At 43.5% G+C, this 115,343-nt stretch carries 114 protein-coding genes and 8 pseudogenes (2 of these 122 running past the window's edge); 70 read left to right on the top strand and 52 right to left on the bottom strand.

Translation table 11 applies throughout. The features are described 5' to 3' along the window. Positions 1 to 1,306, bottom strand: partial view of a sphingomyelin phosphodiesterase gene (locus tag AB8613_RS01015; protein ID WP_372384235.1) — the 5' portion only. It extends 50 nt beyond the left edge of the window; 1,306 of the gene's 1,356 nt are visible here — the first part of the coding sequence; it begins with the start codon at positions 1,304 to 1,306; its stop codon lies beyond the left edge, outside the window. Between the two features lie 186 nt (positions 1,307 to 1,492). Between AB8613_RS01015 and AB8613_RS01010 the strand changes: the two genes are divergently transcribed. From AB8613_RS01010 to AB8613_RS00980, 7 genes are all read left to right on the top strand, one after another. Further along, positions 1,493 to 2,089, top strand: a complete 597-nt coding sequence (locus tag AB8613_RS01010; protein WP_054546391.1) for a LysE/ArgO family amino acid transporter — start codon at positions 1,493 to 1,495, stop codon at positions 2,087 to 2,089. 175 nt (positions 2,090 to 2,264) lie between these two features. Further along, complete coding sequence (locus tag AB8613_RS01005; protein WP_372384234.1) at positions 2,265 to 2,921, top strand: glutathione S-transferase family protein; 657 nt, start codon at positions 2,265 to 2,267, stop codon at positions 2,919 to 2,921. A 460-nt stretch (positions 2,922 to 3,381) separates the two neighbouring features. Beyond that, positions 3,382 to 3,951 carry a porin family protein gene (locus AB8613_RS01000; RefSeq protein ID WP_146491486.1) on the top strand — a complete coding sequence of 190 codons (570 nt, stop codon included), beginning with the start codon at positions 3,382 to 3,384 and terminating at the stop codon, positions 3,949 to 3,951. A gap of 213 nt (positions 3,952 to 4,164) precedes the next feature. Beyond that, on the top strand, positions 4,165 to 5,418 hold the full coding sequence (gene sbcD / locus AB8613_RS00995; protein WP_146491487.1) for an exonuclease subunit SbcD: 1,254 nt from the start codon (positions 4,165 to 4,167) through the stop codon (positions 5,416 to 5,418). A 5-nt stretch (positions 5,419 to 5,423) separates the two neighbouring features. Then, complete coding sequence (locus AB8613_RS00990) at positions 5,424 to 9,140, top strand: AAA family ATPase (RefSeq protein ID WP_372384233.1); 3,717 nt, start codon at positions 5,424 to 5,426, stop codon at positions 9,138 to 9,140. A gap of 110 nt (positions 9,141 to 9,250) precedes the next feature. Further along, on the top strand, positions 9,251 to 9,394 hold the full coding sequence (locus tag AB8613_RS00985; RefSeq protein ID WP_004733920.1) for a DUF2256 domain-containing protein: 144 nt from the start codon (positions 9,251 to 9,253) through the stop codon (positions 9,392 to 9,394). A 93-nt stretch (positions 9,395 to 9,487) separates the two neighbouring features. Next, positions 9,488 to 10,372, top strand: coding sequence for a PA4780 family RIO1-like protein kinase (locus tag AB8613_RS00980; protein ID WP_146491489.1), 885 nt, complete (start codon positions 9,488 to 9,490; stop codon positions 10,370 to 10,372). 166 nt (positions 10,373 to 10,538) lie between these two features. Here AB8613_RS00980 and AB8613_RS00975 read toward each other — a convergent pair whose 3' ends face one another. The 4 genes from AB8613_RS00975 to AB8613_RS00960 form a co-directional block, all read right to left on the bottom strand. Further along, entirely contained in the window at positions 10,539 to 11,279 is a 741-nt protein-coding gene (locus tag AB8613_RS00975) for an SDR family oxidoreductase (RefSeq protein WP_372384232.1), read from the bottom strand. After that, positions 11,279 to 12,838: a cryptochrome/photolyase family protein gene (locus tag AB8613_RS00970; protein WP_372384231.1), complete on the bottom strand. Its 1,560-nt coding sequence runs from the start codon at positions 12,836 to 12,838 to the stop codon at positions 11,279 to 11,281. The genes AB8613_RS00975 and AB8613_RS00970 overlap by 1 nt, the downstream gene beginning before the upstream one ends. Continuing rightward, positions 12,835 to 14,193, bottom strand: a complete 1,359-nt coding sequence (locus AB8613_RS00965) for a DASH family cryptochrome (protein ID WP_372384230.1) — start codon at positions 14,191 to 14,193, stop codon at positions 12,835 to 12,837. Before AB8613_RS00965 ends, AB8613_RS00970 begins: the two co-directional genes overlap by 4 nt. Before the next feature lie 171 nt (positions 14,194 to 14,364). Next, positions 14,365 to 14,787, bottom strand: a complete 423-nt coding sequence (locus tag AB8613_RS00960; protein ID WP_285954168.1) for a universal stress protein — start codon at positions 14,785 to 14,787, stop codon at positions 14,365 to 14,367. A gap of 235 nt (positions 14,788 to 15,022) precedes the next feature. Here AB8613_RS00960 and AB8613_RS00955 point away from each other — a divergent pair, with 235 nt between their 5' ends. From AB8613_RS00955 to AB8613_RS00945, 3 genes are all read left to right on the top strand, one after another. Continuing rightward, complete coding sequence (locus AB8613_RS00955; RefSeq protein ID WP_146491494.1) at positions 15,023 to 16,153, top strand: PcfJ domain-containing protein; 1,131 nt, start codon at positions 15,023 to 15,025, stop codon at positions 16,151 to 16,153. 23 nt (positions 16,154 to 16,176) lie between these two features. Beyond that, the gene (locus tag AB8613_RS00950; RefSeq protein ID WP_017107965.1) at positions 16,177 to 16,311 is read left to right on the top strand and encodes a hypothetical protein; all 135 of its coding nucleotides are present in this window, start codon (positions 16,177 to 16,179) and stop codon (positions 16,309 to 16,311) included. A gap of 341 nt (positions 16,312 to 16,652) precedes the next feature. Continuing rightward, a complete protein-coding gene (locus AB8613_RS00945) occupies positions 16,653 to 16,907 on the top strand; it encodes a DUF3297 family protein (RefSeq protein ID WP_017059204.1) in 255 nt (84 codons plus the stop codon). 145 nt (positions 16,908 to 17,052) lie between these two features. Here the strand turns inward: AB8613_RS00945 and AB8613_RS00940 are convergent, their stop codons facing one another. Both AB8613_RS00940 and AB8613_RS00935 read right to left on the bottom strand, forming a co-directional pair. Beyond that, a complete protein-coding gene (locus tag AB8613_RS00940; protein WP_285954169.1) occupies positions 17,053 to 17,553 on the bottom strand; it encodes a hypothetical protein in 501 nt (166 codons plus the stop codon). 179 nt (positions 17,554 to 17,732) lie between these two features. Continuing rightward, the gene (locus tag AB8613_RS00935; protein WP_372384229.1) at positions 17,733 to 18,452 is read right to left on the bottom strand and encodes a hypothetical protein; all 720 of its coding nucleotides are present in this window, start codon (positions 18,450 to 18,452) and stop codon (positions 17,733 to 17,735) included. Positions 18,453 to 19,007: 555 nt separating this feature from the next. Between AB8613_RS00935 and glpT the strand changes: the two genes are divergently transcribed. The 8 genes and pseudogenes from glpT (at position 19,008) to AB8613_RS00895 (ending at position 24,620) form a co-directional block, all read left to right on the top strand. Continuing rightward, complete coding sequence (glpT, locus tag AB8613_RS00930) at positions 19,008 to 20,381, top strand: glycerol-3-phosphate transporter (RefSeq protein ID WP_372384228.1); 1,374 nt, start codon at positions 19,008 to 19,010, stop codon at positions 20,379 to 20,381. A 78-nt stretch (positions 20,382 to 20,459) separates the two neighbouring features. Beyond that, a complete protein-coding gene (gene glpQ / locus AB8613_RS00925; protein ID WP_372384227.1) occupies positions 20,460 to 21,515 on the top strand; it encodes a glycerophosphodiester phosphodiesterase in 1,056 nt (351 codons plus the stop codon). 225 nt (positions 21,516 to 21,740) lie between these two features. Next, positions 21,741 to 22,205 (top strand): ASCH domain-containing protein, encoded by a 465-nt coding sequence (locus AB8613_RS00920; RefSeq protein WP_372384835.1) that lies wholly within the window; start codon positions 21,741 to 21,743, stop codon positions 22,203 to 22,205. 75 nt (positions 22,206 to 22,280) lie between these two features. Continuing rightward, positions 22,281 to 22,421, top strand: a pseudogene (locus AB8613_RS00915) (D-2-hydroxyacid dehydrogenase family protein); the annotation flags it as partial. 31 nt (positions 22,422 to 22,452) lie between these two features. After that, positions 22,453 to 22,953, top strand: a complete 501-nt coding sequence (locus tag AB8613_RS00910) for an N-acetyltransferase family protein (RefSeq protein WP_372384226.1) — start codon at positions 22,453 to 22,455, stop codon at positions 22,951 to 22,953. A 43-nt stretch (positions 22,954 to 22,996) separates the two neighbouring features. Beyond that, on the top strand, positions 22,997 to 23,500 hold the full coding sequence (locus tag AB8613_RS00905; protein ID WP_372384225.1) for an HAD family hydrolase: 504 nt from the start codon (positions 22,997 to 22,999) through the stop codon (positions 23,498 to 23,500). A gap of 112 nt (positions 23,501 to 23,612) precedes the next feature. After that, the gene (locus tag AB8613_RS00900; RefSeq protein WP_372384224.1) at positions 23,613 to 23,993 is read left to right on the top strand and encodes an STAS/SEC14 domain-containing protein; all 381 of its coding nucleotides are present in this window, start codon (positions 23,613 to 23,615) and stop codon (positions 23,991 to 23,993) included. A 225-nt stretch (positions 23,994 to 24,218) separates the two neighbouring features. After that, entirely contained in the window at positions 24,219 to 24,620 is a 402-nt protein-coding gene (locus tag AB8613_RS00895; RefSeq protein ID WP_017097423.1) for an NUDIX domain-containing protein, read from the top strand. A gap of 53 nt (positions 24,621 to 24,673) precedes the next feature. Here AB8613_RS00895 and AB8613_RS00890 read toward each other — a convergent pair whose 3' ends face one another. Continuing rightward, the gene (locus AB8613_RS00890) at positions 24,674 to 25,075 is read right to left on the bottom strand and encodes a YkgJ family cysteine cluster protein (RefSeq protein WP_086713326.1); all 402 of its coding nucleotides are present in this window, start codon (positions 25,073 to 25,075) and stop codon (positions 24,674 to 24,676) included. 212 nt (positions 25,076 to 25,287) lie between these two features. Here AB8613_RS00890 and AB8613_RS00885 point away from each other — a divergent pair, with 212 nt between their 5' ends. The 22 genes and pseudogenes from AB8613_RS00885 to AB8613_RS00780 all read left to right on the top strand — a co-directional run bounded on the left by AB8613_RS00885 (position 25,288) and on the right by AB8613_RS00780 (position 37,071). Then, positions 25,288 to 25,449: a hypothetical protein gene (locus AB8613_RS00885; protein ID WP_017059212.1), complete on the top strand. Its 162-nt coding sequence runs from the start codon at positions 25,288 to 25,290 to the stop codon at positions 25,447 to 25,449. Continuing rightward, the gene (locus tag AB8613_RS00880) at positions 25,449 to 26,147 is read left to right on the top strand and encodes a pseudouridine synthase (RefSeq protein ID WP_372384223.1); all 699 of its coding nucleotides are present in this window, start codon (positions 25,449 to 25,451) and stop codon (positions 26,145 to 26,147) included. The genes AB8613_RS00885 and AB8613_RS00880 overlap by 1 nt, the downstream gene beginning before the upstream one ends. 65 nt (positions 26,148 to 26,212) lie before the next feature. Continuing rightward, positions 26,213 to 26,587: a VOC family protein gene (locus AB8613_RS00875; RefSeq protein ID WP_372384222.1), complete on the top strand. Its 375-nt coding sequence runs from the start codon at positions 26,213 to 26,215 to the stop codon at positions 26,585 to 26,587. A 96-nt stretch (positions 26,588 to 26,683) separates the two neighbouring features. Continuing rightward, complete coding sequence (locus AB8613_RS00870) at positions 26,684 to 27,292, top strand: sugar O-acetyltransferase (RefSeq protein ID WP_146491503.1); 609 nt, start codon at positions 26,684 to 26,686, stop codon at positions 27,290 to 27,292. A gap of 315 nt (positions 27,293 to 27,607) precedes the next feature. Beyond that, entirely contained in the window at positions 27,608 to 28,021 is a 414-nt protein-coding gene (locus AB8613_RS00865; protein ID WP_327783856.1) for a GFA family protein, read from the top strand. Next, positions 28,018 to 28,124: pseudogene (locus tag AB8613_RS00860) on the top strand (MBL fold metallo-hydrolase); the annotation flags it as partial. The gene AB8613_RS00865 and the pseudogene AB8613_RS00860, both read left to right, overlap by 4 nt. Before the next feature lie 8 nt (positions 28,125 to 28,132). Continuing rightward, positions 28,133 to 28,697: pseudogene (locus tag AB8613_RS00855) on the top strand (nucleotidyltransferase family protein). A gap of 25 nt (positions 28,698 to 28,722) precedes the next feature. Continuing rightward, positions 28,723 to 29,136: an NUDIX hydrolase gene (locus AB8613_RS00850; RefSeq protein ID WP_146491506.1), complete on the top strand. Its 414-nt coding sequence runs from the start codon at positions 28,723 to 28,725 to the stop codon at positions 29,134 to 29,136. A gap of 49 nt (positions 29,137 to 29,185) precedes the next feature. After that, positions 29,186 to 29,593 (top strand): VOC family protein, encoded by a 408-nt coding sequence (locus tag AB8613_RS00845; RefSeq protein ID WP_146491507.1) that lies wholly within the window; start codon positions 29,186 to 29,188, stop codon positions 29,591 to 29,593. 32 nt (positions 29,594 to 29,625) lie between these two features. Continuing rightward, positions 29,626 to 30,044 (top strand): annotated as a pseudogene (locus tag AB8613_RS00840) (GNAT family N-acetyltransferase). 89 nt (positions 30,045 to 30,133) lie between these two features. Beyond that, positions 30,134 to 30,490 carry a hypothetical protein gene (locus AB8613_RS00835; protein WP_327783854.1) on the top strand — a complete coding sequence of 119 codons (357 nt, stop codon included), beginning with the start codon at positions 30,134 to 30,136 and terminating at the stop codon, positions 30,488 to 30,490. Positions 30,491 to 30,525: 35 nt separating this feature from the next. Further along, positions 30,526 to 30,996, top strand: a complete 471-nt coding sequence (locus tag AB8613_RS00830) for a GNAT family N-acetyltransferase (protein WP_372384221.1) — start codon at positions 30,526 to 30,528, stop codon at positions 30,994 to 30,996. 49 nt (positions 30,997 to 31,045) lie between these two features. Continuing rightward, positions 31,046 to 31,660, top strand: a complete 615-nt coding sequence (locus AB8613_RS00825) for a LysE family translocator (protein WP_372384220.1) — start codon at positions 31,046 to 31,048, stop codon at positions 31,658 to 31,660. Positions 31,661 to 31,770: 110 nt separating this feature from the next. After that, a complete protein-coding gene (locus AB8613_RS00820; RefSeq protein ID WP_372384219.1) occupies positions 31,771 to 32,187 on the top strand; it encodes a VOC family protein in 417 nt (138 codons plus the stop codon). Position 32,188: 1 nt separating this feature from the next. Beyond that, positions 32,189 to 32,311 (top strand): annotated as a pseudogene (locus tag AB8613_RS00815) (GNAT family N-acetyltransferase); the annotation flags it as partial. A gap of 68 nt (positions 32,312 to 32,379) precedes the next feature. Further along, the gene (locus tag AB8613_RS00810) at positions 32,380 to 32,925 is read left to right on the top strand and encodes an HD domain-containing protein (RefSeq protein ID WP_372384218.1); all 546 of its coding nucleotides are present in this window, start codon (positions 32,380 to 32,382) and stop codon (positions 32,923 to 32,925) included. Positions 32,926 to 33,365: 440 nt separating this feature from the next. Further along, positions 33,366 to 33,623: a hypothetical protein gene (locus tag AB8613_RS00805; protein WP_372384217.1), complete on the top strand. Its 258-nt coding sequence runs from the start codon at positions 33,366 to 33,368 to the stop codon at positions 33,621 to 33,623. Between the two features lie 117 nt (positions 33,624 to 33,740). Further along, on the top strand, positions 33,741 to 34,187 hold the full coding sequence (locus AB8613_RS00800; protein ID WP_372384216.1) for a GNAT family N-acetyltransferase: 447 nt from the start codon (positions 33,741 to 33,743) through the stop codon (positions 34,185 to 34,187). Positions 34,188 to 34,277: 90 nt separating this feature from the next. Next, positions 34,278 to 35,300 (top strand): S66 peptidase family protein, encoded by a 1,023-nt coding sequence (locus tag AB8613_RS00795; RefSeq protein WP_372384215.1) that lies wholly within the window; start codon positions 34,278 to 34,280, stop codon positions 35,298 to 35,300. Between the two features lie 180 nt (positions 35,301 to 35,480). Further along, positions 35,481 to 35,939, top strand: a complete 459-nt coding sequence (locus AB8613_RS00790) for a DUF302 domain-containing protein (RefSeq protein WP_146491513.1) — start codon at positions 35,481 to 35,483, stop codon at positions 35,937 to 35,939. 259 nt (positions 35,940 to 36,198) lie between these two features. Further along, complete coding sequence (locus AB8613_RS00785) at positions 36,199 to 36,714, top strand: adenylate kinase (protein WP_372384214.1); 516 nt, start codon at positions 36,199 to 36,201, stop codon at positions 36,712 to 36,714. A gap of 132 nt (positions 36,715 to 36,846) precedes the next feature. Continuing rightward, positions 36,847 to 37,071 carry a hypothetical protein gene (locus tag AB8613_RS00780; protein WP_372384213.1) on the top strand — a complete coding sequence of 75 codons (225 nt, stop codon included), beginning with the start codon at positions 36,847 to 36,849 and terminating at the stop codon, positions 37,069 to 37,071. Between the two features lie 96 nt (positions 37,072 to 37,167). On the opposite strand, the gene AB8613_RS00775 is transcribed toward AB8613_RS00780, so the two are convergent. Further along, positions 37,168 to 37,500: a PBPRA1643 family SWIM/SEC-C metal-binding motif protein gene (locus tag AB8613_RS00775; protein WP_372384212.1), complete on the bottom strand. Its 333-nt coding sequence runs from the start codon at positions 37,498 to 37,500 to the stop codon at positions 37,168 to 37,170. A 255-nt stretch (positions 37,501 to 37,755) separates the two neighbouring features. On the opposite strand from AB8613_RS00775, the gene AB8613_RS00770 reads away from it, so the two are divergent. From AB8613_RS00770 to catB, 4 genes are all read left to right on the top strand, one after another. Beyond that, the gene (locus tag AB8613_RS00770; protein ID WP_372384211.1) at positions 37,756 to 38,472 is read left to right on the top strand and encodes an HAD family hydrolase; all 717 of its coding nucleotides are present in this window, start codon (positions 37,756 to 37,758) and stop codon (positions 38,470 to 38,472) included. A 70-nt stretch (positions 38,473 to 38,542) separates the two neighbouring features. Next, positions 38,543 to 38,962, top strand: a complete 420-nt coding sequence (locus AB8613_RS00765) for a nuclear transport factor 2 family protein (protein WP_146491516.1) — start codon at positions 38,543 to 38,545, stop codon at positions 38,960 to 38,962. A 16-nt stretch (positions 38,963 to 38,978) separates the two neighbouring features. Then, positions 38,979 to 39,710, top strand: coding sequence for a glucose 1-dehydrogenase (locus AB8613_RS00760; protein WP_372384210.1), 732 nt, complete (start codon positions 38,979 to 38,981; stop codon positions 39,708 to 39,710). A gap of 93 nt (positions 39,711 to 39,803) precedes the next feature. After that, positions 39,804 to 40,430, top strand: coding sequence for a type B chloramphenicol O-acetyltransferase (gene catB, locus AB8613_RS00755; RefSeq protein ID WP_372384209.1), 627 nt, complete (start codon positions 39,804 to 39,806; stop codon positions 40,428 to 40,430). Between the two features lie 82 nt (positions 40,431 to 40,512). On the opposite strand, the gene AB8613_RS00750 is transcribed toward catB, so the two are convergent. Next, the gene (locus AB8613_RS00750; RefSeq protein WP_171308245.1) at positions 40,513 to 41,691 is read right to left on the bottom strand and encodes a BamA/TamA family outer membrane protein; all 1,179 of its coding nucleotides are present in this window, start codon (positions 41,689 to 41,691) and stop codon (positions 40,513 to 40,515) included. A gap of 118 nt (positions 41,692 to 41,809) precedes the next feature. Then, positions 41,810 to 42,175 (bottom strand): cytochrome c, encoded by a 366-nt coding sequence (locus tag AB8613_RS00745; protein ID WP_372384208.1) that lies wholly within the window; start codon positions 42,173 to 42,175, stop codon positions 41,810 to 41,812. 205 nt (positions 42,176 to 42,380) lie between these two features. Between AB8613_RS00745 and AB8613_RS00740 the strand changes: the two genes are divergently transcribed. From AB8613_RS00740 to AB8613_RS00730, 3 genes are read left to right on the top strand one after another with little or no spacing between them, the layout of a single operon-like run. Further along, positions 42,381 to 42,632: a Rho-binding antiterminator gene (locus AB8613_RS00740; RefSeq protein WP_146491521.1), complete on the top strand. Its 252-nt coding sequence runs from the start codon at positions 42,381 to 42,383 to the stop codon at positions 42,630 to 42,632. Between the two features lie 8 nt (positions 42,633 to 42,640). Beyond that, a complete protein-coding gene (locus AB8613_RS00735; protein ID WP_136980905.1) occupies positions 42,641 to 42,874 on the top strand; it encodes a hypothetical protein in 234 nt (77 codons plus the stop codon). Between the two features lie 47 nt (positions 42,875 to 42,921). Continuing rightward, complete coding sequence (locus AB8613_RS00730; protein WP_372384207.1) at positions 42,922 to 43,371, top strand: GyrI-like domain-containing protein; 450 nt, start codon at positions 42,922 to 42,924, stop codon at positions 43,369 to 43,371. 168 nt (positions 43,372 to 43,539) lie between these two features. Here AB8613_RS00730 and AB8613_RS00725 read toward each other — a convergent pair whose 3' ends face one another. Next, on the bottom strand, positions 43,540 to 44,133 hold the full coding sequence (locus tag AB8613_RS00725; RefSeq protein WP_372384834.1) for a glutathione S-transferase: 594 nt from the start codon (positions 44,131 to 44,133) through the stop codon (positions 43,540 to 43,542). Between the two features lie 173 nt (positions 44,134 to 44,306). Between AB8613_RS00725 and AB8613_RS00720 the strand changes: the two genes are divergently transcribed. Continuing rightward, a complete protein-coding gene (locus AB8613_RS00720; RefSeq protein WP_372384206.1) occupies positions 44,307 to 46,562 on the top strand; it encodes a peptidase U32 family protein in 2,256 nt (751 codons plus the stop codon). A 159-nt stretch (positions 46,563 to 46,721) separates the two neighbouring features. Here AB8613_RS00720 and AB8613_RS00715 read toward each other — a convergent pair whose 3' ends face one another. Both AB8613_RS00715 and AB8613_RS00710 read right to left on the bottom strand, forming a co-directional pair. After that, positions 46,722 to 47,186 carry a thioesterase family protein gene (locus AB8613_RS00715; protein ID WP_048658683.1) on the bottom strand — a complete coding sequence of 155 codons (465 nt, stop codon included), beginning with the start codon at positions 47,184 to 47,186 and terminating at the stop codon, positions 46,722 to 46,724. Positions 47,187 to 47,317: 131 nt separating this feature from the next. After that, the gene (locus AB8613_RS00710) at positions 47,318 to 49,141 is read right to left on the bottom strand and encodes an ABC transporter ATP-binding protein/permease (RefSeq protein ID WP_372384205.1); all 1,824 of its coding nucleotides are present in this window, start codon (positions 49,139 to 49,141) and stop codon (positions 47,318 to 47,320) included. Positions 49,142 to 49,689: 548 nt separating this feature from the next. Here AB8613_RS00710 and artP point away from each other — a divergent pair. From artP to AB8613_RS00680, 6 genes are all read left to right on the top strand, one after another. Further along, entirely contained in the window at positions 49,690 to 50,418 is a 729-nt protein-coding gene (artP, locus tag AB8613_RS00705; protein ID WP_372384204.1) for an arginine ABC transporter ATP-binding protein ArtP, read from the top strand. 106 nt (positions 50,419 to 50,524) lie between these two features. After that, positions 50,525 to 51,256 (top strand): lysine/arginine/ornithine ABC transporter substrate-binding protein, encoded by a 732-nt coding sequence (locus tag AB8613_RS00700; RefSeq protein WP_372384203.1) that lies wholly within the window; start codon positions 50,525 to 50,527, stop codon positions 51,254 to 51,256. Positions 51,257 to 51,259: 3 nt separating this feature from the next. Then, positions 51,260 to 51,946, top strand: coding sequence for an arginine ABC transporter permease ArtQ (artQ, locus tag AB8613_RS00695; protein WP_123326108.1), 687 nt, complete (start codon positions 51,260 to 51,262; stop codon positions 51,944 to 51,946). Continuing rightward, positions 51,943 to 52,611: an arginine ABC transporter permease ArtM gene (artM, locus tag AB8613_RS00690; protein ID WP_017080525.1), complete on the top strand. Its 669-nt coding sequence runs from the start codon at positions 51,943 to 51,945 to the stop codon at positions 52,609 to 52,611. Before artQ ends, artM begins: the two co-directional genes overlap by 4 nt. Before the next feature lie 311 nt (positions 52,612 to 52,922). Then, positions 52,923 to 53,840 (top strand): DUF2806 domain-containing protein, encoded by a 918-nt coding sequence (locus AB8613_RS00685; protein ID WP_372384202.1) that lies wholly within the window; start codon positions 52,923 to 52,925, stop codon positions 53,838 to 53,840. A 56-nt stretch (positions 53,841 to 53,896) separates the two neighbouring features. Then, positions 53,897 to 54,475: a hypothetical protein gene (locus AB8613_RS00680; protein WP_372384201.1), complete on the top strand. Its 579-nt coding sequence runs from the start codon at positions 53,897 to 53,899 to the stop codon at positions 54,473 to 54,475. A gap of 344 nt (positions 54,476 to 54,819) precedes the next feature. Here the strand turns inward: AB8613_RS00680 and AB8613_RS00675 are convergent, their stop codons facing one another. After that, positions 54,820 to 55,848, bottom strand: coding sequence for an IS110 family transposase (locus tag AB8613_RS00675; RefSeq protein WP_372384200.1), 1,029 nt, complete (start codon positions 55,846 to 55,848; stop codon positions 54,820 to 54,822). A 114-nt stretch (positions 55,849 to 55,962) separates the two neighbouring features. Here AB8613_RS00675 and AB8613_RS00670 point away from each other — a divergent pair, with 114 nt between their 5' ends. Continuing rightward, positions 55,963 to 56,304, top strand: coding sequence for a hypothetical protein (locus AB8613_RS00670; RefSeq protein ID WP_372384199.1), 342 nt, complete (start codon positions 55,963 to 55,965; stop codon positions 56,302 to 56,304). Positions 56,305 to 57,088: 784 nt separating this feature from the next. On the opposite strand, the gene AB8613_RS00665 is transcribed toward AB8613_RS00670, so the two are convergent. Beyond that, positions 57,089 to 58,114 (bottom strand): IS110-like element ISVisp6 family transposase, encoded by a 1,026-nt coding sequence (locus AB8613_RS00665; RefSeq protein WP_372384198.1) that lies wholly within the window; start codon positions 58,112 to 58,114, stop codon positions 57,089 to 57,091. Positions 58,115 to 58,208: 94 nt separating this feature from the next. On the opposite strand from AB8613_RS00665, the gene AB8613_RS00660 reads away from it, so the two are divergent. The 5 genes from AB8613_RS00660 to AB8613_RS00640 all read left to right on the top strand — a co-directional run bounded on the left by AB8613_RS00660 (position 58,209) and on the right by AB8613_RS00640 (position 60,492). Beyond that, on the top strand, positions 58,209 to 58,715 hold the full coding sequence (locus AB8613_RS00660) for an AAA family ATPase (RefSeq protein ID WP_372384197.1): 507 nt from the start codon (positions 58,209 to 58,211) through the stop codon (positions 58,713 to 58,715). A 42-nt stretch (positions 58,716 to 58,757) separates the two neighbouring features. Further along, the gene (locus tag AB8613_RS00655) at positions 58,758 to 59,039 is read left to right on the top strand and encodes a hypothetical protein (protein ID WP_146491543.1); all 282 of its coding nucleotides are present in this window, start codon (positions 58,758 to 58,760) and stop codon (positions 59,037 to 59,039) included. Positions 59,040 to 59,102: 63 nt separating this feature from the next. Then, a complete protein-coding gene (locus AB8613_RS00650) occupies positions 59,103 to 59,552 on the top strand; it encodes a DUF3291 domain-containing protein (protein ID WP_017080506.1) in 450 nt (149 codons plus the stop codon). 103 nt (positions 59,553 to 59,655) lie between these two features. After that, on the top strand, positions 59,656 to 59,952 hold the full coding sequence (locus AB8613_RS00645) for a hypothetical protein (protein ID WP_372384196.1): 297 nt from the start codon (positions 59,656 to 59,658) through the stop codon (positions 59,950 to 59,952). 87 nt (positions 59,953 to 60,039) lie between these two features. Next, positions 60,040 to 60,492: a hypothetical protein gene (locus tag AB8613_RS00640; RefSeq protein WP_372384195.1), complete on the top strand. Its 453-nt coding sequence runs from the start codon at positions 60,040 to 60,042 to the stop codon at positions 60,490 to 60,492. Positions 60,493 to 60,601: 109 nt separating this feature from the next. Here the strand turns inward: AB8613_RS00640 and AB8613_RS00635 are convergent, their stop codons facing one another. From AB8613_RS00635 to AB8613_RS00520, 24 genes and pseudogenes are all read right to left on the bottom strand, one after another. Further along, positions 60,602 to 62,095, bottom strand: coding sequence for an efflux transporter outer membrane subunit (locus AB8613_RS00635; RefSeq protein WP_372384194.1), 1,494 nt, complete (start codon positions 62,093 to 62,095; stop codon positions 60,602 to 60,604). Between the two features lie 2 nt (positions 62,096 to 62,097). After that, positions 62,098 to 65,217: an efflux RND transporter permease subunit gene (locus tag AB8613_RS00630; RefSeq protein ID WP_372384833.1), complete on the bottom strand. Its 3,120-nt coding sequence runs from the start codon at positions 65,215 to 65,217 to the stop codon at positions 62,098 to 62,100. Positions 65,218 to 65,227: 10 nt separating this feature from the next. Then, entirely contained in the window at positions 65,228 to 66,343 is a 1,116-nt protein-coding gene (locus tag AB8613_RS00625; protein ID WP_372384193.1) for an efflux RND transporter periplasmic adaptor subunit, read from the bottom strand. A gap of 99 nt (positions 66,344 to 66,442) precedes the next feature. Continuing rightward, entirely contained in the window at positions 66,443 to 67,321 is an 879-nt protein-coding gene (locus AB8613_RS00620; RefSeq protein WP_285954207.1) for a LysR family transcriptional regulator, read from the bottom strand. 215 nt (positions 67,322 to 67,536) lie between these two features. After that, positions 67,537 to 68,196 carry a sugar transferase gene (locus AB8613_RS00615; protein ID WP_372384192.1) on the bottom strand — a complete coding sequence of 220 codons (660 nt, stop codon included), beginning with the start codon at positions 68,194 to 68,196 and terminating at the stop codon, positions 67,537 to 67,539. A gap of 9 nt (positions 68,197 to 68,205) precedes the next feature. Continuing rightward, the gene (locus AB8613_RS00610; RefSeq protein WP_372384191.1) at positions 68,206 to 69,393 is read right to left on the bottom strand and encodes a glycosyltransferase family 2 protein; all 1,188 of its coding nucleotides are present in this window, start codon (positions 69,391 to 69,393) and stop codon (positions 68,206 to 68,208) included. Next, complete coding sequence (locus AB8613_RS00605; protein ID WP_285954209.1) at positions 69,390 to 70,490, bottom strand: glycosyltransferase; 1,101 nt, start codon at positions 70,488 to 70,490, stop codon at positions 69,390 to 69,392. The genes AB8613_RS00610 and AB8613_RS00605 overlap by 4 nt, the downstream gene beginning before the upstream one ends. A 375-nt stretch (positions 70,491 to 70,865) precedes the next feature. After that, positions 70,866 to 72,290, bottom strand: coding sequence for a GumC family protein (locus AB8613_RS00600; protein ID WP_372384190.1), 1,425 nt, complete (start codon positions 72,288 to 72,290; stop codon positions 70,866 to 70,868). After that, entirely contained in the window at positions 72,287 to 73,423 is a 1,137-nt protein-coding gene (locus AB8613_RS00595) for a glycosyltransferase (protein WP_285954211.1), read from the bottom strand. The genes AB8613_RS00600 and AB8613_RS00595 overlap by 4 nt, the downstream gene beginning before the upstream one ends. Further along, the gene (locus AB8613_RS00590; RefSeq protein ID WP_285954212.1) at positions 73,416 to 74,201 is read right to left on the bottom strand and encodes a DapH/DapD/GlmU-related protein; all 786 of its coding nucleotides are present in this window, start codon (positions 74,199 to 74,201) and stop codon (positions 73,416 to 73,418) included. Before AB8613_RS00590 ends, AB8613_RS00595 begins: the two co-directional genes overlap by 8 nt. Before the next feature lie 92 nt (positions 74,202 to 74,293). After that, positions 74,294 to 75,670 carry an O-antigen ligase gene (locus AB8613_RS00585; protein ID WP_146491555.1) on the bottom strand — a complete coding sequence of 459 codons (1,377 nt, stop codon included), beginning with the start codon at positions 75,668 to 75,670 and terminating at the stop codon, positions 74,294 to 74,296. 250 nt (positions 75,671 to 75,920) lie between these two features. Continuing rightward, positions 75,921 to 77,027 carry a glycosyltransferase family 4 protein gene (locus AB8613_RS00580; protein ID WP_285954214.1) on the bottom strand — a complete coding sequence of 369 codons (1,107 nt, stop codon included), beginning with the start codon at positions 77,025 to 77,027 and terminating at the stop codon, positions 75,921 to 75,923. Next, a pseudogene (locus AB8613_RS00575) lies at positions 77,008 to 77,199 on the bottom strand (helix-turn-helix domain-containing protein); the annotation flags it as partial. The gene AB8613_RS00580 and the pseudogene AB8613_RS00575, both read right to left, overlap by 20 nt. A gap of 68 nt (positions 77,200 to 77,267) precedes the next feature. Next, positions 77,268 to 78,558: pseudogene (locus AB8613_RS00570) on the bottom strand (sigma-54-dependent transcriptional regulator); the annotation flags it as partial. Between the two features lie 213 nt (positions 78,559 to 78,771). After that, on the bottom strand, positions 78,772 to 79,194 hold the full coding sequence (locus AB8613_RS00565; RefSeq protein WP_372384189.1) for an Hpt domain-containing protein: 423 nt from the start codon (positions 79,192 to 79,194) through the stop codon (positions 78,772 to 78,774). A 346-nt stretch (positions 79,195 to 79,540) separates the two neighbouring features. Next, positions 79,541 to 80,776, bottom strand: a complete 1,236-nt coding sequence (locus AB8613_RS00560) for a glycine betaine/L-proline ABC transporter ATP-binding protein (RefSeq protein ID WP_285954216.1) — start codon at positions 80,774 to 80,776, stop codon at positions 79,541 to 79,543. Beyond that, the gene (locus AB8613_RS00555; protein WP_086711345.1) at positions 80,769 to 81,668 is read right to left on the bottom strand and encodes a proline/glycine betaine ABC transporter permease; all 900 of its coding nucleotides are present in this window, start codon (positions 81,666 to 81,668) and stop codon (positions 80,769 to 80,771) included. The genes AB8613_RS00560 and AB8613_RS00555 overlap by 8 nt, the downstream gene beginning before the upstream one ends. A 179-nt stretch (positions 81,669 to 81,847) precedes the next feature. Then, a complete protein-coding gene (locus AB8613_RS00550; RefSeq protein WP_146491559.1) occupies positions 81,848 to 82,840 on the bottom strand; it encodes an ABC transporter substrate-binding protein in 993 nt (330 codons plus the stop codon). 486 nt (positions 82,841 to 83,326) lie between these two features. Further along, the gene (locus tag AB8613_RS00545; protein ID WP_372384188.1) at positions 83,327 to 85,699 is read right to left on the bottom strand and encodes a response regulator; all 2,373 of its coding nucleotides are present in this window, start codon (positions 85,697 to 85,699) and stop codon (positions 83,327 to 83,329) included. A gap of 42 nt (positions 85,700 to 85,741) precedes the next feature. Further along, a complete protein-coding gene (locus AB8613_RS00540; protein ID WP_372384187.1) occupies positions 85,742 to 86,569 on the bottom strand; it encodes a phosphate/phosphite/phosphonate ABC transporter substrate-binding protein in 828 nt (275 codons plus the stop codon). 46 nt (positions 86,570 to 86,615) lie between these two features. Continuing rightward, positions 86,616 to 87,305: a chromosome partitioning protein ParA gene (locus tag AB8613_RS00535; RefSeq protein WP_372384186.1), complete on the bottom strand. Its 690-nt coding sequence runs from the start codon at positions 87,303 to 87,305 to the stop codon at positions 86,616 to 86,618. Further along, positions 87,305 to 89,404 carry an SLBB domain-containing protein gene (locus tag AB8613_RS00530; RefSeq protein WP_371714796.1) on the bottom strand — a complete coding sequence of 700 codons (2,100 nt, stop codon included), beginning with the start codon at positions 89,402 to 89,404 and terminating at the stop codon, positions 87,305 to 87,307. Before AB8613_RS00530 ends, AB8613_RS00535 begins: the two co-directional genes overlap by 1 nt. After that, positions 89,401 to 90,234 (bottom strand): OmpA family protein, encoded by an 834-nt coding sequence (locus AB8613_RS00525; protein WP_146491564.1) that lies wholly within the window; start codon positions 90,232 to 90,234, stop codon positions 89,401 to 89,403. Before AB8613_RS00525 ends, AB8613_RS00530 begins: the two co-directional genes overlap by 4 nt. 63 nt (positions 90,235 to 90,297) lie before the next feature. Further along, positions 90,298 to 90,627: an STAS domain-containing protein gene (locus AB8613_RS00520; RefSeq protein WP_086711361.1), complete on the bottom strand. Its 330-nt coding sequence runs from the start codon at positions 90,625 to 90,627 to the stop codon at positions 90,298 to 90,300. 294 nt (positions 90,628 to 90,921) lie between these two features. Between AB8613_RS00520 and AB8613_RS00515 the strand changes: the two genes are divergently transcribed. After that, positions 90,922 to 91,764: a DNA ligase gene (locus tag AB8613_RS00515; protein ID WP_372384185.1), complete on the top strand. Its 843-nt coding sequence runs from the start codon at positions 90,922 to 90,924 to the stop codon at positions 91,762 to 91,764. A gap of 133 nt (positions 91,765 to 91,897) precedes the next feature. On the opposite strand, the gene AB8613_RS00510 is transcribed toward AB8613_RS00515, so the two are convergent. After that, positions 91,898 to 93,268: an MATE family efflux transporter gene (locus AB8613_RS00510; protein WP_372384184.1), complete on the bottom strand. Its 1,371-nt coding sequence runs from the start codon at positions 93,266 to 93,268 to the stop codon at positions 91,898 to 91,900. A 441-nt stretch (positions 93,269 to 93,709) separates the two neighbouring features. Here AB8613_RS00510 and AB8613_RS00505 point away from each other — a divergent pair, with 441 nt between their 5' ends. Both AB8613_RS00505 and AB8613_RS00500 read left to right on the top strand, forming a co-directional pair. Continuing rightward, positions 93,710 to 94,318 (top strand): riboflavin synthase subunit alpha, encoded by a 609-nt coding sequence (locus AB8613_RS00505; RefSeq protein WP_146489770.1) that lies wholly within the window; start codon positions 93,710 to 93,712, stop codon positions 94,316 to 94,318. Between the two features lie 119 nt (positions 94,319 to 94,437). Next, positions 94,438 to 95,768 (top strand): annotated as a pseudogene (locus AB8613_RS00500) (IS4 family transposase). A 70-nt stretch (positions 95,769 to 95,838) separates the two neighbouring features. On the opposite strand, the gene AB8613_RS00495 reads toward AB8613_RS00500, so the two are convergent. Further along, positions 95,839 to 96,042, bottom strand: a complete 204-nt coding sequence (locus AB8613_RS00495) for a CPXCG motif-containing cysteine-rich protein (protein WP_060982030.1) — start codon at positions 96,040 to 96,042, stop codon at positions 95,839 to 95,841. Positions 96,043 to 96,158: 116 nt separating this feature from the next. Further along, positions 96,159 to 97,025 (bottom strand): fructosamine kinase family protein, encoded by an 867-nt coding sequence (locus tag AB8613_RS00490; protein WP_060982031.1) that lies wholly within the window; start codon positions 97,023 to 97,025, stop codon positions 96,159 to 96,161. A 600-nt stretch (positions 97,026 to 97,625) separates the two neighbouring features. Here AB8613_RS00490 and AB8613_RS00485 point away from each other — a divergent pair. Then, on the top strand, positions 97,626 to 97,970 hold the full coding sequence (locus AB8613_RS00485) for a DUF3802 family protein (RefSeq protein WP_048665016.1): 345 nt from the start codon (positions 97,626 to 97,628) through the stop codon (positions 97,968 to 97,970). A 97-nt stretch (positions 97,971 to 98,067) separates the two neighbouring features. Here the strand turns inward: AB8613_RS00485 and AB8613_RS00480 are convergent, their stop codons facing one another. Beyond that, on the bottom strand, positions 98,068 to 98,553 hold the full coding sequence (locus AB8613_RS00480; protein ID WP_372384183.1) for a C40 family peptidase: 486 nt from the start codon (positions 98,551 to 98,553) through the stop codon (positions 98,068 to 98,070). A 104-nt stretch (positions 98,554 to 98,657) separates the two neighbouring features. On the opposite strand from AB8613_RS00480, the gene AB8613_RS00475 reads away from it, so the two are divergent. Next, on the top strand, positions 98,658 to 100,703 hold the full coding sequence (locus tag AB8613_RS00475; RefSeq protein ID WP_372384182.1) for a methyl-accepting chemotaxis protein: 2,046 nt from the start codon (positions 98,658 to 98,660) through the stop codon (positions 100,701 to 100,703). Between the two features lie 174 nt (positions 100,704 to 100,877). Here AB8613_RS00475 and AB8613_RS00470 read toward each other — a convergent pair whose 3' ends face one another. After that, on the bottom strand, positions 100,878 to 101,681 hold the full coding sequence (locus tag AB8613_RS00470; protein ID WP_372384181.1) for a sterol desaturase family protein: 804 nt from the start codon (positions 101,679 to 101,681) through the stop codon (positions 100,878 to 100,880). A 68-nt stretch (positions 101,682 to 101,749) separates the two neighbouring features. On the opposite strand from AB8613_RS00470, the gene AB8613_RS00465 reads away from it, so the two are divergent. After that, the gene (locus AB8613_RS00465) at positions 101,750 to 102,496 is read left to right on the top strand and encodes a tRNA-uridine aminocarboxypropyltransferase (protein WP_372384180.1); all 747 of its coding nucleotides are present in this window, start codon (positions 101,750 to 101,752) and stop codon (positions 102,494 to 102,496) included. Between the two features lie 163 nt (positions 102,497 to 102,659). Continuing rightward, entirely contained in the window at positions 102,660 to 103,568 is a 909-nt protein-coding gene (gene nagK, locus AB8613_RS00460; RefSeq protein ID WP_008217891.1) for an N-acetylglucosamine kinase, read from the top strand. Positions 103,569 to 103,720: 152 nt separating this feature from the next. Here nagK and AB8613_RS00455 read toward each other — a convergent pair whose 3' ends face one another. The 6 genes from AB8613_RS00455 to AB8613_RS00430 form a co-directional block, all read right to left on the bottom strand. Continuing rightward, on the bottom strand, positions 103,721 to 103,987 hold the full coding sequence (locus AB8613_RS00455; RefSeq protein WP_004733780.1) for a DUF2960 family protein: 267 nt from the start codon (positions 103,985 to 103,987) through the stop codon (positions 103,721 to 103,723). Between the two features lie 302 nt (positions 103,988 to 104,289). Then, positions 104,290 to 106,107, bottom strand: a complete 1,818-nt coding sequence (locus AB8613_RS00450; RefSeq protein ID WP_327783820.1) for a bifunctional molybdopterin-guanine dinucleotide biosynthesis adaptor protein MobB/molybdopterin molybdotransferase MoeA — start codon at positions 106,105 to 106,107, stop codon at positions 104,290 to 104,292. Further along, positions 106,107 to 106,691, bottom strand: coding sequence for a molybdenum cofactor guanylyltransferase MobA (gene mobA, locus AB8613_RS00445; RefSeq protein ID WP_372384179.1), 585 nt, complete (start codon positions 106,689 to 106,691; stop codon positions 106,107 to 106,109). The genes AB8613_RS00450 and mobA overlap by 1 nt, the downstream gene beginning before the upstream one ends. Further along, on the bottom strand, positions 106,669 to 107,388 hold the full coding sequence (locus AB8613_RS00440) for an energy-coupling factor ABC transporter ATP-binding protein (RefSeq protein ID WP_048611022.1): 720 nt from the start codon (positions 107,386 to 107,388) through the stop codon (positions 106,669 to 106,671). Before AB8613_RS00440 ends, mobA begins: the two co-directional genes overlap by 23 nt. A 10-nt stretch (positions 107,389 to 107,398) precedes the next feature. Further along, positions 107,399 to 108,097, bottom strand: coding sequence for an ABC transporter permease (locus AB8613_RS00435; RefSeq protein WP_009846742.1), 699 nt, complete (start codon positions 108,095 to 108,097; stop codon positions 107,399 to 107,401). Positions 108,098 to 108,305: 208 nt separating this feature from the next. Next, a complete protein-coding gene (locus AB8613_RS00430; protein WP_060982038.1) occupies positions 108,306 to 109,112 on the bottom strand; it encodes a substrate-binding domain-containing protein in 807 nt (268 codons plus the stop codon). A 303-nt stretch (positions 109,113 to 109,415) separates the two neighbouring features. Between AB8613_RS00430 and AB8613_RS00425 the strand changes: the two genes are divergently transcribed. The 3 genes from AB8613_RS00425 (at position 109,416) to AB8613_RS00415 (ending at position 114,777) form a co-directional block, all read left to right on the top strand. Next, entirely contained in the window at positions 109,416 to 110,879 is a 1,464-nt protein-coding gene (locus AB8613_RS00425; RefSeq protein ID WP_372384178.1) for a sigma-54-dependent transcriptional regulator, read from the top strand. Next, positions 110,869 to 112,896: a cache domain-containing protein gene (locus tag AB8613_RS00420; RefSeq protein ID WP_285954924.1), complete on the top strand. Its 2,028-nt coding sequence runs from the start codon at positions 110,869 to 110,871 to the stop codon at positions 112,894 to 112,896. Before AB8613_RS00425 ends, AB8613_RS00420 begins: the two co-directional genes overlap by 11 nt. A gap of 261 nt (positions 112,897 to 113,157) precedes the next feature. After that, positions 113,158 to 114,777, top strand: a complete 1,620-nt coding sequence (locus AB8613_RS00415; RefSeq protein WP_285954923.1) for a methyl-accepting chemotaxis protein — start codon at positions 113,158 to 113,160, stop codon at positions 114,775 to 114,777. A gap of 141 nt (positions 114,778 to 114,918) precedes the next feature. On the opposite strand, the gene AB8613_RS00410 is transcribed toward AB8613_RS00415, so the two are convergent. Then, a protein-coding gene (locus AB8613_RS00410; protein ID WP_372384177.1) for a mechanosensitive ion channel family protein crosses the window boundary here: on the bottom strand, positions 114,919 to 115,343 show its final stretch. It continues 463 nt past the right edge of the window; 425 of the gene's 888 nt are visible here — the last part of the coding sequence; its start codon lies off the right edge, out of view — the gene reads right to left on this strand; it ends in the stop codon at positions 114,919 to 114,921.

The raw sequence follows: 115,343 nt of genomic DNA, 5'->3' as shown, positions 1-115,343 counted from the left end.
CTGAAAGGTGCCAACTTCCCCAAGTGTCAGAGTTCAACCTTTGATGAAGCTTGACCGTATTAGTATTACTTGTTGCTCGTCTATGCATTCTGCTAACAAAAACGTAATCCAGATACTCTACGTCAGCGCCACCTGAATATTTATAAGCGGCATACGGGTTAATCGTCGGGTCAAAGGTTGCATTGGTGTAGCCTCTGAATTCTGGAGGATCAACATCCAACGTAGCTAGCATTAGCAGGTATTCCACGAAGTCGCTATTTTTATCGATATTGAAGTCTCCAGCATAGATAACTGCTTCGTTGGAAGGTATGCCTTTAGTCAGCATAAAGGTTCGCATCAGCCCTAGCTGCAAGCGTCTTAGTCTTTTGGCAGCAGGCGTATTGAATGATGCTAGGTGCGTGTTAAATATATGATATATCTGACCATCTTTGTCGATTTTGGTATAGACGACGCCTTTATCTGCGTAACAATCCGTCCCAGAGCAGTGTTCAAAAACTATACTGTCGGTTTCAATAATTGGATGGCGACTAAAAGTGACCACGCCTCCGTCGTACATCGCACTAGTGCCACCTCCTACCACCTCTGTTCTAAATGCATATTCCTCTGCTAGAGCGTTGAATAGGATCTCTCGGTCTGAAGAAAAAGCTTCTTGAAGTGTGAGTACGTCATATCCAGAGAGAGTGTGGTCCAAGACACTTGCACGACTTGTAATGTTTGATGATACGCCGGGGAGCATCCATAGGTTATATGAGCCAACGTTCAAGGTATTTGGGGCTTGATCAAAATCATTGATCGTATGTTCTGAGACTACAAATTCAACGTCGTCAAAGCCTGACGTGTATATAGCCTTAACACCGAACTCAGAGTGATATCCATCTTGGTTATATCGATGAAGAATATATGGGTTGTAGTCGGTCACCATCCCTTGATCTTTGTACCCATAAGACAACGTTGAGCCTGAACCGTGACCAACCAACCTAAGTTGACTTACAGGTTCTTGTGGCTTACGTGCCCAAGTACCTTCGTTTGTTAATCGTGAAATTGTTAGGAAGTAGTCATAGGTTGCGCCATTAACAAGCCCATAGTATCGATTAAAATCAGCTACTTTGGCTTTTTGATAAGGCCAAATAACTAAGTTATTTGTAGTAAGCCTATATTGGTAACCGTTACTTACGGGCGTACTGGAATCTATAGAAAAGTTTATTAATATGGGTTTGTCGGTACGGTTTATATAGTAAAGTGATGTTGCGAGTGCTTGGCTGGCTATTGCCCAAAGTATCAGTGTTGAACACAGCTTTTTGATCATGTTTCTTCCTTTGATTACATTCCTAAAATCGAAATCAGAAAATAGCCTTGATATGCACTCAGTTGCAATTTAAGGGTTTTGGTTTTGTGCTGTGTAACACGTATGTGATCATATTGTATATTTTATGAAAAATTACGCTATTTTATAGTAACTTATGATTATTCTAACCGATTCGAAGTACATTCTATGACGACTTATTTTGCTGGTTTTTCCCTTGGGCTTTCGCTGATTCTTGCAATCGGTTCTCAAAATGCATTTGTTTTAAAGCAAGGGCTTAAGAATCAACACGTATTGGCAGTTTGTGCTGTATGTGCCATTTCTGATGCCTTACTAATTAGCTTCGGCGTTACAGGCTTTGGCGCAATCGTTAAACAGTTCCCACAAATTGAGCAGCTCGCTCGTTATGGCGGCGCTATCTTTTTGGGTGTCTACTCATTCTTAAGCTTCCGCTCTGCATTTACCGAAAACCACGCCTTAGAAGCCACTACTGAAACCAAAGACTCGTTAACCAAAGCGATTGCGATGTGTTTGGCGTTTACTTGGCTTAATCCGCATGTGTATTTGGATACTGTGGTATTGCTGGGTTCTATCTCAACGCAATATCAACCTAATCAAATGTTGTTTGGCGCTGGTGCAGTATCGGCGTCGTTTGTGTTCTTCTTTTCACTTGGATATGGCGCACGTTTCTTGGCTCCAATGTTTAAGAACCCGAGAGCGTGGAAGGTGTTGGAATTTGTCGTTGGCATGATCATGGCGTCTATTGCAATATCTTTGATCGTTTAGCCGCTCGTAATTAGGCATTCAAACATATTATCTAAAGTTCCTACCTAAAGTGACTGCCTTTAGTTGCCTTCGTATTTAATTATTTCCACAAAAATGGAATTATTTTTCGTCTTTCGGTTTTGGCGTTCGTCTTAGGGGTATGAATAGAAAATAATGACCTAATTCGGAGTCAACCATGATTAAACTTGTTAGCTTTAAAAACTGCCCATTCGTTCAACGTGTAATGGGTGCTTTAGTAATGAAAAATGTCCCATTTGAAATTGAATACATTGAGCTAAATAATAAACCTCAATGGCTCCTAGATATTTCGCCAAACGGACAAGTGCCAGTATTGATTACAGAAAATGACACAGTTATTTTTGAATCAGATGCAATTGTTGAATACTTAGATGATAAGTATGCGCCAATAGAAGAGGTGTCTGCCGAGCAAAAAGCACTAGATCGCGCTTGGTCTTATCAGGCAAGCAAACATTACATGCCACAATGCGGAACGATGGGTAGTAAAGATAAAGAAACCTTTGAGACGCGTTTAGCGATTCTTCAAAAATCCTTCCAAAAAGCCGAGAATAAATTGGGTGATAGCGTCTTCTTTAAAGGCGATTACATCTCTAACGTCGACATCGCTTGGCTACCACTGTTACACCGAGCATCAGTAATCAAAGAGGGCTCAGGTTTTGACATGCTTGAAGGCTTCCCGAAAGTACAGAAGTGGCAAGCGGCGCTGATTGAATCTGGCTTGACCGATAAAACTGTTCCTGCGGACTTTATTGAGAAGTTCAGTGGCTTCTATTTAACGAATAACTATTTGGCTAGTCTTACAGAAGTTTGTTAATAACATGGAATAAATTTAAATATATTTTAATAGCAGGTTGTTCTAAATAAGTCTTCTGGAAAATAAAACTCACCCTACTAATCGATAGCGTGAGTTTTTTATTTATGATGAAGGTATAGCTGATGTATATAAACGCTACTTTTAAGATTGATAGATTTCTAACCTGTTGATTTAAATTGACTTTAATGGTCGTGATATAGTGGGTGCGCTTCGTTTTACATCTGTTTTTCTTATTGTGTCTCATAAATAAGATGCTGATAAATTATTTAACTATTCGCTTGGTGAATAAAAAGTATCGTGTTAATTTCTCTATCACTTCACAAATGAACAGTGTTTTATTGTTTGTTAGGAGTCGCTTGAATAATTTATTTTAAACAGTATCGCAACCGTTGGAATAGTGTCGGAAACCTATTGATAGTTGATGAACGGTACTGTGGAACAAACTAAAAAGGGTATTTTCATGCTTAAATCATCATTTCTATTGGGCCTAATTGGCTTAGTTTCACTTCCTACACTTGCTGCTGGTATCGAGGGCGGTCCATACATTGGCGCAGGCCTTGGTGTGTATCAAGACTCAGACACTGACGGCGCAGGCAGTCTAGATGCTGAAAGCATGGGGTACAGCCTTTACGGTGGCTACCAATTTAACCGCATTGTAGGTATCGAACTTGGTTACACGGATTATGCTGACTATGAATCATTTGGTACTAAGGTGTTTTCACCAACATCGCTTTCTGTTGCAGCAAACCTAGGCTACACCTTTGATAACTCAATTCGTCCATTTGTACTAGCGGGCTTGAGCTACGTAGATTTGAACTCAAACAACGCTAGCTCTTTTGATGATGATTCTGGTGCCGGCTTTCATTTCGGTATTGGTGTTGAATACACGCCAGTAGAAAACCTAACATTACGTTTGATCTCACAAGCAGACGCTGTAAATATCGAATTCTTCGGCCCTAATGGTAATAGACTGGCAAGTCGTGATGTCGCGTTTAGCACTGTAACTCTGGGTGCTTCGTACAATTTTTAATGACCCCTGTGAAATAACTTACAGCTAATGTCATGGACACCTATAACCGCTCTAACGTTGAGCGGTTTTTTTATGTCAAAAATAACGATTGGTCACGCTATGGGCGGAGTTGCTCTAAAGCCTGAAATTAGTTGGTTTTCACAAGCTTATAAAAGGGAATTATCTCGACTATTTTGGTAGATTAAAGGTATTACAGACTTCCAGTGAGCAGCAATGAAGATTCTTCACACGTCCGATTGGCACCTTGGCCAAAACTTCTACAATAAAAGCCGTAAGAATGAACATGAACGGTTTTTACAATGGTTACTTGAGCAAGTTACAGAGAACGACATCGACGCGATCATTGTTGCTGGCGATATTTTTGATACCAGCACACCGCCGAGTTACGCTCGTGAGATGTATAACAAGTTCGTGGTCGATTCGAACAAGATCGGCTGTCAATTGGTGTTGTTAGGTGGAAATCACGATTCGGTGTCTGTGCTTAAAGAGACACAACAGCTGCTCAAATACATGGGCGCAGACGTGATTCCTAATACCAACCAAGATCATGCGACTCAGGTTGTCGAATTAAAAGGTAAAAACGGCGATGTAGAAGCGCTGGTTTGCGCCATTCCTTTTATTCGCCCACGCGATGTGTTGACCAGTCAGGCGGGTGTCACCGGCGTTGAGCGCCAAAAACAACTCGGCGATGCGATCAAACAGCACTACCAAAGTGTTTATGATGCGGCGGTTGCTAAACGTGCGACGTTTGAAAACAGCGAGCACATGCCGATCATCGCTACTGGTCATTTAACGGCGATGGGGGTTCAACAATCGGACTCGGTACGCGACATCTATGTCGGCAACCTTGATGGTTTCGCCGCTGATGGCTTCCCAGATGCCGATTATATTGCACTTGGTCATATCCACCGCCCACAAGTGGTGGCAAAGCGTGAATACATTCGTTATTCAGGCTCTCCAATCCCATTAAGCTTTGATGAACTTAAATCTCAAAAGCAGGTATGTCTAGTTGAGTTTGTTGAAGGTGAGCGCACGATTTCTCAATTGCCAGTTCCAACGTTCCAACCCCTAGCCGAAATCAAAGGTGACTTGAGCGAGGTTGAATCTCAGCTGAACCAATACATAGGTTTAGATAGCGAACAAAACGTGTGGTTATCGATAGAAGTGCAAGCGCAAGATTACTTGTCGGATCTACAAGAGCGTGTGCGCGCATTAACTGAAGGTTTGAATGTGGAAGTACTTCAATTACGCCGAGCAAGAGAACGTCGCAATCAAGCATTAGAGCAAGAGTCGGCAGAAACCTTATCTGAACTGAGCCCGATGGACGTATTTAGCAAGCGTATTGCCTTAGAAGAGTTTGAAACCGATTCTGAAAAAGCGCGTTTAGAGCGCATGACGGTGAAGTTTAAACAAGTGATGGTTGAAGTGTCTGATAGCGCTCAAGCGCCGAACAAAGTAGAAGAGTAACCAGTATGAAGATTTTAAGCCTAGAATTTGAAAACCTGAACTCTTTGAAAGGGCGTTGGAAGCTCGATTTTACTCAATCGCCGTTCGCAGAAAACGGCCTGTTTGCTATTACGGGTCCAACAGGTGCGGGTAAGACCACAATTCTGGATGCGATTTGTTTAGCGCTATTCCACCGCACGCCTCGTTTGAAAAGCATAGCGAAGGGCAATAACGAGCTGATGACTCGCGGTACGGGTGAGTGTTTCGCCGAGCTTGAATTTGAAGTGCAGGGCAAAACGTACCGTTCTAACTTCCATCAAAAGCGAGCGCGCGGAAAACACGATGGCGCATTACAGACGCCAACGTGTGAATTTGCCGATGCTGATACCGACAAAGTCTTAGAGACCATGTTGACCAAGAAAACCAAGTTGGTGGAGCAGGTAACAGGTTTAGACTTTTCACGTTTCACTAAATCCATCATGTTGTCTCAGGGTGAGTTTGCGGCCTTCTTAAATGCCAATGCTAACGACCGTGCAGAGCTACTTGAAGAGCTGACTGGAACCGAAGTTTATAGCCTGATCTCTGAGCGTATATACGATCATTTTAAGTCAAGTGAAGAGTCACTTAACCACCTGAAAGCGAAAGCCGAAGGTGTAAGTTTATTGTCTGATGAGCAGATTCAAGAGCTGACAACAGAGCGTGACACGTTAGAAACTGAACAGAAACGTTTAGCCGAGCAGTTAAAAGAGTGGCAAGCGCATCTAAGCTGGTGGAAAGACGTGACTAAAGCTGAGCAAACTATTGCTACCAGTGAGCACGATCTCAAAACAGCTCAAGATGAACTAGACCGTAATCAACCTTCACTAGAGCGTTTGGCAAACAGCGAACCGGCTGAGAAATTGCGACCGCTGCACAAAGACCTAAAACGCTGCGAGCATGAGCTCAATCTTACGCAAATTAACCTAGATAACAGTACTAAGTTGCTTGCAGTACGCGAGGCCGAGAAGTTAGATGCCCAAACTAAGCTGGCTCAAAGTAGCGAAGCGGTTGAAAACGTTAAAGCCGAGCAACAAGATCAAGAGAAGATCATTGAACAAGTCCGCCCACTCGACAATCAAATGTCGGTACTTAAAGACAAGAAAGCTTCGGCGGTTAACGCCGCGAATACGCTGAATGAACAACACGCGCAGCAGCGTAATCAACAGGTCGTTTTGGTCCAAAAACTAGATGCACTGAAGCAACAAGATCAACTTAGCACTGAGTACCTAAATACGCATCAAGCTGACCAACATCTGGAAAAATACCTAGGTCAGTGGCAAGCAAAGGTAGAGCAAGTTCGTACTCTAGAGCGTCAGCATGCAGAACAGTTGAACTCAGCGAAGCAAGCTTTGTCAGCGGTTGATGCACAGCAAACGATCATCAAATCTGCGCAAGAAGCTAAAGCAACGCAAGATAAAACTTTAGCTGAATTGGTTGTGCTAGAGAGTAGTGCAAAGCAACAGTGGGAAGCATTGCAAGGCAACACCAGCGAACAAGTGTTGAATTCGCAAAAAGATATATTGGAGTTTTGGAATCGCCATACGCACTCATTACTTGAGATCAATCGTGTTTTCCTAAATGCCCAGCAACAGCTGCATGCAAAAACGCAGGCACATCAAACTAACACTCAGTTGGTCGACAAGCTTTCGAAAGAACGTGAAGTGTTGGTGGAGCGATATAAAGAGAAAGAGACTTCGCTTGAGCGATTAACACGTTTGATTGATCAAGAAGGCGAGTTGGCGAAATACCGTGCAGCTCTAGAATCAGGCTCTGAGTGCCCACTGTGTGGTTCAACAGACCATTCGATTGAGCAGTCGCAAGATATTGCAAATTTGGTTGCTCAAAAAGAAACGGAAAACCTAGAGTTAACGGCCATCAAAAAAGAAGGCCAAGAGCATCGTCAGCAGTTAGATTCTCTTGCCCCTATGATTGCGGCACTTAACGATGACATTCAACGTGCGCAAGCGGATATTCAGCAAGCTCAAATAAATTGGCAAGGCGTTGTCGACAAACTTCAACAGAGCTTATCGGATTTCGTTGGCACGGTTCCAGAACTAGCGATACTAACGATTAACGATTTAGGCAATGAAGCTACGGTTGCGACCTTTGCTCAGCAGTGTGAACTTCAACTGAATCAGAGATCGCAGCAACTCAAAGCGTTGGCTAATGCTAAAACGCACTATGCCGAAGCTGAGAAACAACGCTTATCGGTGAGTGTTATGGCTGACAAAGCGCAATCTAACCTTGAGTTGGCCGAGCAACGCTTAGCGGATCTGAATAAGCAAAATCACAGCACTAACGAGCAAGTGGCTCAGATAGCTCAAGCGAAAGAGCAGCAATGGAGCTCTTTGAAAGAGAATATTGTTCAAACGGCTATCGAAGCGCCTGAGCTGGAATATATCGATGATTGGTTTACTGCGAAATTGCAAGCATCAAGCACATGGCAGCAAACTAAACAGCAACAGGCCGATATTGAGAAGCAACTAATCACTCAACACGCCGAATTGAAAACCTTAGATGACAAGCTAAACAGTGTTGAGAAAGAGCTCGCGACACTGACGCAAGAGAGCGAGTCTCTAGTGTCAGAACTGACTCGTATTGGTGCTGAAAGGGCAGAGTTGTTTGGTGACAAAGACATTCAAGCCACCAGCAATGCGATCAAGCAAAAAGTTACTGAAGCGGTAAATGCATGTGATGCCTCGCAGTTAGTGCTTAACCGTTGCGAACTTGAACATCGAACCGAGCAAACCAAACACATTAGCTTCTCTGAAGAGTTGACTAGCAAGCAGTCAAGTTACACACAAGCGTCGAATGCCTGGTTAGAAGCGCTGAAAACGAGCCCATTCGAAGATGAAGCTAATTTTGAAGCAGCGTTGTTAGACGAAGAGGTTAGAACTCAACTTCAAAGCCTCAAGAAGTCTTTAGACGAAGCGGTTGTCAGTGCGCAAGCTAGGTTGAATACAGCTAAAGCGACGCAAGTGGAACTACAAAACCACGCAAATGCTAAAGCATGGCAAGAGCAAGACCAACAGCAAGTTGAACTTGCGACAACTGAATGCCAAAACGCGCAACAAAGCCATGCGACAAAGATCGGCGCGATTTCTGCCAATCTTGAAACGGATAACCAGAACCGCAGCAACCAGCAAGATCTGTTCAAGCAAATAGACGAGCAACAGGTCGACTTTGATGATATTTCACGCCTGAATTCACTTATTGGTTCTAAGAACGGCGACAAATTCCGTAAGTTTGCCCAAGGTCTAACGCTGGAAAATTTGGTGTACCTTGCGAACAAGCAGCTGCAGCGTTTGCATGGTCGTTACGAACTAAAACGTAAAGCCGATGATGGCTTAGAACTGCAAGTGCTGGACACATGGCAGGGCGATGTGATGCGTGATACTAAAACGTTATCAGGTGGTGAAAGCTTCTTGGTTAGCTTGGCGTTGGCATTAGCGCTTTCTGATCTTGTGAGTTACAAAACCAGTATTGATTCTTTGTTCTTGGATGAAGGTTTCGGCACGCTTGATAGCGACACATTGGACATTGCCCTAAACGCGCTCGATAACTTGAATGCTTCAGGCAAGATGATTGGCGTCATTAGTCACGTTGAAGCACTGAAAGAGCGAGTGCCTGTTCAGCTTAAAGTAACAAAACACTCTGGCTTAGGTGTGAGTGAGATGGAGAAGCAGTACAAGGTTGTTGCTTAGTCTTGATATAGATGCGGATAAACAGCCCCTGACTCAGTCGTGTTTCCTTCTCGAGGATGACGGAGTTTCGGGGCTGTTATCAATCACTCCTCGTCAAAAAGGAAACGGCCATGCACAAGAAGCCTCATTTACCAACTAAGACATGTCCTATTTGCCAAAAGTCTTTCTCATGGCGTAAAAAGTGGCAACGTTGTTGGGATGACGTGATTTACTGTTCTGAACGTTGCCGTCGTCATAAGACAACTTTGGCGTAATTTCTGTTCGTTTTTACAACACGTTAATAGTTTCGTCATTCATTTCTTAAGTTAATATTTCTATCTGTAAGACAACTAATGTATAAAGGCGGCATGAAGATACCTAAAAGAATACAGCCCTTAGTTGACGATGGTTTAGTCGACGAGGTGACAAGCCAATTAATGAGTGGCAAAGAAGCATCAGTGTACATTGTGCGCTGCGGCGATACGATCCGCTGTGCCAAGGTATATAAGGAAATAAGCCAGCGCAGCTTCAAAAAAGCGACCGCGTATCGTGAAGGCCGAAAAGTCCGAAATAGTCGCCGTGCTCGAGCGATGGAAAAAGGCTCTGGCTTTGGTCGTGAGCAACAAGAAAAGGTTTGGCAAAGCGCTGAAGTGGATGCCTTGTATAAACTGGCAGAAGCGGGCGTTCGTGTACCTGTGCCTTATGGTTGCTTTGATGGCGTACTGCTTATGGAGCTGGTTACTGATGACGAAGGCTATGTAGCACCACGTTTGAACGATGTCGTGATGTCGGCAGAGCAAGCGATCGAAGATCACGCAGTGATGATGACCTATGTGGTTAAAATGCTGTGTGTTGGTTTGATCCATGGTGACTTGTCTGAGTTCAACGTATTGGTCGATGAGTACGGTCCGGTGATCATAGATTTACCTCAAGCGGTTGATGCTTCGGCGAACAACAATGCCGAGTGGATGCTGGCTCGTGATATCAATAATATCCGTGATTATTACGCTCAGTTTGCTCCTGAATTGGCGAAAACCGAGTATGCCAAGGAAATGTGGGCGCTTTACGAGAAAGGCGACTTAAAGCCCGATAGCAAACTAACGGGTGAGTTTACAGAAAGCGACGATTTGGCCGACATCAATGCAATCATGCAAGAGATTGACGCTGCGCGAGTTGAAGAACAACACCGACGCGAGCGAGCTAAAGAAGAAAAAGAAGGCGTCGACGACAGCAAGTTCAACTGGGCTGAGTAATCGTGATGATCAGTTTTGATCGTTAGCTAAATAGCAGCCATACGTCTTAAATAACTGATGCCTTCTTTCTAAAAAATAACCCAATAGAGCACCGCTCTGTTGGGTTTTCTTTTTTATCACTCATCAAATTTTACCATTCATCAAAGCAAGCGATTGGCATTCCTCACTACCAACTCAACTGCTCGCCATCGTACGCGTAGAAGTGCCCACTTTTATCGGGTGTCGCAGTGCGAATGATATCGACCAATTGATGGGCGACGTAGTTCGACTCAAACAACTTACCTTCAGGGACATTGGTCTGAAAAGGCTTCGACAGAGCCGTATCTGTTGTACCTGGGTGTAGCGCTAACACCGTGCCTTTCTTAATGGTGCGTTGCCATTCGATCGACATGGTTTTGATGAACATGTTGAGGGCTGCTTTCGATGAGCGATAGCTATACCAGCCGCCTAATCGGTTATCTGAAATACTCCCCACCTTTGCGGAAACCACGGCAAACTTTGGGTTGTCGCTCGTTTTAAGAATCGGCGTGAAGTGTTTTGCCAATAATAAGCTGGGCAGAGTATTCACCGAGATGTTTTTTAGGAAAAACTCAGGGTCAATGGACGCAAGGTTCTTTTCCGGACCAAGCTCTGGAGTGTGAAGCATACCCACGCAGTTTATCAACCAATCAAGTTGTTCAAACTCAGAACTCAAACACTTGATATCAGCTTCGTTGGTGGCGTCGACTTTGTGCCAGTTCAAGCGAGTGTTTTCAAGTTCCGGCTGTTGAGAGTGGTAAGTCGCGTCTACATGCACATCAAGAAAATCAAACCGAGACAGCTCAGATAATAGGTGTTTAACCACAGCGAAACCGATGCCGCCACTCCCACCGACCACCAAAATGTGTAATCTGAGTTGCTCAACCATTATAAATTCTCCAAGTTTGTGATTCGTTGTTCTGCGATCTCGAGTATCGCTTGTTGGTCTTGTTCATTCATGTTGTCCCAAGAGCGATATAACATGCCCATGCGTGGGTTACGGTTTAACGCATCGCGGTGCTGGTTCATAAAGCGCCAGTACAAGCTATTGAAAGGGCAAGATTGCTCTCCGCTGCGTTCTTTTATCTTGTAGTGACAGCCTTTGCAGTAGTCGCTCATGCGGTTGATGTAAGAACCGCTGGCAGAGTATGGTTTGGTTCCGACGATCCCGCCATCCGCAAACAGTGCCATACCTCGCGTATTTGGCATTTCAACCCACTCAATCGCGTCGACGTAAATACCAAGGTACCAACTGTCTACTTGGTCAGGGTCGATGCCTGTGATTAAGCAGAAGTTGCCAGTGATCATTAACCTTTGGATGTGGTGCGCGTAAGCAAACTCAAGAGACTGGTCAATCGCATGCTTCATGCAGTTCATCTTGGTCTGTCCGTCCCAAAAGTAATGGGGCAAGTTGTTGTTTGCTGAATAATGGTTTTTGTTGGCGTAAGTAGGCATGTTCGCCCAATAGACGGCGCGTATGTACTCTCGCCAACCCAATATTTGACGAACGAACCCTTCGACCTGTGCGATATCGATAGTGGTAGCGCCTTGCTTTGAAGAGGCGTGATAAGCGGAGAGTGTCGCATCAATGACTTCTCTAGGGCTGAGCAGTTTGCTATTTAGTGAGAACGAAATGCGACTGTGATACAGGCTCCACTTAGAGTCGTGTTCTGTAGTCATCGCATCTTGAAACTGCCCAAATAACGGTAAACAGACTTGGCAGAAATGAGCGAGCAGAGACAAGCTTTGTGCTCGGTTCACCGGCCATAGTAACTTGTTACCGACTTGACCAATGGTTTGCACTTGGTGGCGTTCTATTCGCTGCAAAATGTCTGTTATGTCATTGGTAAACATCAGAGGTTGAGGCAGGATTTCAATGTCTTGTTTCTTGAGTTTCTTTCGATTGCTCGCATCGTAATTCCATTTGCCGCCAACTGGCTTTCCGTCTTCTAGCAAAATGTCGAAGCGCTTTCTCATTCGGCGATAGAAGTGTTCCATCATGATGTGTTTGTCTTTCGGAAACTGTTGTTCTATCTCTTCGAATGGAAAGAGGAAGTGTTCCGTATCACAACAACCTTTAGTCGCATTAGTGAGCTTTAGCTTGTTCATCTGCTCTAAAAGGCGATATTCATCTGGCCTTTGATATTCGAATTTTTCTGCGCTGCATTCGTGTACATAATGCTTTAGGAGTGCATCTAGGTTTTCAAATTGCGTAGTATCGTCAAGAGTAAGGTGGAGTACTTGATGACCTTGTTGTGTCAGTTCGTCAGCGAAGTAACCCATCGCACAGAAAAAAGCTGCCACCTTTTGGATGTGCGATGTAACGTAGTCAGTCTCTTGCTCAAGTTCAGCGATGATATAAATGACCTCGTCATCAACCTGTTGAAACCAAGAGTGCTGGATATTGAGTTGGTCACCTAAAATTAGGCGTACAGTTTTGTATTTCATATTACGTCCTGATATCGAATTGACGCTGAAGCCTCGTCTTCTCGGTGCCATTTTTTGATAAATGTATGTTCCGGGTCATACATCTCTGTCTGCTTAACGAGATCGAAATGGCGGGATTTAGATTGTGATTGATGGGTTACACTTTGTTTGTTGGCGTTCTGGGGAGCCTGTGGATTCAACGCTCCAGCGATATAAGCCCAATTACCCCAATTCGACGCCACATCGTAATCGATGAGTTGGCTTTCGAAATAAGCAGCACCGTGGCGCCAATCAATATCTAGCTCATGAATCAAGCAACTCGCGACCAGCTGTCTGCCTCTGTTAGACATATAACCCGTTGCGTTAAGCTGGCGCATGCAGGCATCAACGATGGGATAATTGGTGTTGCCGCTTTTCCATTTGGCGAAGCTTGATCCCGCAGTGGTATCGAGCAATTGTTCATTGGACAGATCACTAGATTCTCGACCAAACAGTGACGTCCCCAGCGTTAAACACTTCCAGTAGAAATATTCACGCCACAACAACTCAAAATAAATCCAGTAGGTAGAATCGTTCGCGCCACGATGCGCTTCGAATTGCTTTAAGTGGCGGTAAATGGTTTTTGGCGAAACACACCCTAATGCTAGCCATGGCGAAAACTTAGTTGAGTTCTCTATGCCATCTAATGCGTTTCGCGTCTGTTTGTAGGTTCCAGCATAGTCATGTGAAAAGTAGTTTTCTAAGTGGGTTAACGCTGCCGTTTCGCCGCCTACATAGTCGCCTGTTATTGAATCATCCAATTCAAGTATCGGCTCTCTATAAGAGTCAGTCGCGGTTTGAGGTAATGGTGGCAGGTACGTTATCACGCTCTCTTTTATCTCAATCTCTAGCCGTTCAACTTGAAGGCGGAACTTAGTGAACGAACGAGGTAGCTTGGCAAGTTCGAAGGGGAACATATCACTCTCAAACAGAGTAGTGTGATGCTGCTGAGAGATGAGTAAATCAGGGCACTGCGTTAGCGTATCCTTTACTAGCTCTCGCTCGTCATGGGCACAATGTGAACTGACAAAAACGTGTGTCACGTGCTGAGTTTTGATGATTTGAACTAAGTTCTCATTAGTATTTTGGTCTAACACAAAAAGGCGCTGTCCAAGACGCGCCAAACTCAAGGCTAAATCATCTATAGCTTGCTTAATGAAAAGGTGACGATGCGCTCCGATTTCCTGTTCTTGTGAAAGTCGAACAGAATAAGTAGAAAGCTTTGGTTCAATGGCGACGCATAGTAGATCATCGACGAGCTGCGACGCCCGATGAAGTAGTGTGTTGTCGTTGATTCTTAAGTCATTTGTAAAAAGATAGAGACCAATCTTTTTCATGCTTACACTCGTGAATTGTTAATTATTAGACGCTTACGAGTTGATAGGTTGACAAGATCACAAATGGATACTCTGAGTGGGCAATAGCAGGGATAAGGGGGTATCAAGCCAACCAATAATACCGATAGAGGTTGGCAATGCATGATGATTTTAGGAATCGAGCTGCAGCAGCTATTCCATAGGAACAACGAGAATATCGATAGGAGACGTATCGATGATTTGTTTAGAATGGGATATGAGCTTATGCCAGAAATCATGGTGATGACCACATAGCAATAGGTCGATGCCGTTTGCTTCGATGACATTTTTGAGCTTATCGTTCAAATCGCCGGTACCCACGAAAATGTGTTTGATTGGGTGTTTAGCGTAGGCCTCAAACTCTTTCAAATGCTTAACGGCATCTTCATTGATGGGTAAATCACCGTCATTTCCTTGAATATCAACGAGTTCAGGATAAATCTCCCCATGCGTTCCATCGATATAAACAAATGAAATGCCAGCCTCCAGTTTATCAGCGAAGAAGGTCGCTCTATCAATGAGAATCTTGGTGTCGTCAGACAATTCAAGTGCGACCAGAATATGTCGGTAATCCATAATTAAAGCCTCTTGTTGTGAGTTATGTAATAAGCATAGTTTGTGTTAACACAAATGATATCGAAGAGATCTCATATTGCGTAAAATCATCATTCAATGTTCTTCTAAGGATCATCGTATTTATATCGCTTTGATTGATAAGAAATTTACAAAAGGTTGATATAGTTGTTGAAGCGTTAGCTTATGCTTTTAGATAGGCTTGATAGTTCAATGCGCCAATAACGAAGAGGCATCAATGACAGCACTACTAACCATTCCCACTCGAACATTAGGTTTTGACTACGATATTGAGATCCTAGATTGGTCTCAAAAGCTCGTCGGCTTTCATGTGTTCGAAGATGGTAGACGACCGCTTGATGGGGGGATTGGACTTAGCCTAAACCTCGTTGAGCAGTTTGATGTGAATGGTCGTTGGCTAGATTCGTTGCCTGCTCGTTATCGTGAAATCACCGATGACTTTCCTGAATATCAATACCAAATGTTGTGGTTAGCTGCGAACACTTACGAAGCTGCACAGCTACTTGAACTAAGGCCTGTTATTTTGGCTCTTATCTGCATGAAATACAGCGTCGACAACAAGAAAGCATTGGCACTAAGTCGCTTAGGGCAGAAGAAGATCCTTGCCAAGTTGGGCTTAGACAGCAGCAAAGCGACACTCAAATTCATCGACAAGCTAGAATTGCATTACAATGTTGGTGATGAGCTTGACCACATTGTTCGTATTCTCGAACCGTTGCAAAGACGAGTTCTTAAATTCAAGCATTACTCAAAAGTTGGATACACAGCCCTGCGTTTGGACCAAGTTCATCCATTTCTAACCGGCAGTCGATTAGGAATTGCAATGGTGGAAGAGGGCAGACTTAATGCACCGTCGAAGATGGCGATGTTCCAAGATGCGATATTGCTAGGGCAAGATTTGGAGATGGATGACCCACTGCGAGCCATTACCAGTCAGAACTCTTTTGCTATGTTTGAACAACTCCATGATCGCTGGACGGAGCAACGACAATTACGTCGTTTGGAGGGGAATCGCCCAATGGATAAAGACATCCCTTATCCAGTTCCTTTACTCGGTAATGGCAACATTCACCCGCTCACGGATTATTACGACCTTGAACACGAAGGCATAGAGCAGAAGCACTGTATTGGCGTGTATCACAACCGAATCATGAGCGATCGTTATGTGGTGTTCCGCATGCTTAAACCTCAGCGTTTAACCATAGGTTTACGCCGCGTTCCGAGCAAAGTATTTCCGTTTGAAATTGATCAAATCTGCGGAAAGCGAAATGCTCCGCCATCGGAGTCCGCTCGCCAAGTTATTCATGATTGGTTAGAAGCGAGTAAGCAAAAGTATCCTAAGCAATAGCCATGAAGTAGAAGGAATACAGGATGTTTCAACAAGGTGATCTTTGCCCGCATTGTGGTTTGATTATTGTCATGCCAACGGATTTGCAAGCGGAGTGCTTAGGCTGTGGCGAAGAAATCAATGAAGACCCAGCAGACAGTTACGAAGAAGAAGAGTAGCTTTATCTACACTGATATAAACCAAGGCTAGGTTGGTCAGTCGTCGATATCGAATTAGAACCGAACCATAAAGTGATGAGTATTGAGCTTAATCGATAAGCTCGGAATAAAAGCCTGATATTAGGTTATCTGCCGTTCGAGTAATGAAGCTCTCCCTTTCATCCATAACGCATAAAACTGTTAAATTTTCGTTGAAACTCATGCCGATATCGCCTTTAAATCAAACAACTAGCTGTTGATTAGACCTATCAATACGATTTATTGCAGCAGTTGTTGAGCACAAAGCCTATATTGACTAGAATGACGCACTTTTTTTATTTACGTACATACAGGTAATGAACATGAGCGATACTAATTCAAGACCAGCTTTACCAGATCATCTTGCAGGTAACCCACGCAGCCCACACCACGTTGCTGAGTGTTTCGAATACCCAATCGGCATTCGTCTAAATGGTAAAGAGCGTACTGATGTTGAAGAATACTGCATCAGCGAAGGTTGGGTTAAGATCCCTTCTCCAAAAGCGCTAGATCGTTTTGGTCAGCCAATGCTTATTACTCTAAAAGGCACTGTAGAAGCTTTTTACATCGACGCATAATCACTTCGTGTGGCTAGTTAATACTTCATGTAATTAGCTAATGTTTGTCTAATCAGTCAACATTAAGTGACCAAGTGTTATTACCTAAAAGGGTCTAGAGAAATCTAGACCCTTTTTGTTTTTCAAATCCATTGGGTTATTACCTTTACCAAGCGATACCTGCACCAATTGAGAACTCCAAGTCTTCACCTTCTGCTTTATCGAAACCTGCGGTCACAACAAAGCCACTGTCCATAATGTAGGTTGCATCTAAGCCACCAACTTGTTTGGTTGAGCTATCAGAGAACTCGCGGCTATCTAAAGTTACGTCCGTATGGGTACGCTTAATCCCGTAACCTGGTGTGATGTACAAGTTTTCGGTGATTCCAATAGGGGCGTGAAACTGATATTCGGTGTCGCGTTGTTTGTATTCGTACGAGTCTTCATCTTCGTTATAAGCTGATCGGGTAAACTCAATGCCATAACCTAAGCTGCCCGGGCCGCGATATTTGATGTAAGAAGCAGACCAATCTCTCCACCCACGTTCAGCCGATAGACCAAATGTAATAGCAGTTTCTTCTTGGTTTTGTTCATAGGCTTGTGCGTTAGACATAGTGAACAGCAAGGCAGCGGCTAATGTCAGAAGAGGAAGCTTTTTGATGGTCATTGGATCTCTCGCTTATGTATATAAAATATTGGCGAATTCAAAGTATTGAACGCCAGTAGATTAGTAACCTAGTCCGGATCTTCCTTGAGCTTTTAATTAGTGTGTTATTTGTAGATGTTTTTGAACGGCATCCTCTTGGATTAGAGGATGCCTATTTGATATGGGAATGGTGAAAAGCGTTACTTCAAAGTACGTAGCTTGTTAACCTGCATTTTTGTTCGCACTTTGGTGACCTCTGCTTGCGAAGGTAAATTTTCTTTAACTTTGTTCTTAATATCTGCGACAGGGATGAAGTTCCACTGGCCGTCGTGATACTTAACCACAAAGGTCTCACGGTCCATCTCTTCACGGAACACCCAAACACCATCGTCGAGACGCTTAAAGTCACCAACTACATTGCCGTTGGTACCTCGAACCGTCCAAAAGGTGTAATCATCATCGGCATAAGTGATGGAATCTTTTTGGCCAGAGATCACCTTGTCACCAGAGCTGATTTCCACATTGCCTTCACGAATGATGATTTCACCAACTCGCTTGTCATTTACGTAGATGCTGTACAGAGTTTCGTGATCATCAGAACGTTCTTTAACGCTTGAGACATGTGCATCGCTGTCGTCTCGGTTAAAGAAAGGAATGTCTCCCAACTCAGGGATATGAATAAAACCTAAATCAGCTTCATCAATTCTGTCGGCAATATTTTTTGGGTTGCCGTACGTTGGGTCTGCGTTGTCATAACCATTATCACCGTCAAAAGATGGGTCGCCGTTACCAAAATCTGGATCGATATTTTCGAAACCATAGTCGCCATCAAATTGAGGTTGTGCTGGTCTAGAATCACCACTAGATGAACAGCCTGCTAAAACCGCAGTAAGAATGAGTGCGATAAATGATTTGTTCATGATATTTCCTATCGTTTATTGAATTCGTAAGATGCTCACTGACTAACCTCACTACTAGGTGACGGGTTCACGTCTTGTGTATAGACATTGCTGCATCGCTTGAGATGTACAATAAACAACTTTGGTAATTCGATAAATAAACGGAAAGAAATACAAAACATCACCACTGGCTATATATTACTGGTCATATGCATTGCTGGTGGCGATGTCCAACCCATAAGTTCATATTAATTTGGGTGTAAAGAGGTTGGTTGCATTTACAATTATTTAACTTAATTGCATGTCCTCATTTTAATAGTTCGATATTCGCTCACTCGAAAGATAGTTTTCTGTACAAGCGCACTCTTCCTGAAGGGCAACACAAACAAAAATATGAAGCGTAGTCTAATTAAATGAAACTAATATGCTGTATTTAAAGTTATTTTTTGTTAATGACTACCTCTATCACAGAAATTAATCCTGAAGCACATACAATTCCCTTGATTTCGAATGAGCGCTAAATTTTTTCGTTCGAGCATTTTAATTCTTCCTTCGCCCAATAATTATGAGGTTCCTATGTTTGGAATATTCAAACCTATGGCGCATATCGATCGCTTGTCATCAGATAAGATCGATAGCACCTACACACGACTACGATGGCAGCTGTTTCTCGGCATCTTCGTTGGCTATGCGGGGTACTACTTAGTCCGAAAAAACTTTAGTTTGGCGATGCCTTATCTCATTGAACAAGGTTTTAGCCGCGGAGAACTAGGGGTTGCATTAGCGGCGGTTTCTATCGCTTACGGCTTATCTAAGTTCTTAATGGGCAGTGTTTCTGACCGTTCTAACCCTCGTTATTTCCTCAGCGGTGGCTTGTTAATGTCGGCGCTAGTGATGTTCTGCTTTGGCTTTATGCCATGGGCTACAGGCAGCATTACTGCGATGTTTATTCTGTTGTTCTTGAATGGTTGGTTCCAAGGTATGGGCTGGCCGGCTTGCGGACGAACCATGGTGCACTGGTGGTCACGTAAAGAGCGTGGCGAGATAGTGTCAGTATGGAACGTTGCTCACAACGTGGGCGGTGGATTAATTGGTCCAATGTTCCTGTTGGGTCTATGGGCTTTCAATGACGATTGGCGAACCGCTTTTTATGTTCCTGCATTTTTTGCCACTCTCGTTGCTATTTTTGTTTGGTTCACAGTAAGAGATACGCCTCAGTCTTGTGGTCTACCTCCAATTGAAGAGCACAAAAATGACTACCCAGATGATTACGACAAGTCTCACGAAACTGAGATGACAGCAAAAGAGATCTTCTTTAAGTATGTCTTTAATAACAAGCTGTTGTGGTCAATCGCTATCGCAAACGCGTTCGTTTACCTGATTCGTTATGGTGTACTTGATTGGGCTCCTGTTTATCTAAAAGAAGCGAAAGACTTCTCTGTAGATAAATCATCTTGGGCTTACTTCTTATACGAGTGGGCAGGTATTCCGGGCACGCTATTGTGTGGTTGGATCTCAGATAAGTTATTCAAAGGTCGCCGTGCGCCTGCAGGTATCTTGTTCATGGTGCTAGTGACTATCGCAGTATTGGTTTACTGGTTTAACCCAGCAGGTAACCCAACGATTGATATGTTGGCTCTAATTGCGATTGGTTTCTTAATTTACGGCCCTGTAATGCTAATCGGCCTTTACGCACTTGAGCTTGCTCCTAAGAAAGCTGCGGGTACAGCGGCTGGCCTAACCGGTCTATTCGGTTACTTAGGTGGTGCAGTTGCAGCAAACGCAGTACTTGGCTTCATGGTTGACCATTATGGATGGGATGGTGGTTTCACTATCTTGGTTGGCGCTTGTGTCGCTTCAATCATCTGTTTGGTATACGCATTTATTGGTGAGCGTAAGCACCATAAAGAGAAAAGCCTCGAACGTGAAAAAGAAGCGCTAACTCAATAGTGTATTCACAAAACCACATCGACTAATAAACGACAGAGGCAGGTATATCCTGCTTCTGTTTTATCAAGGGAAACAATAATGAAAACAACATCACTGTCTCTGACCTTATTAGCACTAAGCTTATCTGCACAAGCGTTCGCTGAGCCTTTAGTGATTGCTCATCGCGGTGCTTCTGGTTATTTACCTGAACACACATTACCCGCCAAAGCGCTGGCTTATGCGATGAAACCCGATTACATCGAACAAGATGTCGTAATGACCAAAGACGACCAATTGGTGGTTTTGCATGATCACTATCTAGATCGAGTAACCGATGTTGCAGACCGCTTTCCAACACGCGCTCGTGCAGATGGCCGCTATTACGCGATTGACTTTACGCTTGCTGAGATCAAATCCCTGAAAGTGACCGAAGGCTTTAACCTAGATGAACAAGGTAACAGAGTGGCAGGGTACCCAACACGCTTCCCAATGTGGCAGTCTGATTTCCGTGTCGCTACCTTTGCAGAAGAAATCGAACTGATCCAAGGGTTAAATAAGACCTTAGGTTATGACGTAGGTATCTATCCTGAAATTAAAGCACCTTGGTTCCATCGCCATGAAGGCAAAGACATATCTAAAGCGGTACTAGCCACATTACAGCAATATGGTTACCTATCGAAAGATGACAAAGTGTATTTACAGTGTTTCGATGCTAATGAACTTCAGCGCATAAATGATGAACTCATGCCGGCGATGGAGATGGATCTTAAGCTCGTTCAGTTGATGGCCTATACAGACTGGAACGAAACCATGACTTACAAGGGCGATAAAGCAACGCCATACAGTTATGACTGGATGTTTGAAACGGGTGGTATGGAAAAAGTTGCGACTTATGCGGAAGGAGTAGGCCCTTGGAAGCCAATGCTGGTGGACGATGCATCGACCAAAGATAACATCATCATTAAACCATTAATGAAATCTGCCAAAGATGCAGGCTTAGATGTTCATCCGTACACGTTCCGCGCTGATCCAGGCCGAATTCCAGGTTATGTCGATAACTTCGATGGCATGTTGGATGTGTTTTATAACCAAGTGAAAGTCGACGGGGTGTTTACTGATTTCCCAGACAAAGCAGTCGACTTCTTAAACCGTTAATTGGTTAATCCACAATAAAATACAAAGAGTTAAAAGCACTGCTTGAAGGTGTTTTTAGCTCTTTTTTTGATCTAACAATCCTGCATTAAATCTACACTCTTAGTACACACTTTAATCGTTACTTGATTTACACCGTTTACACTCCTTGATAGGTTACGCGCAATGCAGTCAGGTGCTCAATATGTAGCGCTTCTGGCTGAAACGAATATTGAAAATGGACACATCATGGAAGAAAGAAGCAAAGCTTATCTCGATAGCTACCTCAACACATTACCAGCGGACGTTGCTTCGCAATACACCTCTTTTAGTTCCGACTATTACTGTGCTGACGAATACAACGCCAACCTATGTGCCCAGTTAATTCTCAAAGGTGAAAAACGGGCATCTTGCAGCCTTGAATATTGGTACAGCCATGAAGGAGAAGTTATGTCTGTCGTGGGACATTTGCAAGTCGTCACCGATTGGGATGGCAAACCAGTTTGCCTTGTCGAGGTAACCTCGGTGTCGCTGTGCAAATACAACGAAGTGACCGCTGAGTTTGCTGCCGCAGAAGGCGAGGGTGATAAAACACTAGAATGGTGGAGAGATGCGCACTGGAACTTCTTCTCACGTGAATGTGAAGAGCTCAAAATTGCGCCAACTGAAGACATGTTACTCGTACTTGAGCGCTTCAAAGTGGTTTATCAATAGTGAAGTCACCGTGAGTGTCATATTGAATCTCGAGACATGGCACTTTGGCTATCTTTGACTAAAGCAAGATAGCTAGACGCCGAACCGCAATTGTCCTTGCCAAACGTCACGGCGACCCCGCATTTAGGCTACGTTGAACAAAATAGCTACGAACTCTACTTTGATATCGCTTTCGACAACATTCTGTCCTATCAAAGGGACGGCATATCGAGCTAGAATCTGCCCAAAGAAAAAAGGTAGAGAAAGTATGAGCTTAACAATCAGACAAGTAACAGTAGATGATGCTCAGGGGATTATCGATGTATTAAACCCAATCATCACCGAAGGGCGTCATACCATCTTAGATCAGACGTTTACGTTGGATGAAGAGAAAGGTTTTATTGAGTCGTTTCCTGAACGTGGCGTGTTCAGTGTTGCTGTTAATCAAACGACTAATCAATTACTTGGTTTTCAAAACGTAGAGCCGTTTGCCTCTTATACAAAAGCTTTTGATCATGTGGGTATTATTGGAACATATGTTGATGCCAATAGCCGTGGGCAGGGCGTTGCAAAACAGTTGTTTGATTACACATTCAAAGCGGCAGAAGCCAAAGGTTATGAAAAGCTGTTCGCCTATGTACGAGCAGACAACGAGCGTGCTTTAGCGGTTTATCTTAAGCAAGGTTTTGAAATCGTCGGAACGGCTAAGAAACACGGTAAGATTGGCGATCAGTACTTTGACGAAATCCTTATCGAGAAATTTTTATAGGATCACTTAAACGCTAGGTAACTCATCGTATGCAGGAGGCAAGATGAAAAAGCTAATCGAATTAACAGAAATAGTCTTATTCGACTGGGGCAATACGCTGATGGTTGATTTCCCAGACGCACAAGGGAAGATGTGTGACTGGGAAACCGTACAAGAAGTGAGTGGTGCTCGTGCATTATTAGCGGAATTGTCGAAAACTCATGAAGTTTATGTTGCCACCAACGCAGGCGACTCCAGTAAAGAGGACATCATTCGAGCCTTTGAGCGTGCTGGCCTGTCTCAATATATTTTGGGTTACTTTTGTAAGTCGAGCATTGGCTTTTCTAAGTTCGAGTCAGGGTTCTATCCTGCCATCATTTCCAAACTCGGTGTTGCACCACAAGATATCACCATGGTAGGTGACACTTTAGAGAAAGACATTTACCCAGCACTTGAAGTGGGTTTGCAAGCGGTGTGGTTGAACGCGGAAGGAGTTGAGCTCAAGTCCGAGAATCCGAATGTCGTACAAGTTCAAAGCCTAAGCGAACTGTTGGAGAAGCGCGATTAACTCTCTGATATTAAGCCCAGATAAAGTGCTTGTTCGTTTTGACGCCAACCTCTCACCTCTTTGTTATTTAATCCTCTAAGCTAACTCTAGTTTCTACTATGAGGGCTAGGTTATGAGTATCGAACGTCACGGAATATCGGTTGGAATTGAACGTGTTAGCGGTGAAACCATCGTTGTGTTTAAAGCGAAAGGCAAACTCACACACGATGACTATCAAGCAATGATGCCAATTCTAAATACCACGCTAGAAGAACTCGATTCATCTAAACTCAAGATGCTGGTCGACATCTCCACCTTAACGGGTTGGGAGTTACGTGCTGCTTGGGATGATTTCAAACTGGGATTAGAGCTCAATTCGAAGATAGACAAAATCGCGATTTATGGTGATAAAAGCTGGCAAGAATTGGCTTCAAAAGTAGGGAGCTGGTTTGTGTCTGGTGAGATTAAGTCATTCGAAGACCACGACTCTGCGCTTAAGTGGTTAGTCGATTGATTCTATCTACGAACAACTAGAAAGCAATCCGTAAACAACGCCAATGACAGTTGACGAGCATTGTCTCAACTGTCATTTTTCGTTTTGGCGATGATATTTCCAATTCGATTCAATAGAGTATATTCATTCCAGCGTGTAACATACTCAGGCTTTGTTTGGTCGTGAGTAATAGTGTGGCCAGATTCAGTAATAACGAGAACTAAAACAGAAATAAGGTCTAACGACATGAATAAGGTAATTGATAAGCTCGCTTGGATATTCATTAAAGATGGCAAGTTGTTGATGGTGAGATCAAAAGGCAAAGAACTGTTCTATCTACCGGGTGGTAAACGTGAAGCTGGCGAAAGTGATGAGCAAGCACTGGTTCGCGAAATCAAAGAAGAGATCTCAGTCGATTTAGTGCCGGATTCAATCAAATACGTTGAGACGTTCACTGGCCAAGCTGATGGTAAAGCGGAAGGCGTATCGGTGCAATTGACTTGCTACCTTGCTGATTATACTGGAGAACTGTCTCCGGATGCTGAAATCGAAGAACTTAAGTTTGTTGATGGTAACGACAGAGCGGTATGCTCATTGGCAGCACTGGTTGCGCTTGATTGGTTAGAAGCGAACCAGTATTTGGCCTAAGGTTTTAGCTACTATTAGCTAATGCTGAAGAGTGAACTTCAAAAGCTCATCGCTTATGAATAGCTTGAAGGGCGACTGTCTTTCATCAACAGGTCGAGTTTCCTTTGAGCTTTCTTCGTGTCTTGCAAGTCCACCACTTCAATCATTTCACATTCATCTCGTACCATCTCATTAATCAGGCTTGGATAGTGTCGGCAATCTTCTGGTCGATCTAAGTAAATGCTACATGTGTACTTGGCTTGAGCCTTGGTATCTTTTGTCGGAACCAGCTCTAGAAAAGGGCATCGAGTTAAACGTTCGCCAGTTTCTGGGTCAAACCATATCTCGCTTCCGCGAACATATTCAAAGATGTCGGGGTTGAACAGCTCCCACAAATCGATCTCTTCTTGAGTCGCGGCAAGGTCACCATCTCCGTATTTGATACAGCATTTTCCACATTGATTACAATCTTTCATTATCGACTTCATAAGTTGGTGATCTTTTACCATTTTACCACTGTTGGGCATGGCACGTTGACTTTGTTGTTCATGGTTAAGTTATTACGGGGCGGGAACTTGGAGGAATTGCGGCGACTAAAATCCATTTATCTATGCACCACCACTCCAATCGAACCTGTAAATGGTGATACAATTTGTGCCTCTCACGTTATTCAAACAAAGGCGTCAAAATGAGAACCGTATATACCACCGAAGGCAACATCAACGCAAAGAAACAAAAAGAGGCTTACCCAAAGCTCGCTTTATGTGACAAGTGCGTTGGTGATTATGTGGTTATCGAACAAGGTGAACGAACGTACAAGCCTTGTGCTAAATGTGGTGCCGACGATTAATGCGCCTGGATAAATACCTATGTAAAAGCACTGACCTAACCAAGTCTGAAGCGATTGAACGCATACAAAATGGTGAGGTCGACGTAAACCGCGAGACGGTTACCGATGAATCGACTCAGGTTCATGAAAGCAACACCATCTTGTTAAATGGCACTCCGCTTAAGTTGCGAGAATTTCGATACCTCTTAATGCACAAGCCTGCGGGTACTATCTGCTCTAATATCGATGAAGTTTATCCTTCATTGTTCAACTACATCGAGATAGACAAAGCATCAGAACTGCACATCGCAGGGCGCTTAGATGCAGACACTACAGGCTTAGTTTTGATTACCGATGATGGGCGATGGTCATTCAATATCACGCTGCCAACCAAGTCATGTAAGAAGGTATACCGCGTGACATTGTCACGAGATATCAAAGATGATGTCGCTGACAAGTTCAAAGCGGGCGTTAAATTGCAAGGCGAACAAAATCTGACGCGTCCGGCAGAGCTTGAAGTGATTACCAGTAAAGAAGTGCTGTTGACCATAACTGAAGGCAAGTTTCATCAAGTGAAACGAATGTTTGCTGCGGTAGGTAACCGAGTTGTTGGCCTACACCGTGAACAGATTGGTGATGTTCGTTTAGATGTTGAAGCAGGCCAGTGGCGTTATTTAACCCAAGCCGAAGTCGACTCATTTCAGCAAGGCTCTGAATAAACGCCGTAACCACTTAAAGCGTTAAGCGTGTCAGCACCAGAACATCAACACTATAACGATGTAAGATGGAAAACCTCAAAGTCTCAGAAATTAAGTCTTTCGTGCCCGCTAAAGACTTCGAACTATCTAAGCGATTTTACCAATCAATTGGCTTTGAAGTGATGTCTGAATTTCACGACATCGCCTATCTGCGACACGGCAGTTGTGCATTCCTTCTACAAAATTTTTATGAACCTGCGCACTGTCACAATTACATGATGCACTTGCTGGTCGAAGACGTAAAAAGTTGGTATCAACACATCCAAAACTCTAATGTAGTGTCGGAATTTGAAGTTACCGTTTCCGAGCGAGTTGAGCAGCCTTGGGGAATGCTTGAGTTTTGTATCACTGACCCAAGTGGTGTGCTATGGCGTGTGGCTGAAAACATCAGGCCGCACTAATTCATCCAACTTGTATTAAGGCCAGTGAAAACTTCAAATTATCCATCTGTTTCTTTATTTATGCCGACATAAGGCAATGATCAAATAGGTTCAAACATGGATATAAAGGCTAAAATGCACAGCCAAGACGTTTACTATTGTGACGACGTTGATCTGGTCGCTGAGCAAACACAATGCTTAGAAGTGCTTTACGATTTCAACCACACTCGCCCGAGTGAAGGTGACAAACGCCAACAAATCATGAAGCAGCTGTTCGCCGAAGTCGGTGAGGGCTGCTACATAGAACCACCGTTACATGCGAACTGGGGGCGTCACACGCACCTAGGCAACAACGTATACGTGAACTTCAACCTCACTCTTGTTGACGACACAGACGTATTCATCGGCGATAACGTGATGATTGCGCCTAACGTGACTATTGCCACTGGCACGCATCCTATCAGCCCGGAACTCAGGCTAAAAGCCGCGCAGTTCAATGTTCCTGTTCGCATCGGCAACAACGTATGGCTTGGTGCGCACACGGTTGTACTTCCTGGCGTCACCATCGGTGAAAACTCAGTAATAGGTGCGGGCAGCATTGTCACTAAAGACATCCCAGCCAATGTAGTAGCAGTCGGTAATCCATGCCGTGTGGTACGCGAAATCAACGAACGCGACCGAGAGTATTATCACAAAGAACGCCGCATTCCAGATGAACTAAAGTAAGCAATTTTGACACGCCTGAAATTAGCTGTGACATAAGCCATTGTTATGCAATGGCTTGAACAATTTGGTAGAGTGACAGTTCAATGAGCATGGAGGTTTTATAATGGGAACTGTAATCGGTCTGGTGATTCTAGCTGCTATAGATTGGTATCTTGTTCGTAAAACAGGGCTTCATATACATAAATGGATCTCTAAAAAGTATGCCGCGTATCTGTCGGAGAAGGGAAACAAAAAATAGCCTTTCTTATTAAGTCATCGGTATAAAAAGCGTTAGCCGCTATTAATTTTACACACATTGCAAAGATTGGAGGACTCATGAAAGGTAAAGGAAAGTGTCTATGTGGCTCGGTTGAGTTGGAAGTAGAATACGCCAGTAATGAATTAGGGGCTTGTCATTGTAGTATGTGTAGAAATTGGTCTGGCGGTCCGATGTTAGTCATTGATTGTGCTGATTCAGTTAAAATATCAGGTGAGTCAAATGTAGTGAGATATAAGTCATCAGATTGGGCGGAAAGAGGCTTCTGCGGCAAATGTGGTACTCATTTGTTCTACTATTTGGTACCAAATAATCAGTACCACCTTCCTATCGGGTTATTGATGTCAGAGGATGACTACAAGCTAACACATCAGATATTCATCGATGAAAAGCCTGAATACTACGAATTTAAAAATGAAACACAAAATATGACTGGTGCGGAAGTATTTGCCCACTTTGAAAGTGGAGAGTAAGCACTGGGCTGTCACTTCATATTGAAACTGAGACGCTAAAGATCTCATTCGATATGGGAAGTGGCGATACGCTTGTAAAAGTGCGCCATTACTGGACGTTGATAGTTCACGATGAATAAACAAAAACTAAAGAACCTCATTCAACAAGTTCCTGAGTTAATTGAAACAGCCAATGTATGTCGTGGAGTGGGGTTGCCAAACTTCTATATTCTATATTGCAGGCGGCGCTATCACTCAAATGATCTGGAATGATATCGAAAACAAACCGCTTCTAGAGCAAGTTAAAGACTTCGATGTAGTCTATTTCAATAATGCCTCAGTCATTACTGAAGATGAGTTCAAAATCCGCATTCGTTAACGGTTAAGTCATTGTGTCGACGTGGACGTAAAGAACCAAGCGACCATTCACGAGCGTTACGCTAAGAAGTTCGGTTGCTTAATTCACCCCTACGATTGTGTTGAACAAGGTATCGAGTCTTGGCTTTCTGCGTTTGCTATCGGGTTTACTCTGGATGATTCAGGAGATATCAAGTTGTTTACACCATACGGTGTAGAGGACGCGTTTGATATGTTGATTAAACCGAATAAGCGAGCAATGACAGAAGTGAACTATAACAAAATGACCGCTGGTTATAAGGCTCGATGGCAGCAAGTCAAAGTGCTCCCTTGGGATTAAACGATAGAGTATTAAGGAGTTTTAAGTGAGTCAGGAAGTAAGAGTAGGTGTCGCTGCGGTTATTCTACGTGAAGGACGAGTGCTACTTGGAGAACGAATTGGTTCTCATGGGGCTCATACTTGGGCAACCCCGGGCGGACACCTTGAATGGGGTGAGAGCATTGAAGAGTGTGCAAAACGCGAAACACTCGAAGAGACTGGCTTAGTTGTTAGTACATTTGAGAAGCTGTCTTTCACCAATGATATTTTTGAGAAAGAGAACAAGCATTATATAACGCTGTTTGTTGTTGCTTCTGACGCTAGCGGCGAACCGCAGATAACAGAACCTGATAAATGCAAGCAATGGAAATGGTTTAAGCTAAATGAGTTACCTGAGCCATTGTTTCTTCCTCTGACGAATCTGTTGAGCGATCCGGCCATCCTTGGGAAGCTAGCTTAGTAAAACAGATTCTTCTCATATCTCTAATTGAATGACTAAAGGATCAATGATGACGTTACGAATAGTTCCAGAGCTTTATTGTTTCGATATTAATGTGAGCAAATACTTCTTTGTCGATGTGTTAGGGTTTGAAGTGAAATATGAGCGCCCAGATGAGGAGTTTGTGTATCTAACGCTTGATGGTGTTGATGTGATGCTTGAAGGGATTGCGGGCAAAAGTCGAAAATGGCTATCGGGTGATCTGGAGTTACCTTTAGGGCGTGGTGTTAACTTTCAATGGGATGTTATCGACATCGAACCTCTTTATCAGAGAGTAAACGAAAGCGGCGCTGATTCTATTTACTTAGCGTTAGAGTCGAAGTCTTATCAATGTGGAGACTCGATCGCGACTCAGAAGCAATTCATTGTTCAAACCCCAGACGGTTATCTCTTTAGGTTCTGCCAAGATATTAGTTAGATATAAGCTGTTAATCCAAAGATAGGAAGTCAATGAAATATAAATTAGATATCGAGCCTTCTGATGACGACATTAATGAAGTCAGAGGTGGATTAATCAAACACAACACACCGTTTCTGGAAGGGATCCCCAAGTCTCAAGCTGCGTACTACGCGATGGAGGAAGGCAACAAAGTCGGTGGCATTATCGCTGACCTTTGGGGAAACTGGTTACGATTAAGTTCCTCTGGGTCGATGATTCGATGAGAGGAAAGCAAGTCGGAAGTGAGCTGCTTGAACGTATTGAAGAGTACGCACAGTCTCAAGGCTGTACGTTGTCACTGGTCGATACATTAAGTTTCCAAGCGAAGCCTTTCTATGAGAAACGAGGGTATGAATGCCAGATGGTGTTAGAAAATTACCCTGTAGATTCCTCGCTATCGTTTCTTACCAAGTCGCTTGTCAAAAAGTAGCAATTAAAGACCCCGTATATACAAGGAGAGTAGAGTGGTAAACATTCGAGTACACTCCAATATCAAAACAATCCTTGGAGTATTTAGAAATGTTGTTTTCTAGTCTGTCTAAACCATTGGTTCATGGCTCTGAGTTATGTTCTGAACTGCTCAACTTCTTGACCAAGCATAAAAGTGATTTCGAAGAAAAGTTAATCCCAGACCTGTCATACATCGATGATATGGCACATGTGGTGAACGGTATTAAAATCAAAGACGTTCTACACATCAATGCGAATCAATACCGACTTCAATATTCGTTTGACTGGGAGCTGTTTCTAGGTTGTTCGGATAGGAACGAAACTGGCGCAGAGAATGGAAGTGTTCTATTCACACTTGAGGACGATAACGTTCTTAATATCAACTTCCCAAACTACGGTTCTCGAGATACTAGCGATGAGCTCTAGTCGGTTTTTGTGCGTGTTATATAGAGGAAAGAAAAGTGATAACTATCGAAAGGCTTGAAGAGTCACATGTGGCGTTAGTTCAGGCCATCCAATTAGCCGATGAACAGGTCAAGTTCGCTGGCACCGCGGCGGAGTTTTTAATAGACGGTAGTGAAACTACGCACTTGCACGTGATTAAGTTTGATAATGGTGTAGTGGGTTTCTTTAAGTTAGATATCGCTTATGCAGAGCATTATGAATTTTGCCCTGAAGGAAGTATTGGGTTAAGAGCATTTGTGCTTGATAAAGACCAGCAAGGTAAAGGTTTAGGAACTGGCACGGTCAAAGCTTTGTTTCCATATTTAAAAGTGAATTACTCAGCGTATGAGTCGATTTACTTAACCGTGAATTGCAAAAATCCCGCAGCATTTCACTGTTATAAGAAAGGTGGCTTCGAAGATACTAATGAACAGTATTTAGGTGGCGCAGTAGGCCCGCAATTTATCATGTGTGGGCGAATCGTTTAGTTACATAAACAGGTTAATTGTCGAACGACAAACGATCTAAGGAGGGATCATGTCAATTACATCAGGAATAGCTCTGTTTGTTGCGATGTTACTATCTGCAGCGATACCGGGCCCCAGCGTTCTCGCTGTTCTGTCGAGGTCTCTAAGCTATGGCTGGAAACAAGGCTTGTTAGTGGTGCTTGGCGTAATAATCGCGGGTTACATTTTTATATTCTTAGCTTTGTCTGGTTTATCAGCTTTAGCTAGCGCAATGGGTGAATTTGCTACGGTAATTAAATATGTAGGCGTTACCTATTTGTTTTGGTTGGCTTACACAACATGGACGTCAGATGTTAGTGAATCATCGAGTACATCTTCGGAGAAAGGAACGAAAGCCTCAAGTGTGATTATCGGCTTATTGATGACAATTTCAAACCCAAAGGCGATTTTGTTTTACATGGGGTTCTTTCCCGCATTCATAGACCTAAAAACATTTACCACAACAGATGTGATGATGATTTTGGTGATTTCAACTGTAGCTGTAGGTGGAGTATTGAGTCTCTATGCTTGCACGGCCTCTAAAGCTCGTTTTGTATTTCAAGGGCGCTCAGCAAAGACACTATTGAACAGGTTATCAGGTGGCTTTTTGGCGACTTGCGGTACTTTGTTAGCAACTAAAACATGAGTACCCTTTGGAGTGGTTTAGCGATAACACTAAACTAAGCGTTAACACCTAGTGTCTTTTCCAGCTTGATGGCATCATTCCCCTCAGCTAAAACCCCAACAAGGTATGTTATGAAACAGAATATTGTCCACATTGCATTAGTGGTAAAAGACTACGATGAAGCGCTTGATTTCTATGTAAACAAGCTTCAGTTTGATCTCATCGAAGACACGTATCTACCAGAAGAAGATAAGCGTTGGGTTGTTGTTGCTCCACCAAACTCAACTGGTGTGAGCCTGTTGCTTGCTAGAGCTTCCAAGCCAGAGCAACTTGATTTAATCGGTAACCAAGCTGGTGGACGAGTATTCCTCTTCTTAAACACCGATGATTTCTGGCGTGATTACGAACGTATGACGTCTTTGGGCATTAACTTTGTCCGAGAGCCTAAAGAGCAAGACTATGGTACCGTTGCTGTGTTTGAAGACCTTTACGGTAACTTATGGGATCTACTTCAGTTAAACCCTGATCATCCAATGGCTAACAGGTAGATTTTGGTGTGACGCTCGAACCTCTGCTCTAGGTTTTTATCGAAGGTTTGGGATGGCGATTGAGGGAAGTGAATTCGAAAAATCGGGTGTCTCTTATTACAAAATGGCGGTTCAATGGGGTTAATGACTCTGGCTGATTGCGCTAACCATTTACCTATCTAAACTCATCAACTCAACTCAAGGAAGACCATCGTGGAAGACATTAAAGGCATTCTTCAATTCATGGCTGAAATCGAAAAGCTAAAGGATGTTTATCGACAAACAAAACCGGTTGGATTGGATCGATATGAAAATTCGGCTGAGCACAGTTGGCACGTCTGTTTAAGCGCGCTTATGTTGAAAGATTATGCCAACGAAGAAATCGATATTACGCGAGTGATGAAGATGCTTTTGATTCATGACCTAGGGGAAATCGACGCAGGCGACACGATCATTTACGCCAGTGAGACCGAAGAAAACAAACTCAAAGAGAGAAACTGCGTTGAGCGCTTGCTTAAGTCATTACCTAGCCATTTAAGAACCGAGTATTTAGAACTATGGCTTGAATTCGAAGCGGGAGAGTCACCAGAAGCTCGATTTGGTAAAGCGATTGATAGAGTGCCACCTTTACTTCATAACATCCATGGTGGTGGTCATAGCTGGAAGAAGCACAACATATCCAAAGATAAGGTAATGACTTTTAACGGTGAGCGCATTTCTAAGGGCAGTAAGGCGCTATGGAGTGAACTCGAGGTGTAGCTTGAAACGGCAGCTGAACAAGGGTTAATGAAGTAGGTTCGATTATACCTTGGGCTACAAGTGTCTCTTACTGACTTAATCAAATTATCGCCGCTCGCTTTCTAGAATGTGACATTCTCTTCAAAATATCGCGATACTGTTTATTTATACAGTATCGGTGTGTATTCTCTATTTCCGACATAAGGAGTAGATAAAGCTTCAACCTACAATCGAGATCACTTGTTCTGTTGAAGTTGTAGCTTAACGCTTACTCACCGAGGCTCATCAATTAGATTAACCGTAACAGTAATAGATTCATGACACATGGTACTAGCACCGTGTGTCTGCTCCTTTCAATTTAACCTTCTGATAAAAATTCCTTTTCAAATAATAAGTTAGAGTCTCCAACGATTACTTGTTACCATGCGATCAACTTTATAAATGTTAGTTGGTACATATAAATGATTGATAATAAGTACATTAAGCACCCATACCATTGCGAAACCTGTCATTCATTGACTCCACACGTACTTGCCAGTCGTTCAGATTCTGAAACAAAAGCGGAAGCTGAATCAGAAGCCAGGCAGTGGAAGATTGGAATCTTGATAGAATATTTGATGACGTTATTTTTTAAAGATGACAAGCACGCTTCAAGTTTCTTCATTGATCAGGAAGCACAATACCAATGCGAGAAGTGCGGCACTAAGTCGTGGCATTGATAAGTATTAAGCTTGCCTTACCACAGAGCGTGTTTTTGCGATTTAAACCTGTTAGTAATCAGATTCTTAGATTACAGTAACCTGACTATGTGAGTGTTCAGGCGTTTAGAGGTTTAAATGGAATATGTAGAACTTGAGCCACGCGAAATCCCAATGGCATTGTTACTTGAAGCTGATCCATCAGAAGGCAGTAATGAGTCATACCTGGATGAGTCATGGTGCTACGCTGCCAAGCAAGACAATCAAGTTCTTGGTGTCTGCTTTGTTAAGCTCATTGGTGAAAATGTCGCGGAAATTTTCAACGTGTCAGTAAGCCCTGCGCATCAACAGCAAGGTATCGGCTTAAAGGTGTTGGCCTTCGCATTGAAGCAACTCGCTCAACATGACGTTAAGCGCGTTGAATTAGGGACAGGCACCTTTGGTTATCAGCTTACTTACTATCAACGAGCAGGCTTTCGAGTCGATTCAATCATCAAGAATCATTTCATCGACCATTATCCAGCACCAATCTTCGAAAATGGCATTCAACATCAAGACATGTTGAGGCTCTATATTGAACTCTAAGAACCGTCTACAAATAAGTTCTAACATTAAAAAATGACGAGTCTGAAAGATTAAAATAGCGGTTCCTTATTGTTATGGAGGACAAAGGAAGTGACATACCCAAAGGCTTTAAACATCGGTGACAAAATAAACATAGGTGACAAAATTGGATTTTTCTCACCGTCTTCCCCTGCGACTGTGTTCGCTCCCAATCGGTTTGCTCGTGCTAAAGATTATCTGGAAGCGAAAGGCTTCACCTTGGTCGAAGGTTCATTAACGGGGAAGTCTGACCGTTATCGTTCTGGTTCAATTCAAGAAAGAGCCGAAGAGTTAAACCAACTGATTCGTGATCCTGAAGTTCGCTGCATCATGTCGACGATTGGTGGCAATAACAGTAATTCTCTACTTCCGTATATTGATTATGAGGCGCTAACAAAGGATCCGAAGATCATCATCGGATACTCAGACGTCACCGCATTGTTATTGGCGATTTATGCCAAAACGGGTTTAGTGACTTTCTATGGCCCGGCACTGGTCGCATCATTTGGTGAATTCCCGCCGTTAGTCGACGAAACCTTCCAATCATTTAGTGAAATCTTGTGCTCAAGTGCGAGCCAACATCAATACACTATGCCCAAGGTGTGGACAGACATCAAACACGATTGGGAGACACAAAACTCAGCCAAACCCGTCTATGAAAACGAATGGCATTTCATCGGTAATGGCAAGGTAAGTGGCCGTGTGATTGGCGGTAATCTGAGCACGATGGCTGGAATATGGGGGAGTCAATACATGCCGGAAATTCGCGATGGCGATATTCTCTTAATTGAAGACTCATTAAAAGGTATTGAGTCGGTTGAGCGTTCATTTGCTCACTTATTGGCATGTGGCGTATTCGATAAGGTGGGCGCTATCGTTCTTGGAAAGCACGAGTTGTTTGATAACAAAGGGACAGGGCGCACACCACTCGACGTACTTCTTGAAGTTCTAAATGGAAAAGACGTTCCGATACTTTATGGATTTGATAGTTGTCACACTCATCCAATGCTCGTGACACCGATTGGTGTTCAAGGTGTGATTGATTTTGATGAGCATACGTTTGAGCTACACGGGCCTTGGGTTTCTAACTCTTAGTATCACAAAGTATTAGAACACTTAGGTAACAAGCTATTGCATGATAATAAGACGCATTAGAAAGGTGATCCTCTCGGCAAACTGAGATTTGAAACAAGTCTATACTGAGGAAGGTTACGCCACGACGTTAAGATGGCGCGATAAACGTATGTTTAATTAGGTTAAATCTCAGAGGTAACAATGAAAAAACTACTACCCCTATGCGCCATTTTACTTTCGGCATCCTTTTCAGTCGCCGCTTCTGACGGTTTGATAAAGTACCAAAGTAATTATTCAGTGAAAGAGACAGCCGACCGCTTTGAAGAGATAGCGAAAAGCAAAGGCCTGACATTGTTTGCGAGAATTGACCATCAGAAAAACGCGAGTAACGTTGATCTCGAACTTAGACCAACCGAGGTTATTATTTTCGGTAATCCAAAAGTAGGCACACCATTAATGCAATGTGCTCAAGAAGTCGCGATAGATTTACCGCAGAAGGTGCTAGTCACAGAGGATTCTAATAAGAAAGTATGGTTGTCTTACAACGATCCTAATTACTTGGTAGAGCGTCACGCGATTAATGGCTGTGACGAGGTAGTTAAGAAAATATCTGGTGTACTAAGCAAGCTATCAGAAGCGACAGTGGCGAAAGCGAAATAGCAAAGTCCAATAAGTACTCATTAAGCTTACTAATGGGTGCAATATGACGATGATATTGCTTACTAGTCAGCGTGTTGACAATTAAACAACAATATATAAAAGTAGTTATATGAAACTGAATTTAGCGCAACTTAACCAACGAATTATCATCATTCCTTAGGAATGGTGGGTTTTTGGATGCGTTTTATTTATCGAACCCACCCGTGAGGTGGGTTTTTCGTATCTGCCTTATGGGGTTTATCTCAAAGAAGGAAGTTATATGAAGAAAGTAGCGGTATTTGGTAAGCCTGGTAGTGGCAAATCTACCGTAAGTAAGGCACTCGCAGCTGCAACTGGCTTAGAGCTTCACCAGCTAGACTCCATCGTTTACAAGGCGAATGGTGAGTTCGTTGACAGTGCTGAGTTTGAACAAGCACACGAGAGCATACTGCGTTCCGACAGCTGGATCATCGATGGCTTTGGCCCGCTAGACTCGTTTAACAAGCGCTTAGACGCGGCAGATACTTTGGTTTATATCGATCTTCCTTACCCGATGAGCTATTGGTTTGTGACCAAACGTATGTTGAAAGGCTTGTTTGTGAAACCAGAAGGTTGGCCTGAAGGCAGTTCAGTTGTGAAAGGGACGATACAAAGTTACAAGACACTAAAACTGTGCCCTAAATTTTGGAATGAAGACTTCAGAGAACGTTTAGAATTACGAGCCAAAGATAAAGAGGTACACATCATCACAAGCGTAACTGAGCTAAACAACTTTGTGCGCCAACACGTTGGTTAATACGTAGAAAACCAAGATCACACTTGAGCATTTCGATTTGCGAGCAACTTTATAAAATGTATCGATTTAGTTCAACGTGTGGCATATTTGCCATGCGTTGGATTTTTGTGATTGGCAAAGGCGATAGATATTATGTATGGAAGCGAACAAACAAGAGCGTTCTGTTGTAACTGCAAAGAACTGACTCTGCACAAGTACACTATGTTCAGTAACCAATCCGAAAAAGCGCCACAACATGAAAAGAAGCCAGGGTTACTTGGAATGATTTTATCGTCGCTAGCTTCAAGTGGCGGAAACGGTGACTATAAATGTACAAAGTGTGGAACCAATTTACGTACACCAGACAACCTAGACTGAGTTTGGTTTATACAAATAAAAACAGGAAGACCTCAATGCTCTTCCCGTTAGGTATTGCTTAACTCATCGTGCTATTGGCAGTTTGAGTAAGAAGCCTTATGCACAACACTTCTTGTATTTCTTACCGCTACCGCAAGAACACGGGTCGTTACGGTTAGGGGTCTTTTCAATCGTCATCGTTTTTGGCTTGTTTAGTAGAGTATCAAGCTCGATGGTGTTCTCTTCTTTGTCTGCGTCGACTGTAACGGTAACGAAGATAGTATTTTCAGCGGCTAGTGCTTCAACTTCTGCTTTGCGCGCTTCAGTTTGAACCATTACTGCGATTGGAGATTCTTCAGTACCCGCTTTTACATCGCGGTTTACGTTGTAGCCAGCAAGAACGTGGTTCTGTCTTGTTTCGATACGGCCTTTGAAAAATAGTTTCGACATTGGGTACTCATTAAAAATGTTGAATGGCGCTATTTTTAATGGTGATAGCGCAATGGAGCGGGGATTATACGCATATATTGCAATTGATAAAGTAGTGATGTGAGCAAAGGCTGTTTGGTTTTTGTTTTCTAGCAACGATTTGTTCTCTGGCTTTGTTCCTATTAGACAAATTTTGAAATTTAAGACAATAAGGTTTCCCTCAATAGGGTTTTGAGTGATAAATTCAAATCGTCAATTTAAACAAAGAGATAGTGTATGAGGTTAGATGCCATCCTGTGGGATTACGATGGAACCTTAGTCAATTCTGTTCCCAAAAATATTGCAATCACAAAAGACATTATCTCTTTGGTCGCACCACACTTGTCAGGTGATAACTTACCTAAATATCTGCTCAGCGAAACGCTTTATCATGAAGCCAACCACGGCGCTAAAAACTGGCAAGCCTTATATGTCGACTACTACGGCTTATCCCATGACGAAATGTTGATTGCTGGTGGAATGTGGGCGGAGCATCAAGAGAAAAACCAAACAGCCGTAGCTTTGTTTGACGGCATGGAAACGGTGGTCAATCAGTTTGCTCATCTTCCTCATGGAATCTGCTCTCAAAACTCTCAATTGAACATTCGCGCCGTGCTCGACAGTTATGGCATTGGCGATTTGTTTAAATCGGTAGTGGGTTATGACGATGTCTCTAATGGCAACCAAAAACCACACCCGTTTGGTGGTGTGAAATGTGTTGAGAACATATTTGGAGCAGAACAAGCTAATGAGCTTTGTTTGATGTATATCGGTGACCATGAAGCGGACACACAATTTGCTCGTAACATTGAATCTGCACTGGGTAAGAGCACAAAAGTGATTGCCGTGGCCGCAGGTTATAGCCGATCTGAGCCTGAAAATTGGCAAACCAAGCCCGATTACATTGCGAACAGTGTCGATGATCTTTTAACGATCATTAGCAAGTACGCATAGAAAGCTAAGTATGCATAACGAAGCAGTAAACTTAAAAATCACCAAACGTGAATGACTTTAAGGAAGAGTGATGACACCAAAACAAGTGGTATTAGGATTTTGGGATGCAATGCGCAGTAATGATTTTGCAAAGGCAAGTGAATGGCTAGCCGCAGATTTTGAAGGCTATTGGCCCCAGTCGTCTGAATTGACGGTAGGGCGTGCCAACTTCACGGCAATCAACTCTGAATACCCAGCCAATGGTGTTTGGGAGTTCACGCTCAATTCGATTGTCTGTGAAGGTGATACCGTAGTAACGGACGTTTCAGTTACAGACAGTGTATTGAAAGACCGAGTGATCACCTTTCACACGGTCGTTGATGGTTTAATTCAAAAGCAAACTGAGTTTTGGCCAGACCCATTCGAAGCGCCGGCGTGGCGATCGCAGTGGGTTAAGGTAGTATCGAGCAATCAGCTTATATCGAATAATCAGGTTGCATCGAATAAGTAAGTATTAGGAGGTTTCATTGAGCAAGGTAGTGATTGTAACCGGCGGAAGCCGAGGCATTGGCGCAGCGACGTCTAGATTGTTGGCCACTAAAGGCTATGCCGTATGCGTTAACTTCATACACAATGAGTCGCGAGCTGAAGACCTAGTGAATGAGATTCGTGAGCAGGGCGGAACCGCGATAAGCGTGCGTGCGGATGTGTCTGTTGAATCGGATGTGAAATCCTTATTCGAGATTGCTCGTAACAAGCTAGGCCCAGTGACCCACTTGGTCAATAATGCCGGGATTTTGTTTACCCAGTCACCATTAGTTGACATCGAATTGGATCGCTTTGAAAAGGTGATGAAGTCCAACGTATCAAGCTGCTTTCTGTGCAGTAAAGCCTTTATCAAACAAGCTGATAGTGCAGGTTCGATTGTGAATGTATCGTCTGCCGCTTCTCGCACAGGCGCACCGTTTGAGTATGTGGATTACGCAGCATCGAAAGGTGCGATGGATTCACTAACCAAAGGCTTATCGCTTGAATTGGCTTCACGCAATATCCGAGTGAATGGCGTAAGGCCAGGTTGTATTTATACTGAGATGCATGCAGACGGCGGAGAGCCAGATCGCGTAGACAGACTAGCTTCGCAGCTACCATTACAACGAGGTGGCACACCAGAAGAAGTAGCGAACTCTATCGCTTGGTTATTATCTGATGAAGCTTCGTATGTAACCGGCTCGTTTATTGATATTGCTGGCGGTCGATAGGGCGTATTGGTCTTCAAATTAAGGTAAACCAGTTACAACCATCAACACGCAACAAAAGTACCTAACTAAAAGAACGAAACTAAGAGTACAAACATGAAAAACCATTTTGAAAGTCCGTTTGTTGGTAAGTCACTCAAAGAACAAGTGACCAACCCAAACATTATTGTGGGCGAGCACAGCTATTACTCGGGTTACTACCATAACCACAGCTTTGATGACTGTGCGCGTTACCTATTACCGGATAGATCAGACATCGATAAACTGATCATTGGCAGCTATTGCTCGATTGGCTCTGGCGCCGTGTTTATGATGGCGGGCAACCAAGGTCACCAAAACCAGTGGGTGAGTACCTTCCCATTCTTCTATCAAGACGACGAGAAGTTTGAAGGTGCGATAGACGGCTTTGAACGCTCTGGTGATACCGTGATTGGTAACGATGTTTGGATTGGCACAGAAGCCATGATCATGAGTGGTGTTAAGGTCGGTGATGGAGCCATCATCGCAAGTCGAGCGGTTGTGACTAAAGATGTCGCACCATACTCGATTGTTGGTTCAAACCCAGCGCGTCACATCCGTTATCGTTTCAATGAAACTGAAATCGCTCAGTTGCTAGCAATGAAATGGTGGGCGTGGAGCGAAGAACAGATCAAAGGCGCAATGTCGTTGATGTGTTCTTCAGATATCAATGGGCTTTACCAATATTGGAAAGCATTCAAGTAATTATTGTGACCGGAGCGCTTTGTCTCATCGTTACTGCTTTGGTTTATCGCTTTGATTTATCGGGTAAGCACAGCGTAATGAATTAGATACCCGCACCGACTTGGAAGTAGAGCGCGGTATCTTCTTCACTGAACGCGAGGTCAATTCCCGAAATTAAACCATAGCGTCTTGCGATCAGGTAACGGAAACCGACGCCGTAAGCAGCGTGAGAGCTTTGATCAAACATGTCTTTATCGCTGTCACCCGCATAGCCAATTCCCGTAAACACCGCGGTTGACCAACGTGGTGTCCATTGTTTGCTTACTTGAACTTCTGCCGCGACCGTGTGTTCACCTTGATAGCGATTGCGGGCGATACCTCTCAGTTCAATGTCTGGGTAATATTGAGGAGAAAGCACTCGTTCATTGGTCGACAATGATTTGTACTGCCCTCGCAATGCTAGGTTCCACTCCTTGTTTAACTCCCAATAGTTCAGCCCTTCCACATTAAACGTTTGGTAGGTGTAGTCACTGCCAATCGCATCACCAAACCAAAGGTATTCCGCGACATAGTTGTAGCCTTTCGTCGGATTCAAGAAGCTGTTCTTGCTGTCGTATTCAGCGATTAGACCCAAACCGGAAGAGGTCGGTGACGTGTTGCCAATGTTGTTTAAGATTTCTTGCGCTTTAGGATGATTATTAAGTGAAAGAGTGGGTGCGAAGAATTGTTGAGAAAACCCCAGTAACCATTGCGAGTCGGGCACTCTAAATTGGAGTTTTTGTATTCCTCCCATGCCTTTTAGCCCTAACTCAACACCTTCGTTTGGAGCGAGTGGAGACAAGGTATTCGGAGAGCTTTGTCGATAAAAGGTCATGTTGATATCGCCATAACCTAATCCACCAAGGTAGCGTATTGAATCCTCATTCCAACTGCGCTTGTGACCAACAAACGCCATCCAAGTGCCATTCTCTGTCGCAAAGCCGCCAACCGCAGTGATTGCAGGGGTGAGAAGCTGCGCGCCACCATCGATGGATTTTTCAGCGAGTTCTTTACGCGTGTTTTTTTGTTCTTCAGATTCGTGCATGAAGATACCGGTGAAGCCGCCACCGTATCCTACCGCAGGCTCTGTAATTAGAATTGGCACAGGAAGAAAACCGTAGGCATTTTCTGCTAGGTACTCTCCCATATCGAGTTGGCCATCAATTTCATCGATAAAGCTGACGGCGTGTGTCGCCGTTGAAACAAGTATCAGGCTACTTAGTGCTAAAGGTTTAAAGGTCATAACATTCCGTATTATTCACTATCCATTAAATTGAGTGTAATCAATCAAATAGATAGCGCAATAGAACGAGGAGTATTGACTGATATATCGGTTCAAAAGGCGAATGGAACAGCGTTTACTATTGGATAGCTTCTATGTACGTCAGAATATCCAGAGCATCTTGCTTGGTAATTGTACCTTTCCACGCTGGCATACCTTGTTCTACGTTACCTTCTAAAATGTCATCCGCCAAAGAACTTGGACTGGTAAAAAAGCCGCCTAGTTTATTAGCGATATTGGCGGGCTTGTGTGGTAACGAAGCGGCAGTAGGCCCGTTTCCGTGACCTTTGTCGCCATGACACACCTGACAAAGCTGTCGATACTTGGTTTTGCCATTGGCGAAGTGACTCGCATCGACTTCTGAGGCTGCACTCGCATTAAAGGCTATCATTGAAGCGATTAAACCCAAGAAAGCTAACACGTGTAAATAGTTCATGGTTTTCATTGTTCTATTCTCGATTATTATTTAACAGTGAAAGAATAATTAGGTGTGAGTAGAAGAAACGTGAATGAGATAGCTTGATTATCCCGAATTCAAAGCAGGTTTGGTTACGGGTGACCATCATGTGATTTAGGTAAATGATTGATTATATGCATATTGCATAGTATGGCGTGTCGCATTAGCGTGGTGGATGAATTGGAGGGGTATTATGATTAGTTGCAACGATTACGATTATATTGAGATTGTGTGTATGCACCGATACCCAATCAAGTTAACTCTGAAATCTGGCGAGCAGATTGAATGCGTCGGGTTAGATACTCAACGCAATGACAGCCGTGAAGAGTGTATTAAGGTCAGTATTCACGGTTCGGAACAACTCGTCGTACTCACTGATCTTTCCACACTAGAAGTCTGTGTCGATAATCCTCATTTTCAGCAGATTTCATTCAAAACGTCATAGGTTGTTAAATGAATAACACGATAGAGCAATGCTATTGCACCGCGTGCCGAGAAGACACACAACACGTTGTTGTGTTGGTTAGAAAGACGAGTGCATTTGCAGACAAACCTAACCAAAAGCGCAGCGAGTTTTGGGCAGGAGTGATTAAAGGTTGGTTCCTCGGTCCGTTTATCGCGTCAATGGATGAGTTTTCTCGTCATCTTGTCTGCGAAAAGTGTGGTCATAAAGAGATACAAGATTAGTTAAGATCTAACAGAATTACAGCGTCAATTGGCTTAGGAAAAAACGAATGAAAGTACAAATGATTGAAGCCGTAAAGGCATATGGTTTTTCAGTAAGAACCACCAATACCAATGAGATGGACCCAGCAACAGCCAAGATAGGCCAATTGTGGCAGGGCTTCTTTGACCAAGCGTTTCCGAAATTAACGCCGGATTCAAAAGTGTATGGTGTCTACACAAACTACGAGTCTGACTTTACGGGTGAATTTGATGTCATCGCTTGTACTAGCGCACTCACCGATAACAATTTAGATGCGCTTGTCGAAACCGAAATACAAGCAGGCAAATACTTAACGTTTTCTGCTGAAGGTGAACTCCCTCAAGCAGTGATCGACCTATGGGGTGAAGTGTGGGCGTATTTCAATGCTGCAGACTGCCCACATGTTCGAACTTACACAACAGATTTCGAATTTTACAAAGGTGAAACTGAAGTAGAAATTTCGATTGCGATTCAGTGATCAATTTAAAATGAACAAAAGGCTTAGCTTAGACAGTGGTGGCTAGTTAAGAGACAGTAGTTACCGGTAGAGAGACAGAGGAGACCCAGTTAAGCCTTTGAATATCTGTTCATTACAAAGAAGATACAGTGTCACGTAATTACCTTGGTTGCCACGCTGTCTCTACCCTTATCCACCAAAAATACAATCTTGCTTAGTTTCATTCCACAAAGGGTATTGCTTCATGACCTGGGTGTAGAGCTTACTTTCCAAGTGAGCTCTTAACCAACGTCCTACGTTTTGATATTCAGATTGCACAAACCACTTCTTTTCGACTCTTACAAACTGGCTGACAAACGGCATTACCGCGAAGTCGGCCAAGCTTGGGGTTTCTCCAAATAAGTAGGGCTGATTTGTGAGTTGCGCTTCTAATTGACTAATGAACACTTCGCAAGCGTGTCGACGTTGCTCTACATCGATGTTTCGGTAACGAACAGACGCACGGTACTTTTCTAAGTGACCAATAAAGTCATCATCGTTGGTTTTAATCAGCTGTTGGACTTGCTCGCTAAGTGTTGGATTGTTGGAGCGTAGAAGATCTTGAGGATCATTTTGTTGAAGTGCCCAGTTCATCACTTCTATGCTTTGTTCAATGATTTGTCCATTCGGTAAAACCAAAACAGGAACAGTGCCTTTTGGCGAACTGGCCAATAGTTCGCTAGGTTTGTCTTTGGTAACGATTTCTCGAAGTAACACTTTTTGCTGTGATAGTGCGATGCCCATTCGTCCGCGCATTGCATAAGGGCAGCGGCGCAAAGAGTAGAGGATAGGTAGGTCGGATTCGTTCGGCATTATTGAGGTCATTTAGTTTGAAAAGTGTTGTACGGTGGTAAAGAGATCGTGATGTGGGTAGAATACGCGGCTTAAAAATTATAAGTAAGTGAGCGACTTCAAAAATGAGCAGAAAAATTGAGTTATTAGCCCCAGGTGGCGATGTAGAAGCGATAAAAGCCGCCATCGTAGCGGGTGCTAATGCAGTTTATTGTGGTTTAGACACATTCAACGCTCGTAACAGAGCCTCTAACCTATCGTTAGACGAATTGAATGGTGTGATTCGCCTTGCTCATGAATACGGCTGTGAAGTGTTCCTGACTCTTAACGTTGTGCTACTGGAGCACGAGACTAAGAGCATCACCAAACTGCTGAACCAGCTTGTGAACACCAAAGTGGATGGCATCATTGTTCAAGACTTGGGTTTATTCAACCTGGTTAAGAAGCATTTCCCATCATTAGACGTTCACGCGTCGACTCAGTTAACAACGCACAACGAAGGCCAGATTAAGTTTTTGTCTAAGATTGGCGCAACACGCGTTAACTTATCTCGTGAGTTGAACCTGCCTGAAATCAAGATGCTGACGGAAGTGGCACACGATCACGATGTATTAACCGAAGTGTTCGTACACGGCGCTCTGTGTATCGCATTCTCAGGTCAATGTTACTCAAGTTCAGTAAGTGTGGGTAACTCAGGTAACCGTGGTCGTTGTAGCCAAGCGTGTCGTGATGAATATGAAATCACCAACGCGGGCAACAAGTTCCCACTCAACCTGAAAGATAACTCAGCTTACTACGACCTACCTGAATTGGTTGATGCGAAAGTCGACTCATTGAAAGTAGAAGGCCGTATTAAAGGCGCACACTACGTTTACACCGTGGTAGACACATGGCGTAAACAGATTGATAGCTTTGTAGAAAGTGGTTTGTTGATCGAAGACGATTCGAACCTGCACAAAGTATTCAACCGTGATTTCACCAACTCTTTTCTAAAGGGCAACCTAACGAAAGACATGTTCATCGATAACCCGCGCGACAACAGCATGAACTACGCTGTTGAGAAAGCGACGGAGCAGAACAACGAAATCTCTGTAGTACAGATTCAAGAGGTGACCAACGAACTTCACCAAGCGAAAGACGTTCTTGGTAACGAGATGCGTGAAAAGATCGAGTTCCTTGATATTCGCAAGACACCAGTAGCACTGTCGTTCAGCGCAAAATTGGGTCAACCATTTACGGTGACCGTGAACACGCCAAAAGAGAACTTTACCCTTCAATCTAAATCGCTATTGAAAGCGGTTGAAGAGAAGGCTATTACTCAAGAGCTACTTGAGAAGCGATTCAAAAACGTGAAGAGTGCAGTTCACACGTTAGAAAGCCATGATTTCAGTGAACTGGACGCGGGTTTGTTGATTCCTCTAAAAGAGGTTTCAGATATTAAAGACGAGATCGACTTCATTCTGAACGGCTCTGTGGAAGTGATTAAGCATGTTGAAGTGCCAGCATTGCCTCAGCACCCTAAAGTGAACGAGAAGCCGACTATGTCTATGCTTATCGCTGATGTAGAAGACTTACACCTATGTGATGTGACTAACGCGGATGTTTACTTCAAACTGCCTGAAAGTTTCAAGAAGCGTTGCAACAAGTACATCGACATCTTGGCAGCAAACCCACGTTTGATTCCTTGGTTCCCAGCGGTATTGATCGGTAAAGATTACGACGAAGCCGTTCGTATTCTTGAAGAAATTAAGCCTGCTCGCATCGTGACAAACAACACGGGTATTGCTTACAAAGCTTACGAGATGGGTATCGAGTGGGTTGCTGGCCCGTTCATGAACACAACCAACTCTCACGCATTGGTTACTCTGAAAGAAGAGCTTAACTGTGCTGGCGCATTCATTTCGAACGAGATCAATAAAGGTCAGATTCGTCATATTCGTCGCCCAGAGAACTTCAAACTGTTCTACAGCATCTACCACCCAATCTTGATGATGACCAGCCGTCAGTGTTTCTTCCAAAGAACTGTAGGTTGTAATAAGCCAAGCATTGAAGCGGGTTGTATGTTGAAGTGTGAGAAAGCGACCACGATTACCAACGTGAAAGGCATCTCTTTCGCGGTTGATAAACAGAAGGGCGGCTACCCAAGTATTTACAACCACGAGCAGTTCTTAAACCATGACGCAGTAACTGACTTCTCAGGTCTGTTCGACGAGTTCTTTATTGACCTAACCAACATCGGTGCAGGTTCAAAAGAAGTACAAGACAAAGTAGAGCTTATCAAGCACTTCGAAGCGCTACTGAACGGCGTTGAAGGTTCACAACAGAACCTGGAGCAGATGGTCGAGATTCGCACTAATGCGCAGTACGTTCAAGGCCTATAAGCTGCAAGGTTTATAGGGTTCATGGTCTATAGCTTTTAAGACAAAAAGCGTTCATGGTCTATAAGACTTAAACGCTTATAAGCACTTTGAACCAATAAACAAAAGGCCACTCAATCGAGTGGCCTTTTTGTATCTGAGTATTCTGAATCAGCGAATATGTTATTCCGTGACTGTTTCTTGTTTGAAGCATGGGCTTTTCAACGTGTTCATCTTTTCAATTTCGTTGGTTAAGCGCAGCGAGAGCAGGGCTTTTTGGTTTGAAGCAAAATCAAACATCACGATAGTCGCGGTGCCAATGGTCGTAAGTTTTTGCTGAGTCTTACTGACAATCGCGTATTCCATGGTGAATCGGTCATCTTGAATATCAGTGACACGAGAGCCAATCATCAAGGTATCTGGATACGTGACTGGGCGGAAATACTTACAGTAAGTGTCACCAAGAACAGGCCCAACTTTGGTAATCGCCATCTCTTCCATCAACTCAACGTGCTTGAAAAAATCTAAGCGAGCGGTTTCGAAATAGCGAAAATATACGGCGTTGTTAACGTGATTGAGTGCGTCCATTTCTCCCCAAGCGACAGGGATTTCTGTTACTACCGGATAGTCAGATAATAGTGCTTCCATGCGAACTCTCTTATTGTTATTGGAATAAAAACCCTACCGCTAATTTAACAAAACTGCAACATGTGTAATTCAAGTTTTTGAAGCCTGAAATCACACAGTGTCAGTCACTTAGTTACACATGCACTCGATGGCTAGGCATTAAGGTGTTTGAATTGCAGCTCAACTAAGCGTTGGTACAATTCGCAGCTATTGATGAGAGACTGGTGGTCGCCGATGTCTACTAGCTGTCCTTTATCGAGCACTGCAATCTGGTCGGCGTGTTTAATTGTTGATAATCGGTGCGCGATAATGATGGTTGTTCTGCCACGCATTAATTCTTCTAAAGCTTGTTGAACATGATGTTCACTTTCGCTGTCTAGCGCACTGGTTGCTTCATCTAACAATAGAATATTCGGATCTTTTAGGATGGCACGAGCGATGGCAATGCGTTGTCTTTGCCCGCCAGAAAGCCTAACACCGCGTTCACCAAGAAAACTGTTGTAGCCATCAGGTAGGTTTTGAATAAACTCGTGCGCGTGTGCTTTTTTAGCCGCCTCGATAACTTGTTCGTCTGTTGCCTGCGGGTTGCCGTAGCGAATATTATGGAACACATCGTTACTGAACAGTGCGGGTTGCTGCGGCACCAACGCCATCTGCTTTCTTAGCTCGTTAGGATCAAACTGATTCAGTTCAACACCGCCTAACGTCACTTTACCCACTTGCGGGTCGTAGAAACGTTGCAATAGTTCGAACAGGGTAGTTTTACCTGCACCAGATGGACCAACTAACGCCAACACTTTGCCTTCATGCGCAGTTAACGTGAGGTTACTTGTTGCGGGTTGGTCGGGTCTGGATGGGTAACAGAAGGTCACATCTTCAAAAGCGACTTCTGGTGTCACGTTATCTAGTGATGTTGGATTTTCTACAGGCGCAACAATGTGGCTTTCGACTTGTAGAATCTCGATTAATCGTTCGGTAGCGCCTGCCGCACGTTGCAGCTCGCCCATCACTTCTGAAATCGTACCTAATGACGAGGCAACCATGATTGCGTAGAACACAAACGCGGCTAAATCACCCGCCGACATGGTGCCGTTGATGACATCACTGCCGCCAACCCAAAGCATGCCTGCGATAGCACTGAATACAATCACGATAACGCCGGAGATAAGAATCGCGCGCTGTTTTACACGCTGGCGACCGATCTCGTAAGCCTTTTCCACTTCTACCGCGAATGACGCTTTCTCTTGCTCTTCTCGGCTGTAGCTTTGAACCGTTTTAATATGCTCAATTGCTTCACCTGCATAGGAACCCACATCAGACATCGAATCTTGGCTTTGACGAGAGAGGGCCCTCACACGACGCCCGTACACAAGAATCGGAATTAAGATAAACGGCACCGAAGCCAATACAATCAGCGTTAGCTTAATGTTGGTCGCAAACAGCATGATGATTGCACCAAGACACATCAACGCGCTGCGCATCGCCATCGAGAACGATGAACCAATGATACTTTGCAATAGCGTCGTGTCTGTGGTGATACGTGACATGATGTCGCCACTGCCATTGGTTTCGAAGTAACTCGGGTGCAGTGTCACAACATGATTGAAAACCGATAAGCGAATGTCTGCACTCACACGCTCCCCAACAGAAGAAACCAAATAGAAGCGGAAGAAAGTACCAAACGAGATCAATACGACCACGACCATAATGAATTGAATTGCGCTGCCTAAATCTGAGAGTGATTGTTGGCTAAAACCTTGGTCGATGAGAAGGCGAATACCGTGTCCGACTGAAAGGGTTAAGCTCGCTGTGAAGATCAACGCGATCAACGCAGCAATAACACGACCTTTATAAGGCTGAATGAATTTACTCAGCTCAAACAAAATACGGAGGCTTTTTTTCTCAGGTTTGGCACCGGGATCTTTTTGAGTCTGTCGCTGGTTTGAGTCGAGCGTAGAAGAGACATCGTTTTGCATATGACTGCCTTAATGTGTTGTCGCTTTAAAAATAGATGGCTTGTTACTTATTACTTATTACTTATTGCCTGTACTGCGAGTTGTTCGCTGGGAAGTAATTGTTGTTGAGAATAGAACCCATTAAAGCATTTATTGCGCTGTGACGCTCACTAGGAAACTCAATTTCCAATATTTCTTCACCACTAAGTGAATAATTCGAAACGACCTTAAAGGAAAAATAAGCATTCTGATCCAGTCATTGTGAGAGGGAAATAGGGCATTTAACTCTAATTTTTATGCAAGTAAATTGGCATTGATAGGAGAGTGTGCTCATAAGTTATCAATCGAGTTAGGATTTATAAATTGATGGCAAAACGTTTGCTTTTTGTCTCGATATTAACTTTATCAATGACTTGCAACTTTTGGTTGTAAGACCAGTTATAGCGACTGTTTTTTGTGTAATATTTGTTACAAAAATTCAACAAAGTAGTTTTTTATACATTTTTCTTGCATAAAACCTCGGATTGAATAGAATAACCAGCAGATGACAATTAATGCAGTATTGTGGCATGAGTATTCAAGTAAAGAGCATCAACAAATCATACGGTGATACCCAAGTTCTTCACGACATCAGTTTCGACTGTGAAAGTGGCGAAACCTTGGTATTGCTTGGCCCAAGCGGCGCGGGCAAGAGTTCATTACTGCGTGTATTGAACCTGCTAGAAATCGCGGACAACGGCGAGTTAGACATTGCGAACGAGCAATTCGACTTTTCAAGCCAAATCCAAGAGAAGCAGGGGCTTAAACTTCGTCGTAAAGTCGGCATGGTGTTCCAGCAATACAATTTATGGCCACACATGACAGTGATGGAAAACTTGATTGAAGCACCAACCAAAGTTGCGGGTTTGGATAAGCAAGAAGCGATTAAACAAGCTCAAGAAGTACTAAAGACACTTCAACTTGCCGACAAAGCAGACGCTTGGCCACTTCAACTGTCTGGTGGTCAACAACAGCGTGTTGCAATTGCACGTGCGCTGATGATGAAACCAGATGTGTTGTTGTTTGATGAACCAACAGCGGCGCTTGATCCTGAAATCACCAATCAAGTCGTGAGCATTATTAAAGAATTGAGCGGGACGGGCATTACCCAAGTGGTAGTGACGCACGAAGTTGATTTCGCGAAGAAGATTGCTAGCCATGTTCTGTACCTAGAGAAAGGGTACATCGTTGAACACGGCACCAGCGATTCATTCGTTAATCCTAAGACACCTGAGTTTGCTGAGTATTTGACTCACTAAGTCACTCATAAAAACAAGTTAACTCACTAGATTTAGCTAAACACAACATCACTCAAATTATAAGAATGGCCACAGGCCGCAATTACACAGTATTCGGAGTAACAAAATGAAAAAGATTCTACTAGCTTCACTTATCGGCCTTGCTTCTTTCAATGCAGCAGCTCAAGAAGAAATCAAATTCGCAATGGAAGCGACTTACGCACCGTTCGAATACATGGATGAGAACAACCAAATCCAAGGTTTTGACGTAGACCTAGCAAACGCACTTTGTGAAGAGATGAAAGCGACATGTACTTTCCACAACCAAGCATTCGATAGCTTGATCCCTGCACTTAAATTCAAACGTTACGATGCAGCTATCTCAGCAATGGACATCACTGAAGCGCGTCTTCAACAAGTGAACTTCTCTAACGCTTACTACGATAACTCTGCAGCATTCATCTCTTTTGAAGGAAAAGTAGCAGACCAAACAGCACTAGAAGGTAAGCGTGTTGGTGTTCAAAACGGTTCTACTCACCAGAGCTACCTACTTGAGCAAATGACTGGCGTAACAGCGGTACCTTACTCAAGCTACCAAGATGCATTCATCGACATGAAGAATGGTCGTATCGATTCTGTATTCGGTGACACAGCTGTTGTAGCTGAATGGTTCAAGAAAGAAGACAACTTAACGTACGTTGGCGACCAAGTAACAAACCAAGAGTACTTCGGTAACGGCTTTGGTATCGCAGTAAACAAGAGCAACCAAGAACTTGTAGACCAGCTTAACGTTGCACTTGCAGCGGTGAAAGCGAACGGCGAATACGACAAGATCTTCAACAAGTACTTCGGTAAGTAATTTATGGAATTAACGGGTTACTCTTTAGGGCTCGTCGAAGCAAGCTGGATGACTGTTCAGCTTGCGTTCGTAAGCCTATTGGTTGGATTGGTTCTAGCAGTTTTGTTTGCGAGTGGTGAGATGTCTCGTCGTATTGCAATCAAATGGCCAACGACTGCATTTGTGACGATTGTTCGTGGTTTACCAGAAATTCTGGTCGTACTGTTTATCTACTTTGGTTCGACACAAGTTCTGTTCATGATCACTGGCGACTTCATAGAAGTGAGCCCGTTCTTATCTGGTGTTGTTGCACTGTCACTTATTTTTGCTTCTTACGCTTCGCAAACCTTGCGTGGCGCACTAAAAGCAGTAAGCAAAGGGCAGAGAGAAGCAGCAAGCGCGCTTGGTATTCCTCAGTCTCGTGCATTCTTTCGTATCGTGTTACCTCAAGCGGTAAGACACGCACTACCAGGGTTAACCAACCAATGGTTAGTGTTACTGAAAGACACCGCGTTAGTATCGCTGATTGGCGTAACGGATTTGCTGAAACAAGCACAACTAACATCAGCAGCAACGCACGAAGCATTTACTTGGTACGCAACGGCAGCAGCTATATACCTAATCATCACATTGATTACGCAAAGAGCAGTAAAAGTGATTGATGGTAAGTTCTCTATTCAAGGTTTGGGTAACAAAGGGGCAATGGCATGAATCAACAATACCTCTCTCAAATGCTTGAAGGCTTAGTGACCAGTCTTCAACTCACAGGCGCTTCATTGCTGGTTGGTTGTATCTTGTCACTGCTGATGACGGTAACGCTAATCCTAAGAATACCTGCGATTCACTGGTTAACACGTGGCATCATTACGCTGTTCACCGGCACACCATTACTGGTCCAGATCTTCTTGGTGTATTACGGCCCGGGTCAGTTTGATTGGATTCGTGAAAGCTTCATGTGGACTTGGTTAAGCCAACCTTGGTTCTGTGCAATGTTAGCATTAGCGTTGAACACTGCAGCATACAGCACGCTACTGTTCAGAGGCGCATTCAACGCGATTCCAGCAGGGCAGTGGGAAGCATGTCGCGCACTTGGCATGGACAAAATCGCAACGCTGAAAGTGTTACTGCCATACGCTCTACGCCGCGCCGTTCCAGCTTACTCGAACGAAGTGATTCTAGTCTTCAAAGGCACGTCATTGGCAAGCACCATAACCATCATGGATTTGATGGGCTACGCTCAGCGTATTAACGGCCAAACCTACGACACACTCACCGTGTTCGGTATTGCTGGTGCATTCTACTTAGCAGTAAACGGCATACTAACGCTGATCTTCCGCCAAGTAGAGAAGAAAGCCCTCGCATTCGAAGCCGCGTAATCTAGCCACTCACAAGCTTAACTAACGTATAAAGCCTGCCATTTATGTCCACATAGATGGCAGGCTTTTTTGTGTTTGGGGTATGCGCACGGTTACTGTTTTTATATCCAGTGATTCGGTTTTTTTGCGAAATTCATACTATATGGAAATATTCTGCATTTTGTCATTCAATGAGCCTATCTATGTTTTAAGTCACTGAAATACTGTGATTAATTGTGGTAGAGTTCCGCTCATATGAAACTAGATAGAATGATTCTGTATTTAAATGCAGAATTTTTCTGTCTAAGAACTGTTAGGCAAAAGGAGGAAGTATGCAGTTTCCAGGTGAAAATTTAATTATTAGGTTGTGGGATTCGGTCGAGAAGTTATCGATCGGTGCGTTACAACCGTATCAGATGAAACGTTTAGCTAAAGCTAAACAAGCTACTGAAGTCGCGCAAATACTTCATGAGCATAAAATTGAACGCACAAAAAATGATTTACAATTAGTAGAACAAATTGAATCCTTATCGCTTAATGCAAGCCATACACTATCAGCAGTGATTGAAGACCGAAATCGCCAAGAAACCAATGCTTTAAATTCAATCAACCATGCATATATTCAACTTTGTAATGAGGATAGCAATGACTCTTCCGGTGCACCTTTAAATGAAGATTGGCTACATCGTTGGTATTCTTATGCATCAAAAACCTCAAACGATGAGCTTCAACAGCTTTGGGGTAAATTGTTGGCTGGTGAGCTTAAAAAGGAGAATTCGATCTCTTATCGAATGATGGATTTTATAGACAAGCTTACAGGTAGGGAGATTGATGAAATAACTCTCATACTTTCGCTTGTTGAAAAACGAAACCGCCTCATTATTCGTGGTTGCGACAAGTCTATATCTTTCTTCGAAAAAAATGGTATCGATTCACACTTAATTCAAAAATATACGGATCTTGGTGTGCTTGCTTCATCAACTACTGGAGTTGTTAATGTATCCACTAACTTAGACTTTGAACAGTTTGAGGTTTTCCAATTTATCTATGGGAATGACCTCGTTGAGTTACGTAATACTGAAAAGGGTAAAGATAAAAAATCCTTTATTTACTATAGTCTTGGAGCAAATGGTCAAGCTCTATTCGAGCTATCTGATTATTTATCAAATTTTGATTACTTAAATGAACTTCACAGCGATTTTGATTCAAATGGGATAAATATCCAACACTTTCAAGACAAATTTGCCTAACAAAGCGTTTAAGACGGATTCCCAACGCACGGCATTTTCGGTTTGATTCAGATTTAGTGTTTACGGCACAATGGTTTAGGTGTGGTGGTCTGCGTTGCTCACCACTTAACGCGGCGTTAGCTTACCTCGGTAATTTAGGTGCAAAATTTGGCATGAATTTTAGAAATCATATTGAAGAGGTGGGTTTGTTAGTAGATAAACTTCGACTAAAGAATAGAGTCCAGGTTAAAAGTCGTTCAGATTTAGTTAAATTGGCTCGTAAAAGTTCAGGTTTATATTGGATTGAAACTGACATGCCAATCGGCGAATTAAAGTTAGCTATACAAAAATGTTCTGGGAAGTTAAAAAAAACACGGAAGACTAAACCTGATGGAGTTGGATTCACTCAACAAGTCAATGGTTTTCAAATCATTTATGCAGGTACTGAAAATGATTTACAGAAGCGACTTTTAGAACACCTTTTAGATGAAGGTAACGCAGGTACAACTAAAATGTCGATAAAAATAGATTGTCCACTGTTTTCAAAATATAGTTGGTTTGTCAGTTGTGTTTACTTGAAAGATTACCCTACTCGTTACGCGATAGAAGCATGGTGGAGGCTCAATATTGGCTGGCCACCATTCTGCATACGATAAGCTAACAAACTGTTCAAGAGGGATTCGCAACGTGTGGCATTTTCACTATGCGTTGGTTTTAGTGTTTAAGGTGGAATGCGGCGGCTTCGGTATTGTGTTGCTCACCCCTTAACAGGGCTACATGGACTCCCTCTTTTGTCAACAATAGCTCCCGCTGACAACAGTGGATCGGACAGCAGCTCTACATTCGGTGTTTAATCGGAATCGTTCCGTCACCTTGATGATATTCGCTTGATGCCAGCCTCATTCGTTAAACAGTATTTATTACTTCCCAATTAAACAGGTTTAGGCATCTCGGTCTGGTCGTATTGTCATCATTTGCTATTGCTTTGACTCGGTGAGTGTTAACCGTTTACATAGTTAATCTTGTACTCTTTTCCTGTTGTTAATAATGCCCATATTATACGAGCGTTTTTTGCTGCTAGGGCGACAGCTGCTCGTTTATAACCTCGGCGTTCAACGAGTTGATTTAACCAAATACTGTTGCGATCGGTTTTCTCTTTACATCGTGCAATAACGGCTCTTGCGCCATGAATAAGTAAAGTGCGAATGTGTTTTTCGCCTCTTTTGCTGATGCGACCAAGATGAACATGACCACCTGTTGAGTATTGTCTTGGAACCAACCCTATCCAAGCGGAAAATTGGCGGCTAGAGCCAAATTGTTTGGCGTCATTGACGGTCGCGACAATGGTACTTGCACTGTGTTCACCGACACCTGGAATATCCATGAGGGCTTTGGCTGAAGCCATCTCATGAACTAAAGCAGAGACTCTGCGATCATAGTGCAATACTTCTAGGTTAAGGTTTTGAATCTTGTTCGATAGATCTTGAAGTAGCTCTCGAGCGAGTATAGGCAAACCATTTTCTGCATCTTCAAGGACACTACCAATAGTGTTTTGAGCCGAGTAGCGCCCCTGAGGCATCACAATACCAAATTCGGAAAGCAAACCTCTGAGCTGGTTAATAGTCGCCGTTCTTGTTTTAATTAGCCCCTGTCGAATACGGTGCAGGCAAAGCACAGCTTGTTGCTCTTCACTTTTTATAGAGACAAATCGTGTTTTGGGTCTAGATACCGCTTCACAGATGGCCTCTGCGTCATTGGCATCGTTCTTCTCATTTTGTCGATATGGAATAACGAATTTGGACGCCATAATTTTCGGGTTATGACCTAGTTTCAGTAGCTCTCTCGCCCAGTGGTGTGCACCAGAGCACGCCTCCATACCGATGAGGCAGGGAGGTAACTTCGCGAATGTGTCTAAGAGTTTGTTTCTTTTGACAGTTTTGCGTAGGACGCACTTGCCATATGCATCAACGCCGTGAATACTGAACACATTCTTGGCGAGGTCAACGCCAATAGTTTTAATGGTGGACATAGTAACCTCCAGTTCTTCAGCGTGTACTAAGTAAGTATGGCACGCAGAGTGTCAGGTAGAGGGAGTCCATATCATTCGTTATATGCCAATAGTGTAATACAAGGGGCAGTTTTGATGGAAAAATGGTTAATCGAAGTCAATGAGGCGTTACTTGAGGCGCTACAAGCTATTGCTAGTGGCGATATCCCAAAAGAAAATATGTATAAACTAGCGACTATTTTCTACTCGAAGCGTAACAATATGAACAATGATGCGCTATTTGAATCTATGAACGAAGAAATTGAAGAACAAGTTAAAATAGATTGGTCTTTCGATATCAAATCTAAACTGCAATATCGGTTTCATTTTGTGTCCTCTTATCTACTTTGTTATGTCGTAGCGGGAAAAGTAGATGAAATGGAATACGATCGAATAATGGACTATATCAATCGAGAACTTGATTTATTTCAAGACTAAATATGCAGAACTGAGCATATAACAAAGCGTTTAAGACGGACTCCCAACGCAAGGCGTTTTAGGGTCAATTTAGTTTATGTGTTTATGTGTTTATGTGTTTATGTCACAAAGGTTTAAGTATAGTGGTTAGCGTTGCTCGCCACTTAACGCGGCTACATGGATTCCCCCGGTTGTCAAACATCCGCTAAACTTATGTTGATGGGTTTTGGACTGCCGCTCTACATTCGGCCTACTTATCGACGATTCGCATACGTCGTGGCCCTGATGACTTGCGCGACTGCGGTGCCTTATTCGTTAGATGACATCTAATGTGTCCGCCGCATTAACAGGCTCTCCGCAAGTGGCCTTAACCTATCTCCATCATTAGCGTCTGCAATGACCCGGTGGGTTTAACTCTTTATGCTGCTTAAGGTTTTACTTAAGCAGCATAGTTTTCATATTCTGTTTGATTGTGTAAAAGCGACCATATAATTCGTGCGTTCTTCGCGGCAAGTGCCACTATTGCTCGGTTCATTCCTCTACATGGATTCCCCCGGTTGTCAAACATCCGCTAAACTTATGTTGATGGGTTTTGGACTGCCGCTCTACATTCGGCCTACTTATCGACGATTCGCATACGTCGTGGCCCTGATGACTTGCGCGACTGCGGTGCCTTATTCGTTAGATGACATCTAATGTGTCCGCCGCATTAACAGGCTCTCCGTAAGTGGTCTTAACCTATCTCCATCATTAGCGTCTGCAATGACCCGGTGGGTTTAACTCTTTATGCTGCTTAAGGTTTTACTTAAGCAGCATAGTTTTCATATTCTGTTTGATTGTGTAAAAGCGACCATATAATTCGTGCGTTCTTCGCGGCAAGTGCCACTATTGCTCGGTTCATTCCTCTTCGTTCCAGAACGCCTCTGCACCACTGACTTAACTTATCTTGCTTGTCGCCAAGGTTGGCAATCACGGTCCTTGCGCCGTGAACTAATAGTGTTCGTAAGTATTTGTCGCCGTGTTTGGTTATCCGACCTAACCGAGGTTTTCCTCCTGTGGAATATTGCTTTGGTACTAGTCCTAGCCAAGCAGAGAAATCACGGCTTTTATCAAATTGAGAACCATTGCCTATCGAAGCAAGTATCGCAGTAGCGGTTTGCGGCCCAATACCTCGAACTTTCATCACTCGTTGAACATTAGCGCTGACCTTAGCAAAAGAGTCAAAGACTTGTTCTGTATCGGCGATACGTTGATTCAATTCACCAAGGTGGTGATAAGCATCGGCAATGACTGTTCTTGCGAGGTGTGGCAGTTCATTTTCTGCATCTTCGAGCATTAAGGGAACGTGTTTCATTAACGAAGAGCGGCCAACAGGAATGATCAACCCGAATTCAGAGAGTAGGGCGCGCATGCGATTCATAAGCGCGGTGCGTTCACGAACCCAATGCTCTCTCATTCTATGTACCGATAAGATGGCTTGTTGCTCGGGGGATTTTACGGGTACAAAGCGAGTTGATGGACGCTGAACAGCTTCGCATATGGCAACAGCATCATTAAGGTCGTTCTTTCCTTTAGTTCGATAAGGCATTACGTATTTAACGGCCATAATGCGGGCGTCGTGCCCAAGTTTATTGAGTGTTCTTGCCCAATAATGTGCACCACCACACGCTTCAACGCCTATACGCATGAGTGGCATATTTGCTATTGTAGTCAGTAGTTTAGAGCGAGTTACCGACTTATGAAGTATGACCTTACCATTTTGGTCTACGGCATGAAGACTGAAGTGGTTTTTAGCTAGGTCGATACCGCAGAAATAAGAATAATCAGACATGGTGCCTCCGATGCATTTAAGTACCACATAAGTGTGGCAGATCCTCGGTAGGGGGAATCCATGTCATTCGTTATATGCAAGAGGTTGATTTAATTTGAATATACCTGTTTTATACATTTTTTCGGGGCTCCCTGCTTCAGGGAAATCTACCTTAGCTAAGCTACTCGCTAAACAAATAGGCGCAATGTACATGCGCGTTGATACTGTAGAGCAGGGGCTTCGAGACCTCTGTAACTTTAATGTAGAAGGTGAAGGTTATCGGTTAAGTTATCGGATCGTTCGCGATAATTTGGAACGTGGTCATAGCTGCATCTCTGATAGTTGTAATCCTATAAAACTTACTCGGAGTGAGTGGCAAGAAGTTGCTGAATATGCAGGAGCTAAGTTTGTGAATATTGAGGTTTCTTGCTCGGATGTTATTGAGCATGAAAGTCGAGTTAATAATCGCGAATGCGAAGTGGCTAATTTGAAGCTTCCAACATGGCAACAAGTCAAAAGTCGTCATTATGAATCGTGGGAAAGTGATGTGGTTAAAATTGATACGGCAGGTCAAACTGTTGAAGCATCGTTTTCTGAATTAGTAGAAAAGTTAAGAGTGTAAAAAGCACTTAGTATCAAGTTTCAGACTTAAAAAGGAAGTTGTATGAATTTAGATAAAGCTAAAAAACGTATCGCAAAGCAGGTTAAAAAAGGCGACAACGGATATCCAAAAATCACTTTAGCGTATTACGGAACGACCAAAGATCTCGCAACGGAAGTCGCAGTTCAATTTATGCTGGGTGAGAGCGATGGTGTTCAAGAAGAACGTTTTTCTTGTGAAAGCGAAATCCGAGATAATGAGCTAATCCAAACGACGCTGCTCAAGATAATCGAGCGCGCTAATGTGAACTCAGTGATTGAAGTTGAAGGCGTGGCTGTTCTTTAGTTTTATAAGAGTCAGTTGGCTTGCTAGGAAAATTTACTCATAATTTATCAAGGAAGAAACGTTATGAAATTAGCTCAGTTAAATATCGCTCTGGCAAAATACCCGTTAGATGCGCCGGAAATAAAAGAGTTTGTCGATAACTTAGAGTTGGTCAATGGAATTGCAGAAAGCAGTGAAGGGTTCGTTTGGCGTCTGAAAGATGAATCTGGTGACGCCACCAACATCCAAGCTTTCGATGATCCTAATATGATTGTGAACATGTCGGTGTGGGACTCTGTGGATTCGTTAAAGAACTTCATGTTCCGCACGCATCATCGTGATTTCATGCGCCGAAAGGGGGACTGGTTTCATCGTTTACCTGAAGATACTTATGTGCTTTGGTGGATTGAAGAAGACCATATTCCCACACTCGAAGAAGCAATAGAGCGACTTGAACACCTCAGAGAAATCGGTGATACACCGTATGCCTTCACTTTCAAAACCAATTTTACAGAGTCAGAAGCGCCAAAATAGCGTTCATAGATAACCAACATTATGTTTTTAGACGTTTTATGGTAATTCCCGTGAAGATGAGCCGGTTATTGGTATGATGTATCTATAGTATTCGAGAGGTTTTATGATGTTGAAAATGAAAAGTAGTGTACTTGCGATGTGTTTATTCGGTTTCAGCATGAGTGCTACCGCTTCAACACTGGAAGAGTGTGCCAAACTTCTTCCTGACGGTCACACGTATAAAGTAGAGATCATTTTAGACGTAGATAAGACTGAGAAGGATCCAACGGTGAAAGGCAGTTTTGGTGTGACGGGGGGAGCGGATGCGCCAGATACTTTTGATATCGGTGATTTTGTCGAGTGCGCAGGTCCTCTGATCAAAACCGTAGATACAGACAGCAACAATGCATCTAATTCCTAGTCACTGGTTGTCGCGTAAATAGTTCACTTTCGTCATGGAAGACATGAACAGGGGTACTTAAACTAGGTTGAGGTGAATAGGGTAATTATGGGCGATTATTTAGATATTTGGTTTACGGTTACCTCCTTAGTTTTTATTGTAAGCTTACTTTCAGCTCTTTTTGTTGGGGTCTGGCGTAAAAATATAAAAGCGTTGATTCTATTAAGTGGAGTCGCAGCAATCAGTATCGTTCTGTTTCTCTCTCAGAAGTATCAAATCCGAAAGCTCCTCGCTGAAGAGCTGAGCGTGTCGAGTTTCGTTGTGGAGGCTCATGAGGAGTTTGAGGAATCTAAATTGTTAGATTCTTTGAGAAGTAGTAACTACGTAACGATGAATAGAACGAAACCTTTGTCAAAAAGTAAAGTACGTATTGTTATTAACTCTGGCGAGGTTGAGTTATTGATAGCTCAAGACTCTAAGAACGAAGAACTGTTTTGGGTCTATTACCCTAAATACCGATTTAGTCGTTTAAACCCAATAGGAAAGGTACGTATCCGTTAAACATGGGTGCACAATTGCCACAGCGACTTTCAGTAACAAAAATACCGCCGACGATATCGGCGGTATTTTTTATTAGGCTTATTGCATCGTTCAGCTGAGAACAGAAAGATTAGTTAACGTGGGCTAATTCGACACTCTGTGTTTCATTAGCGACTTTCCAATCGCCACCTAACGCTTTATACACTGCAATCGTGGTATTGGCGGTTTGAAGCTTGGCGGCCACTTGGCGATCTTGCATCGCTTTTTGTTGTCTTTGTGCGTCTAACACCGACAAGTAATCGACTAGGCCCGCTTTGTATAGCGACTTTGCTTTACTCACTGCGTTATCGACGGCAAGGGTGGCTTCATCGATGCGCTTTTGGTTCTCTTGGCTACGGCCATAGGCAAACAAGCTTGAATCGACTTCCGCAAAGGCGCTATCAACTGAGTGTTGATAGTTTAGCGCTGCAGAACGGAACCTTGCTTCGTTCATTTCAACCATGGCTTCGCCTCGACCACCATCGAATACATTCCAACTTATGCCAGCAGATGCCGCCCAACCGAATGAATCGCTACTGAATAAGTCATCAAAACTTCCTGCAGTTACTCCTGGCGTACCCGTTAGGAAGAATTTTGGATAGCGATTGGCAATGCTTGCGCCGAGTTCTTCGTTAATGGCTGCCATTTCTCGTTCTGCAATTCGGATGTCTGGGCGCTGTTCTAACAAGTCAGAAGGTAAGCCTGTCGGAATAACATCGTTCATTCTCGGTAACGTAAATTCACCCGCTAAACGTTGGTTCACGCTCGTAAGTGATTCGCCTAACAACACTGCCATACGTTGTTTGTGAACTTGCTCTGCGATTTCAAGTTGAGGAAAAATGGATTCAGTCGCGGCAAGCATGGCTTTGGCTTGAGCAAGATCTAACTCCGAGCCGTAGCCGCTACGAACAACTTTGGTGACCAGTTCTAAAGTCTGCTTTTGGTCGGAAATGTTCTCTAGTGCGATCGCTTTTCGCTCTTGAGCGCCGCGATATTGCAGGTAGTTGTGAATGACATCTGCAGTGATCAAGGTATTCAAACCGGATTGGAATATCTCGGCTTGTTCCACTCGAATTGTTGCCGCGTTGGATTGCTTATCGATACGTCTAAACAAGTCCATTTCCCAGGCGATGCTAGCACCTAAGAACCCGCCATCGTGTTGCGCTTCCAGCAACGACATCCCCGTTGCTGATTCAACCGCATCAGAGGCGCCAAATACTGGGCCGAGTAGGGAGTCGTTCTCACTCAGTTGGTAGTTGTAATAACCGCCGCCGACATTGATGGTCGGAACCTTGAATGATTCAACCACGCTTTTGTATGAGTTCGCCATGTTGATTCGCTCGGCGGCCAGTTTAAGTGGGATGTTCTGGTTTTGAACATCGGCCACTAATTGATTGAGCGTTGGATCATTGAACTGTGCCCACCAATGATTGTGCTGTTCGTCTTGGTTCACCCCTTCTTGGCTGTATAGAAATGTCTCAGCCATTGTCGTTTGTGGTTCTTCGTAATCTGGGCCAACGGCACAGCCGGTCAGCAACAAGGCGAGAGCAATAGGAGCCACTTTAAACTTAGTTAATGGATACATGTTTATTGCTCCTTGTTGAATGAGGTTGGAGTGCTGCTGTTTGTAGATTGAGGCGTCGCATCGAGCATAACTACAGCATCTTCAATGGCTTCAGCCACAGTCTTTTTCTCTTCAGTTCGATAGAAAAGCTTGTACAGCGCAGGCATTACAAACAGAGACAACACAGTTGCTGCAGCCAAGCCACCGATAATGGTTGCCGCCATCTGGTCAAATAGCAGGTCACTGAGCAGCGGGATCATGCCAAGTGCCGTGGTGAGTGCACCCATCGAAATCGCCATTGTGCGGTTCACGGTGGCTTCTTTAATTGCGTCTGACAGTGAGCGACCGTCTTTACGTTCAAGCTCGATCTGGTCCATCAACACGATGCCGTTCTTGATGATCATACCGGTCAAGGTTACCGCGCCGATAAGCGCCATGAAGCCGAATGGTTTATCCAACAGCAATAAGCTGAATGTTGCACCCGTCGCCGCAAGCGGTAGGGTGGTGAAGATGATCACTGGCTGTTTGAAGCCGTTAAACATCGCCACTAAGATAATCATCATCAACAACATCGCTTTAGGTAGCTGTTTAAGAATATCGCTGACCGCTTTATGCTCGTCGTAATATTCGCCACCCCATTCCAAGTGGTAACCGTGTGGAAGGTGAATGGATTCTATTTGTTCTTTAACGGAGTTTCTTACCGCTGCAGGAGTAGTGTAACGACCAACGCCAGCTTGCGCAGTGATGGTTTTTACTCGGTCACGACGCCAAATCATGGTCTCTTCGCTTGTAAGCTCAAACCCGTCAATGACTTGACCTAGTGGAACGCTGTGGATGCCCAATAAAGAACGTACCGGCAAAGTTTCTAGCGATTGAATAGAGCTTTCTGTACCACGCAGTTGAATCGTCACCAGTTCGTCGTTTAAGTTCATACGACCTAGCGGCATGCCTTCTGACGCGCGTTTCATCGCGAATGCAATGTCGGCACGGTTAATACCCGCAAGGCGCATCTTGTCTTGGTTGATGACGGGTTCTAGCACTTTGCTCTTTTGACGCCAGTCGTCACGAACGTACTTGGTGTCTGGGTGTCGAGCAAAGATCGCTTTCGCTTGTTCAGATAAGCCGTGCAGTACCTCGATATCTGGGCCTGAAAAACGCGCTTCAACACTGAATTTATCCGAAGTCGCAAGCTTTAAGCTTCTAAAGCGAGGATCGGCGTTTGGATACTCTTCCATTAACCATTTGTCGCCACGCGCAATCAGCGGGCTGAGTGAAGGGAAATCGGTCGCGTTAATCAAGATCTGACCATAAGCTGAGTCAAACGGCTCTGGCTCAATGGTCACTGAGAAACGAGGAGCGCCAGCACCAACGTACGTTGAAATACTCTCGACTTCCGGCTGCTCTAACAACCATTGTTCGATACGCTTCATGTCTTCTGAGGTCTGTTCAACCTTGGCGCCATTTGGCAGCCAGTAATCTAAGAACAGAATGGGTCTGTCGGCTTGTGGAATAAAGTTAACGGCAATATTCGGGATAGCCAATGCAGTGACCAAGATCAGCGGAATAAGCCCCGTCAGTGCTTTGAGTGGATTATCTACCGTCCAGTTTACGCTCTTACGATATAAGCTTACTTTGGTGTTGTCAGCTTGCTTAGCTGGCTTGATGAAGAACCAACACATCAAAGCTGTGAACGTCATTGCGACAAACCATGACAACAACAGTGAAGAGGCGATAATTAGGAATACTGAGCTTGCGAACTCAGCGGCATCGGTTTTTGAAAAGATAACAGGGCTCGCACCCATGATAGCAATGACTGTCGCGCCAAAGAGTGGTGTAGCGGTCTCTTTAACAGAATCAATTGCAGCTTTGGTTCGGTCGACGCCTTTGTTGATTTTCACAATCATCATATCGGTGATGACAATGGCGTTATCCACCAACATGCCAAGCGCAAGAATGAAGGTACCTAGCGAAACTCGGTGTAAATCAATTGACGCGATGTTCATGTAGATAAGCGTCAGCAAGATAGTCAGCAACAAGCTTGAGCCGACAATGGTTGCGCTTTTTAGTCCCATGAATATCGATAGGACGATGAATACAATCGCGACACTTTCTAGCAAGTTGCTTACGAAGTTGTCGATCGATTTCTGAACTTCTTCCGGCTGGTTAGCAACTGTCGCAATATCAACACCTAACGGCAGGGTCGATTGAAAATCGCTGACGATCTGATTGATTTCATCGCCAAGTGATACCACGTTGACTCCGGTGACTGGGCTCATCGCTAATGTGACTGCAGGCACGCCGTTGAAGCGGTTCTCTGTCATCATTGGCTCTTGGTAGCCCATTGTTACGTCTGCAATATCGCCTAAGCGGATTAAGCTGGTGCCTAACTCACTCACACCGCCTTTGATCATCAGATTTTTGATGTCGTCTAATGAACCAAACTCACTCGACTGTTGAACTCGGATTCGCTCAGTTCCTGCTGAAAACTTACCGGCATCAAAGGCCATGTTTTGCGTATTCAGCTGCGACCAAACTTGTGTGATGGATAGGCCGTATTGCGCCAACCTTTCATCTGGGATGTCGATATGAACAACGCGTGGTTGAACACCGTGTAATTCGATCTTCTTAATACCATCGACGGTTTTAATTCGACGTTGCAACTCTTCTGCGTAACGTCTTAATTCAGCAGGCGAGGCATCCTTACTGTGGATAGAGAAAAGCATGCCGTAGACTTCAGAGAACTCGTCTTGTACGACACTGATCTGCGCAGTCGAAGGCAATAACAGCTTCATGTCAGATACTTTGCGGCGCAATAAGTCCCACTCTTGAGGAAGTGCCTTTGAATTAAGAGACTCTTTGAGGTCGACAAACACCATCGACATGCCAGGGCGAGAGAGTGAACGAAGTCGGTTTAATGATCCCATCTCTTGCAGTTTAGTTTCGACGGTATCAGTAACTTGCTGTTCCACTTCTTCCGCAGAAGCACCGGGGTAGAGCGTTACTACGACGGCCGTTTTGATGGTAAAGCTTGGATCTTCGAGCTTGCCAAGATCAAAGTAAGAAAACAGGCCTGCGATAACACTCAATGCAGTGAAAAACAGGATGAAGGTGCGTTGTTTGATCGCAAAATCAGCTAGATTCATCATGATTTACCTACAGACTCTTAACTTGAATATCGGAGAAGTGTTGGCCTTCCATGACGTACTGAGCACCACTCACCACGACGAAATCGCCATCGTTGAGCGTTGATTCAACGCATACGGTATTTTGGGACATCGAAACCACGTCCACAGTTACGCCATGAGCTTGTTCATTTTGAATAGTGAACACTTGCTCGATACCCGATGGATTCACGATCGCTGAATACGGTAAGCAGAAATTATTGGTTGGTTCGCCAAGTTGAGTCGTGAGTGTTACGGCTTTGCCCGGCAACACAGATTTGTCGCGTGACTCCAGATGGTAAGTAACCGCGTAGGTTTGCTTAATAGGATGAGGTGACGTTGCAATTTCAGTCGCGTACCCAATCAATTTTTCCTCTGAGCCGTACCAGTTGATACCAGCGGTCTGATTCGGTTGGAATTTATGAATTAGGTTTTCTGGGACTTGGATTTTAACTTCAAGTTGATCGGGGTTGTGGATGGTGAAAACTGAAAAACCCGGCAGGACTTGTTCGAACTGTTCGAAGTTAGATGCAGCTACCACGCCGTCAAAAGGGGCGAGCAGTTGTGTATAACGAATCGAATCTTTTGCGCGGCGTATGTTTTGTTCAACCACTTTAACCGCGGCTTCACTTCTTTCATAGCCGCTGATAGCACGATCCAGATTAACATCGGCAATCGCGTTGTCATCAATCGCTTGTTTCACTCGAGCGAGCTCAGTCTTAGCCAGCTTGTGTGCAGATTTTGCTTCAAGAGAACGAGCTTGTAACTCTTCCAACGCCACTTGGTAATCATGCGGGTCGAGTTGTGCCAACGGCTGGCCTTTCTTTACTGGATCGCCAACCGAGACCATCACATTTTGAATAGTACCAGGTACGCGAAACGCCACTCCTGCTGTTTCTGATGATTGCAATTTACCCGTGAAGGATTTTTCGATCTGATGAGAAAGAGGCTCAAGTTGAATAACTTGAATTGGTCGCGTTTGCTTCTGAGGGAGCGTCGCCTCAGAGTCATTACAGCCAAAAAGAGGGATCAGGCTTAGTGCGATGACCGTATGTTTAAGGATAGGTGTCTGTTCAAAGATAGACGAACGTTGAGAAATAGGCTTCATGGATTACTCCTGTCAATTTATGGAGTAATTCTATCTTTCACTTAGGTTTAGATAATCTAGTCTATTCGCGAAACACTGTCATAATATTCATTACAATAGCTATAGATTTGGAAGCTCTTGTAATAGAAAATCAATCAAAAGTTGAGCGGAGTGACTTAACGCTTTGCGTTGAGGGTAGAGTAGCCATGCTTCTTCTTTTTGAAGCTCCTCGTTAGGGAATAGGTTGATTAAGGCCCCACCTTTGAGTTGTTGTCGTACCAAGAGTTCTGGCAGTAATGCTATACCTCTGTGACGTGTTACACCGCCGATTACGAAGCCTATGCTGTCACTCACCACCGAAGGTTCGACCTTGATGATGTGATCTTTGATGTCCCATCGCTTGTCGATGTCACCACTTGGCCATCTAAAGCAAACAAATGGGTAATTGGCGAGTTCTCTTAAGCTTGAAGGCTTGCCTTCTTTCTCTAAAAATTCAGGACTTGCGACAAAAATACGTTGGAGATCCATGACTTTACGTGCAACTACGTTAGCGTCACTCAATGTGCCGCCATGCATGGCTAGGTCTAATCCTTGGCGGTACATGTCGACAAAACCGTTGCTAATATTGCGAATATCTAGCTCAACCTTAGGGTACATATCTTGAAATTTAAATAGAGTTGATTGCATGATGTCGCTGGTTTCAGGCAGCAGGCCTATTTTCACTTGTCCGTGTGCAACTTCTGATAGGTTGGAAGCAATATGGTTTGCTTTGTCGAGTGCTCTTAATGCATTGAGCAGTTCTTTGTAATAGAGCTCGCCAGCTTTAGTTAAGGAAAGGCTTCGAGTCGTTCTAAAGAATAATTGAATGCCGAGAGACTTCTCAAGGTCGTTAATTCTACGGCTAACGTTAGCTCGCGGAAGGTCAAGAGCATTGGCTGCAGCAGTGAAACTACCTAGCTCGACAACGGTGGTGAACAGCTTAAGATCTTCGATTTTCATAACAACGGCATTTAATCGTTTTTAGAACAGTATGTTGGCATCGTATATCAATTGGATTTTAAAATCGAAGCGTTCTTTTAGTTGGCTTGTTATTAAACAGAGAAAAGCCGGCCGATAATTTATTATCAAAGCTGGCTTTTTGTTCACAGTGGACAGACTGCTCTATTTATCACCTTGGACGAGATTGATTGTAATTTCACCTTAGACCATATTTTTTAGCGGCCTCGTCCGTCGACCATTACGATGATAGTTTTAGAAATGATGGCGAGGTCAGCGGCAATCCAAGATTTCATAGAACATAGACTCAGTGCGTAGCTGTGATCAAAACCTACTTTACGACGTACATCATCGATGCAGGTGTCATAACCTTGGTTCACTTGTGCAAGCCCTGTAATACCGGGCATTACGCCATAAGTGCGGTCCGCAAAGTAAGGGATTTCGTTCTCTAGTTTGGTGTAAAAAGTAGGGCGCTCAGGGCGTGGACCAATAAGAGACATTTCACCTTTTAATACATTAAACAGTTGTGGAAGTTCATCGAGACGAGTCTTTCTCAAGAATCGACCAACCGGTGTGATTCGTGGGTCATTCGCGGTTGCCCAAACTGCACCTGAGCGAGTTTCTGCGTCTTCGTACATGCTACGAAACTTCATGATTTCAAATAGTTCCATTTTCTGTGGTGTTGATTTACCAACGCGAAGTTGGCGGTAGAAAATAGGACCACGAGACGTGAGTGAAATCGCCATCGCAATTAGAGGAAATACAGGCGCCAATAGAATTAGAGCTAACAGAGCACTTACGAAATCGAACGTACGTTTAGCTCTTGAGATTTTGTATTGGTATAGCTTTTGGTTAGATAGCTGTTCAATGTTCATCATAATAAGTCCTCAATGATTCGCTCGTGTCCAAGGTGAATTTTCTAGCCCAACTAGGTAACGAATGCCACCAATGAAGTTGGCGTAGTGTCCAACAATCAAGTATGAGATTAATGAAATAGGTTTGTTCACTAAACGTTTTGGCAATATGCAGCCAAGTACGCCAATGGTGTAAACGGAAATTTGTGCCAAAAGTAATCCCTTAAATACCAGGTAGTGGCTAAGTAAGATTGAGCACACTAAGCACACAATCATTAGATATGGGGTCAGTAGGCGTAGCCCTTTCCCTGAGAAGAAGGCAAATGCGATACCTTTGAATTTAGGGCTAAATAAGCCAAATAATCGAATCGCTTGTTGCATGTTGCCAGCTGAGATACGGAGTCTTCTTTTGAAGTCTGTTTCTAGGTTTGCTTCTTCTAACTCTAATGCCACCATTTGGGTTTCGTATTCAGCGACGTAACCTTGTTTGACAATTTTCATAGGCAGTATGAAGTCATCGTTGATGGTGTTTAGGGGAAGCGGTTCAAACAGATGTGTTCTGAACAAGTAGAATGCGCCATGAGACCCTAAGCTAGAGCCTAATGAAGCCTCTGACTCTTTAACTGCGGTTTGATACTGCCAGTAAGTGTTCTCTCCTTCGTTTCTTGTTGGGCACAGTTGATAAGTTGCATTCACTACACCGACCTTGTCACTTTCAAAATGAGCAGCTGCAATAAGTAATGCATCTAGTGAAATAAGGGCTGATACATCACTTAGTGCTGTAATGTCACTGGCAATCTGTGTCACTTCGTCATTGAGAGTCGCGACTTTACCTCGATTTACTTTGTGGTCATGTATCTCAAAGTGGATATCACTGCACATCGCTTCTTGAATGGTCATTTGTGCAATCTCCACCGTGTTATCAGTACAACCATCACAAGCGATAATGACTTGCAGTTTCTTTTTTGGGTAATCTAATGATGCAAGGTTACGAACCTTGTCCGCTATCCATTGCTCTTCATTAAATGCCGGAACAAGAATGGTAATGGTTGGTAGTGTGCAATCTTGTTGTTCGTCTTTGTAACAACGATGGCTCTCTTCAACGTGGCGCGCTGGGTGGCTTTTAGCGTACCAACGCAGCAATAGAGGGTAGGCTGCGTGATGGTATACAATCAACGCACCAGAAAATAAGCAAAGTCCCGCTAGCAACCAATCGATCATGCGTAAGCTCCTTTTGAGATGTCATTATAAGAGGCAACCATTTTTACAATGTCGAAGTTGTTGAGTACGTAACGACGAGGTGACAAAAAGCGTTCATTTTGTTTTTCTAATAGCGCACTTGCTAATCCCGCAACGCTGCCACTTTGAACGAGCGTGCCACTGAGTGGGCATATGGTTTCATCGACAGCACCGACGTTCATCGCGACGGTAGGAATATTGCACGCTTGGGCTTCTAGTGTTGAAAGTGGTAACCCTTCGTGACGAGAAGGTAGGCAGAAAGTATCTAATGCGCCGTAAAAGGAGGTCATGTCCTCAACTAGCCCTAGGAAGATCACACGATCACTAAGATTCAAACGGTGAGTAAGCTGTTCCAGTTGAACGCGTTTTGAACCATCACCAGCCAATACGACAACGGTGTTAGTCGGAAGTAGGGAAAGTGCCTTAATCAGTTGGTCTTGACCTTTCACATGCTCTAAACGCCCAGCACAACCTACGATGTGTTTGTCAGTAGGCAGGTTGAGCTTTGCTCTCGCGTCTGCTTTTGACATCGGTTTGAACCTCTCACAATCCACACCGTTTTTAATTGTGATGATGTTCTTATACGAAAAGGCACAACGCAGTTGATTGTAAACACGTGTTGCATCGGCAACCAATGTTGGTTGGGCAGCCTTTAGCGCTAGTGCTTGTAAGCGACGACGTTTGGTATTCTTTAAATGCCAAGCATCATGTTCAGTATGAATTCGAGTTGGAACTCCGGTAATGCGAGCTGCATAGCCTGCATAAAGTAGAGGGCCAATGTGGTGGGTATGAACCACATCAGGTCGAATCCCATTAAATGCTTTAATCAGTTTGATGATGATATTGAATTGTACGCCTGGAGCTTTATCTAAGAAGACGATTTGATTTTTGTACTGTTCCAATTTAGGCCAGTTGTTTATCGACTCTTGTTTTGTGCCTTCTAAACTCACGATCAACACTTGGTCTGTTGGTTTAGCGAGGCGCAACAAATCTAACGTCAAAGTTTCTAAGCCTCCTGGAGCAAGGTGCTGAACAACGTGTATGATCTTTTTGCCATGCTTCGTTAACTGGTTATTCATAATTTGGTCCCTGCCTTAGTTACTATTCTTTTTCCTTTCTGACGCCTCGCTTTAAGCTATTCGGTTAAAGCGCTTATCTACACAGTTAGATAGCAGGAGTCGTGCCAATTAAATATGCACTATTTATCAATGGCTTAGTTTGATTTTGTGATCTGTGTATTTGATTTCTCAAAATGGGAATCAAAACAAAATATGAATGAATAGGTATTGGAAAAATAAAAATGGAAATAACAATCGAGAATTGATGGCATATAACGAGCAGGTTTGGCCCGATTTCAAGAAGTAACTGAGCTTTAGAAAAGAAAAATGCCAAGCGAGTGTTAGCGTTTGTTGTTAGGAAGTAAACCTAAGCAAGAGTCTTACTTTAAAGGCTGATTAACTCATTTTAGGGATCACTGTTATCACCGGGACACCCAAGATATCTTCAATTTCGTCTTTGCGCTTGATTGAAGAATCGAACAGCTCAAACACTATAGCTAAGCCAATCCCCAATCCTATACCTGCAGCGAATCCAGCCAGAAGGAAGATAAATGTAGGCATGTTTGATTTCATACTCGGAGTGAAGGGCAAATCGATAATCTTTACACGCTTGTTTTGTTCGAACACGCCCAATGAGCCCGTTAATTGAGCCATTTCATAACGCTCAGTCAGTTCATCGTATAGTTGGCGCTTGATTTCAACTTGTCGTTTAAGACGATACATCTCTTTTGCATTTTCACCGAAGTTATTGGCTTTGTGTTCTAACTCAAAGATCATAGTACGAAGGCTTTTTGTCTCTTCCGTTAACGATTCAAAGCGAGCACGAACCAGCTGTAGACTATGTAGCTGGGTGACCAAAAGTGGTTGAGTATTGGATAGTTTGTTCAGTGTAGCGCTACTCGCGATGTCCCAAAGTTGGTCGCTGTTCATGGCAGGTTGCGTCACTTCTAATAAAGTCGTTCTCTCTTTCTCAAGCCTGTCTAATTCGCGAACTTTAGCCTGTACAGCACTGTGTTTATTTGTGTATTTTGCTTGCAGTAATGTCAATTCACTACGAATGTCTATGATTTGGTCTTCTATTCGACCTATTACTGGGTTGGTTTTAGAAAGCTGTTGATCGATAGACCCTAAGCTTTTTTCGACACCGGATAATTCAGCCTCTTTTTCAGCGAGATTCTGTTTGAGTGATGCTAAGCGGTTTAGACTTTGGCTTTGTACTTCTGGTGTCGATTGCATGTTTTCGTTCATGTATAAAGCCAATGCTTCTTCTGCTTTTTCAAGATCGATATGACGTTTATCGATGTGAATTTTCAAAAAGTTACTTGAGTCTTCAATCGAAGAACGCTCAGGCGCCAACAATTGCTCAATGAAATGCTCACTAACCGAGCGAAGGGTTTGTTCCATACCAACTGGAGTATGAGAGGTTAAACTGATCTTCAAAAAGTCTTTTCCAAGCTGAATCACAGATAAACGTTGCGATAAGTCAGTGATAATCTCTTCTTTTTCTAACTCTGACATATCTGACCTGGTCAATTGCAGTTCGTCAGCCACAGAATAAAGAACATGTCGACTGTGAAGCAGTGTTCTTAATGCGTTGAGTCGGTCTTTAAGCATGGTTGAAACGGCAAGGTCTTCCAAAAATGGATTCATTTTGGCCGTTTCTTGAATCAACATACTGGTATGCGCGTCATACTTGGTCGGGGCTAATTTACTGACCCCAAAGCCTACTAAAGGCAAAATTAGAATAGGCAGTACGATTACGTAGCGCTGGCGCCACATTGCATTCAAGATGGACAATAACCGCAATTTCAGATTATTCATAATAGCTCCAGCATCCAATGAACGAAGTTACCGCGGTTCTGCCAGCTGTCTTTCGCGACGACAGAGACTGGCGAGTTTTCAAAATGACGAGCTTGATCGAGAGCCTCAATCATCTGCCTAGCGCTCTCTACTGATGTTACGTAACTTTTATAAGGTGCTATTGCAGGGAAAGGGGTCGTGACAATTGGCGTTCCTGCTGCGAGATATTCCATCAACTTCAATGGGCTACATGCGCGGATTTGTTCATTATCAACAAAAGGTAATAGGCTAACATCCCAGTGCTGAGAATAACTTGGCAACGTGTGGTGTGGACGAGGACCTAAGTAGTGAACGTTCTCAAGCTTAGGCAATGATAATGTATCAAGTTCATTGGGGCCTATGAATACGAAGTCCCATTCCGGCATTGCTGTGGCAACATGCTCAATCATGTCGTAATCAAGCCACTTAGATAGGCTTCCATAAAAACCAGCTATGGGACGATGGCTGCTTGGTAAATCTTTTGCTCTTGGTACTGGTGTCGAAAATAGGTTGACGTCTACACCATGTGGTAGCAAGTGTGCTTTATGTTTTGGAAATTTATCCATCAATTTTTTGCTAGCCGCGAATATAAGAGACGCTTTATCGATTAACTTAGATTCGTGTTGCGCTACAGTGTCATGGTCGACACCAGCCAAGGCGCTAAAATCATCACCGCAGTAGTAAACCACAGATGACTCGCCTAAATGTCCGCACAAATCGACAGCGGTCGGAAGCGAAGTCCATAAGATGGGGGCATGAAGGTTCAATTCAGAAATAATTGGCTTCAATTGGCGTACCATCATTTGCTGAGCTAGCTTTCTCGATAACTTAGAAGCAGGCGCAGGTATGGTCTTTAAATTGATGACCGTGATGTTTCCGTGGTTGGAAGTATCAATGGTATTTTGGGAATCTAACATGTTTTGAGTAACCGCATTACTTCTACCAATCAGTTTGTTAAAGGCGCGAGTGATGTCTTTAAATGATAGTTTTGGCTGTCTTAGGCCGATAGAGTTCACCCATAATACTTTGTGCTGTTTAGCTAGGTGACGCACTAAATGTTGAGTCGATGAAGGTAGGCCACCAAAGTCTTCACCAAATACGATTAAATCACGCATGGTCACCTCCGCGAGTTTCAAATGAATCGAATACATCAGATTCGGTAATTTCTACGGACTTAATGTGACCGACGACTCGTGCAGGGTTACCTGCAGCGATTGAAAACGGTGGAATGCTTTTGGTAACAACGCTACCGGCTGCAACAACCGTTCCTTCGCCTATGGTCACTCCGCCTTTAACGGTGACATTGGTGCCTAGCCAAACATCGGGTTCAAGAATAATATCGCCTATTTGCTGAGGGTCATCGCCTTCACCTTGTGCTCGACGTTTTGCATCAAGTGGGTGGCCAGAATATCCAAATAAGAAAGCGCCGCCTGCGATACGTACATTGTCAGAGATAATGACTTTACCTCCGACTGCAATCGTGGATTGCCAGCCAATGTCCACATTATTACCGATAGACAGTAATGGATGTTCCAAGCCTTCAAGTGGCTGTGTACAGCCCGAAAATGTCGTGTGGCCTGAGATACGGCAGTTGTCGCCAATCGAAATTTGTACTGGGCCGCTAACGAAAGGGAGGCCTCCATACAAATAGAGACGTTTGCCACATTGAGCGACACGACCTTTGAAAGCCGGTGTCCAGTAGAAGAATCGAGTAAAGCCAGACACCATATTCACGACAAGCTTGTGACCTTGGTACAGGCAGCGATTAAAGACTTTTGGAGTTGGTAGTTCTGCGCTTCTTATATTTTTCAAAATGAAAAACACATTTCTAATTCGAGAATTGGGGTGAAACTTAAGCCAATGTTTGAATTGATGTATAGATACTGACGTCATAATGAAACTCCTCAATTTTGTTATATAGAAGTACTTTCATATACTGTGCCATTTAATAAGTTTCTAATTTTCAATTGGTTACGAATGTGTCTTTAGATTTTCTCTTTTTGACAGGCAGTTTGAGAGATGTTCGCAATAGCAACAACCAGTGCTGAGAGTATATAAATAGGCCAATTGAAGCCTTGTGTCAGGAAAGTACCAGAGACTATGGTGCCGATTAACCCTGCATATACAGCGTAAGCAGCAGCATTAAGATTTGGGTCTACTGTGTTGGTGGTTTCTGAAAGTTGTTTGAGTGTTAAGCGTATCGTTTTGATCAGCGAGGTAATCAGTATCACAAATATGATCAGTCCTAGAAATCCAGTTTCAGCGAGTACGCCGAACCAAGTACTGTGAACTGCGTGATTTAAACCATCCCAGTGAGGACTGTAGAAGAAGTAGTTGGAAAAGAAGTTATCTAAACCGACTCCGGTTAATGGGTTGTCTAGTGCCATTTTGAAAGCAGCTTCCCACGCGTAAATCCGCCCCATCGCAGACTCGTCGACTCCTTGCTCAGCCGCGCCGCCTGATGCTCGATCTGAAATCCCTGCAACAAAGTAAAGACCAATCGCTCCTATTGCCCCCAAAGTAATCAGCAGTGATTTTGAACGAATTACTTTAAATGCAAATATCCCGATAACAGCAAGCGAGCCAAGCAGGCCACCACGGCTTTGTGTGGCAATGACTGCAGCAAGTAAAAGTACCGTTACACCGACACTGATGATACGTTTTGAAAGTGGAATTCCCGTCGTGACCACTTGGCTGATAGCAAAGGCGAGTGGGAACATAAGAACTAGAGAGAGGTCATTCGGGTCGCCTAACATTGAGCCAAAATCACGACCTATTGTTACGCGGCTACCTTCAACTAGGCCAATACCATGGATTGAATTGTTAATCGCGATGCCGGCGACTAATGATCCTGCACAAATAATAGCGGTCGAAGTCTTGACCAAATACTCTGCGCTGTTAACTAGCCAAACAATAGCAAGGGTCATCACCATTATTTTCCAATACACACCTTTGAATTCTGCCAAAGCAATAGGTCTGTTAGACGCGAAGATAATACCGATGAAGACCAAACCCCAGAATATCGCGAGCCAATTTAAACAAGGGTGCCAGAAAATTTTAAGCTCTTTACTGATTAATGCATGCCAAAGTAGGGCTGATAGAGCGCCTAGTGAGAGCATAAGCGGTATTTTTAGTGAATAGAGTTGAGGTATGGCTTCGTGAATTCGGAAAAATGAAAAGACAACGAACAGTAACACTAACCAAAATGTCTTGTTTAAAACGAATAATCCGGCTAATGGCACAAGAGCTAGCGCTACAATTACAGCAGGATGAGGCACAAAGTACCAAACAACACCAAGGCCAACACACAAGGCACTGATCGTAATGATGACTGGCAATCTATTGGCTTCAGGGTTAATCATTGTTACCTCTATTCGCAAATAAACTCTTCATGACTCGGCTCGCAAACTTTTTAAGGCGTAGCGACGCCTGATGTTAAATATTGCAAAGCGAGTGCCAGTTATGCATTTTATTTAAGTTACTGATTTAAAGCTACATTACAGAGGGGTGTTAGTTTTGAGTTGAGGTTTTTCATTTTGAGAATCACTATAAAACTGACTCGGATGCCCAAATCGTTAAGCCAAAGTGACCAATTCCTGACTACGACTCGTTTTAGCGGTCGAGTTGATAGATCTCCAACAACTGCGGGACAACAGCTTGCGGTGAGTATTGGCTTTTGACGGTTTTTATCGCGTTACTCTTGAGAGAGTCACGTTGTTCGCTCGTCAATGATATCCACAAAGATAAAAACTGTTCTAGCTCGGCTTTTGAATTGGCAAGGTAGCCGTTAACTTGATGCTCGATGAGTTGCGGTAAGTTGCCAACTGAGTTGGCGAGAACGGGAATGCCACGAATCATGGCTTCTAATGCCGCCATAGGTAAGCCTTCAAAGCGTGAAGGGATGATTAACAGATCGATTTGGCTCCAGACGTCGTCCATATTGGTTTGATGACCGTGAAAGGTAACATTATCAGGCTGTGATTTAGTTAAGGCGTCCATTTCTGGTCCGTCACCAAAAAGCTCAAACCGAACATCGGGAAACTGTTTGGCTAATGCGACAAATCGATCCGGCGCTTTTTCATGGCTTAATCGACCCACAAAGCCAACATGGAATGGGCTTGATGAAGGGGAGCTTGTTAATCCGTTTGGAACTTTAACAAAGTTATTCAATTGATAGGTCTTACTCGGTACTTTCGCTTTAATCTTCTCACTGACCACGAGCGACTGATCAGAAAGAAAGCTGCTGTAACGGTCGAGCCAGTCATAAAGCCATACTTTGCCTGTTGGGGTTTCACCTGCGTGATAAGTGGTGATTTGTTTGGTGTTGTTAAAACGAGGTGGGAGCTTTATTAGCTTGCTGACTAAACTGGCTTTGTAACCATGAGCATGTATAAGTCTTGGCTGAAAATGTTGAACTGCACATTTAAGTTGTGTCGCGCTATTGCCGCTTAAATCTGCAGAGCATGAGGCTAAATCGGAGAGGTAACTAAAAGGGATGTTCAGTGCATTCAACTTTTCAACAATGATTGCTTCAGGAGCAAATTTAGTCAAAAGAACGATTCGAACAGCATCTGAATACTGAGTGCTTTCACATATCAGGCCTTGTGCTAGTTCTAAAACATGCGTTTCTATACCTCCAAAAGTTTGGCTGTCGATTAACAGCCAAATCTCGTGAAGGTTTACGTTGAGTACACCTAGGTTAGGCTTGATTGTACTCATCTTCCGATTCCCAAGCCTGTTTCTTACGATAAACCGTAGAAGGGCTAAGCTCTAACAGCACAGCAGCGTTTAACACATTCCCATCGCAATAATTGATGGCGTGTTGAATGGCTTCGCGCTCTATTTGCCACATTGGGCGAATACTACCGTTACTAGTAGTGAAGGCCGGTGTCGTTAACTCTTGTCCATCTGAAAAAGCAGCTTGGTCATTTAACGTAACAGATTGCTCGTTTGGCGTAGTAGCTTGCTCAAGCTCTTCTGGGGTTATTGGTGGCAACTTAGTTTTTGGTGTTTCTACTACAGCAGGTTGGGGCGTTGGTACTCGAATTGGCGTTACTGATTTCGAATCTATTGTTGCATCCACCTTATTAATCGGAGGGGGCAACATATCTATGGTTACGCTCGTTTCATTATTCAACACTACGATATTACGGATGATGTTCTGCAACTGACGCACGTTTCCTGGCCACGCATAACGTTTAAGTAGGTTTTGCGTTTCTATGTCTATTGATTTGAACTTCTTTTTGTCTTGTTTCGCGTAGAGCTTTAAGAAGTGATTAGATAGAGTGACAATGTCACCTCCTCTTTCACGAAGTGGTGGCATCTCAATAGGCACGACGTGAACACGATAGTAAAGGTCTTCTCTAAAACGTCCTTCTTCTACTTCAACTAGTGGATCGCGGTTGGTTGCGCAGATAATTCTGACATCAACTTTAATCTCACGATTACCACCGAGTGGTGTAAACGTACCAGTTTGCAAAAATCGTAGGAGCTTCTTCTGCATCTCCAGCTCCATTTCACAAAGCTCATCGAGAAAGAGGGTGCCACCATGCGCTTGCATTGCAGCACCTTTACGGTCGGTTGTCGCACCGGTAAACGCACCTTTAACATGACCGAAGATTTCACTTTCCATTAGGTCTCGAGGGATAGCGCCACAGTTAATGGCAACGAAGGGCTTGCCGTTACGCTGGCTCTCCTGATGAATAGCCTCTGCACATACTTCTTTACCCGTACCACTTTCACCGTTAATAAACACGCTAGCAGTGGTTGGTGCTACCGAATCAATGATCTTGTAAACCGCCTGCATGGGTAGACAAGAGCCGATGAAGTTATGAAAGCGATCACGATCGAACTTGCTTTGCATGTTATCGACAATATTTTCAAGTTTCGCTCTTTTTAGATGCAAGCGAACAGAGGTTTTGAGTCGATCGGCTTGAATGGGTTTTTCTAAGAAGTCTTCCGCACCGCGTTGGATTAGGTCTACCGCGATGTTTACAGAGCCATGTGCAGTTGCAATGATGACGGCGGTTGGTATTTCGTTCGCACTAATCCAATCTAAGACTTCTTCGCCTGGCATGTCAGGTAGCTTAAGGTCGAGAATAACAAGCTGTGGTGAATGCCTTTCAATGAAGGTCTTAGCTTCCGCGCCGGTTTCAACGTGGAAAATATCGTAGGGTTCATCTTTGACGTACTGTTTGTAGAGAACAGCAAGTGAGGTGGAGTCTTCAACTAACAATACTTTAGGGCGCATTGTAAAATTCCTTTTTGAAACTTTATCCTAACTAATCAATAGCATGGAGGTAAAATTGCATCAATACTCATTGTATTTAATTGTTACCTACCGCATGCAACCATTATCAAACTAGCTTGGTGTCTTCATGTTGCATCTCGGGTGTCTCTTTGAGTATTGCTACCGCCGATACTGAACGTGTAAATCAAGACAGCACAGAAAATATAGAGGGGCCTAGCCAAACCCTTTGTTCTTTCTGTCTATCAGTGCTTGGATTGAACGGTTGCTTAATACGAGTAAACCATCAACTTGGCTAAATGCAGCATCGTATTGGCTCTCTAAACACTGTCTTTCTAGCGCGCGAGATAGATCTGATAGAGGTCGGTTCCCTAGCGCAAGTGCCGTACTTCCTAATATGTGCAATTCAAATTCAAGTGCTTCAGAATCTTGGCTAAGCGCGGCTTGTTTAATTGCAGCAATACGTCTTTGTGACTCTTGCACATAGTGATCAATTAAAATCGGCATGACCTCGACACTCGTGTCTATAATCATTTGTTCTAAGATGCTTTCATCAACTAGAGCTATTTCAAATTGCTTGCTGTTGTTTGGTGTACTCGCAATTATAGGAGTGCTTGAGGGTAAGGCTGAATTCGTCACACTAAATCCTTTTATTGTCTCGTTAGGAGAGTACGTTAGCTCGATGCTAATATTTATAACCAATGCTTTAACTTTATTATTTAGTTTTAGTCATTTTTTAGAATAATTTCAACTGCTTGCCTTAAAATACAAAACATAATTAGATGTGAAGCTATAGATGAACGAGTGAAGTTTGGAATTTAACTCACTGATTTAAAGGAGCTTTCATTATCCAACTATGTGTTTTGATGCACAAAAGGGCACAAAAAAACCGTTGTGACTAAGTCTCATAACGGTTTTTTCTAGCTCGAATCTTACTGGCTCAAATTTGTCTATAAAAAGCCTTACGCGCAAAAGCCGCCTTTGGCTATGATGCCTTGTCAACTTTTAGCTTTGGGTCGTCGCTAACTTCTTCCTCCTCACTATTCTCAGAGAAGATATCTGCAACGGCACTTCTTTCAAGTTCACCTTTTAGATTACCGTCTTCATCGACAACAGGAAGGGAGTAGTCACAAGACATAGTCTCTGGCAATACTTCTTCAATCACGGCATCAGGTAAAATGGCAGGAACCTCTTCGTATATCTCTTCGCTGAAGTCATGTACCGATGCATCTTCAACAGCGTCTTGCAGGCTCTCTTGAGTCACTAAGCCCTGATAGCCATCATCGGTTACGTGATAAGCGTAATCATTTTTCAGCATCTTCATTTGTGCCAAAGCACCTTCAATCGTTTCTGAGGTGATTCGATAGAGAGGAGGCTGCATAACCGTTTCAACGGTCAATGCACGAGCGCGGTTTACATCTTTAACGAAGGCTTCTACGTAGTCATCTGCAGGATTAAGTAGAATCTCGTGTGGTGTGCCTTGTTGTACTAACTCGCCGTCTTTCAAAATAGCGATTCGATCGCCTAGACGGAGTGCTTCGTCCAGATCGTGAGTGATGAAAACAATTGTCTTATGAAGCTTCTCTTGAAGCTCGATAAGCTGATCTTGCATTTCACTCCGGATCAAAGGGTCAAGCGCAGAAAAGGCTTCATCCATTAACAATATTTCAGCGTTAGTACACAGAGCGCGAGAAAGGCCAACACGTTGTTGCTGACCTCCTGAAAGTTGGGCAGGGTATTGCTTGCCGTAACCTTTCAAACCCACCGTTTCTAACCATTCGTTGGCTTTCGCTAGACGCTCTTCTTTTTTGATGCCTTGTACTTCCAACCCGTATGCAACGTTTTCTACTACAGTGCGATGAGGCATTAAGCCAAAGCGTTGAAATACCATCGACATTTTATGACGACGGAATTCTTCCAACTGTTTGGTGTTGAGGCTCATGACGTCAATGCCTTCGACCATGATCTTACCTTGTGTCGGGTCAATCAAACGGTTGAAGTGACGAATCAAAGTCGATTTACCCGAACCAGAAAGCCCCATGATAACGAAGATCTCACCACGGTTAATCTCGAGGTTAATCTCCTTCAAACCGACAGTGTGTCCGGTGTCGGCAAGAATGTCGTCTTTGTGTTCACCGTTCTGGACACGGTTCATCACAGATAAAGGTTTTGGTCCAAACACTTTGTACAGGCCACTAATCTCAATCAATGGTTTAGTCATGCTTGAATCCTCCTAAATGTGCATTCGTTCTTTTCGCGTAAGCTTGTGAAGCGCGGTCAAAAAGAATTGCGAGGGCAACGATGGCGAAACCATTCATTAAGCCTAACGTGAAGTATTGGTTTGTGATGGATTTAAGAACCGGTTGTCCTAAGCCTTTAACACCGATCATTGATGCGATAACAACCATAGACAGTGCCATCATGATGGTTTGATTGATACCTGCCATGATTGTAGGCATCGCTAGAGGAAGTTGAACACCCCATAAGCGTTGTTTCTTGCTGGCACCAAATGCGGTAGCGGCTTCAAGGACTTCTTTATCGACTAAACGTATACCTAGGTTGGTTAAACGAATTACTGGTGGAATAGCGTAGATAACTACGGCGATCAGCCCCGGAATCTTACCGATGCCGAGTAGCATTACCACTGGGATTAAGTAAACGAATGCCGGCATGGTTTGCATGATATCGAGCATCGGTGTAACGATAGATTGAGCTCGATTTGAGCGAGCCATCGCAATGCCAATCGGAATGCCTAATAATATTGAAACCAAGGTACACACAGTGATGATACTGAGTGTACGCATGGTATCTTCCCACATGCCAAAGTAACCAATGAGAAGCAACGAAACCACACAACCCAAAGCCAGTTTCCAAGAACGGCTCGCGGCATAAACAAGGCTTGTACACACAGCAAGGACGATAATCCAAGGTGTTGAAATAAGGAGCTTTTCAAACCAGACAAGGAATGAAAGAAGAGGGTCAAAGAGAGATTCAATCATTTCACCGTATTCACGGGAAAATTCACGGTATGCGCCATCTAGCGTCTTTTTTATGGTTCGTAAATCAGCACGTTCCATTTCTGGAAAACTTGATAACCAATTGCTGTCAGCCATTTTATATCCTTATAGTTCGGAGCCACATTTTCATGCGATGGGATGACCGCGAATGAAAAAGGGCACCGAATCATGAATAACATCAAGTATAGCGACGTTATTTCTATTCTATTGTTGAAGCGTACTTACTTATTAAGCGGAAGTACTTGTTAAACGTGAGCACTTTGAAAGCCAAATGATTACAGTTGTGCTTCAACTTTCTTAGCCACTTCTTGAGAAACCCATGGGTGCCATACTTCAGGGAATTCACTCAAGAAATGCAGGCTTGCTTCTTCGCCGTCTGCTTGGTTGTCTTCCATCCATGCAAGCAGAGAGTTCATTTTGTCGTTGGTGAAACCACGCTTAGTGAAGTAGTCGTACGCTTCAGGTGCGCGTGATGCAAAACTTTCAGTGGTGATTGTGTGGACAGGTGAAGGTGGGTACATGGTCGCTTTAGGAGATTCACAGTCTTCCTTAGTGGTACAGTTCAAAAACTCCTGTTCATTGACGCCACTACCAAAGTCAACTTTGACCATATCGTATTTACCTAGCACCGCGGTTGGCGCCCAGTAATAACCAAACCAAGCTTCTTCACGTTCGTAAGCTTTCGCGATAGATCCAGATAAACCGGCACTCGAACCTGGGTCTACAATGGTGAAACCGCTGTCTTCTAGATTAAGTGCTTCAAACAAGTTACCGGCGCTGATTTGACAGTTCCAACCTGCTGGGCAGCTGTAGAATGCGGATGTATCAGGGTCTTCAGGGTGTTTAAACATACTTGCGTTTTTACGCACGCCTTCGATGGTCGCCATCTCGGGGTATTGCTTCACTAGGTAAGCTGGTACCCAGAAGCCTTCTTCACCACCGTTAACAAGTGCTTTACCCGCGTAGCGAAGGCGCTTTTCTTGCACACCTTTGTCGAGAGCGTCTTTTAGGCTATTACTCCAAAGTTCTGGAGCAACATCAGGTTGGCCTTTTTCTATCATTGAAGTGCCGGTTGGCATAGTGTCGCCAGGGATAAGTTCGGCATCACATCCATAACCATGTTCTAAGATGAATTGGTCAATGTTGGCGATTAAAGTTGCAGAGTTCCAGTTCATATCTGCGATTGTTACGCTGCCACATTCTCCTGCGTTAGCATTACCACTGGCTGCTGCAACTAACAAAAATAGGGAGCTTAACTTGTATTTCATATTGAGGTTCCTTTCTCTTTAATAATACAACTGAGCTAGTCAAGGTAAGTTGACTATCTAAATTGCTCTTTGGCGATCCTTTCCGTTGAATTTAAACCATTTGAGCAAAGGGGAGGATGAGTCTAAATAACAGTACATAAGGTGTTACACAGAATCATCAGATAACATTGTCAAACTATTACAAATTCGTCAAAAATCACCTCTGTATATAATCTTAGGGAATATTCTTGTGAATTCCACCTTTGACTCAATCTACAATGTGCTTTATTAGACTGAGTCACATAACGTGATTATTTTGTGTGCTACTTGTTTTGAAAAGTCACTAAACCCTACAATTTGCATGTAAAATGCATTGAATAGTAATGAACGTCATTGACTAAACCTTGCCTGCTTAATGAAAGAGGCAATAGTCAGGTATGTGGTTGGAGTAAGCAGAGGAGTGAAAGAAGAGATTGGGGTAGTGAGCAATAAGCCGCAGCGCATAGCCTAATTAAAACCTCGCTCTCTTCGTTTCTCGATAGCATTCATAGATTCTTTAGCAAGAACTACTAGCTCATCGACTTTAGAAAACGCCAGCTCAGATTGTTGCTCAGAACACAGTTTTTCGACTTTCCTCGCTAACACAGATAAGCGACGGTTCCCAAGTGCGAGCGAGGAACTGCCCAAGGTGTGAGTTTCAAACTCTAGGTTCGATAGGTCTTGTTCCACAACAGCTTTTTGAATCAGTTTTATGCGGTTTCCAGACTCTACAATATAGTGTTCGATCAACATTGGCATCACTTCGGCACAGGTATCTTCAACCATTTGTTCAAGGATTTGCTCATCAACCAGATCAGATTCTTGAATTTCCGTTAGTGGCTGATTGGCTATTTGATTTTTGTGATCGTCCAGAGCCTCACAACCCTCTGTTGCATATGGTTCGTCAGAAGTACCGCTTGCCTGAATATCTGAAGTTGTAGGCTCGCTATTTTCAGATACCTTCACTGTATTAGGTTTGGACTCAATAGCATGCTCCTGCTTGGTAACAAGGTGAAGGTGCAACATATCAGCGATCTGTGACATTCTTATAGGTTTTGCAAGGTAGTCATCCATACCTTGATTTAAAAACTGCTCTCTATCTCCGGCAAGTGCGTGCGCAGTCAGCGCAACGATTGGCACAGACGCTTTTTGAGTGTTAGGTAAGCTTCTTATTTCGGAACATGCTTGCAGGCCATCTTTTTCTGGCATAGAGATATCCATAAAGATGAAGTCATAATCATTGTTTTTTACCATTTCGACAGCTTGGTTCCCATCGTTCGCGATATCAATAGTCATCCCAGCATTTTTAAACATATTAACGATAACGAGTTGATTCGCTTTGTTATCTTCGGCTACTAGAATACGGCTGGTTAAAATTTTAGGATTTAACGTCACCGAAGAAGAACCAGAACGGCTGTGTTCCCCAGAATTTGATGACTTTTCCAACATTACCGAAAAGGTAAAGGTACTGCCTACACCTTCCTCGCTGCTTGCTGATATATTGCCATCCATGAGTTTTGCTAGGTGTTTACAAATGGCGAGGCCGAGCCCTGAACCGTCACGACGTCTTGAATATCCTTGATCCACCATGGTGAACTCTTCAAATAGGTAGCTCATTGCGTTAGATTCAATGCCGATCCCAGAATCGGCAACTTGGCATGTAATCTCTACCTTATTATCTTCTGTTTCATTAGTCTCAACATTAACGATGACACTGCCTTCGGAAGTAAACTTGATCGCATTACCAATCAAATTCAATAAGATTTGTTGAAAGCGGTGAACGTCGCCGACCACCATCACGGGTTGGTCAGGTTGATAAGGAGTAACAAGCTGGATATTTTTCGCGTTGGCACTCGGCTCAAAGCTATCAATGGTGCTATGGATACACTCTTGGAGAGAGAAGGTTTTTTGTTCAAGAATGAGCGTATTGGCTTCCATGCGAGAGAAGTCCAATATGTCATTAATGATAGATAAAAGTAGTTCGCCCGATGTTGAAGCGGTATTAACTAAATGACTTTGATCCTTTGTTAATTTGGTCTCTTTAAGTAACGATAAAATGCCAAGAACACCGTTCATAGGGGTTCGAATCTCATGAGACATAGAGGCCAAAAATCGACTTTTAGACTCAGACGCTTGCTCGGCTTGTTCTCTCGCTTGTTTGATGTCCGTGTAGTTTTTAGACAAAGAGGTAGACATGTCATTAAATGCGTTGACTACATCACCAAGTTCATCGTCACTTTTTATTTTCAGCTGAAAACCTGGTCCTTGCGTTCTAACTTTTTTTACCGCAAACGAAAGCTGATACAAATGTTTAGTTAGATAAGTACCTAAAATGAAGGAGCAGATGGCAACAAGAATAACCTCTATCAAGGCAATTGAACTGATGGTTTTCTTAGCATCTGTAAGCATCGAATTGATCGAAGAGGTTGTGAACCCAATTGAAATTGAGCCGTACTTTAGTCCATCACTTTCAATTGGGTAATACGTATCGAATATTCCATCATCTACGTTGGATAAGTTCGTATCAACCTGAATATCTTTACTGAAATAGTCTGTAGACCCGGCGCTACTCAGCAAGACTTCATTACGCTCTACTTTGACATAGACGATATCTTCGATCGTCATGATCTCCTTTACGATATCATCTAATGTTGCGATATCAGTGGATAGCACTGCGTCTTTGGTTGCACGAGCAAACAGTTGAGAAGTTGCCTGCGCACGTTTGATAAGCTGCTGTTCATTAGAATCCGACAGAAATGACATTGCACTTATGACAAGAGCCATAAGCATCACTATTTCTATAGAGGCAATCCCAATGATCGTTTTTGTTCTAAAAGTCATCAGCGTATCCTTACCGTAGCGCTTTATCCAAACCTACCGTAACTATTGATTCTTATTTACGGTCATTGGCATGGTGTCTTTCTGTTTAATATTCAGTGCACGAACATCATCCCAGTCGACATCAACCGCAGTTTCAAAAGCTTTAATCCTTAGCGGGGAAAGTAACGTTTTTCCTTCTTCGTTCTGGGCTAATTGAACAAAGGAGGTTTGAACTTTTTGTACCACCTCTGAGTCAACTCTCGGGTGGTTGGCGATAGCATGAGGAGTGAAACCCTTAGAGGTGTAGATAGGAGTAAGCTGGTCTCTAACATCCGGGTCTAGTGCGTTGAAGGTTCGGATAATACCACCCCCAGACGGATAAAAGCCCTTGGCCACAGAAAGGTATACCGAATCATGTGAAGAGACATAGTTAGGTTCAAAATGAACGTTTCTTTGTTTCAGGCCAGCTTGTGTTAGTAACGTTGCCGCAAACGCTGCAGGAGCGGGGAAGGCAAGGGTAGAATTGTCTAACTGATCCAAGCTTGTAATACCGCTATCTTTACGCACGACCATTATACCTTTTAGGCGTTTGTCTTTGGCTTTGGCCATCGCACTATAGCCAACGCTGTTATTAAAAGTAACGAAGTGGAAAGGATTCATATACGCAAAATCATAGTCACCGCTAGCAAGACGCTGCTCAAACATAGGGATATCTTTCGCGGTTTCAAAGATGATGGTGTGACCCGTTTCTTGACTTATTTTCGCGAGTATTGGGGTCCATTGCTGCGCGAGTCTACTTGCAGATTGCTGAGGAACAATACCGAATGTGAAGGTATCTGCATAAGTTAATGTCGGTAGCAAAGCCAAGATTAACAACGTTAGATTTTTCATAGATTCCCTTCCTTCTCTTAGAGACATCGTAATTTTGTAGTGAAGCTTATAGAGTTAAATTGAGAAACTCATTTCTAGATATCCAACTTTTAATTTTCTCCTGTAGTGGGCGAGGAAGGAGCTTCAGTTTATTTACTTGGCGTATCAATTCATTAGCGAAACTTGGCGTGTATTTCATATTCATCACACATCCAAGGAGCGAGATATTTTGTGCATCAAGTAACTTTTTCGCTTGAGTTAAGTTGTGCGTCGAAGTTTCTCCATAGGCGACAACAAGTAACGTGCAATCACAAGCACTCGCTACCGATTGGGCGGGTATATTGCCTTTATTAACATTCAGCAGAGGCGAGGTGTCGACAACCACTCTTTCGTATGTTTCTAACCATTGGCTTACCACTTTAGTCAGCGTTTCTGGGTCTTTGTAAGCCAGTTGAGTTGAAGTAACTTGAGGGGCTGGAACCCCCATAAAAAGGCGTTGAGACTCAACATGTTCAATGAGTCTTCCTTGTTGCTTTTCTTCCAACATATGTAAATCTTTGAATGCCGGATTAAATAAATTGAGGTCAACATACAGCGTAGAGTGACCCGCCAATAGGAAACGTTCGGCCAATGCCGTTGCAATGGATGTTACACCGTCACCTGAATGACAGGCGGTCACGCATATTGATTTTTGGCCATTAAGTTCAGAAGCTAGATACAGTTGTTCTACTTCTGCTTGAATTGCTGAAATAGTCATTACAAAGCTCCTATTAGGACAATGGTTGTCGTTAGGCGAAGTATGTCTTCTAAGCCCACTCGAGCTTTTTCCATAAAGCTCTCGCGTCGATCTGGGATGTAAATAGTGTCACCGGCACGTAGCACTGGTAAGTTGTAGATGTTGGCCGTTTTGCTGAACTCAACAAGGTCGAAGGTACGAGCTTGGCCTTGGCAGCAAGACATGTTCACAATGGTAATTTTCTCTACATAAGCATTTTCAGTAGGGCCTGATGCCTCTGCCAAGATATCTAAAATCGTCATGTTGTCGTTGAACACATATCGACCCGGATTATTAATTGCGCCAAGCACACGAACTGTTTTTTCTTTTGGTGTGTCCAACCAATTTTTATCTTTTTCCGGGATATAAATAGTATCGCCGGCAGTTACGTTTGGTAGGATCGATTCATCACCAGTTTCGAAATAGAGAGATAAGTTTAATTTGCTCACTTTAGAGTAGGTCTTATCTCTGTGGGTTACGCGAATATTGTGAATGTCGGCGTCTTTCGTTGGTCCATCTGACGCTGACAATATGTCTAGAAAGTGCATGTCTTTTGTAAATCGGTACCGGCCTGGTGAACGAACTTGGCCAAACACGTAAATTGATGCATCTGAGCTTTGACGCACCCATTGAGATTTGTTGTCTGAAGGGTCTTGAGGTAAGTCGTGTACGCGCACAATTGAGCCTGCACGGATGAAGGGCAGTTGGTCACGCGGAGCTCCAGTTTTAATAAATTCGTCTAAGTCGAAAACCACTAGCTTTCTACCTGTAACCACTTCTATTTTTGTGGTGTCGGCACGCAGTGTTGGCCCTCCAACATGAGCAAGTAAGCCCATGAAATCCATTTCATCTGACCATTCAATACGTCCCGGTCGAACAACTTCACCAATAACATTTACAGCTCTATCCGGCGAGATCTTTAGCCATGATTTCTCGTTCATGTCTGTTTTCTCTGGGACGAAAATCGCGTCTCCCGCTTTGATGCTAGGAGGGTTAGAATTAGGTAAACCTTCTGTGTATGCCGCTAAATCAAATTTAACTACTCTGCCGTCGGCTTTGAGTACGCGGATTTGTCTAGACTCCGCAAATCGGGTCGGGCCGCCAGCGTTCGCTAAGATATCCATAAACGTCGCACCTCTCTTACCTTCAAAGGCACCTGGAGAGGCTACTTCGCCCATTACGTAAACCATATTCGCACCAGACTTGATCTCTTCTTCTTGCTTGGGTACAAAAATCGTCGCGCCTGGACGCAAAATTGGAAGCAAACTTTCGTCACCAGAATCTAAGTAACGTTTAAGGTTGAATAGCGTAGGGGTGTTGTTTGAGATCACACGGATTTGCTCAACACTGGCATAACGAGTCACGCCGCCAGAACGCATTAATACGTCGACGAGGTCGGTGTTTTCTTTATAAGTGAATGAGCCCGGTGCGTTTACTTCACCAAACACTTTGATTGAATTACGAGAGTCAGCACTGTCACCGGAGTTAGCAAGCTTTGCAGCGTCAAACTCTTGCTCGATGTTACCGACTAATGGGGAAGCAGGTACAAACAGTGAATCCAATGATTGCAAAGCGGGGAGTGTTGATTCGTCACCTGAATCTAGGAAACGTTTGTAGTTGAATTCTATTTTATCAGCGCCTCGCTTAAGAATAAGCTTATCGAGTTGTGCCCCTGAACGTAAGCCGCCCGCAGCGTAAAGCGCCATTTGGATACTAGAACCCAATGCGAGTGTGTATTCGCCAGGTTGTTGTACATAACCTTGAACGTAAATAATGATTTGCTGTTCTTTTACGTATACGGAAGCGTTTGAAAGATCTTTATAAGCGGTAGCCAGTGATTCTAAAACGACCTTGTTAAGCTGCTCACTGTCATAACCTGCCACAAATACAGTACCCACTTCAGGAAGAGTAATACGGCCACGTTTATCAACTTGGAACCCAGTATTTAAGGTACTTTCTCCGGGTACGTTGACTTGGATAAGATCACCGACTTGAACCGCCTCTGAAAACTCGTCTCTTGCATTCACGATATTCGCAAAGCATAGCGATAGGGTGATGAAAAAAGCGATCAATGATTTCATAGCCCACCTCCCATTTTCTCGGCGTTTTTAGGTGAGATAACTTCTATGCTGACTCGACGGTTAGTTAAACGCGTACCGTCTGATTCGCCCTCAAAAAGAGGAACGGTTTCGCCGACAGAGACGGCTTTGATTCGTTGAGCACCCAAGCCAAAAATAGTCAGGTAGCGTTCGACTTGTTTAGCTCGTCCAAGTGCTAACTTGTCGTTATATTCTTCGGTCCCAGTCGCATCAGCATGGCCTGTAACAACTAGGTCCAAAGACTTGTGTTCTTTGAGTAGCGCTGTCGCTTCAGCAAGTCTTCCCATATACTTGGGATTGACTTCAATAGAGTCTTCTGCGAATTGGTTATCAACATTAAGTAAGTCATACAACTGTTCGATAACCGACAATTGTATTCTAAATTGATTTTCATTTTTTGGTGGCTCACAACGGGCTTGTGATGTCACATAGTCTAGCTGGACTTCAAGTTCGTTTAGGCGTTTTCTTTGGATGACTAGGTCGTTGGCTGCATCTAGCAGTAAACCGCCTTGTAGTTCACGTGCAATACGATTTTGCTTTTCAATAGCTTGGACTACCGCAGCGGGAAAACACCAACGCGCACCTTCTTGAATTAACGCATCTAAATGAAGTTTTGCTAATTGCCAATCAAAACGCAAACCGTGTTCAGGGCCAAGTGGCTCATCAGGCATGACAGGAGAGAAGTCGGAATTCAAATAATTTATTGAATCATAACTTTCAGCGAGACCTCCTGTTCCTGACTCTGGGTAGCTAGTACACCCCAGAACCAGAGCAGACAGAGAGAGGGCTATGTAGTTTTTGAATAATTTCATGCCAACGTCCTTTGTTTTTATTTTTATAATTATTATTTTTGTTACTTCTAGCTTAGTGGATCATCATGAATTAGTAGGACTTTTTGAGTTTACCGGGATAGCGTGGCCTATTCGTAATAGGTTCATAATTTCAAGTGGCTGCCCGGTTACATTCTCAAGTCGCATGTTGCGTTCACGCTCGGTCAAGCGCTTAAACATGTAGACTATTGCGCCAACACCAGACGAATCCAAAAACTCTACTTGACTAAAATCGACTTCGATTTCTTGATGGCCGTCGTTCGAAATTACATCATCAATGTCAGTTTGCGCATCACGACTGCCTGCTGCGTCTAAATCACCGAAGATAGAAAGCGTTAGCGTCGTTGTATTCAAATCAATCTTACGTAGTTCCATAGCGTTATCTCCTTTAAAGTATGTATGAACAACTGCACTGAATGTGCCAACTTTTATGTTGTTATTTTTCAACGAGTTAATGCCATTCTTAATCTCTATCTCATATTGAGAAAGGTCGTTTCTCAATATGAGAACTAAAATTGGATGTACTTTTGAGACCTACAAGCCATTAATTTTGTGAATGAAAGCTAAAGATAAATAAGGTTGGTGTGTGGGTCGCATCTTCTGGCATAGATTGTCTAACTGTACGTTGAAACGCTTAGGATTAAGGGAGTTATTAATACGGAGCAAGTGATGAGACTAACCAAACTGGCTATAGCAACTCTATGGGCGTGTTCGCTTTCTTCTCATTCATCCTATTTACCTCCGGATCACTTGGTGCTGGCAAACACATATAAACAAGGCATTGATGTTTCTGAATACTGGAAGAGTGAGAAGCTCGATGGGATTCGGGCTCTGTGGGATGGTAAACATCTCTATACTCGTAATGGGAATCGCATTTATTCACCGAAGTGGTTTACGGAAAACTTGCCTAAGGTACATCTCGAAGGAGAGTTGTGGGCAGGAAGAGGCAAGTTTCACTTAGTTCAATCTACTGTTCTCGATCACACACCTAGTGATACAGCTTGGCGCCAAATAGACTTCATGCTGTTTGATATGCCAGGGGCTGCAGGAGATTATCAAAAGCGCTATTACAACATTTTACACTGGGTCAGTATGATTGGTGAACCTCATGTCAATTACATAGAGCATTTCCCTATTCATAGTGAAGATGCACTGTTCCATCAGTTAGATAATATCGACGAACGTAATGGCGAAGGTTTGATGCTAAGAAAGATCACAAGCCGTTATCAAGCAGGGCGAAGTAATGACCTGTTAAAGCTTAAAAGGCATCATGATGCTGAAGCTACGGTTATTGGCTATAAAGGCGGGACAGGAAAGTATAAAGGAATGATGGGTTCTATATTGGTCCACACGGAGGAGGGGATTGAGTTCTATATTGGTAGCGGGTTCAGTGACGAAATGAGACTCGCACCACCTGAAATCGGCAGTCGTATTACGTTTCGCTACAATGGTTTTACTCAAAATGGGAAACCCAAGTTTGCGCGCTTTGTTAGAGAGAAAAGTGACTATTAAGACAAATACAATCTATCTGACCAGTAGTTAGTATGACTAAATAATACGCCCGCCAATAAACGAAAAAGAGCCCTGAAGATCAGCGCTCTTTTTCGTATTCGATATCAGACACACCGGTTTAACGAGTACGAATCTAGCGAGAACTAAATTCTAACTGTACGTCGTCGTCCTGCTTGTGCATCCAGTGTAAGCGCATACCCAGCATAATCGCTGCTGACGTTAGACCAACAATGAAACCAATCCAGAAGCCGTGCGCGCCCATAGGTTCAACAATCCAATCTTTCATTCCTAAGATGTAGCCGATAGGAAGGCCAAGCAACCAGTAAGCAACAAAGGTAATGTTGAAGATTGAACGCATATCTTTGTAGCCACGCAGAGCACCTGCAGCGATAACTTGGATGGCGTCGGTGCATTGATAAACCGCCGCGAATAAAAGCAATTGCATTGCAACAGTAATTACCGCCGTGTTCTCTGTATAGAGCAATGAAACTTGCTCTCTGAACAATACAGTTAATGCAGCTGTCATTAAGGCTGTGACCAAGCCAACAATGATACCAACGTGTGTCGCAATCTTCGCGCCTTCGGTGTTGTTTTCGCCTAACTTATGGCCAACACGAATACTCACAGCAGCACCGATACTCATTGGAATCATGAAAACCAGCGAAGAGAAGTTGATCGCGACTTGGTGCGCAGCAACAATCAATGAACCTAATGGGGCAACCAACAGAGAAACCACCGCAAACAGAGTTACCTCGAAGAAGATAGCGGCCGCTACTGGGAAGCCAAGTCTAAACAGACGAATTTGTGCTTTGAGCTGAGGCTTATGGAACGTACCGAAGATATTGATTTTCGCCAAACGCTTTGATGTTAAAACGTAAGCAAACAGCAGTGCAAACATCACCCAATATACGATAGCCGTTGCAACGCCACAGCCAACACCACCCAGAGCAGGAGCTCCAAGTTTTCCGTATACGAACATCCAGTTAAGCGGGATGTTCAATAGCAAGCCAATAAAACCAATCACCATTGCAGGCTTAGTTAAAGACATACCATCAGTAAAGCTTCGCAAGGTTTGGAACAACAAAAAAGCAGGTACAGCAAACATCACCGCATTCATATAGCCGATGGTCTTTTCCGCCATGAGTTGTTCAATGTCCATCCACTCCAATATCAATTGTGTTTGAAAAAGTACACCAATGATTGGAAGGGAGATGACGAGCGCTAAAAACGCACCTTGTTGAATCTCAAATGGAATTTTGACTTGTCGACCAGAACCATTCAGTTGTGCAACGACAGGAACCAATGCCATCAATAGACCGACACCAAATAAAATTGATGGTAGCCAGATACTTGCTGCAATCGAAACCGCCGCCATATCGATAGCACTTACGCCACCTGCCATCACGGTATCAACAAAACCCATTCCAGTTTGTGCGACAGATGCAATCAATACAGGAGCCGCAAGTTTGATTAGATTCGAGGATTCTTCTTTGTAACGATGCACAAACAACTCCAAATAAGAGGGAAAATTAGAATAATAGTGTAGGAAAGGACATTCTGAAGGAATCAGAGACAATGATCTTAAGCTTCCACTGGACGAATCATAAAGAAATGTCACAATAACTGCTATGAAAAACTGTTATTAGGGCGTATTGATCTTTCGAGCTGATTTTTGCAGCGAGTTGCTGGGTATTTATACAAGGCAGAGGCGTCGATGTGTAGCTAGCCTACATGAGAAGCCGATAACGTAGTAAAAATGACCAGCAAACGCTGCCCGAAGGGTTCGAGCTGGGCGCCCCCGCAAAAAGCGTTTTACTCTTTGTTGAGGGAGATTTACTTAGAATGACTAGGCTACTTCCCCCTCGCCGCGATTAAAACGCTTTTATCTCGAACAAAATTTAACCACGAAAGGTCAACACGCCCTAGAATGCTAAATAGGAATCTTATGTTTACAGGTATCGTTCAAGGCATGGCAACACTGGTTGCTATAAATAAAAAAGAGTTGTTTCAAACTCATACCATTGAGCTAAGCGACGAAATGGTTGAGGGATTAGCAATTGGTGCTTCAGTAGCTCATAACGGTTGTTGCTTAACGGTAACGGAAATTTCAGGTAACCAGATCGCCTTTGATTTAATGCAAGCCACATTAAGATTGACGAACTTGGGCCAACTGAATGTTGGTGACAAAGTGAATATTGAGCGTGCAGCAAAGTTTGGTGATGAAATTGGCGGGCATAGCATGTCTGGTCACATTACGTTGATGGCTAACTTGGTTGATGTGATTAAGACAGAAAACAACCGCACGCTCTGGTTTGAACTACCTCAAGAATCAATGAAGTATGTGTTAAGCAAGGGCTACATCGGCGTTGATGGTTGTTCATTGACGATCGGTGAAGTGGAAGAGAACCGTTTCTCTGTTCACCTGATTCCAGAAACGCTGAATCGTACTCTGTTTGGCGGCCGTGAAGTAGGTGACCAAGTAAACATTGAGTTTGATCCTCAAACACAGGCTATTGTTGATACCGTTGAACGCGTACTAGCGAACCAGAAGTAACGCTACAAAAAAGAGCACATAACGTGTAATGCCGATCAGTTAAGAAATTTGTGAGATCATTTGACCGATCCTCAAAAGGCTTCAAAATCCGATATTAGGAAACTAATATCGGATTTTTTATGTCTTTAGAAAGCCAACTTGCTAATACTTTTCGGTCATGTAATACCTTCCATCACTTTGACAAATACTCTGACATTCTTAGTCCAGAGCTTATCCAGCAAGGCTTTGAGCAAGCTGGCGTAGCAACCGTTAGAAGAAGACGGTTACCTTTGGAAGCAGTACTTTGGTCCGTTGTTGGAATGAGTCTCTTTCGTCAACAATCTGTTTGGGATATCGCTAACCAACTCGATATTGTCCTGCCAGACAAACAACGTTTTGTTGCACCAAGTGCTGTTGTTCAAGCGAGGCAGAGATTAGGTGAAGAAGGTGTAAAGCAAGTCTTTAAGAAGATGGCAGCGCATAGCTATCAAGCGTCTAACTTCGAAACTTGGTGTGGATTAAACCTTCTCTCCGTCGATGGTGTCGTTTGGAGAACAACAGATACACCTGAAAATCATCAAGAATTTAAAGCACAGCGTAATCAATCATCTGAAAATATTTACCCTAAGGTACGTATGGTTTGCTTGATGGAGCTTACAAGTCATCAACTAATCGATAGTGCATTCTCTGACTATCGCACCAGCGAAATGCGGCTCGCAGAAGAGCTCATCGAGCAAACACCAAATCATTCTCTGACTATTTTTGATAAAGGATATTACTCTTTAGGGCTGCTTAATCGTTGGAACAAAGTAGGTCAAGAAAGGCATTGGATGCTCCCTGTGAGAAAGGACTTTCAGTATGAAGTCGTCCATAAATATAGCCGGAGTGACGCTATCGTTGCCATAAAAACAACACCTCAGGCAAGAAAGAAGTTCAGTGATCTCCCTGAGACAATAGAAGCAAGGTTAGTATCGAAAATTATCAAGGGTAAGGAATATCAGGTACTTACATCAATGTGTGATGGGTTGCGCTTTCCTGGTGAAGACATCGTAGAGCTCTATCGCTATCGTTGGGAGATCGAATTAGGCTATCGGGAAATGAAGCAAACCTTGCTGGATAGTGAGTATACATTGCGAAGTAAGCGGCCAGATATGGTCAAACAGGAGCTCTGGGGAATTTTGTTAGCCTATAACCTTATAAGGCAGGTTATGACAAAAGCAGCGAGTAAGTTAGAAGCATCTGGCCGAATCAATTAAGCTTTACGAGTAGTGCCATGGCTGTGACTCAATACTTCGCTGCTTTACCTTTAACGAGCCCGGGAAAACTACCTAAACACTATGAAGTGTTATTACAGCAAGTATCTATGTTTATCCTACCACCCCGAAGAGAAGATAGAAGCTATCCTCGCTGGGTAAAACTGAAACCCAAGAAATATGCAACAAACAGAAAAAATGCCAGTCAGCTTAACTGACTGGCATTACACATAACGTGCTCTTTTTTGTAATTTTAATTTGCTCTAGCTCACTAAGAGAAGGTGTATTTCAGAAGACTTGTTCATCGTCTGCATCAATCGAAAGATGAATTCTGTCTCTTACTTCATCTACCTGCATGTCGAGGTGAATGGCATTGCAACATGCAGGGCAATCGTCATAAAAATCTTGGCTCCCATTAGAAGCATCGAGCGTTATGCTGATTGCATGCCCACAGTGGGGGCAGGAGACATGTTTCTCTGTGTATTTATGCATGGCGAATTCTCCTCACTGTAACTTGTAACAATCGTAGTAGCTTGAATAGATCGTAATAAATAGCAATATCGAACATTGCAACTTATATCGACCCCAGTCGCTAGCTGTGATTGATATTAAACGGCCTGTATCTTCTGAATGCATGCTTCAGTTTGTGCTAAATATTCGCCGCCAAATTGATTGCAGTGGTTAAGAAGATGGTACAAGTTGTAAATGTCTTTCCGATCAGTATAGCCAACGTCGAGTGGATTGACGCTCTGGTAACCTTCATAAAACTCTTTTGGAAACCCTTCAAACAATTCCGTTAACGCCAAATCACATTCATGATCGCCCCAATAACAAGCAGGGTCATAACAGATTGGCCCAAAGGCTGAATTTGCGACGTTGCCATTCCAGAGGTCCCCATGAAGCAAAGAAGGGCGAGGGTTGTGGCCTGCAAGACGCATATTCACCACATCAACGATGTCATCGATGTCACCGAATTCGATGCCTTTTTCTTTTAGCAACTGGAGTTGGAAACCAATGCGCTGCTCAGAAAAAAAACGGCCCCATTTCTTATGCCAAGGATTAGGTTGAAGTGTACTGCCGATATAGTTGTCTTGGTCGCAACCGAACTCTTTTTGCTCACCCCACAGATGAAGGCGAGCAAGCTGGACCCCGAAATCAAAGCTGTTATTACCCGTTTCAAGTGGCTTGGTTGGCAAGTAATTGAGGATAATGAAAGAGCACTCTTTGGTTTTACCAATCAGTACCAATTCGGGAACATAAACGGTGGAAGTCTCTCTTAGCAAACGCAAGTTTTCAGCTTCAATTTCAAACTTAGGTAAAAATTCTCGCTGGTTCACTTTCACAAAGTAACGTTCATTACCATCGCTGATCATATAGCAATCGTTAATGTCGCCACCAGAAACCTTAGTACGTTCAGTAATCTGAAAGTTAAATAGAAGAGTATCTGAAAGTTGTTGAGAAATGGCCTGCCACATAGGAAATCCTCAAAGACTGAAAGTTAAAAAAATCAAAGTTAGAAATACTGTTTGTTTAATAGCAATAGTTTAGGATAAAACTGAGCAATTTATAGACGCACTCGTCAATGTTCTTATCTCTGGTTCAGCTTATGCTGAATCAATTACTCAATTTGTGAACTCAAACTAATTCAAGATATTTGAAATACAAACAGAAATTACCAATCAGACGTCATAAATTGTTTGGAGCTGGTATCACAATGGAAACGGTTTTGAACCCTTCAAACTGGAAAAGTCGAGGGAGCTTGCTATTGTCTACGCACCAACATAAATGAGCTTTTAAAGAAAGTGGATAGGACTCTTGTTAACTATCGCTATTGTTAACTAGCGCAGTACATTAATTAAAAGTTTGTTTTAGACTTTGTTAGGCGTTCACTTACTTATAGCTTAAGCGGGCTGGTATGAAACATAGAGCCATATTGATTTAAATTTAAGCTGAAATACTAACTAGGATCATTTTAATACGGTTTTTGGTAATAAAGTGATGACAAACCGCTTCATTTACATAGTATTAAGCAAGTACGTATTAATCTGCTCTTGAGCTTAAAACGGAGATTTATTGTGGTTGTAGAAACCGATGGCTATTTGGCTCTTATCGAGCACTTATCATTTAATCTGGACGTCTTTACCAATAGTAATGGCGATACAGGCAATGAGAGTGTTGAAGACATCATCACTGACATGATTTCAACAAACATCATGGCTATTTTTGAGCAAAATCCAGAGTTGCATTCGAGTGTTCGTTTTCAACTCTTGAAAGAAGCCGATGCTGTGGTAGCCGATTTAGGTGAAGTGTTAGCGGGGGTTTGGGCGAAGAAAGCGACCAACGAGCAAATTGTATTTCTAGATGAGTACATCGCGCTCGTGAAGAACCTATTTGACACGGCTGTCGCCAAGTACGACTAACGGTCTATTTCCTCGCTAGCCCATTAACTACGATGATCTAGGCGTTTAAGCGACACCTTAAAAAGTGACGTTGTTTGGCGGTTAATCTATTAAGCTGTTATAAACGCCTAAAGTGCCAAAACTTAGACGCCCAATAAGGGTTATCCAACCTCGATATAATGACACCCTTTGATGTCGAAGCATGTAGGAATTGATTATTTCCTAAATACACGCCTACGTGTCGCACTGTCATCGAAGTTTTGAAAAACACCAAATCACCACTTGTTGCCTGTTCATACGCAATTTCTTTTCCCTTTTTACTCTGATCTTTTGTGGTTCTCGGTAGAGCTTGTTGTGTCGCATTTTGAACGGCGATTTGAACAAAAGCGGAACAGTCTACGCCTCGAAATGATGTCCCACCAAAATGATATGGCACACCTTTCCACTGTTCATACACACTCATATATGCATTGGTAGTCAATTGCTCTGACTTTGATAAGGGTTTTTGAGCGGTTTGACTAAGTTGAGAAGGGGAAGGAGTCGAGCTACAAGCAGCCAATGTTGCCAAAGTTATTGTAACTACAGCCATTTCTCTGAATTTCATATGTAACTCTTCTGACAAAAAACTGAAATATAAACGTCACCAAGGACTTCTAGTATACGGACTAACTTAAGGATATCTCTTTTCGTAGTCAAATTGGATTTCACATGCCCGACACAAATTTATCAATAAAACCCTCACGTTATACATTTTCGCTCATTCAAACTGTTACCGCTGTATTTATTTCCATTCTTTTACTCGTTAGTTTTTTGTCAATGGTTAGTATTCGGGGAGTTGAGCGAGTCGGAGAACATTTTGATGCACTTTCAGAACAAGCATTACCCCTTGCTCTACATAACGCCGAATTAACGCAAAGCGTATTAGAACAAGTAAAACTTCTCACTTACAGCACCCAATCAACCGACTTAGATACACTGAATGCCACAAGGGGCTCAATTGTTCAACTCGCAACAGAGAGTAATACCACGCTAGAGGAACTCCTTTTTATCTCCCAATCTTTTCCTGAAGCGATCTCTTTAGAGCAACAACAAAACCTTATCGATGACATGACGCAACTGCAAAACATGACCAACACGGTACTGCTAGCGCAAATTGAGATTCAAAGTAAGCAAAATATCATCGACAGTAAAATGGGCGAGTTCCGTTATGGCGTTGGATCTATCGGACCAGAAATGAATCGAATCAGCTCGTTTTTGGTTGAAGACAACCCGGAAGCGAGTGATGCTGCGAATCGATTTACATCCAGTGCGTCTGCGATGGCGAACACCTTTTTGATGTTGATGATGCAATCTGACATTGATAAAGCACACGATGAATATCGTCAACTCAGAAATCGAATTGCGGGCCTTAACTTGGCTTACGGTGACTTTGCTGATTGGCACCCAGACATCGCCGAGTTCGCAAGTTTGACGGCACCTTACGAAATGGTGAAAGAGGGCTTTACAGAAAAGGGGGTAATCAAGCAAATCCTATCGAAACTCGAACTGGTTAAACAGCAAGAGCAGAACTTAACGCAAGTGATTACCTTAGCAAATACCGTTATTAGCACACTGAATCAGTTGTCTTCTACAGCTTCCCAACTGATTGATGAAAGCGAGCTCGTTGTAAATCAAACCATCATCAATATCGATAGTGTGTTGTTTATCAGCGGGCTGGTGATTGCCGTAATCATTGCGATCTCATGGTTCGTATTACGTCGTTGGATGAATAAAGGGCTTAAAAACATAACCCAACAATTAAGTTCACTTGCCGATCACGACTTCTCCAAACAAAGTGAACTGTTGGGACCTCTGGAGCTGCAAGTTATCACTTCGAAACTCAATACAGTCGTAGATTCAACCGCTGACTCGGTTCGTTTGGTAACGCGTAACTGTGAGACGCTTTATCAAACAGCTGAAGTGAGTCATGACGCCGCAGAGAAAACAAATTCTAGCTTGAATGAGCAGAACGAATCACTTCAGAATATGATAACTACGATTACTGAACTTGAAGCATCCATTGGTGAGATTGCCCGTATCTCTAACGCATCGAACGACGATGCACAAATAGCAGAAGATGAGTCAGTGAATGGCAGCCAAGTGGTTGGCCTTAACCAACAACGATTACAAGCGCTTGAGCAATCTCTTAGCCTGAATCAAGAATCGATGACGGACTTGGATATTCGCGTTAAACAGATTCGTGAAATGGTTGACGTGATCAGTGGTATTGCTGAAAACACTAACTTACTCGCATTGAATGCCGCAATAGAAGCAGCGCGAGCAGGAGACCAAGGCCGCGGGTTTGCAGTGGTTGCCGATGAAGTACGAAAACTGGCGAGTGGTACCTCCCAGCAAACCACTAATATTCGTAATATGATGAACGAATTGGTGGCGGCGGCTGATCGCTCACGAGCTTCTGTAACGGAATCGCGAAGCGAAATGGCGAATGCGCTGGACACCAGCGGAGATGTAAAACAGGCCTTCGAGAAGATAGAGTTCGCGGTTAGCCAGATCAAAGGGCGTGTTGAACAAATCATGGTGGCTACTGAGCAGCAAGCACGAGCGACTGTCGATGTAACGCATTCAATCACCCGAGTATCTGAGCAGGGTGAGAATACTAAGCTGCAACTTGAATCTATGATCGAGAGTTCAGAACAAGTCGGAGAGATAGCAGGGAACCAACAAGCCATGCTTCACAAATACGTATTGAAGTAAACGAGCGTGCACAGGAAAACGAGTGTGCGGAGTTAAGCTAAACAGCACAACTAGCTACGCTTATATCCCTATCGATACAGAAACCCCCTTAAATTCCGACATGAATCTAAGGGCGTTTTTGTCTAGATATAGGTTTGAGTTTAATATCAGCTTGAGCCACAAACGAGTTTGAATCTAGTCTTTCGTTGTCGGGAATTGTGCAAACGGCTGACGCAACATCAAGTCCAACCGTTGCTCTTTACCATCTTGAATCTCGGGAACACCAATATTCACCTTATCGTGGCCAAGCTTGGGTTGAGCGCGGTAAGTCTTAAACCAGATGTCCCACACAGATAAAAAGAAGCCAAAGTTTGAGTGGGTTTCTTTAACAATGATCGAGTGATGAACGCGATGCATGTCTGGTGTCACTATCACTTTTCTTAATCGCTTATCAATCCATAACGGAAGACGTGCATTACTGTGGTTAAACATCGCACTGGCATTAAGAACAATTTCAAATATCACGACCGCAATGACTGGGACACCAAGCGCGATCACCAAACTCACTTTAATCAGCATCGAAAGGAACATCTCAATAGGGTGAAAGCGCGTTCCGGTAGTGACATCGATATCTAGGTCTGCATGGTGAACTCGATGTAACTTCCATAACCAAGGAACACGGTGGAACACCAAATGCTGCAGGTAAATAGCGCAATCTAAGAGCAATACACAGACCAGAATGGTCAGTTCTTTCGGAAGTGACAGGGTATTGAACAAACCCCATTGGTTTTCTTGTGCGATAACCGCCGCTTGAAATGCTGCGATAGGAATGAGAGTGGCCAATAAAAAGCTATTCAAAGCAACCAGAGCGAAGTTATTCGCCCAACGAAACCATTTGCTTTGAGTGAGTGTTTTACGTGGAAAACGGGATTCCCAAAGTGCACACAATCCAAAAACGACAATAAAACAAACAAGGCGAAGCAGTGATGGGTCTTGCATGGGAATTCCTTCTATCATTCTAAGGACACTGTAAGTACAATCGTGCCACTTTTCTAGATTTATCGTTATTGTCCATGAGAATCCACGCTTTTCACCGTTTATATCAACACCGTTTATCCATTGCTACCAAACCGTTTAATGCGCGCGGGTGTAAAGTCGTGCGATGTGAATTCTGTAAAATCAAGCAAGACAGCTGTATCTGTGAACATCAACCAGACGTAAATACGAACGTCGCGACCATGTTGATCTTATCGGACAACGAAATACTCAAACCAAGTAATACCGGCCGTTTAATTCTTGATACCGTTAAAGATAGCTATGCCTACCTTTGGCACCGCACTGAGCCCAACGCAGAGATGTTGAATGTGCTGAAAGACGACAAGTATCAGCCTGTTATTGTGTTTCCTGAAGACTACACAGATGACAAAACGCGAGTGGTTCAAGACTTGCCACAAATACGTGACCCAAATAAAAAGCTGCTGCTGATTTTCATCGATGGAAGTTGGCGTGAAGCAAGACGTATCTTCCGTCGTTCAGAATATCTACAAGATTTACCTGTGTTATCGATTGAGCCTGAATCAGTTTCTCAATACATGATGCGTAAGTCAGACAACGAACAACACCTTTCTACTGCAGAAGTCGCGAGCTTAGTATTAAAGCAAGCGGGCGAAGAGCAGGGCGCCAAGACTTTACAGCTATGGTTTGAAGCATTTCGCGAAAGCTACATGCTAAGCAAGACGCGTTATAAGTCAGATCCGACCAAACCTAGCCTGAACGCTTTCATAGAACACAGTAAAAGTGAGACTTCACTCTAACCTTTAACCGCTTTGTGCTGACTTGTTGTTCAAACAGACTCGATCACGAGATAAGTTTGTTATCTATCACGGTTTGTAGGGGGAGTGTTATGGATAATGCTCCTTAGTTGTTTAATTTAAAAAATTTATTTGCCCGAATTTAGGGAAAAATTGGAGAGATTTCATGTATTACGGCTTCGATGTTGGCGGCACAAAAATTGAGTTTGGTGCATTCAATGAGAAACTTGAGCGAGTAGCAACAGAACGTGTTCCAACACCAACAGATGACTATCAACTACTACTTGATACGATTGCTGGTTTAGTTAAAAAATACGACAGCGAATTCTCTTGCGAAGGCAAAATTGGCCTTGGTCTTCCTGGCATGGAAAACGCAGACGATGGCACAATGCTTGTTGTTAATGTACCGGCTTCAACAGGTAAGCCACTACGTAAAGACTTAGAAGCGCTTATTGGTCGTAGTGTAAAAATCGAGAACGATGCGAACTGTTTTGCGCTTTCAGAAGCATGGGATGATGAACTAAAAGACGAACCATCCGTAGCAGGCCTAATTCTAGGCACGGGCTTCGGTGGCGGTTTAGTTTATGAAGGCAAAGTTTTCTCTGGTCGTAACCACGTTGCGGGCGAGCTAGGCCATATGCGTCTTCCCCTTGATGCTTGGTTCCACCTTGGCGACAACGCACCGCTACTAGGCTGTGGTTGTGGCAAGAAAGGTTGTCTAGACAGCTACCTATCAGGTCGTGGCTTTGAGTTGATTTACGAGCACTACTTCGGTGAGAAGAAGAAAGCGATTGAAATCATCCAAGCATACAACGAAGGTGAAGCAAAAGCGGCGGAGCACGTAGATCGCTTCATGGAGCTATTGGCTATCTGTTTTGCGAACCTGTTTACGGGTCTTGACCCACATGTTGTTGCACTGGGTGGTGGTCTTTCAAACTTCGAACTTATCTACGAAGAGATGCCAAAACGTGTACCTAAATACCTACTGTCTGTAGCGAAATGTCCAAAGATCATCAAAGCGAAACACGGTGATTCAGGCGGCGTTCGTGGTGCTGCATTCCTTAACATTAAGTAATCCGTTACTTAACGTTAAGCTAGAGCTAGCTAAAAAGCATAAATAAAAATGCCGCAATCTCGAAAGAGGTTGCGGCATTTTTATTGTTCGTGTTTTCGTTGCTAGAAGCTAGAAGCTAGAAGCTAGAAGCTAAGAAAAAGAAGCCAGAGGGCTTACTTCTTCTTTTTGCCAACGCCAAGGTTGTCTTTTTGCTTCAACGTAAGCTTAGTAAAGCCAAGCTTGCGGAAATAGTTATCTTGGTAGTTACGAACCGCTTTAGTATCAGAAATAAACTCAAGCTGTTGCTCAGTTTTTAGATACTCAGTGATGTCGATACCTTCAGCTGCAGCTACAGCTTCTTGGATCGTGCGGTGTTCTTGTTTCGAAAACAGTAACTCTTTGTCTTCGTCTTTGTAAGTGTACAGAATGGTACGAGCCATGATGCTCTCCAATAGAATTATTACTTTGCGCGCACTCTACATAAAAACAGTACGTGGCTCAAGGTTATGATACAAAATCTTAAGATTATCGTTCTTCACGCTTATCGCGATTTGAGCTTTCTGTCTTTTAAGGAACGAACAGGTTGTCTTTTACGAAACCAACAGAACAAAAAGCCCCTAACATCAAAAAATCTATATAGGGGCTTCGTCTATGTTTTGGCGAAGATCTTCCAAATCAATTAAAAAGCAGCTAAGTCAACTGAAGAACTACTAAGTCAATTTAGGTCTCATTGAACCTTCAATTAAACACGGCCTTGCAGTGGAATGATCGTTACCGTCTCACCAACTTTTACGGTATCAACCGCTGGTGAGATTTCGATTAAGCAGTTTGCTTCACTCATTGAACGCAGAATACCTGAACCTTGCTTACCGGTTGTTTTCACTTCAAGCACGCCGGATTCGTTCATTGAGAACACTCCGCGGCTGAACTCAGTACGACCTTGGCGAGATCGTAATTGCTCAGTCGCTACCGCGTTCGCTTTCACTGGTGTCCAGTTGGTTTGACCTTGTAGCTTACGAATAGCTGGTTCTACAAAGTTAATGAACGACACCATGACTGCAACTGGATTGCCCGGCAAACCAAAGAAAGGTTTGTTTTCAATTTTACCGTAAGCTAATGGGCGACCTGGACGCATATTGATACGCCAGAAGTTAATCTCACCCAGCTTATCTAACGCAAGCTTAATGTAATCAGCATCACCAACAGATACGCCACCAGAAGTCAGGACCATATCGGTTTCAAGCGACGCAGAGTGCAGCACGTCCATCATCTTTTGTTCGTCATCTTCAATGATGCCGTAATCGACGATGTCACAGCCAAGCTTTTGAAGCATGCCGATAATAGTAAAACGGTTCGAGTCGTAAATAGAGTTTGGTTTTTGCTCGCTACCCGGAGCTTGAACTTCGTCACCCGTAGAGAACACACCTACTTTCACTTTACGCAGAACAGGGCAGGTACCAAAACCTAACGACGCCATCATGCCCATTTCTGGTGCTTCGATGCGTGTACCACGTGTAAAGACAGGTTGGCCGATTTCTAAATCTTCACCTGCCATACGGACATTTTGTCCTACGGATATTTTAGCATCAGGGAAGCTAACTTTATCGCCATCTTGAACAGCTTGTTCGCGCATCACAACGACATCAACGCCTTCTGGCATTGGTGCGCCTGTCATGATCTTAACCGCTTCACCTTGTTGAACGGTTTGCTCGTAGTTGTGACCCGCCATGACTTCAGCCACGATATTGTAGCTGTCCAGAGCTAGATCTTCACTACGGATCGCATAACCGTCCATTGCAGAGTTAGTATTCTGAGGAACGTTGATTGGCGAGATAACATCTTCAGCCAGCACGCGGCCGTAGCCTTGCAGTAATTCAACACTCTCTGTGAGATCAATCGCGTCAATGCTATCAACAATCTTTTGCTGGCCTTGAGTGACAGTTAATCCTGCAGGAGAGAACGAATCACAACAAACAGCTGGCGCAGCGTCTTTTGAAGACGAGCATGACACTGCTTTGCCTGTTGTAGAGGCAAGGTCAAAGGACTTCGCGTAATCGATGATGAAATCACGAATCGCTTCTAAGTCGCTGATCGCCATTTGTGGCAGATCGGATTCAACCTGGCTGTCTGCGGCGATAGCAATAATGTTGTCATCATTTGGATAAAGCCAAGGTTTACCCACTTCGTCGCGGTGAAGCTCAATCTTAGGGAAGGCGATGTTCTTGCAGCCTTCAACCAGAATTAAGTCTAACGTGTTGGTATTGAAACGTGTAAGCAGGTAATCAAAGTCCGCTTCGGCTTCTGGCGTTTCTGTCATCATCACGTGACGGTTACGAGAGCTGATCAACATTTGATTCGCGCCTGCTTTGCGTAGGCGGTAGCTGTCTTTACCCGGCTTATCGACATCGAAATCATGGTGAGCGTGTTTAAGAACGCCAACTTTTAAACCTGCGTCGGTTAACAAAGGTAACAAGGCTTCAAGTACGGTCGTTTTACCTGTACCGCTATAAGCAGCAAAGCCCAATAAAGGAAGGTTAGGGCGTTGTTTTGAATCTTTCATTATTGAAGCGTTCCGAATTGGGTGAGTTCTTCTGGCGTATTCAAGTTTACAAAGCAGTTAGGAGAATCGCTAAAATCAACGTATTCGGTGACACACTCTTTGTATAGCAAGATGATTTTACGATCACCACGTTCCAAAAACGCTTCTAACTTTGGTAGAACACGCTTGTGGAATAGGGTGAATACAGGTTGCTTAAATTCGCCATCATGCGCGACAAGAATGTCGCTGTCTTCTTTAACTGCAGAACAAAAACGCTCAACAAGGTCGTCACTGATTTGTGGGCTGTCACAAGGAACGAAGCCAACCCAGTCTGTGTTCGCGTTTTTAAGGCCAGCATGAATGCCACCCAACGGACCTGGGTAGTCAGGGAAAGAATCGGAAACAACCGGAGCAAATGCTTTGTAACTGTCTAAGTTACGATTGGCATTGATAGTGATGCTGACATCTTGTTGTGACAGCTTGTTTATAACGTATTGAATAAGCGGAGAACCGTTGAGCTCAACGAGTCCTTTATCTTTTCCGCTCATACGACTGGCCTGTCCGCCAGCCAAAATAACCCAACTAGTTTGCGTTGGAAGCAGCATAAATATTCTCTTGTGCTTTATCTTTCTGAATAACTTGCAGAAGCGGGGATTCGGTCAAAGTATTGTCTTTGATCCACCACTGCTTCTTACATAAATCGGTTAACGCGTTAGTTTGGTGACTTGTGATGACTAAACTCGCGCCTCTCTGAAGAAGATCTTCGGCCATAATCACCAATCTTTCAATAGATTCTTTGTCTAAAGAAGCACTTGGTTCATCCATAAGCAAGATTGAAGGCTTAAGAATCCAAGCTCGAGCCATTGCCACGCGTTGACGTTCACCACCAGACAACACAGAAATGTGTTCATCTGCCAAGGTTTCTAAACCTACCATTCTCAATGCATTAATTATTTGAGCTCGCTTATCTTTTTGGCTCTCTTTGTTAAAGCGAATGCCATAAGCGACATTCTGGTACACCGAACCATCAAAAAGATAGGGGGTTTGATGCAGGTAGATGATGTCTTTGAACTTGAGCCGAGGAAATAATTTCTGTTGCCAACTCTGTGTCGGGGACTGAATACGGCCAGAACTCGGCTGAATTAATCCAGACAAGATTTTAAGTAGGGTCGTTTTACCAACACCATTGTCTCCTTTGAGATAAATGGCATCGTTGGGGCCGATCGACAATTCGGGAATGTGGAACAAAACACGCTCTTTGTAGCGCATTGAAATTTGCTGCGTTGTTATTTTTATACTCATGACAGCGTTCCTAAGTTCTTAGATAGCCTTTTCCTCTCACACTGGAAAGGAAAAAGTTAAGGGCTAATGCCAATGCTAATAACACCATACCGAGGGCGACACCTTGAGCGAATGCGCCTTTGTGGCTTTCCATGGCGATAGCCGTTGGGATGTTTCTTGTCATCCCCATAATGTTGCCACCGACCATCATTGAACAACCTACTTCTGTTACGATACGAGAAAAGGCAGCAATGGTTGCAGCCAATAGAGGAAAACGTGTTTCCCAAATCAAGGTACACGCCACGCGTGTTGTTGATACGCCAAGTGTGCGCGCTGTTTCTACCGCTCGGCGGTCACTGGCCTGCAGAGCACCATGCATCATCGCAACTAGAATAGGGAAACAGATCAGCATCTGACCTAAAATCATCGCCTTTTGGGTGAACAATAATTGCCAATCACCTAACGGGCCAGAGCGAGAAAGCATCATGTACATCAACAAACCGATAACCACGGTAGGGATCGCTTGCAGGGTGTTGATCACTGAAAGCAGAGCCCATTTCCCGGGGAACTCGGTATAAGCCAATAAGAAAGCCATAAGGATTGCAGGAACAATCACTAATGAGATGGCGGACAAAGACACGCTGAAGGATACCGCAACGATTTGCCACAATTCGTGGTCAAAACTCACTAGTAGATTCATTGCATCAATCGTTGTTTGCCATAGGGTCATGAAGTATCTCGTGTGAATCGATAATAGGTTTTTATCGGTAATGACTGATGTTAATCATAGCTGACACAATATATTTGAGCCTGTATTGGTCAGCTATTGTTTTTAAGCGTGATCATAACTGATTCGTTAAGTGTAGTGTTTGTTGGTTTGGACCACCTCTTCAACACTACTCTTTACTTACAGCCAACGACTCACGACTTAGAACAAACTATTCTGCACTTGCAACGAACAGTTGTTTGCCATGCAGTTTAAAGTCGTTAATCAGTTTCTGGCCTTTAGGGTTAACTAGCCAATCACTGAATACTTTCGCAGCTTGGTAATTGATGCTTGGGTAGCGTTCAGGGTTAACAAGAATCACTTGGTAAGGGTTAAATAGGTTCTTATCACCTTGGAAAAGGATTTTTAGGTCCAGTTTATTTTGGTAAGCCAACCAAGTACCACGGTCTGTCATGGTGTAGCCTTGCATTTCAGACGCCATGTTCAGAGTAGGGCCCATGCCTTGACCAACACTTCGGTAGCCACCGAAGTTTGGTTCCATTTTAGTTTGCGCCCAAATACCCATCTCTTTCTTATGAGTACCTGAATCGTCGCCACGAGATACAAACGTCACGTTATTAGTCGCGATCGCTTTAAACACATCTGCCACTGCTTTTTGAGATTCAATTTTCGCAGGGTCATTTTGTGGACCAACGATGACGAAGTCGTTGTACATCAGCTTGCGAGGTAAAACGCCGTAACCTTTTTCCACGAAATTAGCTTCTGCTTTTGGTGCATGAGTCATCACCAAATCAACGTCACCATTTTCGCCCATGCGAAGTGATTTACCTGTACCTGCGGCTAGAACATCAACCTTGATACCAGAATCCTTTTCGAACTCAGGTAATAAGTAGTCCAGTAGACCAGAGTGATAAGTACTTGTGGTTGTCGCCAACTTGATATGAGTGGTGTCTTCCGCGCTGCTAGCCGTGTAACTGACGATAGATAGAGCTGCAATAGTTAAGGGAATTGCTTTCATTATTATTATGTCCATTCTGTTATAAATGAATGACATGCCTTCAGTTTTAAAGGGCTCGAAGAAGGGCATGTGCATAAGACGCTAATTGTTGTAATTAGAAATCTACACCTTATAAGCAATCTTAATGCCAATAAATCATGCATCAGATCTCACTAAATTGCTGTTATTTCGCACAAAACTGCGCCATTTACCCCGTTAAAATGAATCAAAACATGAGCTAGGACAAAATGTCGCACATTGTCCCTGTTGGAGAAAGGGTTAATTGGTACACTCTGTCCCAACTTTCCTCACCGGCTAATCATTATGTCTTTACCTAGTTCATCTGCATCCAATCTCAACCCGAACACATTGACTCACTATCAGGCGTTTTCCGTTTTGGTCGTGGATGATGAATTGGGTATGCAGGCTATCTTAAAGAAAGCACTAGGTAAGTTCTTTGGCAAGGTATCAAGCGCAGGTTCGGTTGAAGAAGCTGAAACACTACGTTCTAGCGAACATTTTGATCTCATCGTCCTTGATATCAACCTGCCAGGTCGTTCTGGTATTGAGTGGGAAGAGGCGTTTAACGACAATGACAAACGCGCCGATGTGATTTTCATGACGGGTTATGCTGATCTAGAGATGACCATATCTGCACTTAAGCTTGGTGCTTCAGATTTTATTCTTAAGCCATTCAACCTCGAACAGATGATACAAGCGGTTCTGCGTTGTATGGATAAGCGACTCGACCAAAGAATGCAGTACGCGTTAAAGCGTGATGTTAGTCGTCATATCAAGACCGAATTGATCGGCAATTCAGACAAGACCAAACAGCTCAAACTATTGATCAGTCAATTTGCACCGTCTCGAGCATCAGTTTTAATAGAAGGTGAGTCAGGTACGGGTAAAGAGTTGGTTGCGCGTGGTGTACATGAAGCCAGCAAACGCACCGGACCATTTGTACCAATCAACTGTGGTGCGATTGCCCCGGAGCTTCTCGAAAGTGAATTGTTTGGACACACCTCTGGCGCATTTACTGGTGCGAAGAAAAACCGTGAGGGTCTGTTCAGAGTCGCAAGTGGTGGCACCTTGTTCCTTGATGAAATAGGTGAAATGCCACTGCCAATGCAAGCTGCGTTGTTACGTGTGTTAGAACAAAGAACGATTCGTCCAGTCGGTAGCGAGAAGGAAATTGCCGTTGATGTACGCGTGGTGGCAGCAACCAACAGAAATCTTCAGGAAGAGGTTGATAAAGGGCACTTTCGCCGCGATCTGTTCTACCGACTCAATGTACTTAAGATTGATGTTGTGCCACTAAGAGAGCGCCCATCAGACTTGATTGAGCTTGTTCCATATTTCACTCGTCTATTGTCGAATGAACTTGGCATGCCGGTTCCCAATTGGGCACATGAAGATATCTTGGCGATGAATGAATACGAATGGCCGGGGAATATACGTGAACTTAAAAACTTAGTCGAACGATGCATTCTTTTAAACAAGCCACCAGCACACTATTGGCGCGAGATTAATGGCGATCCTGTACCGGCTAGCATTTCAGTGACGGTGTCACATGGTGCGGAAATACCAAACTTAAATAATGCAGACGCTGCCGAGGGTTACCCAAACACTTGGACACTGAAAGAAGTGGAGAAGTCTCATATAGAACAACTTGTGAGCTTCCATGACGGTAATAAATCGGCTGCTGCGAGAGATCTTGGCGTCGCTCGTAAAACCCTAGAGCGTAAATATAAAGATTGGAACACAGAAGGCTCTGAATATGCCGATTAGACGCCATTGGTGGTCAAAGTGGGCGTTCCGGTTCAAAACCATGGTTCGCTATCGCTTATTATTCCTAACATCTGCTCCGATCATTTTGACCTTGTGTGCACTTGTGGCTATCACTCTCTATTGGTCTGTTCATTACACGTGGCAGGGGGCACTGATTGATGTCGATGAGCGCTTAGACGTGGCAGAGAACAGTATTCACTTGATTCAAAATCAGCAGGCATACAACGTTCGTGCGTTTGCTGAGTCTTATAATTTCCGCGTCAAACTCGCGAGTGATATTTCTAAAAAGGATCTCACGCGTTGGGTTTCTGAAAACAAATCTCGCTATGAGCTCGACTTTCTGCGCTGGCGCAGTGTCGAAAGTATGGCAAAGAAACTCGAATATCTAAATTTGACTCACAAGTCTTCGTTTTTCAGCGTCTTAAGCCGTAGTGAACTCAACCATCTCGATCGGGATCTTGCTAAAAAAGCGGAAGTTCCGATGCTTAATGGCCAAGAAGTTGAGACCCGCGGATTGGTAAGTCGAACCGTTGTGCCCGTAAAAGATGGCAATGATAATGTAATTGGTTTTCTTGATGGCGGGATTTTGCTTAATAACAGCACTCAACTTGTCGACCAAATCAGCAATCTTATCTATCCCCAAAGAGAAGACTTTAATCGTCATGTCGGTACCGTCACTGTCTTCCTTGATGATCTTCGTGTGAGCACCAACGTTCCTTTAAGCAGTGAAGACAGTGTAGGGCGGGCAATAGGTACGCGAGTTTCTCATGAGGTTCACTCAAAAGTCCTGAACGAAGGCAAAGAGTGGCTAGATCGAGCGTATGTGTACGATGCTTGGTACATCACGGCTTACCAACCGATCCACGACCAGTTTAATAACGTAATCGGCATGCTGTATACCGGCTATCTAATATGGCCGCTCATCGAAACTTACCTGACTAACCTTGGCGAAATCAGCATTATCATTGTGTTGCTGTTGCTTGCTTCTGGGTTGATCGTTCACCGTGGTGCTCGGGATCTTTTCGACCCAATTGAAAGAATTCATAAAGTGGTGAAGCTCGTGCAATTGGGTAAAGACAAACGTATCGGTACGTTAGGCTTAGATGACCAACACGAGCTTACTCTGCTCGCCAAACAGTTCGACAAGATGCTAGATCTGCTGCACGAACGTAATCAAGAGATTCAACAAGCGGCGTTAGAACTCGAGTGTAAAGTTCACTCTCGTACCGCCAGTTTGAAAGAGAAAACTGAAGAACTGGAACTGCATATCAAGCTTCTCAATCAAGCCCGAGATAAGCTGGTGGTTAATGAAAAATTAGCAGCACTCGGTGAACTCACGGCAGGCATTGCTCATGAGATCAATAACCCAACGGCAGTAATTCTTGGCAATGTTGAACTGATGAAGTTTGAACTCGGTGATGAAGTGGGCCGCGTCGATGAAGAGGTCCACGCCATCATGGAGCAGATTGACCGAATCCGAAATATTACACGAAGCCTACTACAATACAGCCGGCACGGTGGCGTACAAGACGAAATCACGTGGCAGCATATCAATCCAATTGTGGATGAAAGTATTACGCTCGTAAAGACTGGCGCGAAGAAGAAAGGCATTGTGTATGTCTCGCAATTGAATGCTAGAACCTCCGTAGAAGTGAACCGAAACCAATTGCTGCAGATTCTGGTTAACCTACAAATGAATGCGATTCATGCAATGGACGGACAGGGCACGTTAACCATTTCGAGTGAAGATTGGGTTGAAAATGGCGTGTCTCATGGCGCTATCGTTCATGTTCAAGATGAAGGCTGCGGCATTAAGGAAGAGCAACTGAAACGCATTTTCTCGCCTTTCTATACCACCAAAAGAGACGGTACAGGCTTAGGTTTGTCCGTTTCTCAAAGTATCTTGAGCCAAACGGGTGGCGAGATCCGAGTTGAATCTGAGGTAGGCAAGGGAAGTCGTTTTAGTATCTACCTCCAACAAAAAGCTACACCTCAATTATTGGTGTCGAATCTCTAAGTTAATTTTACCGGCTGTCACTCGACAATTACATTAAGTGCTTGGGCTGTTACTTGAGCTTTCAGGCCAAGCACGAAAATCCCGCACTACTAATCTATCGCAAGCGAGATCTCAACCTCTGCTGATTTGACGAGCACCTCTTTTTGCTTATGTAACACAGTGTATATCTTTCGATCTTGATGCATATCATCTGAACTGTACGAAATTTTGATACCTTGGCCGAAAATCCATAATCAAAACAAATAATAAAGTCAGTCAGCTATGAAATTAAGTAACCTATCTATCAAATCAAAACTCGTCTCCATCGTCATTCTATCGGTTGTTCTCTTGGTAATGACATCCACTTTTAATCTAATGCAACAGCGCGCTAGCTCCTTGGAAGAGCGGCAAGATAAACTCAGTGCTCAAGTCGAAACAGCAGTAAGCTTAGCTCAACACTATTATGACCAACGAAATATCCTTGGCGAAGAGACAGCAAAGAAACAAGCACTTCAAGCCATTGAGACGCTTCGCTATGACAGCACCAACTATTTTTGGATCTTAAACCAACAACTCAACATTATTAGTCATCCCCTTAAGCCAGAACTCAATGGCAAGAATGCGGGTAACTTAAGAGACGGTGCGGGCAAGTACCACTGGCGTGAGATGGTGACCATCTCTCAAACTGCACAACAGAAAGGCTTTCTTGACTACCAATGGAAGAGTCCGAATGGAGAGTTAAAAGATAAGATATCGTACGTACAACTTTTTCCTGAATGGAATTGGGTGTTAGGTTCTGGAATATTGGTCGCTGATATTCAAGATGCATTCTACGCGTTGGCGATTAAAGAAGGAATGGTTGCGGTTGTGTTGTCTGGCCTACTGTTTGCAATGGGCTACGCGATATCCAATAATATCCTTGTACCTCTTAATAAGCTTATCGATAACACCCATAAGATTGCCGATGGCGACCTTCGTGTACGTATGAACATGACGCGCAAAGATGAGCTGGGTGATATGAGCCAACAGATCGACACCATGCTTGATAAGCTGCAAAGTACACTACGTACCGCCAATGAATCTGCGGATCTATCGAGCAATATGGCAAGTCACATTGCTCAAGCGAGTGAAGAGGCGGCGACCAGTGTCAACTCGCAACATGCTCAGCTTGAATTATTGTCTACTGCGATGACAGAAATGAGCGCCACTATTTCAGATGTCGCGGTCAATGCAGAGAGCACGGCGGCAAGTACCAATAAAGTCGTCGATCATGCCAACCAAAACGATGACAACATGCAGGTCACTTCTAAAACCATCTCTCAAGTTTCAGAGAACATCTCTACGGCTAACGAATTAGTAAGAGACCTACAATCCGGCGTAAGCGAGATAAGTCAAGTTGTGAGCGTCATTCGTGATGTGTCAGAACAAACGAACTTATTAGCGCTTAACGCAGCAATAGAGGCGGCACGTGCAGGAGAGCAAGGAAGAGGGTTCGCGGTTGTCGCGGATGAAGTCCGTAATCTTGCTAGCCGGACTCAAAATTCAACGAACGAAGTTCAATCCACAATTGAAAAACTGACTCAACAAGCAGAACGCACCTTCAAAGCAATGCAAAGCAGCAATGAGAAGGTTGACCACAGTGTTGTCGCATCTAACGAGACTCGCCAACAACTTGATGTGATTGTGAATGAGCTTCACAACGCCAATGACATGGTCGCACAAATCGCAGCGGCTTCAGAACAGCAAAGTACGGTAGCAACTGAAATGAGTGAAAGTGTCACTGGGATTCACCTAGCTGCAAACGAAGTACTTCAGGCCTCACAATCGCTAGCAGAAGACAGCCAGAAAATGGCCAACACAACAGAGCACCTTACTGAACAGTTGAAATACTTTAAGGTATAAATCCAGCAGCGCTTACTCTTAGCGCAGACAAATCGAATAAAAAAACACCTCCGCACTCGAGATAAGTCCGGAGGTGTTTTCGTTTATTGGTATCTCGGGGGTTAATCCAATCTTCGAACGTAAACCTTAAGCCAGCTTCAATTAATGCGCTGCCACTGAAATCTTCGGTGGGTTGATGTTGTGCTTTTTGAACTCTTTCATCACACGCAAGGTAATGTCTGTTTCAAACAACTTTTCATAAGCTGTATCGACGACGTAAGCCTTACAAGTTAACTGTATCGCCAGGTAGTTATCCGTAATCGTCTGTTTAACCAGAACCGTAACAGGCTTAGGCAAGTGGATGTAGCGGCTTGAAGACGCAGCTTCTTGAATCAAATCACGGGCTAGGGTGATATCTTCATCCATTCCTACATAAAACGGAATCACGACCTGCATATCCAATGCACCATAGTTGCCGCTCGTCGTCACTTCATTTAAGAACTTGTTGTTCGGGATGGTAATGATGTCGTCATTCAAAGTTCTCATACGCACAGAACGCAAACCAATAGTGATAATGTCCCCGTAGT

Source organism: Vibrio sp. BS-M-Sm-2, assembly GCF_041504345.1.
Taxonomy (GTDB): domain Bacteria; phylum Pseudomonadota; class Gammaproteobacteria; order Enterobacterales; family Vibrionaceae; genus Vibrio; species Vibrio satsumensis.
This window is presented reverse-complemented; position numbering and strand designations above follow the sequence as displayed.

Coding starts and splice junctions, on each gene's coding strand:
- AB8613_RS01010 (WP_054546391.1), top strand. CDS start 1,493: ATGACGACTTATTTTGCTGGTTTTTCCCTTGGGCTTTCGCTGATTCTT.
- AB8613_RS01005 (WP_372384234.1), top strand. CDS start 2,265: ATGATTAAACTTGTTAGCTTTAAAAACTGCCCATTCGTTCAACGTGTA.
- AB8613_RS01000 (WP_146491486.1), top strand. CDS start 3,382: ATGCTTAAATCATCATTTCTATTGGGCCTAATTGGCTTAGTTTCACTT.
- sbcD (WP_146491487.1), top strand. CDS start 4,165: ATGAAGATTCTTCACACGTCCGATTGGCACCTTGGCCAAAACTTCTAC.
- AB8613_RS00990 (WP_372384233.1), top strand. CDS start 5,424: ATGAAGATTTTAAGCCTAGAATTTGAAAACCTGAACTCTTTGAAAGGG.
- AB8613_RS00985 (WP_004733920.1), top strand. CDS start 9,251: ATGCACAAGAAGCCTCATTTACCAACTAAGACATGTCCTATTTGCCAA.
- AB8613_RS00980 (WP_146491489.1), top strand. CDS start 9,488: ATGAAGATACCTAAAAGAATACAGCCCTTAGTTGACGATGGTTTAGTC.
- AB8613_RS00975 (WP_372384232.1), bottom strand. CDS start 11,279: ATGGTTGAGCAACTCAGATTACACATTTTGGTGGTCGGTGGGAGTGGC.
- AB8613_RS00970 (WP_372384231.1), bottom strand. CDS start 12,838: ATGAAATACAAAACTGTACGCCTAATTTTAGGTGACCAACTCAATATC.
- AB8613_RS00965 (WP_372384230.1), bottom strand. CDS start 14,193: ATGAAAAAGATTGGTCTCTATCTTTTTACAAATGACTTAAGAATCAAC.
- AB8613_RS00960 (WP_285954168.1), bottom strand. CDS start 14,787: ATGGATTACCGACATATTCTGGTCGCACTTGAATTGTCTGACGACACC.
- AB8613_RS00955 (WP_146491494.1), top strand. CDS start 15,023: ATGACAGCACTACTAACCATTCCCACTCGAACATTAGGTTTTGACTAC.
- AB8613_RS00950 (WP_017107965.1), top strand. CDS start 16,177: ATGTTTCAACAAGGTGATCTTTGCCCGCATTGTGGTTTGATTATTGTC.
- AB8613_RS00945 (WP_017059204.1), top strand. CDS start 16,653: ATGAGCGATACTAATTCAAGACCAGCTTTACCAGATCATCTTGCAGGT.
- AB8613_RS00940 (WP_285954169.1), bottom strand. CDS start 17,553: ATGACCATCAAAAAGCTTCCTCTTCTGACATTAGCCGCTGCCTTGCTG.
- AB8613_RS00935 (WP_372384229.1), bottom strand. CDS start 18,452: ATGAACAAATCATTTATCGCACTCATTCTTACTGCGGTTTTAGCAGGC.
- glpT (WP_372384228.1), top strand. CDS start 19,008: ATGTTTGGAATATTCAAACCTATGGCGCATATCGATCGCTTGTCATCA.
- glpQ (WP_372384227.1), top strand. CDS start 20,460: ATGAAAACAACATCACTGTCTCTGACCTTATTAGCACTAAGCTTATCT.
- AB8613_RS00920 (WP_372384835.1), top strand. CDS start 21,741: ATGGAAGAAAGAAGCAAAGCTTATCTCGATAGCTACCTCAACACATTA.
- AB8613_RS00910 (WP_372384226.1), top strand. CDS start 22,453: ATGAGCTTAACAATCAGACAAGTAACAGTAGATGATGCTCAGGGGATT.
- AB8613_RS00905 (WP_372384225.1), top strand. CDS start 22,997: ATGAAAAAGCTAATCGAATTAACAGAAATAGTCTTATTCGACTGGGGC.
- AB8613_RS00900 (WP_372384224.1), top strand. CDS start 23,613: ATGAGTATCGAACGTCACGGAATATCGGTTGGAATTGAACGTGTTAGC.
- AB8613_RS00895 (WP_017097423.1), top strand. CDS start 24,219: ATGAATAAGGTAATTGATAAGCTCGCTTGGATATTCATTAAAGATGGC.
- AB8613_RS00890 (WP_086713326.1), bottom strand. CDS start 25,075: ATGAAAGATTGTAATCAATGTGGAAAATGCTGTATCAAATACGGAGAT.
- AB8613_RS00885 (WP_017059212.1), top strand. CDS start 25,288: ATGAGAACCGTATATACCACCGAAGGCAACATCAACGCAAAGAAACAA.
- AB8613_RS00880 (WP_372384223.1), top strand. CDS start 25,449: ATGCGCCTGGATAAATACCTATGTAAAAGCACTGACCTAACCAAGTCT.
- AB8613_RS00875 (WP_372384222.1), top strand. CDS start 26,213: ATGGAAAACCTCAAAGTCTCAGAAATTAAGTCTTTCGTGCCCGCTAAA.
- AB8613_RS00870 (WP_146491503.1), top strand. CDS start 26,684: ATGGATATAAAGGCTAAAATGCACAGCCAAGACGTTTACTATTGTGAC.
- AB8613_RS00865 (WP_327783856.1), top strand. CDS start 27,608: ATGAAAGGTAAAGGAAAGTGTCTATGTGGCTCGGTTGAGTTGGAAGTA.
- AB8613_RS00845 (WP_146491507.1), top strand. CDS start 29,186: ATGACGTTACGAATAGTTCCAGAGCTTTATTGTTTCGATATTAATGTG.
- AB8613_RS00835 (WP_327783854.1), top strand. CDS start 30,134: ATGTTGTTTTCTAGTCTGTCTAAACCATTGGTTCATGGCTCTGAGTTA.
- AB8613_RS00825 (WP_372384220.1), top strand. CDS start 31,046: ATGTCAATTACATCAGGAATAGCTCTGTTTGTTGCGATGTTACTATCT.
- AB8613_RS00820 (WP_372384219.1), top strand. CDS start 31,771: ATGAAACAGAATATTGTCCACATTGCATTAGTGGTAAAAGACTACGAT.
- AB8613_RS00805 (WP_372384217.1), top strand. CDS start 33,366: ATGATTGATAATAAGTACATTAAGCACCCATACCATTGCGAAACCTGT.
- AB8613_RS00800 (WP_372384216.1), top strand. CDS start 33,741: ATGGAATATGTAGAACTTGAGCCACGCGAAATCCCAATGGCATTGTTA.
- AB8613_RS00790 (WP_146491513.1), top strand. CDS start 35,481: ATGAAAAAACTACTACCCCTATGCGCCATTTTACTTTCGGCATCCTTT.
- AB8613_RS00785 (WP_372384214.1), top strand. CDS start 36,199: ATGAAGAAAGTAGCGGTATTTGGTAAGCCTGGTAGTGGCAAATCTACC.
- AB8613_RS00780 (WP_372384213.1), top strand. CDS start 36,847: ATGTATGGAAGCGAACAAACAAGAGCGTTCTGTTGTAACTGCAAAGAA.
- AB8613_RS00775 (WP_372384212.1), bottom strand. CDS start 37,500: ATGTCGAAACTATTTTTCAAAGGCCGTATCGAAACAAGACAGAACCAC.
- AB8613_RS00770 (WP_372384211.1), top strand. CDS start 37,756: ATGAGGTTAGATGCCATCCTGTGGGATTACGATGGAACCTTAGTCAAT.
- AB8613_RS00765 (WP_146491516.1), top strand. CDS start 38,543: ATGACACCAAAACAAGTGGTATTAGGATTTTGGGATGCAATGCGCAGT.
- catB (WP_372384209.1), top strand. CDS start 39,804: ATGAAAAACCATTTTGAAAGTCCGTTTGTTGGTAAGTCACTCAAAGAA.
- AB8613_RS00750 (WP_171308245.1), bottom strand. CDS start 41,691: ATGACCTTTAAACCTTTAGCACTAAGTAGCCTGATACTTGTTTCAACG.
- AB8613_RS00745 (WP_372384208.1), bottom strand. CDS start 42,175: ATGAAAACCATGAACTATTTACACGTGTTAGCTTTCTTGGGTTTAATC.
- AB8613_RS00740 (WP_146491521.1), top strand. CDS start 42,381: ATGATTAGTTGCAACGATTACGATTATATTGAGATTGTGTGTATGCAC.
- AB8613_RS00735 (WP_136980905.1), top strand. CDS start 42,641: ATGAATAACACGATAGAGCAATGCTATTGCACCGCGTGCCGAGAAGAC.
- AB8613_RS00730 (WP_372384207.1), top strand. CDS start 42,922: ATGAAAGTACAAATGATTGAAGCCGTAAAGGCATATGGTTTTTCAGTA.
- AB8613_RS00725 (WP_372384834.1), bottom strand. CDS start 44,133: ATGGGCATCGCACTATCACAGCAAAAAGTGTTACTTCGAGAAATCGTT.
- AB8613_RS00720 (WP_372384206.1), top strand. CDS start 44,307: ATGAGCAGAAAAATTGAGTTATTAGCCCCAGGTGGCGATGTAGAAGCG.
- AB8613_RS00715 (WP_048658683.1), bottom strand. CDS start 47,186: ATGGAAGCACTATTATCTGACTATCCGGTAGTAACAGAAATCCCTGTC.
- AB8613_RS00710 (WP_372384205.1), bottom strand. CDS start 49,141: ATGCAAAACGATGTCTCTTCTACGCTCGACTCAAACCAGCGACAGACT.
- artP (WP_372384204.1), top strand. CDS start 49,690: ATGAGTATTCAAGTAAAGAGCATCAACAAATCATACGGTGATACCCAA.
- AB8613_RS00700 (WP_372384203.1), top strand. CDS start 50,525: ATGAAAAAGATTCTACTAGCTTCACTTATCGGCCTTGCTTCTTTCAAT.
- artQ (WP_123326108.1), top strand. CDS start 51,260: ATGGAATTAACGGGTTACTCTTTAGGGCTCGTCGAAGCAAGCTGGATG.
- artM (WP_017080525.1), top strand. CDS start 51,943: ATGAATCAACAATACCTCTCTCAAATGCTTGAAGGCTTAGTGACCAGT.
- AB8613_RS00685 (WP_372384202.1), top strand. CDS start 52,923: ATGCAGTTTCCAGGTGAAAATTTAATTATTAGGTTGTGGGATTCGGTC.
- AB8613_RS00675 (WP_372384200.1), bottom strand. CDS start 55,848: ATGTCCACCATTAAAACTATTGGCGTTGACCTCGCCAAGAATGTGTTC.
- AB8613_RS00670 (WP_372384199.1), top strand. CDS start 55,963: ATGGAAAAATGGTTAATCGAAGTCAATGAGGCGTTACTTGAGGCGCTA.
- AB8613_RS00665 (WP_372384198.1), bottom strand. CDS start 58,114: ATGTCTGATTATTCTTATTTCTGCGGTATCGACCTAGCTAAAAACCAC.
- AB8613_RS00655 (WP_146491543.1), top strand. CDS start 58,758: ATGAATTTAGATAAAGCTAAAAAACGTATCGCAAAGCAGGTTAAAAAA.
- AB8613_RS00650 (WP_017080506.1), top strand. CDS start 59,103: ATGAAATTAGCTCAGTTAAATATCGCTCTGGCAAAATACCCGTTAGAT.
- AB8613_RS00645 (WP_372384196.1), top strand. CDS start 59,656: ATGATGTTGAAAATGAAAAGTAGTGTACTTGCGATGTGTTTATTCGGT.
- AB8613_RS00640 (WP_372384195.1), top strand. CDS start 60,040: ATGGGCGATTATTTAGATATTTGGTTTACGGTTACCTCCTTAGTTTTT.
- AB8613_RS00635 (WP_372384194.1), bottom strand. CDS start 62,095: ATGTATCCATTAACTAAGTTTAAAGTGGCTCCTATTGCTCTCGCCTTG.
- AB8613_RS00630 (WP_372384833.1), bottom strand. CDS start 65,217: ATGAATCTAGCTGATTTTGCGATCAAACAACGCACCTTCATCCTGTTT.
- AB8613_RS00625 (WP_372384193.1), bottom strand. CDS start 66,343: ATGAAGCCTATTTCTCAACGTTCGTCTATCTTTGAACAGACACCTATC.
- AB8613_RS00620 (WP_285954207.1), bottom strand. CDS start 67,321: ATGAAAATCGAAGATCTTAAGCTGTTCACCACCGTTGTCGAGCTAGGT.
- AB8613_RS00615 (WP_372384192.1), bottom strand. CDS start 68,196: ATGATGAACATTGAACAGCTATCTAACCAAAAGCTATACCAATACAAA.
- AB8613_RS00610 (WP_372384191.1), bottom strand. CDS start 69,393: ATGATCGATTGGTTGCTAGCGGGACTTTGCTTATTTTCTGGTGCGTTG.
- AB8613_RS00605 (WP_285954209.1), bottom strand. CDS start 70,490: ATGAATAACCAGTTAACGAAGCATGGCAAAAAGATCATACACGTTGTT.
- AB8613_RS00600 (WP_372384190.1), bottom strand. CDS start 72,290: ATGAATAATCTGAAATTGCGGTTATTGTCCATCTTGAATGCAATGTGG.
- AB8613_RS00595 (WP_285954211.1), bottom strand. CDS start 73,423: ATGCGTGATTTAATCGTATTTGGTGAAGACTTTGGTGGCCTACCTTCA.
- AB8613_RS00590 (WP_285954212.1), bottom strand. CDS start 74,201: ATGACGTCAGTATCTATACATCAATTCAAACATTGGCTTAAGTTTCAC.
- AB8613_RS00585 (WP_146491555.1), bottom strand. CDS start 75,670: ATGATTAACCCTGAAGCCAATAGATTGCCAGTCATCATTACGATCAGT.
- AB8613_RS00580 (WP_285954214.1), bottom strand. CDS start 77,027: ATGAGTACAATCAAGCCTAACCTAGGTGTACTCAACGTAAACCTTCAC.
- AB8613_RS00560 (WP_285954216.1), bottom strand. CDS start 80,776: ATGACTAAACCATTGATTGAGATTAGTGGCCTGTACAAAGTGTTTGGA.
- AB8613_RS00555 (WP_086711345.1), bottom strand. CDS start 81,668: ATGGCTGACAGCAATTGGTTATCAAGTTTTCCAGAAATGGAACGTGCT.
- AB8613_RS00550 (WP_146491559.1), bottom strand. CDS start 82,840: ATGAAATACAAGTTAAGCTCCCTATTTTTGTTAGTTGCAGCAGCCAGT.
- AB8613_RS00545 (WP_372384188.1), bottom strand. CDS start 85,699: ATGACTTTTAGAACAAAAACGATCATTGGGATTGCCTCTATAGAAATA.
- AB8613_RS00540 (WP_372384187.1), bottom strand. CDS start 86,569: ATGAAAAATCTAACGTTGTTAATCTTGGCTTTGCTACCGACATTAACT.
- AB8613_RS00535 (WP_372384186.1), bottom strand. CDS start 87,305: ATGACTATTTCAGCAATTCAAGCAGAAGTAGAACAACTGTATCTAGCT.
- AB8613_RS00530 (WP_371714796.1), bottom strand. CDS start 89,404: ATGAAATCATTGATCGCTTTTTTCATCACCCTATCGCTATGCTTTGCG.
- AB8613_RS00525 (WP_146491564.1), bottom strand. CDS start 90,234: ATGAAATTATTCAAAAACTACATAGCCCTCTCTCTGTCTGCTCTGGTT.
- AB8613_RS00520 (WP_086711361.1), bottom strand. CDS start 90,627: ATGGAACTACGTAAGATTGATTTGAATACAACGACGCTAACGCTTTCT.
- AB8613_RS00515 (WP_372384185.1), top strand. CDS start 90,922: ATGAGACTAACCAAACTGGCTATAGCAACTCTATGGGCGTGTTCGCTT.
- AB8613_RS00505 (WP_146489770.1), top strand. CDS start 93,710: ATGTTTACAGGTATCGTTCAAGGCATGGCAACACTGGTTGCTATAAAT.
- AB8613_RS00495 (WP_060982030.1), bottom strand. CDS start 96,042: ATGCATAAATACACAGAGAAACATGTCTCCTGCCCCCACTGTGGGCAT.
- AB8613_RS00490 (WP_060982031.1), bottom strand. CDS start 97,025: ATGTGGCAGGCCATTTCTCAACAACTTTCAGATACTCTTCTATTTAAC.
- AB8613_RS00480 (WP_372384183.1), bottom strand. CDS start 98,553: ATGAAATTCAGAGAAATGGCTGTAGTTACAATAACTTTGGCAACATTG.
- AB8613_RS00475 (WP_372384182.1), top strand. CDS start 98,658: ATGCCCGACACAAATTTATCAATAAAACCCTCACGTTATACATTTTCG.
- AB8613_RS00470 (WP_372384181.1), bottom strand. CDS start 101,681: ATGCAAGACCCATCACTGCTTCGCCTTGTTTGTTTTATTGTCGTTTTT.
- nagK (WP_008217891.1), top strand. CDS start 102,660: ATGTATTACGGCTTCGATGTTGGCGGCACAAAAATTGAGTTTGGTGCA.
- AB8613_RS00455 (WP_004733780.1), bottom strand. CDS start 103,987: ATGGCTCGTACCATTCTGTACACTTACAAAGACGAAGACAAAGAGTTA.
- AB8613_RS00450 (WP_327783820.1), bottom strand. CDS start 106,107: ATGAAAGATTCAAAACAACGCCCTAACCTTCCTTTATTGGGCTTTGCT.
- mobA (WP_372384179.1), bottom strand. CDS start 106,691: ATGCTGCTTCCAACGCAAACTAGTTGGGTTATTTTGGCTGGCGGACAG.
- AB8613_RS00440 (WP_048611022.1), bottom strand. CDS start 107,388: ATGAGTATAAAAATAACAACGCAGCAAATTTCAATGCGCTACAAAGAG.
- AB8613_RS00435 (WP_009846742.1), bottom strand. CDS start 108,097: ATGACCCTATGGCAAACAACGATTGATGCAATGAATCTACTAGTGAGT.
- AB8613_RS00430 (WP_060982038.1), bottom strand. CDS start 109,112: ATGAAAGCAATTCCCTTAACTATTGCAGCTCTATCTATCGTCAGTTAC.
- AB8613_RS00425 (WP_372384178.1), top strand. CDS start 109,416: ATGTCTTTACCTAGTTCATCTGCATCCAATCTCAACCCGAACACATTG.
- AB8613_RS00420 (WP_285954924.1), top strand. CDS start 110,869: ATGCCGATTAGACGCCATTGGTGGTCAAAGTGGGCGTTCCGGTTCAAA.
- AB8613_RS00415 (WP_285954923.1), top strand. CDS start 113,158: ATGAAATTAAGTAACCTATCTATCAAATCAAAACTCGTCTCCATCGTC.